This window comes from Kordia jejudonensis (genome assembly GCF_001005315.1).
GTDB lineage: Bacteria > Bacteroidota > Bacteroidia > Flavobacteriales > Flavobacteriaceae > Kordia > Kordia jejudonensis.
In genome coordinates, this window is sequence record NZ_LBMG01000026.1 from 1 (window position 1) to 94,482 (window position 94,482).

Genomic DNA, 94,482 nt, shown 5'->3' on the forward strand with positions numbered 1-94,482 from the left:
GACCATGACTGAACTTCGGTTCGCTTTTTTATTATTTAAACTTTAAAAAACGTCTTTCTTCACGTTTTAAAATATTTTGAAACTTGTTTGGTGGCGTGATTGAAAATGACAACTTTTCCAATGTTTTAGGATGCGAGAACTGAATGAAAGTTGCACATAAAAACAATCCTTTTTTATAATTTTCTTCAGGATTTCCGTGAAGTTGATCGCCCACAATTGGATGATTGATGCTTGCCAAGTGAATTCGCAATTGATGTGTTCTTCCCGTTTTTGGAACTAATTGTACATGCGATAGATATTCGTTTTGCAATGATGAAACTGTTTCTATAGTTTTAAATGTGGTAAACGCTTCTTTTTCGGCTACAGCCGTGTGAATTTCACCTTTTAGAGCCGTTTTGCCTAAAACAATTGCCTGATATTCTTTAGAAATTTCCTGTTGTTCAAACTGTTTGTACAAATCAATTTGCGCACTTTTTGTTTTGGCAATTAATAGAATTCCCGAAGTTGGATTGTCCAATCGATGTACAGGTTTTGGAAACGCTAACGCATCATTTGCTTCGGAACGTTTCAAATTGTACGGTAATGCATTTTCAATGGTTTTGAAATAATTTCCATTGGTAGGAAATCCAGCAGGTTTGTTGATGATTGCAATGTCATCATCTTCAAAAATTATAGGAATTTGAAGCTTGAATATTTTTTTTATCACTGTTTCTTCTTCAAAAACTTCTACAACATCGTTTGTGTTGAGGTATGTTGCTGTTGTAGCAATTTTTCCATTTACATAAATTAACTTTTTTTTGAGTATTTTTTTAAGCGCACTTTTACTCAAAATACTAGCAAATACAGCAACTTCATATTCTTGTATACGAATAGAAGTATGAAGGTTTGGGACGATATGTGTTTCGAGGAGTTTCAAATTTTTTATAAAAATACAAACAGACAATCAAATAACAGTGTATTGACAGTGTAAAGTCAGTAAATCATTATCTTATATTAAAAATAAGTAAAAGATTACAAAAAAAGCATATCAATGTTACGGTTTTTACGTATGCTAACTACTTTTGTAGTATATATATTTGTGTTCAATTAAACATATTTAATCATGAAAAAAATAATTGGAGCAGTATTGTGTATGTGTTTGTTACTTATATCTTGTGCTTCAGACGACCTTACGATTGAGGAAATGTCCTTGAGTAAAGCAGAACAAGATGCAATTGTAAAATTAGTAACGACCAACCTTTCTATAACAGAAAAAACACAAGTCACGATTAACGAAGTAAAGTTAGTAAAAATCAATGAAAGTTATTATTTAAGATCATACCATGGCGATAAAATTACGACTACTTTATTACGAGTTGAAAATAGAACAACATTGAAATATGCAGGAATTTCATGTACGACTACTTATTGTTCAACTGATACTGGCTGTATTCCAGATAAAGACGGAAAAAAATGTACCAAATGTGGAGCCTTTAGTTCAGATTGTACAAAAACGGTAACTTCCGACATTGTAGCCGACTGAAATTAGACATACTTTCTTTTTAAAATATCAAAAAACCACTTCGAAAGAAGTGGTTTTTTGATATATAACTAAAATTAAATTTTATAATCTATTTTATCATATCATAACTACGTTTGATGAATTGTGTCAACTCTTCTCCCGTTAGTAAATTTTGCGATAAACGTGCTAAATCTAATGATTGTTTAATTAAACGTTCTTGTTTTTTCTTCGTTTTTGTGTTTAGAATTTGTCCAACCAATTCATGATTTGTATTTACGACTAAGTTGTACATTTCTGGGAAATTCCCCATTCCAAACATTCCGCCACCGCCAGTTTGTTGCATCTCTTTCATACGACGCATAAATTCTGGTTGTGTTATCATAAACGGAGACGCTTCAGAATCCATCGCTTCCAGCTGAACTGTATATTTATCAGCAGGTACAACTTCTGTTAAGGTAGTTTTTAAACTTTCTTTTTCTTCATCCGAAAGTTTAGAAATTTGCTCCTCATCTTTTTTGATAATATTATCAATATGATCTGCATCAACACGTGCAAATGAAATATTTTCTTTTGATGTTTCCAGCTTCTGAATTAAGTGTGAAACAATTGGAGAATCTAACAATAAAACTTCGTATCCTTTTGCTTTTGCAGCTTCAATATAGCTGTGTTGCTGATCTTTGTCAGAAGCATATAAAACGATTGTTTTGCCATCTTTATCTGTTTGCGCATCTTTGATTTTTTCATTCAATTCTTCAAATGTGTAATACGATCCGTCAACAGAAGGATACAAGGCAAATTTGTCAGCTTTGTCAAAGAATTTCTCTTCGGAAAGCATTCCATATTCAATCACAATTTTAATATCATTCCATTTTGCTTCAAAATCTTCTCTGTTGTTTTTGAACAAAGAGCTCAATTTGTCAGCCACTTTACGTGTGATGTATGAAGAAATTTTCTTCACATTTCCATCAGCTTGTAAGTACGAACGAGAAACGTTTAGTGGAATATCTGGAGAATCAATAACACCTTTCAGCATGGTTAAAAATTCAGGCACAATTCCTTCTACATTATCCGTAACAAATACTTGATTTTGGTATAGTTGAATACGATCTTTCTGCATATTCATATCGTTCCCCATTTTTGGGAAATATAAAATACCTGTTAAGTTAAACGGATAATCTACATTTAAATGAATATTGAATAATGGCTCTTCAAACTGCATTGGATACAACTCACGGTAGAAGTTTTTGTAATCTTCGTCCTTTAAGTCTGCAGGTTGTTTTGTCCAAGCCGGATTTGGATTGTTGATGATATTATCTACTGTAATTTTTTCAGCTTCTGCGCCTTCTTCTGCATCTTCAGGAAGTGGTAATGTTTCTTCTTTTGTTCCGAATTTAATTGGAATAGGCATGAACTTGTTATACTTTACTAACAATTCATTAATTCTAGCATCTTCTAAAAATTCAGTAGAATCTTCTGCAATGTGAAGAATAATTTCTGTTCCTCTTTCTGTTTTATCGTGTTCTTCTAAGGTAAATTGTGGCGAACCATCACATGTCCAATGTGCGGCTTTCACATCTTCTTTATAACTTTTAGAAATAATTTCTACTTTTTCGGCTACCATGAAAGCAGAGTAGAATCCAAGTCCAAAATGTCCGATAATTCCTGAATCTTTGGCAGAATCTTTGTATTTTTCTAAAAATTCTTCTGCTCCAGAAAAAGCGACTTCGTTGATGTATTTTTGAATTTCATCGGCAGACATTCCAAGTCCTTGATCAATAATATGAAGTTTTTTTCCTTCTTTATCTACTTTAATTTCTATGACTGGATTTCCGTATTCTACGCTTACTTCTCCAATACTTGTTAAGTGTTTCAGCTTAAGTGTAGCATCGGTTGCGTTAGAAATAAGTTCTCTTAAAAAGATTTCGTGATCGCTGTATAAGAACTTCTTAATTAAGGGGAAAATATTTTCGACAGATACATTAATATTTCCTGTTGCCATTTGTTATCTTTTTAGTTTATGATTATAAATTAGTATTGTTTGTACATTCCTTTTCAAAAAAAATACCATTTTCACGTAAGTGACAAGATGACATATGTTTTGATTTGAAAAATAAATCCAATAAAGAACAAAAACTTTGTAAGGAATCTGAACTCATTTCGATTTAATTTATATGATTAAGGAAAAAGATTGCTATGAGAAGACACTACTTCCTTAATCGATTGTTTATTTATTGGTTAGGTTGTTTTAAAGCGCATTTATGTATACATAGATGCGCTTTTTTAATAGATACTGCGGGTTATCTTTCACGAACTAATTTATAATGCTTATTATTGTTCTACAAATTTTTGAGAATTTGTAAATTTGCAATTCAGTTTTGCACTGAAAATTATAAAATTGACAATATTATGTATACATCTAAAATTATAGGTTTAGGACATTATGTTCCAGATAATGTGGTAACGAATGATGATTTATCCAAAATAATGGATACAAATGATGAATGGATACAGGAACGTACAGGAATTAAAGAACGACGATTTGCCGTAAAAGGTACAGAAGATACAACTTCGGGAATGGGCGTAAAAGCTGCAAAAATTGCTATTGAACGCGCAGGAATTGACAAAGATGATATTGATTTTATCATTTTTGCAACCTTAAGTCCCGATTATTATTTTCCAGGACCAGGTGTGATGGTGCAAAAAGCATTGGATATTAAAACTGTTGGCGCATTAGATGTACGAAACCAGTGTTCTGGATTTGTATATGCAATTTCAGTAGCAGATCAATTTATAAAAACAGGAATGTATAAAAACATCTTGGTAATTGGATCAGAATTGCATTCACACGGATTGGATATGACGACGCGTGGACGTGGGGTTTCCGTAATTTTTGGAGATGGAGCAGGAGCAGCCGTGTTATCAAGAAGTTCAGCAGAAGGAACAGGAATTTTGTCTACACATTTACATTCGCAAGGAGAACATGCTGAAGAATTAGCCTTAACAGCACCAGGAATGGGAACACGTTGGGTAAATGATATTATTGAAGATCATGAAAATAATGTAGAAGATACTTCGTACTTTCCACATATGAATGGACAGTTTGTATTTAAAAATGCTGTTGTCCGTTTTAGTGAAGTCATTATGGAAGGTTTGAAACAAAATGGATTGCAAAAAGAAGATATTGACATGTTGATTCCGCACCAAGCAAATTTGAGAATTGCACAATTTATTCAAAAGAAATTTGGACTTGGAAATGATCAAGTGTATAATAATATCATGCGTTATGGAAATACAACTGCGGCATCAATTCCGATTGCATTAACAGAAGCGTGGGAAGAAGGAAAAATAAAAGAAGGCGATACGGTAGTATTGGCAGCTTTCGGAAGTGGATTTACTTGGGGAAGCGTTATTATAAAATGGTAAGTTAAAAAAATACCATAAAAAAGTCCCAAGTTCTTACGAGCTTGGGATTTTTTTGTTAGATATGTGAAATATCTAATATGTGTTATGCAATATTTCTAGGATATTTGTAAGAGTGCTAAATTCGAATAATCAACCTATATTTCTAATACTGAATAACTTTCTTATTACAAAGTTGGACGTTTTTTTTGAGATTTACTGACAGCTTAGGAGAAATTTAACAATATTTCGGATCAAACGTATTAGTTTTTAGATCAATAACATTATACACGATTTTACACAAAACAGAAAACCCCAACTGTGCACAGTTGAGGTTTTCATAGATTAATAGCGTTCAATTAACACTAACCATCAATAATAATTGAAGCCATTAAGTTGTATAGGTGTTTGGCTTATAAAAATCCGCCACTTCCTGATTTTTCATCGTTATCACGTCTTTTACGCGATTTTGCTCTGTATTTTCCACCTCCAAAACGGTATGCAATACTCACATTTACGGTATTACTTTCCCATCTGAAAGCTCCAACTTGGCGAAAAGGTCTATCTCCATCAAAACCAAATTCCATTGTATTGAAGATATCATTATAATTTACGCTCAACGTTCCGTTTCCTTGTGCAAATGCATACCGCGCTCCAATATTTACAAAATACATTGGCTTCATCTCAAACTGTAATCCTTGCACGCTTCCTCGGTAAAATCCGAAAGCAGATAAGTTTAGTTTTTTAGTCACTTTAAAATTGTTGAACATTCTAAAATTCCAAGCGGCATTGTCAACTTCTACGGTTTCACTTACAATATTATCTACTGTAGCCACATCTGTTGGCGCATTCAACGATTCTGTGATTCCTTTTTGTGTTTGCGAGAAGAAATCAAAACTAGAATTAAAACTCCACCAGCTTGTTGGTCTGAAATTACTTGAAATTTCAACTCCATACGCCGAAGTATTATCAAAGTTGTCGTTTGTTAAAATCAATCGGTTAATATCTGTACGATCTACAAAAACAGCTCTGTTGATTTCATCTTCAATCAATCTATAAAATACACCACCAGTAATAGTTCCTTTGTTTCCTAGTTTTCGCGTATAATTCACTTCCATAGAATTGGTAAACTGTGGCTGTAAGTTGATATTTCCAAAAGATGAAATTAGCGGCGTTGCCCATTCTCTAATTGGATTAACTTGTCCAATTCCTGGGCGATCTACACGTCTACTATAACTCAATTGGTATGAATTTTTCTCAGATGGCGAATACGTAAAAAACGCAGATGGATATACTTGTGTATAATCATTATTGAAAATGATATTGTCGGTATCCGTCGTTTCAATTTCACTTGACAACGCATTTGCTTCAACTTTTACTGTTTCAGCTCTTAAACCTACTTGGTACGACCATTTTTCATATTGTTTCCCGTACGTTGCATAGGCAGAATAAATATCTCTACTATAATTAAAATCAGTGCTTGGTGTTCTGCGTAACATTCCTGCTTCATCAAACGAAAATCCAGTAGATTGATATTCAATATCAGAGTTAAACAAACGTGCTTCCGCGCCAAGTTCTAACTTTGCTTTGTTTTTCAACGGACGTACATAATCTAAATTAATAGTAGTACGATCTCTCGAAGTTTCCGTTTCATCTGTATAATTAGGAAAAGTGTTCGCACCTGCAAATTGAAAGTCAAACTGATCTTCGGCATCAAATACATTATAATCTGCTTCTAATTCAAGCACATGACCTTCATCATCAATATCATATTTATAATTAAAGTTGTATTGAGAAGCTAAATTTTCATTATCTGCTAAGAAATCTTGAAATGTATTAAACTGTGGATTGTCATAAAATAAAACATCCGTATTTCCATCATTTTGATTCTCGCTAATATTTTGATTCGTAAAGAACGAAATTGTATTCTTATCATTTAAATACACATCAAGTCCAACCTTAAATAAATGTGTTTTTGAGTTGTCTAAAAAGCTAAACAATTGCTCAGAATTTTCATCTTCACGAAATATGTTTCCTTCGTTGGCATTTTTGGCAATATTGTTAGAATAATTTCCAAACACGTTAAATTTTCCGTTACGGTAATTCATATCAATAGCACTGTTAAATTTTGCTTCACGTTCACGTGTCAGTCCAATATTGATATTTCCATTAAACCCAATATTGACATTTTTACGCAAAACGATATTGATAATTCCACTCATTCCTTCAGGATTGTACTTTGCAGAAGGATTGGTAATCAATTCAATTTTCTTAATAGAATTTGAAGGTAATTGACGTAGCAATTGTGCTGTAGGAATGTTTGATAATTTTCCATCAACCATAACACGTACATTTTGATTTCCGCGAAGGCTGATAGCTCCTGTTTGCTGATCTACATTTACAGAAGGTAAGTTGTTCATAATGTCAGAAGCTGTTGGTCCGCTAGTTACCAAATCTTTTCCAACGGTAATTACTTTTCGATCTACTTTTTGTTCTATCGTAGTACGTTCGGCAACAACTTCAACTTCATTTAAAGTAGAAACGCTTTCCGTCAAGGAAACGGTTCCAATGGCAACAACTTTATTATCTTTAGAAATTGTGACATCTTTTGTAACAGTTTCATATCCGATAAACTGAATTTCTACACTAAGAAATCCTGCTGGAATTTTTTCGATTTTAAAATTTCCATTATCATCCGAAATAGCTCCAGTAAGAACGCTATTATCAGCTTTCAATTTAATAACAATGGTTGCATACGGAATGGTTTCTTGTGTAGTGGCATCAATTACTTTTCCAGTAATTGTACCGATTTTGGGTGCAGGAGTAGTTTGAGCGTATAATGTGCAGCAGAGCATCATCACGCAGAGTGTGATAAGTGTTTTCATGTTCGTTAGTTCGTTTTTTGTTTTTTGATGATAGCTTCCAGAATTACCAGAAGCATGCATACTTGACGAGAGAAAAGAAATGATGTTACGTTCTTTAACATCTTTTAACATAATTTAACAAATAACGCCATCACTGTTGAAAAATTAGTAAATTTGCCACTGCGTTACCAGCGCACATATCAAATCTTAACCTATTAAATATTCAATCCATTGAAAACATTAGTGCTAGGCGCTTCATTGAAGACGCATCGTTTTTCACACAAAGCCGTTCAAAAATTAGTAAGCTACAATCATGAAGTAGTCGCATACGGACTCAGAGAAGGAGAAATTAGTGGTGTACAAATCGATACAGAATTGCTTCCATATCAAGACATTCATACAGTTACACTTTATTTAAATGCTTCGCGTCAAGCTGCTTTTTACGATTACATAATTTCGTTACAACCTTCACGTGTTATTTTTAATCCAGGAACTGAAAACCCAACGTTTTACAAATTATTAGAAGAACATAACATTGCACACGAAGTTGCATGCACTTTAGTATTATTGGCGTCTAATCAGTACGAGCCCAGAGAACGTCAACAATCCGTTAATCGGTAACAATTCGTAGCCAAACTGGTAAAAAGTTTCTTTGGAGAGTTTTGTCGCTTCCGCGAGATTGGCAACGTCTTCGGTAACATAAATATAATAACTCCCGAAATTCGCAAGTACATACGTTAAACATATGGAAACTAGCGTGACAATCCATACGTGTTTGTCAATAACTTTGTACTTGGTAAAAATTCCAAACGCAAACAAGCCTAACAATGGTCCGTACGTATATCCTGCAATAGTTAAAATACTGTCAATAACACTCTTATTTGCCAAACTATTAAAAATAACAACCACAATAATCAACACAACAGACATACCAATGTGAACCAACTTTCGTGTGCTTTTCTGTTCGTGTTCAGGTTTCTTTTCAATGCCTAAAAAATCAACGGAAAAAGAAGTCGTTAAAGAAGTCAATGCAGAATCGGCACTCGAATAGGCAGCAGCAATCAATCCTAACAAAAATACAACGGCTAACGAAATTCCCAAGCCGCCATTGAGCGCAATTTCAGGAAACAATAAATCGGTTTTTGGTTTTCCGTCCATCAACGGCGTCGCAATATTATTTTGAGCGGCATACATAAATAATAAAGCGCCTAACAATAAAAATATCAAGTTTACCACAACCAATACAATACTAAAAGAAACCATGTTCTTCTGTGCATCGCCGAGCGTTTTACAAGTTAAATTCTTTTGCATCATATCTTGGTCCAATCCTGTCATACAAACGGCAATAAACAAACCACCAAGGAACGATTTCACAAAGTAATTCTTCACCATAAAACTCTCCGTAAACCATATTTGGTTATACTCTTGTAATGCTGCTGAATTCCAAAATTCGCCAAAACTCATGTTCAAGTTACCTAAAATCAAATACATGGCAACACCAACGGCAATAAGCATAAATAGCGTTTGTAACGTATCTGTCCACACAATGGTTTTAATTCCACCACGAAATGTGTACAACCAAATCAACAAAATTGACAAAGTAACCGTAACTGTAAACGGAATTCCGTACGCATCAAACACATAGCGTTGTAATACAATGGCAACCAAATATAATCGGAAGGAAGCGCCCAAAATTCTAGAAATCAAAAAGAAAAAAGCGCCAGTTTTATAACTCGTTACGCCAAATCTGTCTTCCAAATACTGATAAATAGAAGTTACATTCAAGCGATAATAAATCGGCATTAACACATACGCAATAATAAAATACCCAACCAAATAGCCAAAAACCACTTGCATATAGCTAAACTGCGAAGCTTCTACCCAACCAGGCACGGAAATAAACGTAACGCCTGAAAGCGAAGCGCCAATCATTCCAAAAGCCACTACATACCAAGGCGATTTTCGCGAAGCTTTAAAAAAGGTTTCATTACTGTCGTCTTTTCCTGTGAAATACGAAATTAAAATCAACACGCCAAAATAGCCGGCAATCAGAAGTAAAATATGAATTGGTTGCATAAAAATAATTTGTGGATTGCAAAATACAAACTTCCATGCTTCGCGCTATTCAAAAATTCAAAAATTTAAGGATTCAAGATTAAAGAATTAAATATTCCAAGTTCATATTTCGTTTTAAAAATCAACAAGCCATAGACAAATAAATTACCTTGCACTAATTAACAACGGAATAAAGATTAAATTTGTATCTTAGAATTATAAATTAAAAGCAATGTTGACTAAATCGAAATTAAGAGAACAAATTGAAAGTTTCCCAGAGGAATTTTCAATTGATGAATTAGTGGAAAGACTCATTTTAGTTGAAAAGATTGATCGAGGAAATACACAGTCTGAAAATGGAGAAGTTATTTCTGAAGCTGAACTTGATAATGAAATTGAAAAATGGTTCAAATAAATTGGACACTTCAAGCAACTTCTGATCTAAAAGATATTGCCGAATATATTTCTAAAGATTCCAAGAAGTACGCCAAACTTCAAATCGTTCGAATAAGATTTCGAACACGAATATTATCATCTCAATTATATTCGGGGAAAAAAGTTTCTGAAATTGGAAAGAAAAACATTCGTGAGTTAATTGAAGGAAACTACAGAATTATATATAAAGTAGTAAATGATTCGCGAATTGATATTTTAACAATTCATCATTCTGCTAGAGATTTATACAAAAGAAACATCTGATTGAAACATAAGGTAACATTTGTAACAATAGAACAAATTCATAAATTTAAACATACATGTCCAAGATAATCGAGTGACTTCTATGGGAATTCAGTATTTTTAAAGTTGCTAAAAATTAAATAATCATTACTACATTTTAAGACAATAGACAATAAAAGAAAAAGCTTTTGAAAATTTTATAAAAGACAACATAAAATAACTAGCAATCAAAAGTAAAATATGAATCGGTTGTATAAAAATAATTTGTGGATTGCAAAATACAAACTTCTGTTTCATTTTTAGATTGAATGATCAAAGGATTGAAGAATTCAACAATTCATAATTATGAATTCAGAATTCTGAATTAAAAAAGTGCTAAATTTGCCAAATGGAATTCTCCTCAAAACTCTTAGAAAATGCCGTCAATGAAGTTTCGCAATTACCTGGAATTGGAAAGCGAACAGCTTTACGATTGGTGTTACATCTGTTAAAACAACCCGAAAGTCAAACGCTTCACCTTACGTCAGCGTTGCAAGATTTGCGCACGGAAATCAAACATTGCAACAATTGCCACAACATATCCGACGTAGAAATTTGCGACATTTGCATAAATGCTAACAGACAAGAAGACCTCATTTGCGTCGTTGAAGACATTCGCGACGTCATGGCAATCGAAAGCACAGCACAATACAAAGGTTTATATCACGTATTGGGTGGAAAAATATCTCCCTTAGACGGAATTGGACCGCACAATCTCACCATTGAAAGCTTGGTAAACAAAGTAAAAGAAGGAAAAATAAAAGAAATAATTTTCGCGCTAAGTTCCACCATGGAAGGCGATACCACAAACTTTTACATCTACAAACAAATAGAAAACTACCAAGTAAAAACGTCAACCATTGCACGCGGAATCTCCGTTGGCGACGAATTGGAATACGCCGATGAAGTTACCTTAGGACGAAGCATCATCAACAGAGTTCCGTTTGAAAACTCACTAAAAAGTTCATAAAAACAGCTCTTTCATGCAACTTTCTGTCATCATTCTCAACTACAACGTGCGTTACTTCTTGGAAGCTTGTCTCCGAAGTGTACAAGCGGCAATTGAAAATCTAGATGCAGAAATCATCGTTATCGACAACAATTCGCCCGACGATAGTTGTGACATGATGCGAAACACATTTCCAAACATTCAACTCATTGTAAACACGGAAAACGTAGGTTTTGCCAAAGCAAACAATCAAGGTGTGCAGGTTGCCAAAGGCGAATACATTTGCATCCTAAATCCGGATACCATTGTTGCGGAAGACACATTTACACAACTCTTACAATTTGCGCAAAGCAAAAAAAACGTGGGAAGTATTGGTTGCAAACTCATAGATGGAAGCGGAACATTTTTGCCCGAAAGTAAACGAAACATTCCCACACCAATGGTTTCGGTAAAAAAAATTCTGGGACATAAAAACGCAGGATATTATTCAAATCTCCACGAAAACCAAACGGGAAAAGTAGACATTCTCGTGGGCGCATTCATGCTCATGAAAAAAAGTGTGTACCAAGCTGTCAACGGTTTCGATGAAGACTATTTCATGTATGGCGAAGACATCGACTTGTCGTACAAAATCAAAAAAGCAGGCTTTCAAAACTATTACTATGGCAAAACGTCCGTCATTCATTACAAAGGCGAAAGCACGCTAAAAGACAAAACCTATGCAAAGCGTTTCTATGGCGCCATGCAACTATTTTACAAAAAGCATTTCAAACGCAACGTGCTCTATGATGTTGCGGTTACGCTTGGCGCGAAGTTAATTCCGTTGCTTTCAAAGTCGGAAAACGGATTGGAAAAACACGTTGGCAATTGCATCATTTTTACAGACAATACAACACATTTTGAACAAATTCAGAAAGTTTACAACGGTACTAACTGCTTGAAGGTACAAAGCATGAGCGATCTTTTGGAGCATCTAAAAGACAAAAATCATACAGAAATTGTGCTCGATCATCATTTTATAAACATAAAAAGTAGCATTCAACTCTTCGAAAAACAACTTGGATATTACAAAATATTACCAAAAAACAGTACTTTTATCCTCGGTAGCGATTCGTCTAAAAATAGAGGAGAAGTACGACTGTTAACAAAGAATTAAATTAAAAATAATTCAACAAAAAACGATATTATTTAGTATTTTCGCAATCTCAAAATAAAATAACAGCATTAGATTAACGATATGGCAAAATTTGAACTAAAACTTCCGCAAATGGGAGAAAGTGTTGCAGAAGCAACAATTATATCATGGCTCAAAGAAGTTGGCGACACTATTGAAGCTGACGAAGCAGTATTAGAAATTGCAACAGACAAGGTAGACTCCGAATTGCCAAGCGAAGTTGATGGTGTATTAGTAGAAATACTATTCAATGTAGATGATGTTGTAAAAGTAGGAGAAACGGTAGCAATCATTGAAACCGAAGGAGAAGGAAGCCAAGAAGCTGCGAACACAGAAACACCAACACCAGAAACTATTGTAGCAGGAACACCAGCCGAAGCCGAAATTGCCGCACAAGCTGTTGTAAAAGCTAAAGAAACTGTGAGTAATGATTTTTCAACATCTGAAAAGTTCTATTCGCCATTAGTAAAAAACATAGCGAAAGAAGAAGGCATTTCAGTTGCAGAATTAGACACCATTAAAGGAACTGGAAAAGACGAGAGAGTTACTAAAAATGACATTCTAAATTACATAAAAAATCGTGACAACCAACCACAGCAAGTTGCACAAAAATCATACGTACACGAAGCGCCAAAAGCTGCCGTAATAGAAGCGGCTACAAAGGTTGCTACACCAAAATCAACACCAGCAACACCAGTTGCTGTCAACGGAAACGACGAAATCATCGAAATGACGCGTATGGGGAAACTCATTGCACATCACATGGTAGCTTCGGTACAAACATCTGCACACGTACAAAGTTTCGTTGAGGTCGATGTAACCAAAATTTGGAACTGGCGTAAAAAAATGAAAACGGCTTTTGAAAAACGTGAAGGCGAAAAACTTACCTTTACACCAATATTTATGGAAGCCGTAGCGAAAGCGTTGAAAGATTTCCCAATGATGAATATTGCTGTAGATGGCGATAACATCATCAAAAAGAAAAACATCAACTTAGGAATGGCAGCTGCATTGCCAGATGGAAATCTAATTGTTCCAGTGATCAAAAACGCAGATCAGTTAAACCTTGTCGGAATGGCAAAATCGGTAAATGACTTAGCAAGCAGAGCAAGAGCTAACAAGCTTAAGCCAGATGACATTCAAGGTGGAACATACACAGTAACCAATGTTGGTACATTTGGAAGCATTATGGGAACGCCAATCATCAATCAGCCACAAGTAGGAATCTTAGCTTTGGGCGCTATCAGAAAAGTGCCTGCGGTTATTGAAACTCCTGAAGGCGATTTCATTGGAATTCGTTACAAAATGTTCTTATCACATTCATACGACCATAGAGTTGTCAATGGTGCACTTGGTGGACAATTTGTAAAACAAGTTGCCGATTATTTAGAAGCGTGGGACAGCGATAGAGATATCTAAGAAATAATAATTCATATTTTACATTAAAGAGTTTTCGAAAGGAAGCTCTTTTTTTTTGAAGATTGAAAGATTGAAGGATTGAAGGATTGAAAGAATCGAGAAATTTCAACTAAACAACTAAACAACTAAACAACTAAACAACTAAACAACTAAACAACTAAACAACTAAACAACTAATAAAATTAAAAATGTAAAACGCTAAATTTTAAATGTAAAAGTATCTTCGAATAAACAAACACCAAACACCAAACACCAAACACCAAACACCCAACACCAAAAAAAAAACCAATCTACTCCTTGAGCATCTCAACAAACGAAATCAAATTCAAGCTTTCATGCAATTTGCCTTTCACGATCGCAATCGGAATAGAAGAAATCAACACATCTTGGCGTTTCATTTTAGAAATCGTATTCCAGAAAAATTCTTTGTAGCGTTCATTCTCTGAAATATCGAAAACTCTATGTTTAATACGATTTGCCTTCAACATACCAATCAATTTCTCGCATTTGACACATGCATCTTTCACAAAAATAATCGTTTCGCCCTTATCAATTAAATTGTCTAAAGCTTTCCATGTTTTCACACTCGTTTCTAAGTTCAACTCTTGCAATTGATCATCAAAAGAATAAAAATACGTGTATTCGGGCGTTGAATTTTTAAGCGGAATAAGTGTCGCAATCAAAACTTTCTTTTGTGCAGGAATCTTTTTAATAACAGGTCTAAAACTGCTCTTTCGAAATCCTTTTCCATCAACTTTAAAAAAAACCTCTTTGTCAGTTTCTGTATGATTTGTGGCATAAAAAAGAATTTTTTTCTTCGCTTTAACCTCTGTAATCTCTACATCTTTGGATTGTGCATTCATTGAAAAAATCCAACAGAAAAACAATAAAAAAGTAGTTAAAATACACTTCTGCATGCTCGTGTTTGTATTATTGTTAAGAATACATTAAAATCAATTATTATACCGAAAAATAATTTTATTTACCCTGTAATAATGGTAAATTTACTCTTTTAAACAAAATAATGGAATTAAAACTAAAAAATCCAATCTGTTTTTTCGATCTAGAAACCACAGGAGTTGATGTCGCCAAAGATAGAATCGTAGAAATTTCGATACTCAAAGTATTTCCTAACGGAAACAAAGAAAGCAAAACATGGTTGGTAAATCCTGAAATGCCAATTCCGCCAAATGTTTCTGAAATCCATGGTATTACAGACGATAAAGTTGCAAACGAACCTACGTTTAAGCAATTGTCAAAAGAGGTATACAACATGATAAAAGATAGTGATTTGGCAGGATACAATTCTGATCGATTTGATATTCCATTACTTGCCGAAGAACTCTTGCGCGCTGACATTGATTTTGATATGAAAAACAAAGTCTCGGTTGATGTTCAAACTATTTTTCACAAAATGGAAAAACGTACACTTTCAGCAGCCTACAAATTTTACTGTGGAAAAGAACTTGAAGGCGCCCACGGAGCAGAAGCTGACACAAATGCTACGTATGAAGTCTTAAAATCACAACTAGATCGATACGAAGAACTTGAAAATGACGTAAAAAAGTTAAGCGAATTTACAACGCGTAAAAAAATGGCTGACTTTGCAGGATTCATTTCGTATGATAAAGAAGGTGTAGAAATCTTCTCGTTCGGAAAACACAAAGGCAAAAAAGTAGAAGCAGTACTGGATGAAGAACCAGGATATTTTGGTTGGATTCTCAACGCAAACTTTCCGCTGTACACTAAAAAAGTACTCACAGCAATAAAACTGCGAAAACTAAATACAAAGTTTTAAAAACACTAAAAATGGACATGGGAAAAGCTACCATCATACTCATTACATTTTTTAGTTGTTGTTTCGCGTTTGCTCAAAAAAATATTTCGGGAACTATTGTTAATAAATATACAAAAGAACCTATAGCATATGCACATTTAATCATTCCTTCACAAAAAAGAGGAACTACAGCAGATAAAGACGGAAAATTTGAATTTACAGTCGTAGAGGATTGGATTGGAAGTATACTAAAAATTACTTGTGTTGGCTTTCAAGACAAGCAAATGGAGTTGGTACGCGGAAAAGATGTCATCATTTATCTGGAACCGTCGGTTGAATTTCTACAGGCAGTACATTTATCAAATGAAGAGCGACAGGAGTTAGTGCGCGTAAACTCATTTCGTGGAAAGCGAAGTATAGGATTGGGGAACTTTAGCGGTGGCGCATATCCGTCCATGTTTGCCAGATATTATCCCTTTGATGCTTCATTAGGCGCTGAAAATTACTTAAAGGAAGTTTCTGTTTTCTTTTACCGAGAAGGTAGACACAATGCAAAATTTCGGTTTCGAGTTGTGTCAGCTACAGCAGCTAAAATGCCCAAAGATGACTTGGTCGAGCCTATGATTATTGATGTAAGTTACAAGCAAGCCAAAACAAAAATACAAATGCCTTCTAACGGAATTGAAGTGCCCGAAGAAGGATTTTTCATCGTCGTAGAACATTTATTCATTGAAGAAAATGAATTTGAAGAAATCATACATTTAAAAGTGAGCGATTCGCTTAAAATAACAGACATTAAACAAAAAAGATACGCGCCAATTTTCAAAGGAATTATAGAAAATAATGGAGATTCATATTCTTATTATATGTCAGTTGACGGATGGAAAAAAGTGCGAAAGTTAAAAATGCCACGCGCCGGTTTTAAAGAAGAAGAAGTTGTTGCGCCAGCATTCAAATTAAAGTTAACAAACTAAAAAATAGCGATCTAATCAAAATAAAAGCAAATGAAAATAATTTGTATAGGACGAAATTACGCAAAGCATATTGAAGAACTTGCAAACGAAAAACCAGCAGATCCTGTCATTTTTATGAAATCGGATACTTCTATATTATTGAAAAAACAACCATTTTTCATACCTGACTTCTCAGATGAAATTCATCATGAAGTTGAAATATTGGTAAAAATTAATAAATTAGGGAAATATATAGATCAAAAATTTGCGCACAAATATTACAATGAAATCAGTGTAGGAATCGATTTTACAGCGCGCGATTTACAATCAAAACTAAAAGAAAAAGGATTGCCGTGGGAAAAAGCAAAAGCATTTGATGGTTCAGCAGTTGTAGGACAATGGATTGCAAAAGATCAATTTGAAGATTTAAATAACGTAAACTTCAGGTTAGAAAAAAATAATGAAATTGTGCAACAAGGAAATACCAAACAAATGCTCTGGAAAATAGACGAACTCATTGCATACGTTTCCCAATACTTTACGTTAAAAATAGGAGACATTATATTCACAGGAACACCCGCAGGAGTAAGTAAAGTACATCCTGAAGATCGTTTGGTTGGATACATAGAAGAACAACAATTATTTTCAATACTAGTAAAATAAAAAATGAGTTACAACATAGATAAAATACTCGAATTAGATAATGATGAAGAATTTGCAAAAGCCGTTGTAGAAGCTTTCGTTGAAGAAATTCCGCAAGATCTAATTCAATTTACAAAATCAGTCGACGCCGAAAACTACAAAGAAATATATGCGGTCAGCCACAAAATAAAACCCAATCTTGATTTATTAGGCATGACAGATGCTTACGAATTAAATCTTCAAATACTTGCTTGGGCAAAAGGCGAAACCAATATTTCAGATATTAGAACAGCGTACGCAAAAGTATATTCCAAAATAACAAATACCATTACGTTACTAAAAAAAGATTTCAACCTCTAACTACATATGATTGCAGAAATAATTACCATTGGCGATGAAATTCTCATTGGACAAATAGTAGACACAAACTCCGTATTCATATCAAAAGCATTAAATGAAATCGGAATCTCAGTACATCAAATTACATCCATACAAGATGACAAACAACACATACTTGAAGCACTAGAAGCCGCAAAACAAAAAGCAGATGTAGTACTAATTACGGGTGGATTAGGTCCTACAAAAGATGATATTACCAAGCACACACTTTGCGAATACTTTGACGATACGTTGGTTAAAAACGAAGCAGTTTTAGCGCATATAGAAGAGTTGTTTGCAAAATACATCACTACCTCGCCAATCTCTAACATGAACAGAGATCAAGCCTTTGTGCCTTCAAAAGCGCAAGTATTGATGAACACTTACGGAACAGCGCCAGGAATGTGGTTGGAAAAAGATGATACAGTTTTTATTTCCATGCCAGGAGTTCCGTACGAAATGCGCGGATTGATGACAAATTACATCATTCCAAAACTGCAAAAAGAGTTTGAACGCCCTTTCATATATCACAAAACGATACTTACGTACGGAATGGGCGAAAGTAGTATTGCAATGAAAATTGAAGACTGGGAAAATAACCTTCCAGACAATGTGAAACTCGCTTATTTGCCAAATTTTGGAAAAGTTCGATTGCGTCTTACAGGAAAAGGAACTGATAGGGAAGAAGTGACCAATGTTGTTGATGCGTATGCACAAAAGCTCTATCCAATTATTGGCGATATCATTCGTGGTGTTGAAGGGAAAACAAGCATTGTAACTCAAATAGGAGAATTATTAGTTGCAAAAGGTCAAAAATTGGCTGCTGCCGAAAGTTGTACAGGCGGACGCATTGCTTCACAAATAACCCAAGAATCTGGTGTTTCTGCCTTTTTCAATGGAAGTGCTGTTACATATGCCGTACAATCTAAAATTGATCTTTTGGGCGTGCCTGAAGCACTAATTGAAGCGCATTCGGTTGTCAGTAAGGAAGTTGTAGAAGCAATGGCAGTTGGAGCAAAAAAAATATACAAAGCCGATTATGCAATGGCTACAACTGGAAACGCAGGACCTGCAAAAGGCAACTCAAATGTGGAAGTTGGAACCGTTTGTATCGGAATTGCAACTCCTGATGGAGTTATTTCGCAAGAATTTAATTTTGGACAACCAAGAGAAAAGGTAGTAAACAAAGCGGTTACCAAGGCTTTTGAAATGTTGCTAGAAGAAATTTTAAAAAACAGTAAATAAATATTTGCTGAGAAAATAAAAAAATGTAAATTTGCACCTCGTTTTTGAATAACTTAAAAGTTTAGTACAGATGTCAAGAATTTGTGAATTAACAGGTAAGAAAGCTATGGTAGGGAATAATGTTTCCCATGCAATGAATAAGACAAAACGCAAATTTAATGCGAATCTTACAAAAAAGCGTTTCTATATCCCTGAAGAAGATAAGTGGGTTACTTTAAAAGTATCTACTTCAGCATTGAAAACAATCAATAAAATAGGGATCTCTGCGATGCTTAAACAAGCAAGAGCAAATGGTTTTATTAAATAATATACAGTCATAAAGTATAAATACCAACAGTAATGGCGAAGAAAGGAAATAGAGTTCAAGTGATACTAGAGTGTACAGAGCACAAAGCTTCTGGACAATCAGGAACTTCACGTTATATCACAACAAAAAACAAAAAGAATACTCCAGATAGATTAGAGATTAAGAAATTTAATCCAATCTTAAAGAGAATGACTGTTCACAAAGAAATAAAATAATAAGTCATGGCAAAGAAATCAGTAGCATCCTTACAAACAGGATCAAAAAGACTAACAAAAGCAATCAAAATGGTAAAATCTCCAAAATCTGGAGCTTACACATTTGTAGAGTCAATCATGTCTCCAGATAAGGTGAACGATTGGTTAAAAAAATAAGTATATATTTTATACGATCACATAGCTACTTTCGAAAGAGAGTAGCTTTTTGTTTTTATACCTGAACCAAAAAGATGACAGTTTTTCATGTTGATACATACAGGCAAGATAATTGACAACTCAAAAGGTATATAAACAACAATGTAAAATATATACTAATTTTAAGTATCTTGTTTTGCAATTTCTACAATCAATCTGATTGACAGGATTAACACAGTAACACGAATTATGAGTTTTTTTAAAAGAATATTTTCATCAGAAAAAAAAGAAACACTTGACAAAGGTTTAGAAAAGTCAAAATCCAGTTTTCTTTCAAAATTGACAAAAGCCGTTGCCGGAAAAAGTAAAGTTGATGATGAAGTTTTAGATAATTTAGAAGAAGTACTTGTCAGCAGTGATGTTGGCGTAGATACAACACTAAAAATTATTGATAGAATAGAAGAAAGAGTAGCCAAAGATAAATATTTAGGAACAGACGAGCTAAATAAAATTCTTCGTGAAGAAATCGCAGGCTTGCTCTCTGAAACCAATTCAGGCGAAGAAACAGAATATACCATTCCAGCCGACAAAAAACCGTATGTACTTATGGTAGTAGGTGTCAATGGTGTTGGAAAAACTACAACTATTGGTAAACTAGCATATCAATTTAATAAAAAAGGACTCAAAGTTGTACTTGGTGCAGCAGATACATTTAGAGCTGCCGCAATAGATCAATTACAAGTTTGGGCAGATAGAGTAGGCGTTCCTATTGTAAAACAAAGTATGGGAAGCGATCCTGCTTCAGTTGCATACGATGCGTTACAATCTGGTGTTGCACAAGATGCAGATGTCATAATAATTGACACCGCTGGACGATTGCATAACAAGGTAAACCTCATGAAAGAATTGACGAAAGTGAAAAAAGTAATGCAAAAAGTCATTGGCGATGCGCCACACGACGTATTACTTGTTTTAGATGGTTCTACTGGGCAAAACGCATTTGAGCAAGCAAAACAGTTTACAGCAGCTACAGAAGTAACTACGCTGGCTGTGACAAAACTTGACGGAACTGCAAAAGGAGGAGTTGTGATCGGAATTTCTGATCAATTTCAAATTCCTGTAAAATATATTGGCGTCGGAGAAGGTATCGAAGATTTGCAAGTATTCAACAAATATGAATTTGTGGATTCATTCTTTAAAAAATAGAAACCTCCATTCTTAGCTGTTGAAATTATATAATCAATTAGATATTTAGATTTGTACATAAGCTTCAAGAAAACAAATACAGATACAAACAAAAAAGCTGCATATTTATCATATGCAGCTTTTCTTATATTAAATATTTTCTATAAAATTAAATCTTCGTGAGTCGAATCACAACTTCTGTCAACGGTACATTTACACAAGTAGCACTTCCTGTATCTTCTATAAATCGAATATCAATAGTAGTATCATCGATCATATCATACATTGTCGGTGTCGCAGCGCCTAATCCTAACAATACATTATCGGCTCCACAATTGAAGTTCGTATCTTGATCGTTATTCACGCTCACAGTTCCATCACAATTTAATGTAAAGTTAAACGTCATTGTTGGTTGCGTTCCTGCCACATCTAAATTTGCTAAATACTTAACAGTAATACTTCTTTCTGTATCAGAAACTGCTACAATATCAACCGCAACAGGATCTCCAAAAATTGGCTCGTCCGTATTTCCAACCTCTTCATAAGTATACATTCCTGTGTATCCTAACGAAGGAGTCAAAACACCTACATTACTTACCCAAGCACTTGTAGTTGCCATTCCACATGAACCTCTTACAACAAAAGTATACGCAGTATTTGGGCATAAATTAGTAACCGTATATGTAGAATTATTAGTAGTTATTGCAGTAGCCGTATTTGCATCAAATCCAGCAGCTTCTGCATAACGAACTTCCCAGCTCGTTTCTCCATTCGAATCCCAATCTAAAACAACTGAATTCTGTGTAGCTGTACTTGTTAAATTTAATGGAGGTAAGCATGTTACAAATCGGAAAGGTCCTCTAAAGGAACTTGAACTTCCTGCTTGGCTACCATCTGTATTGTCATTACAATTGGCACGTACATAAAATTCATATTCGGTATTTGGAGCTAAATCCATTACTGTATGTTCTGTATTATTTCCAGTAGCAACCGTAGGAACTTCATCTAAATTGAAACCTACTGGTCCGTATTTAATTTCCCAAGCAATTTCGTTTCCACCTGGCATCCATGTAAAAGTAGCAGATGTTTTTGTCAAATTCATAATTCCTAAATCTGTCGGTGCTGGACAAGAAGTGCGGAACTGTAAAGGTCCAAACCATTCGTTATTCGGCAAGTTACAATCAGACTTTACATAGAATTCATATGAAGTTTGTGGCGCAAGTCCACCAATACCAGTACTTGTTGTTGGTGCATTAACAATAGTACCTGCATCAGGATCAAAACCAGGTGCTCCATAAGAAACTAACCAAGTTACGCCTGTAACAGGCAAACACTCTCCAGCGTCGTTTACGCTTCCACACCAATTCAATCTTGCAGATGTATCAGTAATGTTTGAAGTAAAAGATGCTACAACAGGTTGGCATGGTTGTATGATCTCTGGAATTTGTACATCATCTGAACACGAAAATACAAATCCTATTAGTAGAAGTAAAACTACTTTTTTCATAAATTTTTTTTTTGGTATCACAAATATATAAAAACAATGAAGAGTTTATAATTTAGAAGCCAAAAAATCAAGAATTCCAAATAGTTAAACTTTAAGATCGTATCTTTATATGCTACAAATAACGTATTAAAATGAAGAAAATTATATTTTTTGCCGTTCTATTTTCATCAATTGCTTGTCATACCCAAAAAACAGATCAAAGTGAAAATGATATCTCAGCTATTAGTGAAAAAGAATTCAGAGAATTTAAAGTTTTAGATTCCAAAGTAGTTGATAATCAGTATGTTTTAAATTATGTTTCAAAACAAATAGCAGATTTTACAGAAGCCGATTATCAAAAACTAAAACCATTTATTTTAGAAAAAAATATTCTCGAATTACAAAAGAGCAGATCCAACGGTGTATTTACCTATGAAACACTAGTGAAATTTTACATTTATAGAATCAAAAAATACGATCGGAACAACGAATTGTCATTAAATGCTGTCATTAGCATCAATCCAACTATAATTGCTGAAGCAAAACAAAAAGATCAAGAATTTTTAAATAAAAAATTAAAACCGGCCATTTTTGGAATGCCAATTCTACTAAAAGATAATGTCAATGCTGCTGGAATGCCAACAACTGCTGGAGCTGTTGCTTTAAAAAACAACACTGCCGATGATGCATACATTACCAAAAGACTAAAAGAAGAAGGTGCATTAATTTTAGGAAAAGCAAACCTAAGTGAATGGGCGTACTTTTTCTGTGGCGATTGCCCAAGTGGCTACAGTGCTGTTGGAGGACAAACCTTAAATCCGTATGGAAGAAAAATATTTGATACAGGCGGATCAAGCTCAGGAAGTGGCGTTTCCATTGCCGCAAACTTTGCAGTAGCGGCTGTCGGAACTGAAACTGCTGGTTCCATACTCTCACCGTCAAGTCAAAACTCTGTAGTTGGCTTAAAACCTACAATCGGATTGCTAAGTCGCTCAGGAATTGTTCCTATTTCAAGTACCTTAGACACACCAGGACCAATGACCAAAAGCGTAATAGATAACGCGATTTTGCTAGGCGCTTTGTACGGATATGACAGTACTGACAGCAAAAGTAAATCGTTAAAATATTCAGGAAGTTACTATTACACAGGTATCAAAAACGGAAATCCTTCTGTAAAAGGAAAACGTTTTGGCGCATTTACACGTCTGATGAAAGACACTTCATATCTACAAGCTATTGAAGTATTAAAACAACAAGGCGCGGAAGTTGTAGAAATTCCAGAAGAAGAAATAGGTTTGCCAAAATTCATCAATCTCTTAAATTTAGACATGAAAAAAGACTTGCCTGAATATTTCAAAAATCATACAGGAAAAGAAATTTCACTAACGTCAGTACAAGATGTAATCGATTTCAACAAAAAAGATTCGCTTACTTCAATGCCATACGGGCAAAAATTATTCTACGGAATTGTCAACGATAAAGCCAATAAAAAGGAATTCTCAGACATGAAAAAAACATTGCATGACAATGGAAAAACGTATTTTGATATTCCGATGGAAAAGCACAATTTGGATGCTGTGTTATCTATCAATAACTATCACGCGGCGTTTGCGGCTGTTGCCGAATATCCTGCCTTAACTGTTCCGATGGGCTATACGGAAAAAGGCGAACCAAAAGGAATTACCTTTATCGGAAAGCCATTTACGGAGAAAAATTTACTAGAATGGGCATACACATACGAACAAGCTTCCAAAAAACGAAAAGCACCAAAAAACTATAATTAATGTAAGTTCGACGTTGAAAATTTAGTTTGATACTTTTCTTTTCCGCAGTATAGCAGGAATTTTTCGTTAAAAATTTTTGAATCCTTGGAAATCGAAGATTCATGAACTCCTTGATTTAAAATAAAAGATAGTGAACTAAAAAATTTAGAAAGATTCATGTGGTTTTAGTTTTTTCCAAAAAGAAAAACTAAAAATACCTCTGGAAATGCTGTGCATTCATGAATACTTTAATTTAAAAATATAAATGACATGAACTAAAAGTTCCCTTTTTTTTGTTTCTTTTCTTTGGGAAAGCAAAGAAAATGAAAATAAAACACAGGAAATGTGATTTTAGCAGAGAGTTTCTAAACTTAAACATGAATTGAATCAGTTATATCAAATTCACATTATTTAATATAAAAATTAGGGCGTTCCCATCATCAAAAAAGCACCAAACTTCACGTATTGAGTTTCCTCAATGTTCCGTTTGGTGCTTTTTTAATGCTCGTCGGGCTATTCGCGTTACACGGTAACTGCTACTATCCCTAACGCAAAATGTGCTCTACAATTACCTTCTTTAGTTGTCACATGAACCGCAGTAAAAATATTGAATAAAGAAAGAAAATAAAAGCAAGAATCAACTTCCTAGTTGTTTTTGTTCAGGAGTATCCAAATTGCTATCATCTTTTCCGTTGTCCATTGCAAGTTCAATAAAATCGCCTGCTAACGTAGTAATCAATCCACCAGCGCGAACCAAAATAACCAATGCGTAAAAAACATTTTTATTAATTGGCGCATATCCTAAACCGGCAGGCAAATAATGAATTGCCATTCCTATATTACTCATCTTCAACAGTTTTTTCGGCATGACTGCCATAGCAATAATAATTCCTACAGCTCCGAGTGAACAAACGGCTGGTTTTACATATTTCATAGCTAACTTTCCAACCGTACCAACACTTGAAGTTTTAAGTGCCAACATAGAAAGAATCAAAGCCAATACTAAAACGTGTAGTACAATAATAGGAACCATTACCCATTTAATTGCTGCTGGCATTTCTATCTTTTTGTGATACAATAATCCCATAGACCAAAATGTGCCCACCAAACCGAGCATTGAAACTGTTTTTGTAATTGTTCCAACAAAACCTAAATCGGTTTCAGTGCTATCTGCGACTTCTTCTGCCGCATAAAATAAAAGTCCAAGTCCTGAAATTGCCAAACCGCTAATGGCAAATATTCTATCAACATCATCTAACGTGTTGTCTGCTGTATTATCTATTTCTTGTGTCATTATTGTCTAGTTTAAGTTGAGTTGAAAAATAGTTTTACCTCTGTTTATAAATTCCGCTTTCGTTTTTCCTTCTCCAAAAGGCGCTTTTCCTTCGCCAATTTTATACAGAATTGTCGCCGGAATTGCCACAAATAAGCACATGACATCCAAAAATGTCAGTTCGTCACTTTTAGTAACGGATTTGTACAAAGGCGTAATAATTGGAATTTCCCATTCTTTGTTGAGTCCAACTTGTGCAATACTAATTAAGGTATCAAGCGAAACGAAAATTAAATCCATCAATTTTTTCACTAAAAACAAACTTGTTCCTGCGAGTTTTTGCAGTAGTAGTTTTAAGAAATCTAAAAATGTTATTTCGCCTTGAATCATTCGTTTAAAACCATCAAAAACAATATCCACTTGTAATTTGAGACCTTCTCCCGTTTCCACTAAAAGATTTTTCAACTGACTTGTGAATGAATGAAAAACTTCCGTAAAATCTGTTGGTATTTGAGAACTCAGCGGTTTTCCTTCGCTATCATGTAAATAACTTTTTTTAGAATTTAGCCAGTTCGATTTTGGATCAGCAGTTGCTTTTTCAGAAGGTTCAGACGGATCAATTTTACCAAGCGAATCAGGAATATTTACCAATTCAGGCGAGAATTTTTCAATCTGTTTATCTAGTGTATCATCCACAAATTTGCGAATATTTTTAATTTCATCCTTTAAACAAATAATAGCTTCGTTGGTAAATGCTTTAAAAGCTTCTTTGGTTTCTACAATCGCATCCCAATCAAACAAAAAGGCTAAAAATTTGAATAAATCTTCAAAAAACACCTTAATCGCATCAAATATTTTTTGAATAAAGGCGCCAATTTCTCGCAACGTATTTACAATCCAATGAAATACCTGTTCGCCAATTTTTATGATGAATTTCACACCGTCTTTTATTTTTTCAACAACAAATTCAACCGCTTGTTTTGTACTATCCCAAACGGAATGCAAAAAATCGCCAAGTGTCAAACCTTCATGAAGTATTGAATTGTGAGAAGCTGCGCTGCGTGCCTTCATAGTCGGATTTATCATTCCTACGGCAAACGAAGTGCGTTGCAAAGGCGCATTGTTTTCCATCGATTTGGCTGTTGCGAGCATTTCTTTAATCCCAGTTGCAGCACTATTTAATGTGTCAATATCTGTTCCTTCAGGTACTAAAAAGTCGCCATCTTGTTTCTTTAAACCTGCTAAGGCTTTCCCAGAAGTTACCTTTTTCTCTAAATCTTCAAGTACTTGATGCGCCAAATTGATTGCGACTGTTTTTTTAAGAAAATCAGCATTTAGTAAAATTCGGCAAGAAGCAATGTCGCGTACAGGACAAATTACGGTCAATTCCGCAGCAACATTCAACGGAATACTGACTTCATGATCGGGACCAATATGGTAACTTTCTCCATTTACATAGATAAACAAATTACTTTCAGCACTAAGTTTTACTTCCAAACCTTGAAAAGTTTTCATGGCTTTGCTGTTAAATCTGACATGTGCGGAATACGATGCTACTTCTTTCAAACTATCAATTCCTTTGATTGTTAGTGTGTTTTTGTTCCAAAGTGTCGTAGTGGCATCTTGCCAAAGTCGCGTAAGTTCACTTCCATATTTGGTACTGATAGAAAATAGTTGATTGCGAATTTTAGTTCCTCTTACGGCACTAAATTGTTCCGCATCTTTTGCCATTACAATCGGTTTTGTCCATGTACCTGTAGTAAATTGTTGCGATTTCTGATCGAAAAAATGATTGGTTTGATAGTGTAATCCAGTAGCATCTAACGACCAAACGCTGTGTTCATCTTCATGTCTTGAAGCAGTAATTTTTTTAATTTGTCCAAATGTGCCAGGCAAAGTATTTACTTCAAAATCATTGCTTTCTATAGCTGTGATAAATTGATGCACTTGTGTTCCTGCGGCGTACACAATATCATTAGTATCATCCGATTCTACAAGCGTAAAACAATTGATCAATTCATCGGTGGCAAAACGCACTTTCGTCGTTTTATCATATTCAGGATCAGGGAACGACTGAAATAAAAATGTACGCTTTTGTCCAATATCGTATAGCATAAATACGCCATCGTTGTATTGAAAATTCCCCAATTCGAACTGTACGATTTTCATTCCATTTTCTGGAAGTGTGTAGCGTGTTGGTTCTAATTCATCCAAAGCGGCAATATAATATTGTGCGTCACTATTTTTTGTCGTAGTTGCAAAAATGACGTGTTCTGCACCAATAGACACTTTATTTATCGTTTCCGACGCATCGGAAGCTTCCATACTTGTCCAAGAAATACTTTTGTCAAGCGTTGCAAATTGTGTCGTTTTCATCGGAATTTCATCTGAAATCCACACTTTATTTTCTTCTACTTTTGCTAGTTGAAAATATTCTTCATCGGTATTATATTCTAGTTCAAAAGAAGTGACTTTTCCTTCTGATAATATTATTTGTTCCCAACCAGAAGCCGAACCTTCTGAGCGTAAAATACCTTGTAATTTTCCTTCTTTTGTCAAGCAAAAAATAAAAGGAGTTTCAGGAGCTACCATCAATGATTGAATGCTTTCGCCAGCTTTTATAGCAGATTCTGGAAAATAATTTTGCATTAATTCGCTCTGAAAATCGACAGTTACATTGTCGTCTTTTGTGATTTGAAATTTTGGATCTACTTTCATGACAATTCGTTTTGTTTTTCAGTTTTAGTTGCATAAGAAATGTCATATGCTACAATATCTTCTTCTTCTAAAATGTGTAAGTTTTTGAATGTGTATACATTTCCAAGTGGCAAAATGACTTTGTTGGTTTGGTTTAGGACACTTATATGATTCAATTTTTTAATGAGCGCATTAGAACTTGATGCACCTTTTTTCCCTAAATCGGCACTTATTTGTGTCACAATTGCTTTCACGATTAAAAACACCCATGAAACGACAAAGGTTATAATGCTTAACAAATCGTTCCAAAAACCATTGCCAAATAGGTTTGGATTTTCGTCAAATGCTACTTTTGGTTCCGTAAGATTATGATCTAAATTAAAACGTCCAGATTCTCCAGTTTTGATGGTAAAATCTAAATAGCCTGGCTCGCCTGCATTTTTGATTTCATCTTTGGTGTATTTTCCACTGGTGGAAAGTGTTTTTTCGCCAACTTCTATAAACCAAGCTTTTACGATTACTTTTACTTTGATTTCAATTTTGTAACGAACAGAAATTCCTGATTGATCACTGTTATTTTTTACATCTTCTTTGGTTACTGTGTACGTAATATCAATGGTGTCATCGTTCTTTTTTTCATGCTTATCTAAAATCATTTTTCCATCAATGAAACCATGTCTAAGTGTTACACCATCTAGATTTTTAAAAGTAGTTTCCACATAATCGTCTAATGATTTCAAATAAATTTTAAAATGTTTATGTTGAATAGAAAATACACCATCTGTAGTGCTAGTTGTATCTTTTCCTAATTCTATCAAACTTTTCGGTAAAATGCCCGCTGTAGTATTTGTGGGCGGTTTTGTATCGTTTAACATCATTAAAAAATTCAGTGCGCTAAACTGTCCTCGTTTTTTTTCATCCTTTTGTTTGCTGTACGAAGTAGAAAAATTTAAAGAAGTGGGTTGAAACATCGCATGTTCAGAAGGTTTAATTCGTTTGCGCTGTAAAGAATATCCAAGTACATATGAATTTTCTTCTCCTTGTAAAATGACATTGAAATAATTTTCAATAGCGACTTTAAAAGCTACGACCGCACCTTCAGGTAAGTTGCTTTTTTGTTGATTATACGTAGCAATATTTGCATTTTGAAAATTTAAGAACAGACTTTCTATGGTAAAATCTTGATCAGATAAGCCACTATTTTTAATGATTTTTTTCACTTCTGCACCAGCATCCAAAATCATATTATCTTTATCGACGCTCAATTGACCAATTGGAACTGTAAAAGCATATACGGCACCTTTCAGATTGTAGTGTTCAACGACACCAGTTTCGTCTGGTCTGTAATATAATTTTCCGCTTTTAAATCTAATCTGAAGTGTAAGATTCTTCGAATCATTTTGAATGATGTTGATTTTTGGAGCATTAAGATTTGCGTTCCAGCCAAAATCAAAATTTAAGTTTTCTTCTGCTAATGTTGCTACTAATTTTCCAATTTCACTCCATTCATTATGTTCACGAGCGTTAGAAATTTGTTGTTGTAGATCAATCCAGCGTTCGAGTTTGGTATTAAAGTTAGCATCTTGATCTGTAATGTGAAAATCTTTTTTTACATCATTAACTTTTTGTGTACCTGCTAAAATTCCCCATTTTTTATGGATGATACTTCGAGTGTGCAATTCTTTAAATTGATAATTGATGGTGTTTTCAGACAAGGCAAGTGCCATGTCGTAACCGGCAAGTGTTTCGTTTCCTTTCATGTGTTGCTACTTATTGCTTTTTATCGGTCACATGATGTTCGCTATTAGTCATTTTCTTGGATGAGAAACTTTTGAACATGCTCATTTCATGTGGCTATTAAAAATGATTAATACTATATTTTTTTAAAACAGTGAGCTTTGGTAGGAGGAAAGCAAGGTGTTTTAAATTGATAGTACGCAATTTAGAATAGAAAACAAAAACCCGTAAACGTATAACTACGTGATTTTCAAATACCGTAGAAGTAAGAATTTAATTTGTAAGAAGATTTATTTTTTCCCAAAGTACATTGTCAAAGTCAGAAAGTGCAAAGTTGATATCGTCAGCGGCATTTCCCATGCGGATAACCACCAAATCTTTACTTGGAACTATGTATATTTTTTGATCATTTTTACCCAACGCGCAATACATATCTTGCGGCGCATTTGGAACCAATTCTCCAGAAAATTCCAATTGTGTTTGTGGCAAACGATAGGTAGTTTTTCCATTAATCCACCACAAATATCCATATGCTTCATTAATATTTTGTGTCGTTGAGGTCGCTTCCGCTAGAAAATTCTCAGGGACAATTTGCGCTTCGTTCCACTTTCCACTTGCAGAAATTAATAAGCCAAAACGCGCCATACTTCTTGTAGTGCTCCAATATACATTTGCGTTTCCAGTTTGAATCCATGCGCCTGTCATGCCAATGCTATTTTTCAATTTCGTATTGAAATAAGTATCCCAAGTTTCATTACTCGCGGACGCAATCACATCTTGCATTTTTACAAAAACACCGTGATATGCCCAACGTGTTCCAGCATCTGCAACATATTGTAAATCGTTTGGCGCAATTCCGTCACCTAAACCATCATCCAAACCAGAGGTCATGGATAGTAGATTTTTACACGTAATCAAGTTTTCTTTTTCTAGTGAAGCGCTTGTCCAGCCAGTCCCGATATAATCAGAAACTTTAGCATTCAAATTGATGAGGTTTTCTTCTTGCGCAATTCCTGCAACAGCCGTTGTTAAGGTTTTTCCAGCACTTGCCCAATACCAAGGAGATGTTTCTGTATGTCCGTCAAAATAGTGCTCAACAACAATTTTTCCTTTATGAAGAATGATAAAACTTTTGCTATTCTTTGTTTCTAAATAATCTAGTAATGGTTGCAATTGATTGGCGTTCCAATTCAAATCAGCTATCGAACTCGTTTCCCAAGTATTAGAAGTCATAGGCGGAAAGTAAGTAGAAGTCACTACAGGCGTTTCCAATGGTGGTTCTATAGGCGTTTCTTCTTGTGGTAATATGTCAACATCTTCCGAAGTACAATTCACAAAAAAGAATAAAAAAACAAGTGAAAATATATAAAAAGATCGGTTCATTTTTCAAGTTTAGATATTAAGACTGTTAAATATACCAAAGGTTTAAATTAGATTGTATCTTTGCCCACTGAATTTTTGGATATGAGAACTAAGACGTTAAAGAAAAATAAGATCAATGTAGTTACACTTGGATGTTCTAAGAATGTATACGATTCTGAAGTGTTAATGGGACAATTGAAAGCCAATGGTAAAGATGTGGCGCATGAAGAAGAAGGAAATATTGTTGTCATTAATACCTGCGGATTTATCAATAATGCAAAAGAAGAAAGTGTCAATACAATTTTAGATTACGTTCAGAAGAAAGAAGAAGGTGCTGTTGATAAAGTGTTTGTAACAGGTTGTTTGAGTGAGCGTTACAAGCCAGATTTAGAAGCGGAAATTCCAGATGTGGATCAATATTTTGGAACGTCTGATTTGCCACGTTTGTTAAAAGCACTTGGAGCAGATTACAAACATGAATTGATTGGCGAACGTATCACCACAACTCCAAAAAACTATGCATATCTTAAAATTGCAGAAGGTTGCGATCGTCCGTGTTCGTTTTGTGCCATTCCGTTAATGAGAGGAAAGCACAGATCGAAACCCATTGAAGAATTGGTCACAGAAACTGAAAAATTAGCGGCAAAAGGTGTCAAAGAATTGATTTTAATTGCGCAAGATTTAACATATTACGGATTAGACTTATACAAAAAACGAAACCTTGCAGAATTGTTGCAAGCGTTGGTAAAAGTAGAAGGAATTGAATGGATTCGTTTGCATTATGCATTCCCAGCAGGTTTTCCAATGGACGTTTTGGATGTAATGAACGAAGAGCCAAAAATTTGTAACTATTTAGACATTCCATTACAACACATTGCAGACGATATTTTAAAATCGATGCGACGTGGAACAAATCAGGCAAAAACTACAAAATTACTAAAGCAATTCAGAGCTGCGGTTCCTGAAATGACAATTCGTACCACTTTAATTGTTGGATATCCAGGCGAAACAGAGGAACATTTTCAAACACTAAAAAAGTGGGTTGAAGAAATGCGTTTTGAGCGTTTGGGTTGTTTTACCTATTCTCATGAAGAAAATACACATGCATACAATTTAGAAGATGATGTACCAGAAGAGGTAAAGCAAGATCGTGCCAACCAAATCATGGAAATTCAGTCACAAATTTCTTGGGAGTTGAATCAGCAAAAAATTGGACAAACGTTCAAATGTATTATTGACCGAAAAGAAGGAAACTATTTTGTCGGTCGTACCGAATTTGACTCTCCAGATGTTGATAATGAAGTATTAATTGATGCTGCAAAGTTTTACGTAAAACAAGGCGAATTCGTAGATATAAAAATCACGGAAGCGGCTGATTTTGATTTATACGGTGAGCCAGCTTAGAAATGTTAAATTTTGAATGCCAAATTTTAAATGTAAAAGTACTTCAACTCAACAAAGAACTAGAGAATAGAGAACAAAGCCCCAAAATGTTAAATGCTAAATGTTGAATGTTAAATGTAAAAGTACTTCAACTGAACAACTGAACAAAGACCCAAGACCCAACATCCAACACCCAAAAGCAAAGCGTCCTATCAAGCGTCAGCGAAAAAAGTCCAACAGCGCGTACGCGCGATCTAACATCCAACAAGCGGAGCGGTCTAACAGCGTAAGCGATCTAACTTACAGTTCGAACGCATTATTATTCACCAAGAAAATAGCATTGGCAAAAAACAGTTTTCCATTTTCCCAGAAAGCTCTAAACATAGGATTGTCAACCATATAAATCATACTTCCATTGCCAATTCGATACTCTCCAAAAACTAACGTATTTTTGATTTTCTCAACAGCTTTATGTCCAGCAAAACCAGAAACCGCTTTGTTGTCTTCTAAATACGAAACGGTATAGCCTTTATCTAAATAGCTATAAGCTGAATTTCCTAGTTTTAAGGTAAAATACGAATCATCATATCCAAAGGCTAACGGATGTGTATTGTCTACTTTCGTTTTAAAAATAGCTCCTGTAATGAAGTTAGAAACACGTTCGCGCTCACTTTTTGCGTATGAAATAACTTCTAACGGATCGTCTTTGTCGGTTTCTTTCTTCTTTAAGCCGAATCCTTTTTTGTCTTCAAAAGTTTTCAAAGCATTTCCCATAGCAATGACTTTTCCACCACGGGAAACCCAATTTTTCAACGATTTCAATTTATCTTCGTTAAGTAAGCTTTTGTAGTTTCCATTCGGAATTATCAACACATTGAAAGCATTCAACGTATTTTTATCAAAATCATCAGCATTAATATTCGTTACAGGAAACTTTAATTCTTGTTCAAAGAAATACCAAAGTTCTCCAAAACTCAATGAACTTGATACTTCTCCAGACAAAACTGCCACTTTAGGCATCTTAATTTCTTTAACATCAGGCGAACCAAAATCGACACCATTCTCAGAAAATCCAGAAGAAATACTAGACAGTTCTGTGAAATTTGTAAGCGCAATATCAAAAACGGTATCATCAAAATTTGTGAGCTTTTTATTGTCGCTTCTTGTTATAATTAAAGAGCCACGATCAAAGGTTTTTCCCTTGTGTGTAATTGCTTTTTCTGTAAAACGAACACGAACTCCAGCTTGTAAAAGTTGTCCTAAAAATGAAGCATCTTTTACATTTTTCCAATCTGCGATATACGCTACAGCATTTGTTTTGTTAGGAATACCCAAAGGAATACCAAGTCCTACGTTGTCATCTTCTTTCGCAACAATTGTTTTTGAAGCAATTGTATTCAAACCATATGCATACGGAATACTCCAAGCCGTAATATCATACGTAAGTGAATCACTTAACTTTGCATCAGGCTCAAACAACACTTTTACCATATTTCCTTTTGGTTGATTCGTACTAACAACCAATGCATTTTTCACTTTTCTTGAGGTTTGTTTGCCAGTATTATAATCAAATCCTTTTACAGTTTCATAAGTAATTCCATATCTAATGTCATGTCTTTCTAATAAGTTGGTCAACTTATGAATTCTATAGCGATTTCCTTCCAATACATAACTTTTATAGGTAAAATCGTTTTTGCTAAAGAATTTCTTAAACTCTGTATTCAACTTATCAGCATTCTTTGAAGAAATCTCCACAGTTGACATTCCAGTGGTATGATGATGTGCAATTCTATCCTTTAACGTTAGCAAATCGCCTTCATCATTTATAATTCCTAAACCAGCCATTCCATGTCCAGCTTGCTCGTAGGTCATTCCGATTGCGCCATTAAAAGTTGGATATGTGTCTCCATAACTTGGATAAAACAAATCAAAACGTTCACGGGTAAAATACAACCAACCTTCTTTGTCAAAATAGCCTGCATGATTTTTTCCAATTTGTATCTGAAAATCACGTTGCCAATCGGTAATTACTTCATGAAAAGGTTCTGCTGCTGGCGCAAAATAATACGGTTCGTTAATACCTTGTTCATGAAAATCAACATGAATATGTGGCAACCATTTATTATAAACTTTCAGGCGTTGACGCGTTTCTACTTGTGTTGCCCAAGCCCAATCGCGATTTAAATCAAATAAATAATGATTTGGTCTTCCGCCTGGCCAAGGTTCGTTGTGTTCTGTTGCTTTCTGGTTTGAATTATACGGAACACTTGCTACTTGATTGTACCAATTTACATAGCGATCGCGACCATCAGGATTGATACACGGATCCATAATTACAACCGTATTTGCAAGCCATGCTTTCTTTTGGGTAATCAATTCATAAATCGTTTGCATAGAAGCTTCCGTGCTCGACGATTCGTTTCCGTGTACATTATAACTTAGCCAAACTACTGCTTTTTTCGCGGAAGCGGTTTCAGTTCCAATTCCTGCATTTGCCAAATGATTTTTACGAATATTCTCTAAATTGGTTAAATTTTCAGGTGTAGAAACGTATGCAATTTGCAGTAAACGATGTTCATTTGTTTTTCCATATTCTTCCAACTGAATCATGTCAGAAGTCGTTGCCAAATACTGATAATAATCTACAACTCGGTAATGATTGGTAAATCGTGTACCCAATTCGTATCCTAAAAACTCAGATGGAGATTGTATATTTTGTGCAAAAGTTGCAATTGAAAAAATAAAAAATGAAAGTAAGCTAAGAATATGTCGTCTCATTAAATGATGAATTTGATAATCATCAAAGCTAACCAATATAATTTTGAAAAAGAATATCTTAACGAAATTTTGAGAAAATAGCATATCAAATAACGCTATCTTTGCAACTTTAAAATTCTGACGACCAACTATGCCAACTGAATGTATTCCCTATAGTGAAACTGGATATTTTTCTCCGTTAATGTGCGATTATTTAGCAGAGAAACCAATACTAAAACCGTTTTACAATCGATTCCCGAAACTAGAAAATTTTGAAGCGCAAATTCAAGAAAAACAACAATCTAGCTTAACATCGATAGCACAAAGGACTGTTTTAGTAAAAGCGTTGTTGGAACAATACAAAGGTTTTGATGACAGCGTATTTACATTGGGAAATATTGCCAAACTTGAAAGTGAAAATACATTTACGATTACCACAGGTCATCAACTGAATTTGTTTACAGGACCTTTATATTTTTTATATAAAATTATCTCTACTATCAATCTTGCATCGCAACTCAAAAAGCAATATCCAACGTACGATTTTGTACCTATTTATTGGATGGCTTCAGAAGATCATGATTTTGATGAAATTAGTTTCTTTAATTACAAAGGACAAAAAGTACAATGGAATAGAACGGCAAGTGGCGCTGTTGGCGAATTGTCTACGGAAGGATTACAAGAAGTTTTTGAAGTATTTGCTCAACAATTAGGAAATAGTAACAACGCCAAAGAATTGCAATCACTTTTTGAAGAAGGATATGTAAAACATAGCAATTTGACTGATGCAACACGTTACATTGCCAACGAATTATTCAAAACGTACGGTTTGGTTATTGTAGATGGAAACGACAAATCATTGAAGCAATTATTTATTCCGTTTGTGGAAAATGAACTATTTCAACAAACTGCTTTCAAGGAAGTTTCTGCAACAGCAAACCAATTAACAGCAGCTGGCGATTCGTATAAAATTCAGGTAAATCCGCGCGAAATCAATTTATTTTATATCAAAGATGGCATTCGCGAACGTATTGTGGAAGAAGATGGTGTTTTTGGAGTTTACGACACTTCCGTGAGATGGAACAAAGAAGAAATTCAACAGGAAGTACAACAATTTCCAGAGCGTTTCTCACCAAATGCCTTATTGCGTCCGTTGTATCAAGAAGTGATTTTGCCAAATTTGTGTTACATTGGCGGCGGTGGCGAATTGGCGTATTGGTTTGAATTGAAATCATATTTTGAAGCCGTAAACGTAACGTTTCCGATGATTTTACTTAGAAATTCCGTAGTTGTCAAAACGGAAAAGCAATCGGAAAAGATGGAAAAGCTCAACCTTTCCAATCGTGATTTATTTCTAAAACGAGATGATTTAATTGCTAAAAAAGTAAAAGAGTTAAGTGACATAGAAATTGATTTTACTCCACAAAAAGAACATCTGCAACAGCAATTCAAAGACTTATACAAACTTGCCGAACAAACGGACAAATCGTTTATTGGGGCAGTTGCCGCACAAGAAAAAAAGCAACTCAAAGGTTTAAAGCATCTTGAAAAACGTTTGCTAAAGGCACAAAAGCGGATGTTGAAAGATAAAGTTTCAAGAAGCACCGAATTGCAAGAAGCATTATTTCCAAACAATTCATTACAAGAGCGACGACTCAACTTTTCTGAATTGTATTTAGCATACGGAAACACCTTAATTCCAACGTTGGTGGAACATTTACAACCGTTGTCAGGAGAATTTTTGGTGTTGGAATTGTAGATTTTATTCGGATGAAAAAAACCGTAAATTTATAACGACAAAAAACTATGTAGAACTAACTTTCCACACTATGAGTCGACTAAAAAATAGTTTCAATCAACTATCACGTTGGTATCGAAGATTTCAGATTAGTAAGTCGCCACAAATGAATCTAGTTTGGGGATTTTTTCTATACATGCTTGTTGGTTTCTTATTGCTGTCAATTCCACTATTTCACAATGAAAGTGTGAGTATTTTAGACAATTTATTTATTTCAACTTCTGCAATTTCCACAACAGGTTTGGTAACCGTAGGAATTTATGAATCCTATAACTTTTTTGGTCAATTTATCATCATGTTACTCATTCAAATTGGCGGTATTGGTTACATGACTTTAACGACGTATTATCTTTTATTTACCACAAAAAAAATTACGCGATGGCACAGTAAAATCATGGGAACTGAATTTACATTGCCAAGAACCATAAAAATTAAAGACTTTATAAAAAGTGTAATTGTTTTCACGCTTGTTATGGAAACACTTGGCGCAATCTGTTTTTTCATAGCGTTTCGTGACACAGGAATGGAACCTTTAAAAGCAATTTGGTTTGCTATATTTCACAGCGTTTCCACTTTCTGTACCGCAGGTTTTGGCTTGTTTAGCAATAGTTTTGAAAATTTTAGTGACAATACATTTATCAACACAATTATCTCGGTTCTTGCGATTGCAGGTTCGCTCGGTTTCATTGTCATTACTGACATTTGGTATCGCATTCGTCGTAAATCGAAAAAATTATCGTTCACAACCAAAATTGTACTTTACGGTTTTATCTTGTTATTATTCTTAGGAACGGCATTAGTATATTTGACAGAACCAACTATTCAAAACTCAAATGCACGCTTAATGGAATCCTTCTTTCAAGCAATGACAGCGATGACTACCGTTGGATTCAATACAATTTCCACAGGAAGTCTCAGCATGCCAATTTTGACTTTTGTGGTTTTCTTAATGTATATTGGCGCATCACCTTCGGGAACGGCTGGAGGACTTAAAATTACGACGCTTACGGCGATGATTGCGGTATTAAAAAGTAGATTATTTGGTCAAAAGCGAATTTCCTTTCTCAATAAAACCATTCCTTTTGAAAGATTATACGTAGCAACTTCAACATTTATACTTTATACAAGTATCATCTTTTTATTTACGTTCTTATTAACTTTCACAGAAACATTTGAATTTGAAAGAATCCTCTTTGAAGTCGCCTCCTCGCTTGGAACAGTTGGTTTAAGCACAGGAATTACAGGAGAACTTTCTAATGTTGGAAAAGTTCTTATTATCATTTTAATGTTTATTGGAAGAGTTGGTGTATTAACCTTCGGATTTGCTTTATTAGAACGAAAATCCAAAACAGAAGCGATCATTATAGAAGATGATTTAGCAATTTAAAAAGGATAACTTTACATATTTAGATCAAAAAAAAGCCAACCGAAGTTCGCTAGATTTTAATTGACATCTTGTAGATTCCTCTTACATAGTTCAAGACATAATGTATTGCAACTCCAATACTGAGTAGCAAGAGGATTTAAAGTTGTATCAACACAAATTATGTATCCAGTATATAATGTGTTTAAAATTCTAAAAAGCTAACTTAAGTTATTAGTGAAATTACTTTCTTTTTTAATTTCAACGATTTAAAATTTTGTTTTTTCATAATAATTAAAGATTTAATGGTTATAAACTTTCTTAAAAGTTACAGAAAAAGCTTATATGAAGAAAGGAAATTATCTCAATAATTTTGAATTGTAAGTATAAAAATTAAGGAAAAAAAGCGATAATTTTTGTTGTGAATATTCCGTGAAAAAATCTTCAATTGAAGTGTTAAAATCTAAAATCTAAATACTACTTTTGTGTATGCAACACGACAAGGTATTAATAGTAGACTTCGGATCGCAATACACACAACTCATTGCGCGTAGAGTTCGAGAGCTGAACATCTATTCCGAGATTCATCCATTCAACAAAATTCCAACAAACGTAGACGATTACAAAGCAGTCATTCTTTCGGGAAGTCCAATGTCTGTAAGATCTGATGAAGCTTTTCATCCAGATTTGAAAGGCATTCGTGGCGAAAAACCAATGCTAGCTGTTTGTTATGGCGCACAATATTTAGCACACTTTTCTGGTGGCGAAGTGGCAGAATCGAACACACGTGAATACGGACGAGCAAATTTGAGTTTTGTACAAGAAAACGAACCGTTCTTAACTGGAATTTCAGTAGGAAGCCAAGTTTGGATGAGTCACAGTGATACCATTAAAAAATTACCAACCAACGGAAAATTGTTAGCCAGCACACACGATGTTGAAAATGCAGCGTACAAAATTGAAGGCGAAACAACATACGCAATTCAGTTTCATCCTGAAGTATATCACTCCACAGACGGAAAACAATTGCTCGAAAATTTCTTAGTACAGATTTCCAACGTAACACCAGATTGGACGCCAAATGCTTTTGTAGAAGAAACGGTTGACGCCTTAAAAGCACAACTTGGAAACGACAAAGTAGTATTAGGTTTATCAGGCGGTGTAGATTCAAGTGTAGCGGCAATGTTATTGCACAAAGCCATTGGTAAAAACCTATATTGCATCTTTGTAAACAATGGTTTATTGCGTAAAAATGAATTTACAAGTGTTCTTGAACAATACGAAGGAATGGGACTCAATGTAAAAGGAGTTGATGCTTCGGCACGCTTTTTGGATGCGCTAGCAGGATTGAGTGATCCAGAAAAAAAACGGAAAGCTATAGGGCGCGTTTTCATTGAAGTTTTTGATGATGAAGCACACCAAATACAAGATGTAACTTGGTTGGCGCAAGGAACTATTTATCCAGATGTGATAGAAAGTGTCAGTGCTACAGGCGGACCAAGTGCCACAATAAAAAGTCATCATAATGTGGGTGGTTTGCCAGATTTTATGAAATTGAAAATCGTTGAGCCACTAAAAGCATTATTTAAAGATGAGGTGCGAAGAGTTGGCGCTTCTATGGGAATGGACAAAAACTTATTAGGTCGTCATCCGTTTCCAGGACCAGGATTGGCTATCAGAATTTTGGGAGATATTACTGCTGAAAAAGTTCGTATCTTACAAGAAGTTGATGCTGTTTTTATTGACGGATTGCGCAGTTGGGATTTATATGATAAAGTATGGCAAGCTGGCGCAATATTACTGCCAGTAAACTCAGTTGGAGTGATGGGAGACGAGCGAACTTATGAAAAAGTTGTTGCCTTACGTGCAGTAGAAAGTACAGATGGAATGACAGCTGATTGGGTAGATTTACCTTATAAATTTTTGCAAAAAGTCTCCAATGATATAATAAACAAGGTAAAAGGCGTTAATAGAGTAGTGTATGACATTAGTTCAAAACCGCCAGCTACCATAGAATGGGAATAATTAAAAAGTAAAAAAGATACAGAATGAAGAAGTTGTTAGGATTTTTATTATTGATGCTATTGTCTAGCTGTGCAGTAAAAGCGCAACAGTACAAAAGTCATACTGTAGCAAGAGGAGAAACGATCGAAAGTATTGCTGAAGACTACAAAGTAACACCAGAAGATATCATCAAACTGAATCCTGATGCACGTCGCGGTGTTCGCCGTAACAATGTATTGGTTATTCCTTCAAAATCAATTACAGTTGCCAAAGATGTTGAAGTAACTTTTACCAATCATAAAGTTAGAAGAAAGGAAACATTATACAGTATTTCAAAAAAATACGGTGTTTCTATTGATGATATTAAAAAGTACAATGAAAAAGTTGCTAAAGAAGGATTACAAAAAGGCGATCGTATTGCAATTCCTAAATTCAAACAGAAATCGGAAGTAGTTGTTTCAAATGAAGAACCTACAAAAAACGACGAAGAAGAGAAAAATGAGGAAGAAACTGCTGAAACGTACATCGTAAAAGCAAAAGAAACCAAATGGGGAATTGCACATAGTTATGGTTTAACAATTGAAGAATTAGAAGAATTAAATCCTGAAATAAAAGACGGTTTACAAATTGGTCAAGAAATCAAATTGCCAAAACGTACGGAAAAACCACAAGTTGCAAGTAGTGAACAATTTGCGTTTTACAACGTAAAGCCAAAACAAACAGTGTACACCTTGACACGTAAATTAGGTGTTTCACGAGCCGAATTAATTTTGTTAAATCCTGCACTAAAAGACGGTTTGAAAGCTGGAATGGTTTTAAAACTTCCTGTTGCCAAAACAGAATCGTTAGAAGTTATTGATGCTGAAATTGTAGACAAATTCAGTTTCTTGGAAAATGCAGATACGGACAATGTTTCCAATATTGTATTAATGTTGCCATTCAAATTGAATGAAATTAACATTGATTCAGTCACTTCCACAAAAGAAAAACTCAGAAAAGATAGAATCCTAGGCTATGCAACCGAATTTTACACAGGAGCAATCATGGCGTTAGATTCTATTAAAAAACTTGGTTTCTCTGTCAATGTAAAAGTATTAGACACGGAAGGAAAAACAACGAGCACAAGAAATTTAGTATATAACAACGACTTTTCAGACGTTCATGCTGTTATTGGTCCGTTGTTGCCATCAAATATTGAAGTAGCTGCGAGTGAACTAAAATCTGATGGAATTCCTGTAATTTCGCCACTTTCAAGCAAAGAAGTAAAGTACAAAAACGTATACCAAACCATTCCTTCTAATGAACTATTGGAAGAAAAAATGCTGAATTTCTTAAAGGAAAAAGGCGTGGATAAAAACATCATAATCATTGCTGACAAAACCAAAACAGCAATCAAAAATAAAGTAAAATCAATTTTCCCTTCTGCTTCGGAAATCGTTCCAGAAAAAGGAAATTACATCAAGCCAGATATCATTAAACCTTTGCTAAAAGAAGATCAGGAAAACTGGGTAATTCTAGAATCTGAAGACTTATCGTTATTGGCAAATGTAACTTCTGTATTGAATTCTTACGTAAGTGAAAAAAATAAAATCGTTTTGCTCACAACGGACAGAAATGATCAATATGACAAATCGGCTAACATTTACAACAGTCATTTGGCAAACTTAAGTTTTCACTATCCGTCAATTGACAAACCTTCGTCTTTTAACAATAAATTCAACAAACAATACGAAAAGAGATATAAAATTTCGCCAAGTAGAATTGCTACACGCGGTTTTGACATCACTTTTGATATCTTATTGCGTTTGGCATACAATCAAAATTTGGCAAAAAGTGTGCGTGCTGGCGCTGAAACAAATTATGTTGAAAATAAATTTGATTACACTAAAAAAATGTTTGGCGGATTCTACAACAAAGGAATTTACATTGTAAAATACGACGGATTGGAAATAAAAGAAGCAAAATAACCTACATAAAATCATGACTTCAAAAGTAACGTACAAAGGAAACCTTAGAACAGTTTCACAACACATAAAATCTGGAAATGAATTCATTACAGATGCACCGACAGACAATAATGGGAAAGGAGAAGCGTTCTCTCCTACAGATACTGTTGCGACAGGACTCGCAAGTTGTATGTTAACGGTAATGGGAATTAAGGCGGCTCAAATGGACGTCAATATGGAAGGCGCTTCCGCAGAAGTGACAAAGACGATGGCTTCTAATCCGAGACGAATTTCTAAAATTGAAGTCAAAATATCATTGCCTTTTGAAGCGGATGATAAAACCAAAAAAATACTAGAAAATACAGCAAATACATGTCCTGTTCATTACAGTCTTCATCCAGATATTGAAAAGATTGTTGAATTTGATTGGAAATAAATGTATAAACTTATAGGTGTACTTTGTATCTTTCTATTGGTGCAAAGTGAAGAAACGATCACGTGGAAAGGAAACAAAAAACTGCATTGGGGAAACTTTGAAGGCAAACCTGAGCTCAATTCGGACGCTGTTGCCATAACCGCTTCGGGAATTACATATGGTTTTCGTTCCAAAAGCTATTCAAACAGTTCTAAAATTATAGAATATTCCACATCTGTCTCAGCAGAATTTTATCCTGAAAAATCGTGGTACATCAAAGAACGTGTCAATGATACCGTTTTAGGACATGAACAATTGCACTTTGACATTACAGAACTGCATGCGCGAAAATTTAGAAAACGAATCAAAGAAGTCAAATTTTCAAATAATATAAAGCAAGAACTCAACAAAATTTACACTGAAATCAATGAAAGTTTGCAACAAATGCAAAACGAATATGATAACGGTTCGGACTATTCTAGAGATTATGCAGGACAAATAGCTTGGCAAAAACGCATTGCAAAAGAACTCAAAAAATACAAAAAATACGAAATCAAATAATATCGTATGGCGGATTTTCCTAGTAAAGAAGCGCAACAAAAACTATTGGTAGAATTGGCGCATGCAAAAATGCCATTTGGCAAACACAAGGGAAAATATCTTATCAACATTCCTGAAGCCTACTTGCTTTGGTATCGTCAAAAAGGATTTCCCAACGGAAAATTGGGACAACAATTGGAACAAATTCTCGATATCAAAATCAATGGTTTGGAACCGATTATCTATAACATTCAGCGACAATTTGAAAAATAGAACTAGGCTGATCTTAAGTAGTAGAAATAGCTACGTTCAAAAACTTCTTTTTTTATCATTTCTTACATTTAATTCATCACTATTTAGCAGGAATCTGTCACAAAGTCTCATAAATAGTACGTTTTGATGTTTTATGCACATACATTTGATATACTCATTGGAGAATAAGAATCTTCGTATTCTTTCAAAATTTCAATGAGTTTTAGCTAACATTAAAACAGTATCATTATGAAGAAAAAAAGAAGTATTCAAAAACTACGTTTACACAAAGATAAAATCAGTAAGTTGAACGAAGTAAAAGGAGGAGCAGACATTACTACAACTTTGGTTAGAACAGCTGTAAAAATTGCGTCAATATTAGGAGGAGGTAGTTGTAATAACACTTGTGATTGTGATCACTTAGGAACGCTGAATTGGATGATATGCGCGGCTGATTTTACCGATGATTGCTAAATGCTGAAAAAAGATTTCTGATTTTTTTATTAAAAACAAATAGCTTCAATTATATATGGCTATGTATGGTTTTGGGAGTAGTGTAAACAGTTTTAATAAAATGAAAAATTACGTGACTCATTTATAAATCGGCACATCAAGTCAGTAAAACAGTGACTTTTTGGCAACATTTTACCATACTTTTATATCATAATCAAAACAGTATATTATGAAAAAAAAGAGTCCAAACAGTTTAAAGCTAAGCAAAAATTCGATCTCTAATTTTGAACAACAAAACGAAGTCATAGGCGGAGGAAGAACTGTTCATTTTTGTTCACATTTACTAACATGCCCTTTGGGAATATGTGCGCCTCAAAAGGATTAAAAAACTATAGTATAGTATTACAATCACAAAAGTGGACTTCGGTTCACTTTTTTAGTAAAAATATTTCACGAATTCCTTCCTTATACCAATTCTACTGTAAAATGCGACTTCGCTTCTAATGTTGCATATGATAAGAGAATTGGTATTACATACTGCAACTACACAAAAAGGGGAAAAGACCCTTTTTTTCATATACAAATAATCCATACCTTTAAATTCCCCTTTTAATAAGCAATATATCAGTAACATAAGAGCTGAATAATGCTATATTTTAAAGGTTTTTTTATATAAAACTAACTACAACTATAAAAATTATGATCGTATTATTAGACAACGGACATGGAGGCCTAATTGATGGTGTATACCAAACTCCTGGAAAACGTTCGCCTATTTGGAACGATGGTTCGCAACTATTTGAAGGAGAATACAATAGAGCTATCGTAAACGGAATTATTGAAGAATTGACGAGATTGCGTATTTCGTATGTCAACATTGCACCAGAATATAGAGATGTTACGTTGGCAACACGTATGACACGCGCAAACAAAATAGATCGAAGAAAATCTTTTTACCTTAGTGTGCATTCCAATGCAGGTGGCGGAAAAGGCAGCGAAATATTTACTTCTGTCGGAAATACAAAAAGTGACAGAATTGCTACTATCTTTGGAGAAGAATACAAAAAAGAATTTCCAGAACAAAGATTACGAACCGATTTCTCTGATGGAGATTTAGACAAAGAAAAACAATTCTACGTATTGCGAAATACAAGAATGCCCGCAATTTTAACAGAAAACTTCTTTATGGACAATGAAGAAGAATGCAAAACACTACTCATGACGCGCGAAGGACGAGCTCGTGTAATTCAATATCATGTAGAAGCAATCAAAAGAGTAAAACAACAATTATTTTAAAAATTACCAACCTATGAAAACACGTTTCTATACAACGTACCTAATGGCACTTGCGTTTCTAATCGTAACTTCTTGTGGCTCATTAAAAAAAGCAGTTTTTGATCAATACTCGTATCAAAAAGGGACAGAAATCAAAGTTGATGCATTGCGATTAATGGACAAATCATCCATGGAATACAGTTCGCAAACGGCGGCTATTGAACATTTGGAAGCCGAATTGGCAAAAATAGTAGAATACGAAAAAAACAAACCTGAAAACAAAATTGGGTATGCTATGTGGAAAATGATCGCCAATCCTGATAAAAAATTCATAGCGGGTTATCTGAAAATGTGGAAAGAAAAAGGCACAGTAAGTCCCGTTTTTATTGACGAAGCAAAAGGACAAGTCAGCGAAGCCTTGGATTTAATTCTTCAATACGAAGGGAAAAAAGATCCTGCCGCTGAAAACAAACTCAAACAAATACTAGGTTTACAATAATTACAAAACAGTAACAACATGAACGTTAAAGACATACTAAAAGAAATAAAAGGAAACTTACTTGGTTTAGTAGGTGAAAAATTTGAGGATCTAAAGTCGGAATCAAAAAAAGATGTACAAGACTTTTTAGATGCTTCCAAAGAAAAACTAGAACGCTGGACACTATTTTTAGCCAGTGGAGCCATCACACCAGAAGAATACAAATGGTTAGTGGAAAGTCAAAAAGATTTGGTCGTTCTCAAAGGATTATATGCCGCTGGCGTATCTAAAATAAAATTAGGACACCTAAAAAATAGTATTCTTGATACAGTCATCAATACAGCACTTGGAATGGTGTTAAAACCAAATGATACCGAAGAAAACGCTGACGCATAAAAATAAATAAAATATACTTCGCTGATAATCAGGTTTTATCAGTAAAATAAACAAAGGTTGAATACACTTGAAAAATAGTTATTCAACCTTTATTGATTATGAATTCTTCTTTGTATTTTTGCCGCCGAATACACAACAACAACACAACACATTAGTACGAATGGCAAACACCAAATACATATTTGTTACGGGCGGTGTGACTTCTTCTTTAGGAAAAGGAATAATTGCGGCATCTTTGGCGAAATTGTTACAAGCAAGAGGTTACAGAACCACCATACAAAAACTAGATCCTTACATCAATGTCGATCCAGGAACGCTAAATCCGTATGAACATGGCGAATGTTATGTCACGGATGATGGCGCAGAAACAGACTTGGATTTAGGGCACTACGAACGATTCTTAAATGTTCCAACTTCTCAGGCAAACAACGTAACAACAGGACGTATCTACCAAAGTGTCATTGAAAAAGAACGAAGAGGAGAATTCTTAGGAAAAACGGTGCAAGTTGTACCACATATTACCAATGAAATCAAAGAACGAATTCAAATTCTTGGAAACTCAGGAAACTACGATATCGTCATCACTGAAATTGGTGGAACTGTCGGAGATATAGAATCTTTACCGTACATTGAAGCAGTTCGTCAACTACTATGGGAATTAGGCGAAAACAACGGAATTGTAATTCACTTAACACTAGTTCCGTACCTTTCTGCGGCTGGCGAATTAAAAACAAAGCCAACACAACATTCTGTCAAAACACTCATGGAAAGTGGAATAAAAGCAGACATATTAGTTTGTAGAACAGAACATGAATTATCGGAGGAATTACGTCACAAACTTGCCTTATTTTGCAATGTAAAACGTGAAGCAGTCATTCAATCCATTGATGCAAAAACCATTTACGATGTGCCAAACCTAATGCTTCAAGAAGGATTAGATTCGGTTGTCTTAAAAAAATTAGCATTAGTAGAAGAAGACAAACCAGATTTATCGCGTTGGAATAAATTTTTAACCAAACTTCAAAATCCAAAAAATGAAGTAAACATTGGTTTGGTTGGTAAATATGTTGAATTGCAAGATTCGTACAAATCAATCCTTGAAGCGTTTATTCACGCTGGAGCGGAAAACGAAATCAAAGTCAACGTAAAATCGATTCATTCGGAGTACATTACGGAAAAAGCCATTGCTGAAGATTTCAAAAACTTAGACGGAATCTTAGTAGCGCCAGGTTTTGGAGATCGTGGAATAGAAGGAAAAATAAGAGCTGTACAATATGCACGCGAACACAATGTTCCTTTCTTGGGAATCTGTTTAGGCATGCAAATGGCAGTCATAGAATTTGCTAGAAACGTCTTAGGACTAGAAAGTGCAAACTCTACGGAAATGAATCCGAAAACGGCAAGTCCAGTAATCAACTTAATGGAGGAGCAGAAAAATATAGAAGATAAAGGCGGAACCATGCGTTTAGGAGCGTGGGAATGTGAGTTGAAAGAAGGCAGTAAAGTACATGACATCTACGGGAAATCAATGATCTTAGAACGTCATCGCCATCGATATGAATTTAATAACGATTACAAAGAAAAAATAGAAACAGCAGGATTAATTGCTACAGGATTGAACCCAAAAACTGGATTAGTAGAAATAGTTGAATTGCCTTCTCATCCTTGGTTTGTAGGTGTTCAGTATCATCCAGAATACAAAAGTACAGTAGCAAATCCGCACCCATTATTTGTGGCTTTCGTAAAAGCAGCATTCATGCATTCAGAAAAAAAACAAAATGCCACTTTGGCATAAAAATGTAAATTGGGTACTTTTTTGAGTAACAAAAAAAGAAAAAAGGTGTCTATCCAATAGGTAGATGCCTTTTATATGAGATTAGCATAAATAACGATTAAATGGAAGAAAACAAGTTTGATTACAAACAATTTATAGGATTTGGGCTTTTGGCCTTAATTGGAGTTTTTTGGATAAACTCTATGCAACCTACTGAAGAAGAAGTTGCTGCACAGGAAGAAGCCGAAAAAGCAAAAACGGAGCAGGTTACTACTGAAACAGCAAATCCGAAAGCGGACGCAATTCAGGAAACTACAGTAGATTTAACAGATTCTATACAAGCCGCAAAATACAAAAGCAATGTTGGCGCATTTAGTTACAATGTCGGAAAAGTATCTTTGGACGACGTAACGACAATTGAAAACCAAGTACTTTCACTAAAAATAAGTAACAAAGGTGGACAAATTGTAGAAGCACACATCAAAGGACAAATAGTAAAAGGCGAATTTGAGGAACTAAAAACCTACGATTCTTTGCCTGTATATTTGGTTAAAGATGGAAACGCTTCTTTTGGAATCAACCTTACAACTGCCGACAATCGTTTGCTAAGTACAAAAGATTTACCTTTTGAACCTACGTACACTGAAAATGGAGACAGCAAAGTACTTTCGATGAAACTGAAAGTTGCGGCGGACAAATATCTAGAATACAGATATGAAATGAAGGATGATTACATGGTAGACTTTACCGTGCGTTCGCAAGGATTAAATGGAGTTGTCAACGTTAGTCAGCCAGTCAATATGGAGTGGAAGCTAAAAAGTTTCCGTCATGCGAAAAGTGTTACCTATGAAAATCGCTATACAGACTTGCATTACGAATATGATGATGGAAAAGACAGTTACTTAGGACAAGCCGAAGACGAAGAAAAAGTAAATGATGTGACGTGGTTAGGTTACAAACAACATTTCTTCTCATCAATCTTATTAACAGATACAGCATTCAAAACAGCAACACTGTCTACAAATAATATTGTAGATAGCGAAATGGCTGAAAAAGATGTAAAGTTCCTAAAAGAATTTGGCGCAACAATTCCGTTAGAATTAAAAGGAGGCGAACTCAACTATAACATGGACATTTACAACGGTCCAACAGATTATGACACGCTCACTGCATATGACAGAAACCTAGATGAAATCGTTCCTTTAGGTTGGGGAATCTTTGGTTGGATCAACCGTTTCTTCCTAATTCCACTATTTGGATTATTAAGTGCATTCTTGCCAGCAGGTATTGCGATTGTGGTGATGACGATATTAGTTCGATTATTACTATCGCCAGTAACCTACAAATCATACTTATCGCAAGCGAAGATGAAAGTAATTCGTCCAGAAATTACTGAAATCAACGAAAAGTACAAGGATGATGCAATGAAGAAGCAACAAGAAACAATGAAACTATACGGAAAAGCAGGTGTAAGTCCAATGGCAGGTTGTATTCCAGCATTAATGCAGATTCCTGTATTCTATGCACTTTTCATGTTCTTCCCATCGGCATTTGAATTGCGTCAAAAGAGTTTCTTGTGGGCAGAAGATTTATCATCCTATGATACCATTTATCAATTCCCAGAAGGATGGAGCATTCCATTATATGGAGATCACATCAGTTTATTCCCAATCTTAGCGTCTATTGCTATTTTCTTCTACATGCGTATGACAACAGGTCAGCAAATGATGTCGCAACAGCCAACGCAAGAAGGAATGCCAGACATGAGCAAAATGATGAAATACATGATGTATTTCTCTCCATTAATGATGTTATTCTTCTTCAACAACTACGCAAGTGGATTAAGTTTATACTATTTCGTATCGAACTTAATTACTATCGGAATCATGTTAGTCATTAAAAACTACATTATTGATGAAGAAAAAATTCACGCGAAAATAGAAGAGAACAAAAAGAAGCCTAAAAAGCAAAACCGTTTCCAAAAGAAAATGCAAGAAATGATGGAACAAGCAGAAGCGCAGAAAAAGGCAAACAAAAAGTAAATAGAATTTTTGATTGCTTCGCTGTTAGAAGTTAGACCGCGTACGCGTTTCTAGATTATCTTAGCTGAAGTAAATTTAAAGTAAAATATTCTAAAAGTATTTTTTAGAATCATAAGAAAAAGAGGCTGTCTGAAAAGCTAAATTTTCGTCAAGCCGAACTTGATTCGGTTTCTCATAATCATTGAAAATCAGTGTAATGAGATTCTGAATTAAATTCAGAATGACGTTTTTTTAAACTTTTTTAGACAACCTCTATTGGTTTTATAAATAGCATTCCTGTGAAAACAGAAATTCAAAAGGCAAGTAGTAAACTTAAATCGTTATTATTTCAAATCAACAACTTGTAAGTTCGAGCGCAGTCGAGAACCTAATCAAAACGAATAGTTCAATTAATTTCCATTGTATCTAACAGCGCAAAGCGCGATCTAACATCTAACAGCGAAGCGGTCTAACATCTCTTTTCACAATCCTTCCTTAAACTTCAAAATTCGTTGATACGAAGCATCAATTCGTTCCTTAGAAATCTTTCCATCTTCAACCAGTTGTTTTACAATCGCAATAATATCTTTGGGTAAAATCATATCGCGTCCTTTCATCGGAATATGATTTGAAAACATCAACACATCAACGCCAGCCAAAATTGCCATCTCAATAGATTTCTCAAAACCAAACTGATTCGCAATGGCTTTCATTTGCATATCATCCGAAAAAATAACACCTTCAAAGCCAATATCATCACGTAAATAATCAGTCATAATCTTCTTAGAAAGTGTCGCAGGCAACTTAGAATCATCAAGTTTTTCATTCACAATATGCGCCGTCATAATCGCATCTACATTGCCTTCATACAATAACTTTACATACGGAAACACTTCTTTCTGTTTCCAATACTTACTCACATCTGTTACATTATAATGTGAATCTTCTTTCGAGTTTCCATGTCCTGGAAAATGCTTCAAAACGGTCTTTACTCCAAAATACCGATGACTCGAAATCACTTGTCGTGCATGCTTAATCACATCTTTAGGATTTGTAGAAAATGCACGTTCATTTTTCCCAATTGGCGGATTTTCGCCATTATGAACATCTACAACAGGCGCGTAATTCACATTAATACCTAACAACAACAAATTGTGCGCAATAATATCACTAAAATATTTTGTGGAAGCTACATCATCAAGATCGCCCAAATACTTTGCAGAAACCGTTTCGGGAAAACCGTATTTCGCTTTCAAACGATTTACTTTTCCACCTTCTTCATCAATACTTACCAACAAAGGCAATGAAGCTTCTTTACGGAGCATTGTAATTAGTTTTTTCAATTTTTGTACCGACGCTTCTTGGGCAATATTCTTTTCATACAACAAAATACCGCCAAGTTGTTGTGCTTTAATTGCGGCAACGATCTCATTATTAGGCTGAATCACGGTATCTTTTCCAATCCCAAGCATAATCATTTGCCCAATCTTAACCTCTAAACTATCAATCTTGCTATTTTGCGAAAATCCTTTTGGAAACACAAAAAAGTAACACGCAACCACAATCAAAAATCTATACTTCATATTTCTATAACTATTTCAATAAAATCGAATATACAGCAAAATCTACCAATTCCATAAAAAACGTATGTATCATTGGTTTTATTTCAAGAAAAATATTCGTGTCACAAAAAAATCGTATAAGCCAATAGGGGAAAAACAGTTTTTAAATTGTTTTAATACAAAACGCCATCACTTTAACCATTTGTTATATAAGGTGTTATAGTTTTCTAAAGAAACAATCAAAACCGATATACAATATGAAATTCCAAAAACTAACCCTTCTATTACTTGCAATTACCTTCTTTACGGCTTGTGATAAAGACAATGAACCAGCTCCATTAGCAGAAAGTAGTATTTCAGGAAAATTTTTAGCACCAAACAATGTAGATCCTATTGTAAATGCTGTTGTTACCGCAAGTAAAGACGGTAATGTCGTTGCCGAAACATACTCTGGAACCGACGGAAGTTTTACACTTACAAACCTAACTGTAGGCGAATATGAAGTGTCATTGCAAAAAGGATTGTTCAGTTCGGCAAGAACCGTAGAAGTAGCCGAAGATGACGACGTTCAAATTCCTAACATTCCGATAGAATCATTTCCAAGAATTGGAGTAGTAAAAGGAGTATACGATAATATAGAATCAATACTATACGACATCGGTTTGGTAAACCCAATTACACAAGAACCTTTATTTGATATCATTCAAGGAAATGGTATAGGAAGACCATTAGCAACTACAGGACATCACGGACATCATCATGATGAGCCAGGAATGTTTTCTCCTGAAGATGGAACCAATTTAGTGCCAAATGTAAGCTTTACGTTTGCAGATTTAGTAGCTTCTCCTGATATGTTGGCCGAATACGACATCATTTTCTTAAACTGTGGTTTAAGTGAAAGTTATACTCAGTTTAATGCAAATATTTTAGACTATGTAACCAATGGAGGAATCTTATATGCAACGGATTTCGCATTCAAATATGTGCAAGGAATCTCAGATGGACCAGCATACATTGACTTTTTAGACAATGAAAAAAGTGGACAATCATTGTCTACGGAAGCAACTATTTTTGATCAAGATTTAATCGATTGGTTGCAAATAAACTTTGGAATTACTTTAAATAATAATGATACAATTTTGTTGGACGAATTTTTGCCAGGATGGCAAGTTGTCGACAGTGCAAATGATGCAACGGTAATTAGTTGGTTTAACGGACCAGTTGAATTCCGCGACAACAGCAACAACTCAGTGCAACAAAACAAAGACTTAGCGTTTACATTTCTAGTTGGAGAAGGCGGCGTATTCTATTCATCATTTCATACGGAAAATCACGACGATGGATTTAGTACGGTGGATCGACTTCTCGAATATTTAGTATTTGAATTGTCTGCGCTATAATTATCTTGATATGATACGAAAAGCCTGAATGTTTCTTTCGCATTCAGGCTTTTTAATTTTAGTAAAATTCACGATTGTGAAGTCCGAAAGACGAACACAATTGTGTAAATAGAACTAATCCCGCTGTATAGCGAAATCTTTAAAATATAGCCGAAAAAGTTTATTTCAAACTCAGTCAAATCCATTTTTTACATTCAATTTTATTAAAAATACGCTTCCCACAAAACCACTCAGAAAAAAGCGAAAAAGATAGTATCTTTGTCAGCAATACATATATCATACGTCTTAAGTAAGATGAAATCTGAAATGTACTTCATACATTCATGAAAAATAAATAAGTGACATGGAGCGCAGTTGAGATTCTCAATATAAAATCAATCGTAAGGACAGTGATAAACAAGCGAACGAAATAAAAATGAAACGAGTAATAGTAGGACTTTCTGGCGGAGTAGATTCAAGTGTAACCGCATATCTTTTAAAAGAACAAGGATATGAAGTAATTGGACTATTCATGAAAAATTGGCACGACGATTCTGTGACCATTTCCGACGAATGTCCATGGTTAGAAGATAGCAATGACGCCTTAATAGTAGCAGACAAACTAGGAATTCCGTTCCAAACGGTAGATTTAAGCGAACAATACAAAGAACGCATCGTCGATTACATGTTCAATGAATATGAAAAAGGACGAACGCCAAATCCGGATGTACTCTGTAATCGTGAAATAAAATTCGATGTTTTTCTGAAAATAGCATTAGACTTAGGTGCTGATTATGTTGCAACGGGTCATTATTGCAGAAAAGAAACCATCGAAAAAGATGGAAAAACCATTCATAAACTTCTAGCTGGAAAAGATGGAAACAAAGATCAATCGTATTTTCTTTGCCAACTTTCACAAGAACAATTAGAAAAATCATTATTTCCTATCGGAGAATTGACAAAGCCTGAAGTTCGCGAAATTGCCGCAAAAGCAAACTTAATTACTGCCGAAAAGAAGGATTCACAAGGTTTATGTTTCATAGGAAAAGTAAAACTGCCTGATTTTTTACAACAACAATTACAACCAAAAGAAGGTGTCATTGTTGAGGTGCCAAATGATATAGAAAGTTATCAAAAAGAATTGCCAACATTTGCAAACAAAGTTGAAGAGTTGGAGTTTTATGCACAAAAACATACCTACGCACTATCTGATGGAAAAATAGTTGGAAAACATCAAGGAGCGCATTACTTTACCAAAGGGCAACGCAAAGGTTTAGCCGTTGGCGGAACTGTAGAACCATTATTTGTCATAGAAACAGACGTAAAAGAAAACGTAATCTATACAGGACAAGGAAAAACGCATCCAGGACTATACAGACGAACACTCTTTGTAAAAGACGACGAATTGCATTGGGTTCGTGAAGATATGGCATTACAGCCAGATGAATCTATGGAAGTGATGGCGCGTATTCGTTACCGTCAACCATTACAAACAGCGTTGATTTATAAAATTGACGGCGGTGCATATGTAGATTTTGAAAATCCGCAAAGTGCCATCACGGAAGGACAATTTGTAGCTTGGTATTTAGAAGACGAATTAATAGGTTCAGGTGTGATTTCTTAGGGGAATTGAAGTTGAGTTTGAAATTGAATTTGAAAAGGTAAATATGTAGTAACAACTCAACGACTCAACAACTTGACAAAGAACAAAGAAAAAAGAAGAAAGAGCAGAGAACAAAGAATAAAGTTTAAGTTGTCATTAGAAGTTAGCAGAAATATCAAATTAACAACTCAACAACTCAACAACTCAACAACTCAACAACTCAACAACTTAACAAAGAACAGAGAACAAACCACAAAAGCCTATGAAAAAGCTAATCATCCTATCGTTTCTAGTAGTTTCAAGCTTCAGTTTTGCGCAAACACAACATGCTTGGGTATACTTTACCGATAAAGCTGATGTAGCAAATTCATTGGCGAATCCAACAACAATTCTCACACAAAAAGCCATCGATCGTAAAACAAATCACGGAGTTGCTATTGACGAACGCGATGTGCCTGTAAACGAATCCTATATCACACAAGTGAAAAACCAAACAGGAATTACAGTCAGAGCGAAATCAAAATGGTTCAACTGCGTACATGTCTTAGGAACGCAAACGGATATTGATAACTTACTCAACTTATCATTTGTAAATCAAATAGTATATGTCGATCGATCGTTAAATACAATGAATAGATCCGCAACTTCAAATACAATCAAAAAAACAGAAGACAAGTTTGAAACGCTTGTCATGTATAACTACGGAGACGGATCAAACCAAGCGGCAATGATCAAAATTGACAAACTACACGAACTCGATTACACAGGCGAAGGTGTCACAGTTGCCGTAATGGATAGCGGTTTCCCAAATGTAAATACGATGGCAGCTTTTCAACGTTTACGCGACAATGGCGATTTATTAAACGGATATGATTTTGTAGATAGAACTGCCGATGTGTATGCTTACACAGGAAACATGCACGGAACAACAGTTTTGTCAGATATGGCAGGATATGTAGATGGACAATTTGTAGGAACGGCGCCAGATGCAAGCTATTACTTATTCCGAACAGAAGATGCTGGAAGCGAAACGCCGCTGGAAGAATCAAACTGGGTAGAAGCGGCAGAACGCGCAGATAGCTTAGGTGTTGATGTGGTAAATACGTCATTAGGTTACAATCGTTTTGATGACAGTAGATACGATTATACTACGGCTGATATGGACGGAAATACAGCTTTCATTACCAAAGGCGCTAACATTGCTGTTGAAAAAGGAATGCTCATCGTAAACTCCGCAGGAAACTCTGGAAACGATGGCACTTGGGGAATCATTACTGCGCCAGCAGATGGAAATGGTTTTACCATTGGAGCTGTAGATCCTAGCGGGAATTATGCCACGTTTAGTTCACGCGGAAGAACACCAAATGTTCCTGTAAAACCAGATGTTGTAGCGCAAGGACAAAGTGTGTATGTCATTAGTTCTACAGGAAACATAGGAATCTCTAATGGAACTTCATTTTCATCGCCAATCATCGCAGGTGCAATGGCATGTTTGGTACAAGCATTTCCGAACAAAACGAATTTAGAATTGATGCAATTGGTGCGCGAATCGTCATCAATCTATGCAAATCCTACGATTCAATTAGGACACGGAATTCCAAATTTTGAATTGGCGTTTCAAACCTTATCAACTCCAGAAAGTTTAGATCCAGATGTGATTCAAGTCTTTCCAAATCCCGCGAAAGCGATTGTATATATCAACTTGCCTACATCTTCTAAAAATGTAACAATTACCTTAGGAACGTTGGTTGGAAAAACGATTCAAACACAGAAAATAGATGCAAACACTCACATAGATATCAGTCAATTAGCAGCCGGAATGTACTTGCTGCGGATTGAAGCAAACGGAACGCAATTGACCAAAAAACTTATAAAACAATAAAGCATGACTTTATTCGCACAGAATAGAATTACACAATTATACAATATAGAATATCCAATAATTCAAGGAGGAATGATTTGGGCAAGTGGTTGGCGATTGGCTTCTGCGGTCAGTAATGCTGGCGGATTAGGCTTACTTGGCGCAGGATCAATGTATCCAGATGTATTGCGAGAACACATTCAAAAATGTAAAAAAGCAACCGACAAACCGTTTGGCGTCAATGTACCAATGTTGTATCCGAATATTGAGGAAATCATGGATATTATTGTGGAAGAAGGCGTGAAGATTGTATTCACTTCGGCAGGAAATCCAAAAACATGGACGCCATTTTTGAAAGAAAACGGAATTACTGTTACGCATGTAGTCAGTAGTTCAAAATTTGCACTGAAATCACAAGATGCAGGCGTTGATGCTGTTGTGGCAGAAGGTTTTGAAGCTGGCGGACACAATGGAAGAGAGGAAACAACGACCTTAACATTAATTCCGACAGTAAAAGAAAAACTAGACATTCCATTAATTGCCGCAGGCGGAATTGGAAGTGGAAAAGCCATGCTAGCCGCACTAGTTTTAGGCGCAGATGGTGTACAAGTTGGAAGCCGATTTGTAGCAACGGACGAAGCATCTTCACATATAGAATTCAAAAAGCAAGTCGTGGCAGCAAAAGAAGGAAGCACAAAATTAATGCTGAAAGAATTAGCGCCAGTTCGATTGTTGAAAAATAAATTCTACGAAGATTTAGAAGAATTATACACAAAAGCACCAAGTATTGAAGAACTAAAAACATTATTAGGAAGAGCGCGCGCAAAACGCGGAATGTTTGAAGGCGATTTGGTAGAAGGCGAATTGGAAATTGGACAAGTTTCAGCGTTAATTCATGATATAAAACCTGCGGGAACTGTTGTCGCAGAAATGGTAGCTGAGTTTGAAAAAAGTCTAGCTTCTCTAGACTCGCTTCGCTTTTAGACTCGCTTCACTTTTGTATCGGCTTTGCCTCTTAGTAAGTGCGTAAGTTGTTAGCCTGTCAGTAGTTGAGTTTTCATTGGTGCATTTTCAAATTTTCAATTTGTTACATTAGAATAGATCGCTTGGTTTTGTTTTATCTATCTGTCATTCAGCACTTGATGCGGAATCCACATATACGAATTACAGTAAGATGATTCAGCTAACACTCCAAGAGTCTAATTATCGATACATCCAAAAAATCTAAGAAGTTTAGACCTCAATTTCCATATTTTTGAATCAACTTTCCTGTTTCATTTCCTTCCATAGTTCCGTCAGCTTTGTATAAAATATAATCAAAAACGTCCGCTTGTTGTACCGTAACTTTTGCTCCAGATTTTAAATTTTTAATATAATAAGGATCATTTTGTAGAATTCCTTCAATCGTTTCATCTTTCCAACGGATGACTTCAATCCACATCCATTCGTTTCCGCCTTCATCAGTAGTAAAAGGTGCTTTTAGGAGTAGTGATTCAGTATCTAATCCTTTGTTAAAAAGTCTTTTTAGCGCAGGCAAACGTTGTTTTGCACGTTCGCTAGCAGCTTCAATTTCTTTGTTATGATTTACATGAGTGATTGCATCTTCAGCACCAAAAAGATTGGTGTAAATTTCGTTTTCATAGGCTTGGGTATTATCATATCCTTTTGCATCAAAATCAACTTTATGAATCGTATTCATAGGATCGCCTTCTTGCATTGGAATAGAAGTTTTGAATGCAATAGTAGCTTTTTTCTTGGCATTCTCAAATACAATAGAAGGAATCACACGTTGAAATTCTGAGTTCTTAATCGCGTCTAAATGAACCACTAAACTTTCATTTTCAATACGTTTGCCTTCTACTAATAATTGTGCAATTATCATAAGAAGCTGACTCGCATTTGTTGCGTTTAAACAGGGAGAATCTTCAATGACCAAATCGGGCAATCCTAAACGTTGCATGCCCAAAGTGATGGAACGACAATATTCTGTATCTCTGTACGTGTGCAGCATGAGTAGTTTTAAGGCATTCGGAAGACCATTTTCCCAAGCGTCAATACGATTTTTTTTCCAAGTTTCAGATGAAAAATAGGCTCTTACTTCTCCATCATACACCACATATTTTGTGTTTTTAATTTTTTTGTAAACCCAATCAAATAATTTCTTTGAATGTGTAAATGCATTTTTTCGTTGATAGTAAAACACACAAATAAACGCATTTTTCGAAGCAATCAATTCTTCTTTTTTTGTCTTGCTAAATCCGTCTGCGAAATAAGATAAATACTCCATCGTATGTACTGGATAATCTATAGAAACATCTGAAATTGCTTCTACATACGCCATGGTACCATCAATATTTCCTTTTGGCGGTTCGTCAACGAATTTTATCTCAGGAAAAATAGTTTTTAGCTCTTTTTTCATAGTGGCTTCATCAAGTTGTTGATCCATAGTATACAAGCCAAATTCTGAAAGAACGGCTTCAGTTTCCAGACTATGCTGTGCTAAGATTCCATATGAATTTAGTAACAAGAAGCAAAAGAAAAGATATTTCATAACACACGTATTATACAGAATTAAAGATACCTTTTTATGTGTTAAAAAGAAATCTTATTTAAAAAATACTATCTTTAAGTAGATGAAATTCAATATATGAAAGCAACAACACAGTTTTTGAGCGTGCATCCAGTTTTGGCTGTAAAAGATGTATTAGCCGCCTTGGGATTTTATGTAAATAAACTCGGTTTTGAAGTTGCTTTTGCAGATCATAAAACCAATCCTATGTATGCAGGAATCAGGCGTGGAAATGTAGAAATCCACTTGCAATGGCATTGTGCTTCCGAGTGGGAACATCATATTGATCGCCCAATGTTACGATTTGTTGTCTTAAATACACAAGCATTATTTGATGAATACAAAACAAAAGATGTATTTCACGAAAATACTTCCTTAAAGGAAACTACATGGGGAACTAAAGAATTTGCTTTTTACGATTTGGATATGAATGGTTTGACGTTTTATGAGGATAATTAAGAGTAATATTATTTTTTTTGTCTAAAAAAGGAAGCTAGTTTAGATATAAACGTTTGTTTTGCTTTTGTATTTATTTCAAATTGTTCTTTACTATGATGCAATGTAATTTCAGTACTAACCCTTGATTTTATATGCGATAAATTAATAATTGTTCTAGGTGTAATTTTTTCAAAGTTATGAGATGCTAGTTTTTTAGCAAGATCACTAATTGTCATACGAATATTTTCTATCAGAACTTCGTCTTCTTTTCCATAAATAGTGACATAGTTTTTTTTGGCTTGATAGTTCTTAATATTTTTTGCTGTAGTAATATAGAACGCATCTTTAATATCAAAAATATAATTACTATCGCCCGTTGAAAGCTGTATTTTATCTGTCAAATAATTTACGTTATTTTGAATTTTACCAATAATCTTTCTTTTTAATATATCTTCAAAAACTTCAATTTCAAACGGTTTGCTTAAATATCCTACTATGTCTAAGTTATTAATGATTTCTGTTTGTTTTCCCGTGGTAGAAGTTAAAAAAATGATCTTCTTTGCATTGGCAATTTTCTTAGCAATTTGTATTCCATTGTATACAGGCATTTGAAAATCTACAATTAATAGATCAAAAGAATCAGGATTGATTTCTTCAAATGCTTTTTTAGAGCTATGATAACTTGCAACATGCTTTAATTCATAATCACTAGCTATGCTATCAATTTTATTTTTAACATTTTTTAATGTATAAGTATCATCATCAATAAGTATATAGCGTATTTCCATTAAGAAAGTGATAATGTAAGTTTTGAGATATATTGATTATTTGGCAAAAGATAGTGTTCTAGTGAACTATCGGGATAATATGTATCAATCAATTGTTCAAGAGCGTTTAAGCCAAATCCATCATCAATATCAGTTTTTATTTGATTCATTGGAACTTCATCAGCACTATTAACCAAACAGTAATCAATCTTTTCATTTTCTGTCTTTTTTAAAATTATGCTAATAAATGAATCTTCATCATTAAGTCTTCCATGTTTTAGTGCATTCTCTACAAATGGAAAAAATAATGTAGGTTTAATTTCTAAAGAGGTTTCTTGATCTACATCCAAAAAATTTTCAAATTTTATGTGAGCACTAGGTTTCAAGTATTGAATTAATTCCAAAAATATACGAATGTGTTCCAATTCTGTTTTTATAGAAATATGTGTTTTATTTAAAGCCGAAACATTGTAATCTAGGATTTTAAAGATACTTTTTAATGCTTTTATAGGTGGAATACCACTACTAGACTTTCCAATTTTGTAGTGAATTCCAAAAATAGTTTTATATTTTGTTTGAGCAATTTCTAGATCATTATAAATTTGGTTGATTATATTTTTTATAAAGTGAGCCCCTAATCGCGTATTATTTGCTTCTATTGTTTTATAGTTTGCAAATTTTTCGAAGGCTATTTTTTGGTTATTTATAGCTTTACCTAGTGTGACGATTTTCTTTTCTTTGTAATGAATTTGCTGTTTTAAAGCAGTAATTTTTTGTTCTTTCAAAAGAAGTTCATTAGTTAGCTTTTCAATATCTCTTATCTGTCTGCTATAACCACTTACTGCTTTTTGATTGTTAATAATATGATCTTTTAATTCATTATTGTCTTTTCTGTAATAACGTTTTTTATAAGCATTATAAATGTTTCTTAAAGTAATAAGGATTAAAAAAATGAGGAGAAGCCATATCAAAAATGTAAGTGTTTCATTCTCTGCGATCAAATCTTTATTGTTATTTATCATAAAATTACTTTCAATACTTTTTGTAAGCACTTACTTCTCTTTGTTGTCACAAAATAAGCTGATTTCATCCCAAATATAACCTGTCTATCCCAAAAAGTAAAATAAAATTTCTTTCTGTTTCATCTTTGATGTAAGAATAAGCGCTATTCTAAAATTTTAAAAGCTTTCAAAAGCAATAGTATTAATTTTTAAAATATAACATTATGAGTAAACAAAATCTCACTCTTATGACTACAGAAGATTTGAAGCGAATTAGGACTGCTATACTTAAGAAGAAGCCAATTCCACCAGACGATTTAGCATTTTTAAGGAGAATAGAAAAAGCTCTAAAAGATAGAGGAGAACTTTAATTAATAATAATTTAAACTTTTAAAATTATGAGTAAGCAAAAACAAGATCCTAGCGATGTAAATAGAGGAAATCAGTTGAATCCTAATAATGAAGAATTTCATAAAGTAAGAGAAGTTGATCCTAATGACAGCAATCGAGCAAATCAATTGAACCCTAATAATAAAGAATACAAGGGAAAATAATAATCTTTAAATTCTTAGATTTTAAAAAGACACATCTATGATTATTGATGTGTCTTTTGTTAATTAATTAAGAAAAGTCTAATAATTTTTAGAATCACTAATCTTCATTCAAACGTTTTTCTATACGTTCCAAAACAATTTTAGCATTTTCTTTATAGCTTTTAATTAAAAGTAAATGGTTTCCGTATGCCAATACATTGTAAGCAGCAACTCGTTTGCGATAATCTTCACTTGTTGAAAAGTATAAAATCATTTCGTCTGTTACGCTTCCTTGTGCCCAATCTACAAACCATGGAAATGCTTTAAAATCGTCTAAATTTTCTAAAACAACTTTTTCCAAGCGTTCGTTACTTTTATCAATATTTGGAATGAAAAGAGCATAAAACTGTGTCAAATCTGAAAAAAGACTGTCTTTTTCATTTGCTTGTGCATCAGTAACGCGTTTTAAAATATCAAAACCTTTCGTTTGAATGTTAAACGGTTGGTATAATGTTACTAAACTTCGGCTTCGTGGAAATTCATTAAAATTCTCAGGATTTACAACTTTGTCGATAATTTTTTCGCTTGTTTCCTGACTTACTTCAATGATTTTGATCAATTGCGTAGCGGCAATGGTGTCTCTTTTCAAATCAATAGCAATTGTTTTCAACGTATCTTTCAGTGTGTCTTTGGTCTTTCTATGTTCATTCCAATTGTTTACTTGTAACGCCAATAAAATTCCAATCATTACCAAAAGAATTTCTCCAATGGCATATAAAATATAGTTTTTAAACTTTTTTTGAGTGATAAGATTTTGACGAATTGATCTAAAAAATTTAAGCATGCAATCACTATTAAGTATTATTATTCTGAATCTTCGCTATTGTCCGATTTTGGAAAATTTTTATACAAGCGCATTCCTAATCTTGCAAAAAGAAGCACAGCAATGACCAATACAATATTAAAACTATCCATAGGTATTTATTTTTTTCTAGCGTATCGTTTCCCTTTTTTCAACTTCTTACCAACATAACCTTCAAACTGAATTGGCACAGATACATTTCCTTCTTCTTCAGTTGCTTTATGCACCACAAAATGCAAATGAGGAATTGTGGTAAATCCTGTCATTCCTGAAATTCCGATGATTTGTCCTCTTTTTACAATATCGCCTTTTTCTACCAACGCACCATTGAAATTTAAATGATAGTAGGAAGCAGTTGTTCCATCTTCATGTTGAATAATTACAAAATTACCATCATTTATAAACTTACGCGTACGTCCGTGTTTCTTTGAATTTTCTTTAATCAAAACCACTTTTCCTTCACGCGCTGCATAAATAGTATCGCCAATTTTTGTCCCAAAATCAAATGCATGATACGAACGAATATGATCATGTGAAAAATTACCGAAATTCCCTTGAATCAGTTTCTTTTTTCTTTTGTAAGGCAATAAATATACATAACTGTCATCATGTTTTACCGTATACGGATTGCTATATCCAATTGAAAATTTGAAATACTTATAAAAATTAAAACTCTTCTTTGTTGTATCAATAATACGTCTTGGAACTTTCATAAAGTTCGAAATTTTTTCAGCAGGTTTGATAACTATTTTCTTTTTGTAAATAATAGTACTTGCGCTAGAATTAATAGCGTTAATCTTAAAATACATTGGTGACAGCATATTATTTTTAATAGAAAATACTAGCGTATCTTTTGTAGAGTGAATCGTATCTTTTTTGATTGATACATGCTGTGCTTGACAGATTGAAATACTAAACAATAGTATGAATGTAAAGAATCTCATGGGTTACTTTTTTTGCTTGTTGAGGTAAAATTGATGAATTTGTCGTCCTAATTCAGCTAAAAACGGAATTCCAATTTCATCATATTCATACGTATCATCGTTAAATATTCGATTTTCATTCACATGAATTGTCGCTGTAACCGTAAACGAAATATTATTTTTTAAATCGATAATATGTGCGCAATCAGTTAAATAACCATACGCATATCCAACTTTATTGTAAATTTTAATATGATCGGGCATGGGTGTTTCCGAATCGCCAAACATGAAAAATTTCACATAACTATCATAGTATTCGTCATCCGTAAAACCTTGTTGTTTCGGTGTTTTGTGCATAACATCTAACAAAAATTCACGATCACTTTCTGTAATTTGAAATTGTTCAGATTCAGTATATTTTTCAGGAAACTGTATACGTTTCATCAATTCATGAAGTGTAGAAATTGGCAAGTAATTCTTCTTAGAAAAATCCATTTGCGCATTCACTAGAGTATCATTCTTGTAAAATCCTTTTCCCTTTTGAATTTTGTTTAGTTGTAAATGTTCAATCGTTTCATTTTCAATTGCTTGTCTGGAATATGCAATGCTGTCATTTTTATAAAAGGAAATTACTCTTGTCATACTATTATCAGCGTTTTGCGTGCCAACACGATGCGAAATTCGTGCTGGTTGCAACCCTTTTTTGAGTAATTTTTCATGAATTTCATCTTGTCCCAAAAATTCAAACAAACGATTGTATGCTTCATTATCACTGATGGCAAAAATTTTCTGAACTTCTTTTCTAATTGTAGTTTGTAAAGAATCATCTTTTACGCTAAGTAGAGAATTGCTATCAACCTCAGGAATTTCGTTCACTTTTTCCAACGCCAACAATGCTACAGGGAATTTTACGCTGCTTGCAGGATAAAAATACGTGTCATCATCAATCTGAAAACTAAAATCGTTTCCTTCTGAATCTGTCAACATGATTTGGACTTCATGTGCGTCCAAATTTTGCATTACTTTTTGAATCTTCTCTGAATCAGAAGCAAGGGCAACTTGTATAGGATCAATCATTTTTTCTTGCGTTGTACAACTAAAAAGTACTAAAAAAGGTAAAAGAAGTAATTTTTTCATCAAAATTTGGCTAGAATTGAATGTTTCTACAAGATACTATTTTATCCAAAGAGTAAAAATTTAAAAAACGGTTACACTTTATATCATTTTACGAGAAATGATTTAGACCGTAAATAAACCAACTTTTGTATCTTTGAAAGTATGCTTGGCGCGAAAATACGCAGTAAGATTTAACAATAAGAACTATGAAAATTCAGTTTACGGAAACACAAAAATTTTCACAATGGTGGCTTTGGTTGCTTCTAATTCCAATAGGAATCATGCCGATTTACGGAATGTACACGCAATTCGTACTTGGAGAATCGTTTGGAAGCAAACCTATGTCAGATACAGGATTGATTATAACTACAATTATAGTTTTTCTAATTATTGGATTGTTTCTCATCATGCGTTTAACAACAAAAATTGATGCTACAGGAATTCACATGCAGTATGTTCCTTTTATAAAAAAGAACGTCAAATGGCAAGAAATAAAAAGTGCGGAAGTTGTCAATTACGGATTTGTCGGTGGTTGGGGAATTCGCCTTTGGACAGCTTACGGAACCGTATACAATGTCAGTGGAAATAAAGGATTGGCAATAGAACTTATAAACGGAAAAAAGTTTTTAATCGGAACTCAAAAAGAAGCCGAACTTACGGAAGTGATTGAAAAATTGAATCAAGCTACCTAAGACTTTTCAAGCTAAAAAGTATGCGAAATGCAGTGCGTAATTTTGTAAATGCCTAAATTTCAATTAATTTCATGAAAGAATTCTATTATTTTGCAAGCAATCGTAGAATATGCTAAAAACACATTAAAACCAACCATTATGAAGAATACGCTGTTCCTTCTCTTTTTATGTCTAAGTTATATTTCTTCTGCGCAAGAATTTAGTGTAGAACTTTTTTTTCAAGATGCAGCAGGAAATCAAGATAGTGTTATTCTTGGATATGATGACAATGCAACTGATGATATCGATGCAGCTTTTAACGAAGTTAATATCATAACAACACCTTATACTACCGGTTTGGATGTAAGAATTAGTGATGAACTCAAAGCACGAATTACGTATCCTATTCCGCTTACGCCAACATATCATACAAAAAAACAAATATTTCGAAAAGATTGTCCTACAGACTTTACCATTCATGCTATTGATATTGTGACTGATCATTGGCCTGTTACGCTAACTTGGGATAATTCATTATTTAATGATGCTTGTAGAAATGGAACCGTTTTTACGAGTATAAGTCCAGGCGGATGGTGGGACACTTCTAGTCCAAGTGATTTTTCGAGTGGTTTTTGGCGTGTGCAGCTTCTAAATCAAACTCAAGTTGTTTTTGATGATAATACCTACTACACAGGCGCAAGTACTCCAAACTATTCATATACATCTGACGACAATAGAGTCGTGTCTGTTTTTTGGTTCACTTTTGGAAACGAATCACAATTGTTGAGTACCGAAGAAGAAAAGTTGTCCAATGTCGTTGTGTATCCAAATCCGACGTCGGATGAAGTGAAAATTGACCTTGGTACTATAAATTTAGAAGTAGATACCATAGCATTATTGGATATACACGGAAAACGTTCAAATGTGACGCTTGATAAAAATAATGTAATCCAATTGAAGCAGCGTAAAAGCGGAATTTATTTTGTGAAAATACGCTTTAAAAATGGTCAAACATTACTGAGAAAAATAATTAAGAAGTAACATAAAAAAAAAGTGTCTACGCTATATAGACACTTTTTCAACACTAAACTTTCCTAAGCATTCTTAGGAATTTTTTTCTCTTTCTTAGTCGTTGCTAAATTCACTTCCACTTGATTTCTTAAAATATCATCAAATGTTTCGCGCTTTCTGATCAAATGTGCTTCGTTTTCATACCACAACACTTCGGCAGGTCTGTACCGCGAATTGTAATTGCTTGCCATTGAAAAACAATAGGCGCCAGCATTATTAAACTTTAAAATATCGCCTTCACGGATTTCAGAAATGCGTCTATTATTTCCAAAAGTGTCTGTTTCGCAAATATATCCTACAACAGAATAATAACGTTCGCGACCTTCGGGATTGCTTATATTTTCTATATGATGATACGAATTGTACAACATTGGACGAATTAAGTGATTGAAGCCACTATCAATTCCTGCAAAAACCGTTGAAGTTGTCTGTTTTACCACGTTTACTTCTGCTAAAAAGTAGCCTGCTTCACTGACTAAAAACTTGCCAGGTTCAAAGTTGAGTGAGAGTTCTTTTCCGTAATTTTTACAAAATTCATTAAAACGTGTGCTCAATTTTTCGCCTAACTCTTCAATATTTGTTTGAATATCATCTTTCTTGTATGGTACTTTAAAACCGCTTCCAAAGTCAATAAAATCGAGGTTTTTAAAATTATTTGCGGTGTTGAATAAAATTTCTGAAGCATACAAAAACACGTCAATATCCAAAATATCACTTCCTGTATGCATGTGAATTCCGTTAATGTGCATTCCTGTCAATTCTACAATGCGTAGCACATGCGGAATTTGATGAATGGAAATTCCAAACTTCGAATCAATATGTCCCACAGAAATATTATGATTTCCACCAGCCATTACATGCGGATTGATACGAATACATACTGGAACTTCTGGATGTTTGCTTCCAAATTGTTCTAAAATAGAAAGATTGTCAATATTAATCTTAACGCCAAGTTGCGCTGCATGTTCAATTTCTCGTAGCGAAACACCATTTGGAGTGTACATAATGTCTTCGGCGCTAAAACCTGCGGCGAGTCCTAATTGTACTTCCTGAATAGAAACGGTGTCCAATCCTGCGCCAAGCGATTTCATTAATTTTAAAATACTAACGTTGGATAATGCTTTTACGGCATAATGGAGTTTCAAATTAGAAACATTCTTAAACGCGTTTGTCAGGCGTTCATATTGAGAAGTTATCTTGTGAGCGTCATACACATATGTTGGATTTCCATATGTTTGGGCGATTTGTAGTAAATCAGTTCGATTCATTTCTTTTGTTTTAACAGTTCAAAACTATAGTAAAATGAAATTACAATAAAGAAATGTATTTAAAAAATATAAAAATAACACAAAATGTTTTATTTGTAACAATTGCTGAATGTAGAAACTCAAAGCGAATATGCTAGAAATTCATAAAACACGAGTGCAAACAATTTTTAATTTGCAATGCTTATTTTATCTTAGAGCATTAATCATAAAATTTTAAAATCATGAAAAAAAGAAGTTTAAAAAATTTGACATTGAACAAGCAAAACATAAGTCAATTAGACTATAAAAAAGGTGGTCGTTTAGAACCTAGTGATGATTGTACAAAAAGTGGTTGTTCTTGTGTAAGTTGCAGACCAGATTCCTGCGATCCAATATTGGCAACCAGAAATGAATTGTAATATTTACAAACTTGTAACTATAGTAAAAACGAACTTCGGTTCGTTTTTTTGTTTTCAATACCTTTTGCTTCCTATACTTTCTTCTCTTAATGTATCAAAAAATACAAATTTCTACTACCGTGAATCATTTTTGAGGTAAATCTTATCTCAAAATCATGATATTTTTCGACACTTTGTACAATTATATAATATACAATAGATGAATGGAATCATATGACGATTTTGTCTGTGCTTAAAATTCAAAGTTATTATTTTCAGCATATTAAATTTGAATAAGCACTGTTTTTTATGATCGAATTTACATAAATACGACTGGCAATTCTTTTATTCAGCAGTTTCTATACCTATACTTGTTCTCAAGTTTAACATAAAATTTAAATCATGAAAAAAAAGAGTTTAAAAAATTTAAGCCTTAACAAAAAGTCGATTTCATTATTAGGTGAATTAACTATTAAAGGAGGAAATGAAGATGATTCAAATGCTTCTTACTTTTCTTGTATTACGGGAATTTGCAAAATTGATAGAGAAACTGATTTTTGCAATACTTGGTGGGGATGTTCTGCAATGGTTTGCTAATTCTATTCGCCTAAACATCACAATAATTTTCAATCTACGGTGTAAACAAATAATTACATCACACTTATTTTAACATTTTAAAACTAAAACAGTATGAAAAAAAGAAACTTAAATTCATTGACACTTAACAAAAAATCCATTTCAGACCTAAACATTAACGGAGGATTTAGGCAAGCAGATGAATCTGGAAATTCAAACAAAACACATGAAGCAGCATGTTCTAACTATATCTGTGATTCACGATTAGGCGGTTGTCCTTCTTATTATTGCTAATACTGATAACTCAAAATTTAAACTTATAATATGAAAAAAAAGAATCTTAAATCGTTACATCTGAATAAAAAATCTATTTCTAACCTTTTATCAAATGAAGTCAAAGGTGCACGTCTTGACGATTCAGGCGGAAGTGGAGGAATTGTATGTACAAATTATTCAATGTTCAATTCATGCCAAACAATTTGTCATTCAGACTTTTGTGAAACGAAATTTGCGTGTGATTCTCTTTGGGTAGACGGACTTTGTACAATATCTGATCATCTGTAAAATTTACAACGTTCATGTAAGGCGGACATTATAATTACAAATAGTAGAAAAGTGAGCAGCAATGTTCACTTTTTTTATGGAATAAAATCTATGGAAAAACCGTAATTATCTGATTGGCAATATGCTTACATTTATACATAACCAAAAATTATAGTACTCATGAAAAAAAAGAAACTTAATTCCTTACGTCTAAACAAACAGAGAATTAGTCAATTACACGACAAAAAAGGTGGCGCTCCAGGTCCAATTGACGTTGGACAAACTTTAAATGCATGTCTAACAGAATTTTGTGCAATCATATCTGTTTTAGTCTGTCCGCCACCACAAACACAATTTTGTACGGTAGAATGTGTAACACTCAATTGTACCTTCGTTAATTGCTAATACTATTGAATAGTAAGATAAAAAGTGAGCAGCAATGTTCGCTTTTTTTATGGAATGAAATCTACGGAAAAACCGTAACAGTTTGATTTTGAATATGCTTAACTTTAATTGTAATCAAAATAACAACGATCATGAAAAAAAAGAATTTAAAATTGTTAGCATTAAACAAAACAAAAATTAGTGAACTAGACGAAAAAACAGGAGGTTTATATAATACTGGAAATTGTATCACAGCAAGTGGCTGTAGTTGTTTTAGTTGCAGGCCTACAGCGTGTGGTTACGAATCGATAATTGTGTGTCCGCCACAGCCAACAGAGCAGTGTACTTTTATTACGTGTCCAGAACCGACAGGATTCGATATTCCGTAATTTGTAATCAAAAAAAAGAGAAAATTTTTAGTAAAAGCTTTGAATTTTAAAAGAGTTGTTCGTTGGAATGACTCTTTTGTTTTTTAATCCATCAAAAAGTAAAATTAATTGGGTTTAATGCTTTCGATTTTTTACATTTGTGCTCTATAAAAAACTTCGTAAAATGAATCTACACGAATACCAAGGAAAAGAAATATTAGCAAGTTTTGGCGTACGCGTTCAAAGAGGAAAAGTAGCTACTACACCAGCAGAAGCTGTTGCGGTTGCAAAGCAACTTACAGAAGAAACGGGAACAGGATGGCATGTGATTAAAGCACAAGTTCATGCTGGAGGACGTGGAAAAGGTGGAGGCGTGAAGCTTGCCAAAAATCTTCAAGAAGTAGAAGATATTGCTGGACAAATCATCGGAATGGATTTGGTAACACCACAAACGTCTGCGGAAGGAAAGCGTGTACATCAAGTTTTAATTGCTGAGGATGTGTATTATCCTGGCGATAGTGAACCGAATGAATTTTATATGTCTGTATTGTTAAATAGAGCTACAGGACGTAACATGATTATGTATTCTACAGAAGGTGGAATGGATATTGAAACCGTTGCTGAAGAAACGCCAGATTTAATTTTTACAGAAGAAATAGATCCTGCATTAGGACTGTTAGGTTTTCAAGCAAGAAGAGTTGCCTTCAACTTAGGACTAAGCGGAATGGCATTTAAAGAAATGACAAAATTCGTTTCTTCATTATACAAAGCATATGTTTCTTCAGATGCATCTTTATTTGAAATCAATCCTGTATTGAAAACATCTGATGATAAAATTATGGCAGTTGATGCTAAAGTAACGTTAGATGAAAATGCATTATTTCGTCACAAGGATTATGCAGCAATGCGCGATTTACGTGAGGAAAATCCAGTAGAAGTAGAAGCTAGAGAAGTAGGACTCAATTATGTAGATCTTGACGGAAACGTTGGTTGTATGGTAAATGGAGCTGGGTTGGCAATGGCAACTATGGATTTAATTAAGATGGCTGGTGGAGAACCTGCTAACTTTTTAGATGTTGGAGGAACTGCAGATGCAAAACGTGTTGAAGAAGCATTCAGACTTATCTTGAAAGACGATAATGTAAAAGCAATTTTGATCAATATTTTTGGTGGAATCGTTCGTTGCGATCGTGTAGCACAAGGTGTTGTTGATGCATACAAGAATATGGGCGACGCTATTAAAGTGCCAATCATTGTACGTTTGCAAGGAACAAATGCAGACATCGCGAAGGAATTAATTGATAGTTCTGGATTAGATGTTCAATCTGCGGTTGAATTCCAAGAAGCTGCGGATAAAGTACAAGCGGTTTTAGCATAAACTTTTGAGTGTAAAATAGTATTCAATTTATATATTTAAAAAGACCTTTCACGATGTTGTGAAAGGTCTTTTTTTATAAATTTTGAAATCAGCTATTTATTCCAATACATAAGCTTCCTTTACAACACCACCAATTCCTAGAGGATTCTTCATCCAAGAAATTCCAAACGCACGTCGTATTTTATATGTTTTACCCATGATATCTTGAATTCCATAACTACAATATGAAGCGTGCGCTCCTGAGCGAATTATAACGCTCTTATGATTTTTTATTTTTTTAATTCTGATTTTTTGTTTGCCCAGCGCTAGTAACTTGTGAGCAATTCTAGTCGGATAGCCTGAGTTTAAAAATTCAACGGCATGCATAAAACTAGTGATACATTTATCATTATAATTTTCTTTTTGTAGATATATCCTTTTTGCAATAATAGCATATAGCTTAATCGCTGTTTTATAGTATTCAGTATTTTCAATACTTTTTATTCCTGAAATATTTTTTACGATGTCAATTTCTTCTAAATTCACAGTCACATCAAAACCATCTCTATACTGTACATGAGTTTCAGTAGCTGTTTCTTCAAAAGAATTAAATATTCCTTCTATTGATTCAAACTGTACTAAAGCAGCTTTGATTAACGCAATAGTAACGCAATTTCCATTTTTATAATCATCTAAGCAGGCTTTTGTTTCAGGTCTTATAGTTACTTTTCCTTGATAAAAATCTTGTATAATTTTTTTCTCCATAAGAATTAAGTTTAAGAATATAAGTTGGTCTAATTTCGATTTACAATATCTATTTAAATAAATATACTTTTTCTCTAGTTAAGATATAACATGGATGATAGGAAATTACTACACAAAGTTCAATTTTCCGCCACGCTGTCACATCATTTTTTAGTAAAAACGACATTTTGTCATCATTAGAATATGTAAAACTGTCATAATGACGCATTTTTTGACTTGGAATCCTTTTTGCCATATACATCTCGTATTTGAATAAACAAAAACATAAAAAATTAAATCACTAAAAAAACAAATAAGATGAATATAGTAAAAAGAAAAAACGTAGACTTTCCTTCAATTTTAGACGAATTATTTCCAGCAGATTGGTTTGGTGGAATCGCTAATCAAGTAGCAAGTACGACAAATACGCCTGCAGTTAATATTAAAGAAACTGAAGAAGATTTTAAACTAGAAGTTGCTGCGCCAGGCAAAGCGAAAGAAGATTTTATCTTAACCTTAGATCATGATGTGTTGACAATCAGCACGGAAGAAAAGAAAGAAGAAGAAACAATTGAAGACAATTACACACGTAGAGAATTTAGTTTCTCATCTTTTAAACGATCATTTAAATTGCCACAAGCAATTAACAAAAAAGAAATCAACGCAACATACGAAAACGGAATTCTAAATGTCGTATTGCCAAAGCGTGAAGAAGATAAAGTAAAACCTAAAAGAACAATAGAGATTTCATAATAATTATTAGGATTGGTTAGTTAATGGGAAAAAGGTTCGTCAAGCAATTGACGAGCCTTTTTTATTTGAAAGATAATTAGTAGTATTGAATTTGATTGTAAACACTTTAGGCAATTAGTTTTAGTTCGATATAAACGTTCGCTTATTTGACTCTCTTTTGTGCTGACTAACTTTAATTCGATGTAAAAATTTAGTTCGATACTTTTCTTTTCCGAAGTATAGCAGGGATTTTCCGTTAAAAATTTTTGAAGCCTTGGAAAAAATTTAGGGAAATTCATGCGGTTTTAGTTTTTTCATAAAGAAAAACTAAAAATACCTCTGGAAAAGTTCCCTTTCTTTTGTTGACGCCTGTGCTGAACTTGATTCAGTATTCTTTGGGAAAGCAAAGAAAATGAAAATAAACTACTGAAAATATGATTTTTAGTAGAGAGTTTATAAACTTTATTATAAATCTGATTAGACTCAGTTAAATCAGACTGACGTTGATTAACTTTAATTTCCATAAAATCAATCCTATATAAAACTACTTAAACGATCATGTTGCATCATTTGTTCGAAGTGCTTCTACATGACGATTACTTGCTTTTTCTGCCCAATTTTTAGGTCGTTCGCCGTAGCATTCCAAAATGGCATCGACACCAATAATAGTACCTTTTGCCAATCGTCCTAACAATGCAATTGGAATAAAATGGTCTTCATTTTCAGAAATCACATACGCTTGTTCATCAGTCATAATTCCCAAATCGTCATGTACCATTTGAATCAAATCAGAAGAAAGTAAATTTTCAATGATTGGAGATTTTACCACTTTTATTTTTGGCGGATCTAATACAGAATTGATCATAATTGTGGCAGTTTCTGAATGTGACTTGTTGTGAAAGTTCCAGCCATCATCGGTCAATTCAAAATCTGGATCGCTCAAAAATTTCGTATCGATCTTTCCTGCTTCAATCAAAGCAATCATCTGCTGGATACTTTCTACTGGTGGACCGTATGAATAACGTTTTGTAGATTCGTCCAGCGCAATAATTTCCGCAAAAACGTCTTCATGACATGCATTAAACGATAATGCGGTATACATAGAAGGTTGACAATGTCGCCACACTTGTCCCACACAAAAATCCAAACTGATTGGCTTGTTTCCTGTTGCCATTGCTACAAAATCCTGCATTATATTTTTAACAGGTTGATTGTTAGGTAGGATGGAAGCATGTTTGTATTCAGGGTCTTTTAACCATTGTATGATCGTATTTTCAGTCTCTTCGAGGGACATTTTTTCGTTGTAAAAAGTAGTTTTGAGTTGTAAATATATTTTTGCAGCAATTGGCGCAAATGCTTTTAATAGAAATTCGGGACTCGACGCATTTTTTTGTGTTGTAGGATTTCCAATGAGCGATGTATAATCTGAAAGTTGCGTTTCCGTAGGTTTAAAAAGATCATCCATAAGTGCATTTAATGGTTTTGGCACTGCTGGCAATCCGTCAAGTGAAAACGGGATCATTTTCCCTGAATATTCCTTATTTGGTTGATAACTGCATTTACGAGTGTATGAATCTTCTAGGGTAAATTCTCCAAAATTCATACTAATTGCACGTGCAACATCAATCATTGCCAAACCAAAACCTCTAAGTCCAACAATACTTTTATCAGTTACATTTTGGTGGTTTAGAAAATTTACAATCGGATAAGGAGATGTAAAAAGTGTAACGTTAGATTTGTTGGAAGCAAATTTTTTCCACGCTAAAAGTTGTTCAGATAATTCGGTCGGTTGGTGACCAATTGTAAGTAGAATTTCATCAATATTTTTATAGACCTTAGCATCTGTTTTGAGTGAAATATCATACGTTTCCGACACAATTACTTCTTCCACCTGACTTTCAATCAGTGTTACAATAGCATTGTGCACAAGTGGAGTTATGATTGATTGAAACCGTTGTTGTAAATAGCGACCAATTTTTGCTCTTGGCGGATAATGATCAATGTGTTTTTTGGGTTTTTTTTCAAAATCTGTTTCAATCCAATCATGATATGAGGGAAATGAGGGAATTTCAAATTTAGGAAATGTTATTGTTGCTCTTTTTTCTAACAGTAGAATTCTTTCAGGAATATTGATCCAATTGCTTTCTATTTGCGTTGTTTCATAAACGCTTCCATTTCCAAAATTTCCTGTTTGTTCAAAGAGTAACAAGTTAATTTTTGATAAATCGGTTTTGCCTTCTAAAGAAAGTATGAAATTTTCCAATGCGTAACCACCACGAGGACCAATTCCTATAATAGTGATGTTTCGTTTTGTTCGTGTAATTGATTTTTCCAATATGTATGTATTTTCAAAATAGAATCTTATATGTTTCTCGAATACTACTTGAAAAACGCCTTAAAACCTCTTTTGGGAATTGATTATGAATGCCAACATTAAAGATACAAAAACGGCATATTCTTTTAGAAACATGCCGTTACTTATTTTTTATGTTGACTAAAGTTAACATAAGTTCGAAGTGAAAATTTAGTTTGATAGTTTTCTTTTCCGCAGTATAGTAGGGATTTTTCGTTAAAAATTTTTGAAGCCTTGGAAAAAATTTAGGGAAATTCATGCGGTTTTAGTTTTTCCCAAAAAGAAAAACTAAAAATACCTCTGGAAAAGTTCCCTTTCTTTTGTTTCTTTTCTTTGGGAAAGCAAAGAAAATGAAAATAAGACACTGAAAATGTGGTTTATAGTAGAGAGCTTCTAAACTTAGATGTAAATATGAATTGAATCAGTTATATCAATTTGAGGTTAAAATTAGGTCTTTTTCACATACTTCGTAATAATTACAATATGTTGTCCGTTGACACGACCTTCAATATGTTCGGCATTGTCATGCGAAAGTGTTATGTTTCGAACTGGCGTTCCGCGTTTGGCAACAAATCCAGCACCTTTTACATTTAAATCTTTTATTAAAACCACACTATCTCCAGCTTGCAATTGTACACCATTGACATCTAAATGTTTGATTGCATTTTCTGTATCTTCCGCTTCTCCTGTAGCTTCCGCCCATTTCAGATCATCTTCATCAAAATACATCATGTCCAATAAATCTTGTGGCCAACCTTCTTTTTTGAGTCTGTGCAACATGCGCCAAGCGACAATTTGAACCGCTTTTGTTTCACTCCACATACTATCATTTAGACAACGCCAATGATTTGCGTCCATTGTTTCTGGATCTTCTATTTGAGAAATACACGTTTCACATGCGTAGATCGATTTTTCTAGCTTGTGATCGTGATTTGGCGGTACATGATATATTGCTAATTTTTCTGTAGCACCACACAATTCGCAGGTTTGATGGCTTCGTTTTTGGAGTTCTCTTTCAATACTCATTTAGAAATTTTTTTATTGACGACAAAAGTATCATTTTCATTCAGACATTGAAGCCGGTTCGTTTTTTAATTCTTCAACAATAAAATCTAAAGAAACTTTAAAACTATGATTGGTATTCGTATCAATTACTTCAAATGTACAGGTTACTGGATTACTCACAAGTCCTTCAGTAACAGAAAACGAAGCATATAATTGATCTTTTAAGTCTTTTGCATCTACAGGATCTGGAAACAATCCTTTTTGTTCGCGAATTACTTTTCCGTCAGCATCTACTAAGCTTATCGAACCTTGTAAATTGACTTTTCCGTCAGCATTCACTTCATAACCTTCTAAGTTTTCTAATAAAATGTACATGTTTTCATTTGGTGCAACTTTATTGTCAACGATAGCAAGATTGCGCGTTTGTGAAAATAGATATAAAATATCATACGTAAGATTCTTAGCTTCTACGTTTAGTAACGGATTGGGAACGATTTTAAAATCTTTTTTAAGTATAAAGAACGCATCACTATGTTTATCTCGAATGTGAACATTCATCTCATACGAGTTTTTAGGAAGCATTGGTTTGGCAAAGGTCATATTACTTGTCAGATTCAACTCTTCTTCCGTGTATCCTTTTGTAATATTTTTTAATAATTCTTTTTGAAATAACATGGTATCTCCTTTTTTATTGAGGACAAGAATATCAATTTCTGGATATCCCAAGCTATCTTGCAAAGCAAAACCTGTCATGTTATCATAAAGCAAGGTAATTTTTTCTCCATACGTAAACTCAGACGTATTGATGATTCCTGTATGATTTTGCATGACAATACCATCACAACGGAGTTTATTATTTTCTATAGTTATATCTGTGAGATAGTTTACGTCTGACGATGCATCTTTTTCACAAGAAAAGAAAACGCAGCTTAGAAGTATGAGATAGGCGTGTATTGGTTTCATCATTTATTGGGTTAAGTTAGTCGTATATTCGTATAGTTTTTCCACTTCTTGTACCTTCAACGCTTTTGCTAGTATCAACATTAATATCGCTAGTAGCGCTACCAACAATACTAACATCCTGATTTTGGTCGAAATAGGAAGAAACTTTGTTTCCAATAGTTTCGTTTCCATCAGCGATTAGGATTTTTATGCGTTCATAATTCGAGTTATGTTACTTTTTCTCTTTTCGTTTTGAAGTACTTGATGTCGATTTTGGTTTTGGTTTCGGTTCTTTTTTTGGCATTGGTCCACGCAAGTGAATTACAAGTCCATTTAAGAAGTTTCGTAAAATTTGATCGCCACAGTTTTTGTACTTTGGATGATCTTCACTTCTAAAAAAAGCGCCTAGTTCACTTTTGGTAATTCTAAAATCTACCAATTCTAATATTTTTACAATATCATCATCACGGAGCTTGAGTGCCACGCGGAGTTTTTTGAAAACGTCGTTATTTGTTAATGCCATGTGACAAAGATAAGTTTTTTACTGAGATTCAATTTTGAAATTTGTGGAAAGTATTTTCAAAACACATTCATATTGAATTTCTAAGGTATTGAAAATATGTGCTAGGAAATAATTATTGCACTAAAGATAAGAGCTGCTGAAATCTTTTAGGGAAACAGCAATATATAGACATAAAAAAAGCCTATCAAATTTGATAGGCTCTACTTCATTAAGGAATAAAATATATATGATATTAAATTACTCTCACGTCTACTGCGTTAAGTCCTTTTCGTCCTTCTTTAAGTTCGAATTCAACTTCGTCGCCTTCACGTACTTCATCAATTAATCCTGAGATGTGTACGAAATGTTCTTTGTTTGAACCTTCTTCTACGATAAAACCAAAACCTTTAGTGTCGTTGAAGAATTTTACTGTTCCTTTGTTCATTGTAATAAATTTAATAATTGTTTTAATTATTGCAAAGATAATACCAAATATGATGCGCCCGACTTTTTATTCGTTTTTTTTTAGATAGTTACAATTATTTAATGTTGAAATTTCGTATTTTCTCGTCTAAAGCCACGTCTTTCATGAGATTTTCAATAATTTTAAAATCTTTCTTTTTTACACTTTTTTTAATTTTTCCTGCTTTTATGTAGTGTAAATGATCGCAAGTATCTTGTAATGTGGAAAATATATGCGAGGAAAGCAGTATGATTTTGCCTTTCTGTTTTAGCTTTGTGAGCAATTCTTTTATGATAAGATTACTTTGAATATCTACGCCATTAAATGGTTCGTCTAAGATAAAAATATCATTGCTTTGAAGTAACACACCTGTGAGTGCTAATTTTTTTTTCATTCCTGTAGAATAGGTTTCTGCGTATTGTTGTAAAGGCAGTTGAAAAATGTTTTGCGCTTCAATGTCGATTTGTTGTAGGTTTCGCGCATTGCAAATTAGTTGTAAATATTCTTTTCCTGTAATTTTTGATAGAAATTCAGGATTCGTTTCTAAAAAACCAATGGTATTTTTTCGGTTGACTTTGGAATATTTAATTTCTCCCGTAAACGATTCTAAACCTGCAATGCATTTGAAAAGTGTCGTTTTTCCTGCGCCATTTTCTCCAACAATACCAGTAATTTCTCCAGGATTGAAGTGCAATTGAATTGCATCTAGAATTTGCTTTTTGCCGTATTTTTTAGAAAGATCGAGAATGCTTAGCATGTTAGAATGGCATTTAGATTTTTAATAGCTTTTTTGTAAAATATAGGAATGAATACAAATAATAAAGGTGGAAATATCAAACTCACTAAGAGTGCAAATCCTTGAAATAACGGAATGTTGGAAGGATAATTATGATATTTTCCTAAAATAGTTACTATGATAAAACCGAAACCAATACAGGTAAACATCAGCGTAAACTGTAATTCAACAATAGAAAATCCAACTGTTAACGCACTAATTATAGGCAATGCTAATAAACCGGTAAACAGAATTGCCGTTTTGAGTTTATCATATAAAAATGCTTTTGGAGTAAATGTATGAATCCAAACGTAATACAACGGTTCGGGTTTTGAATAATAGGACATGCAGGTTACAAAAACGATAATGAGACTAAAAATTCCAAGATTGTAATTTTCAACAACAACCGAAATGAAGGTGAGTGCATACGCAAGGATATAAATCCAAAAACTGTTTCGAAATCCGATAACAAATTCAAATGGTTTTTTGCCAAAAGGTGTCGGAATCGTGAAACTTTGTATGCCAATATTATTTACACATGATATTCCAATGGCAAGTATATGCATGAGCATACTTTCTATATAGAATTGTTTGTAGCTAAGAAATATACTAAACGGAAGTATGAAAAGTGTATTTTCAAGTATTCTAACTTTCCAAAAAGTCTGTGTTGGGAAGCATTTTTTTAGAAAAACCGTTCGTTTTTTGGTACTTAATTGTAGACTTAGCCCTAAACCAATGAGTAGGTAACAATAATTCGGATATAATAGATTGTCAAAAATAGCGCTTGAAACGCCAATAAAAACGGCAATGATTATCGCGATTCCCAAAAGTGGAATGACGCCAAATTCGTCAATATGACGATACATACGTTTGCATTGCAATGTAAAGTAGAATTTCAAAGGTTTTGGTTGTTATTTTTAAGAAATTCCAATATACATATAAAAATGTTTTTAGCACTTTTGAAGCTGGTTTTAGCGAATTCTTAACGTGTTTTGTTAAACATATCTTAGTAAAAACTAAGTATTTCTACTTGTTTTTAGGGTAACGGAAATCTACGTGTTGGTAAGGCGCATTGTTTTCTTACATTTATCGTGTAAGATAAAAACAGGTTATTTATAGTGTTTACGGTTATAGAATTATAGAAGTTTATTCGTTTTTAGATTACACTATTAGTTTAGTACATATAATTGAGAGTGAAAGCACAGAAGAAGCAGGATAATTGCCCTACCATTTCTTTTGTGCTTTCTGTTGGTGTAAACTTTGTGTTTGAACGTGTTTCTTGTGTCAGAAAGAATCAAAAACTACAACTATTTCTCAATAAATGTTAAATCAAGATACATTTTACTTGTATCATTTGGATTGATGTATAATGTGGTAATTTTTTGCATGTAAAAGTGCATTCGGACAGAAGTTTCATCTTTATGGATGACATCTTCAACAATGAATTCTTTTCCTTTATACACTACCGTAAACGAAACGACACAATAGGTATAAGTAACTTTTTCTTCATTATGATGTCCATTTCCTGAAACTTCATTCAAGGCGGCAGCTCTGTAGTCTTGCGTTACTTCATGAACTTCAGTATGTTTCTTTTCTGTAATTGTTGCTTCATCTAACACTACATGTACACGATCTGCTGTTTTTAGAAAAAACTGAAACTCTTTTTCTTGTTGTGCTGTTGCATCTTCCGCTTTATTTCTCAACCAAAAAAAGTAAATTAGAAACGGCAATACTAGCACAGCTCCAATGCTTATAAATATCCAGTTGTTTTTTGAAACTTTTATACCGACAATAATGCAGATAACTCCAAAAAATAGAATTCCTAGCAGTACGTTTTGACCAATATTATAAAGTCGTTCTTTTATATTCATGTTGTATAGGTTGCTATTGTAAAGTCGTTTGTTACAGCAATTATAGTTTTTCTTGCAACAATTTTATTTCATCACGGTATTTTGCAGCTTCCATAAAATTCAAGTCTTTAGCAGCTGTTTCCATCGATTTTCGTTTTTCACGAATCAACTTTTCAATTTGTGGTTTGGTCATATAATCCAAATCTGGTTCCGCAGCAACTTTTGCTTTTATTTCATCTTCCCACGAAAGACTTTCATCTTTACCAAGCGCACTATTCAAAGATTTGTTCAATCCTTTTGGTGTAATTCCGTGTTTGGTGTTGTATTCTATTTGTTTTTCACGTCTGTAAATAGTTTCATCCATCGTTCGTTGCATACTTTTCGTAATTTTATCAGCATACATGATTGCCTTTCCATTTACATTTCTAGCGGCTCTTCCGACCGTTTGCGTCAACGATCTATTGGAACGTAAGAAGCCTTCTTTATCCGCATCCAAAATCGCAACAAGCGAAACTTCAGGTAAATCTAATCCTTCACGAAGTAAGTTGACACCAATCAACACATCAAACAAACCTTTCCGCAAATCTTGCATAATTTGTACACGTTCCAGCGTATCTACATCACTGTGAATGTAGCGGCAACGAATTTGAATTCGCGATAAATATTTGGTCAATTCTTCTGCCATTCGCTTTGTCAATGTTGTCACTAACACACGCTCGTCTTTTTCCGTACGTAAGTGAATTTCTTCCACTAAATCATCAATTTGATTCAAACTTGGACGTACTTCAATAATCGGATCCAATAATCCTGTCGGACGAATCACTTGTTCTACATACACACCATCAGTTTTGTGCAATTCATAGTCTGCGGGCGTTGCACTGACGTAAATTACTTGGTTTTGAATTGCTTCAAACTCTTCAAATTTCAACGGTCTGTTGTCCATTGCGGCTGGCAATCGGAACCCGTATTCTACCAAGTTTTCCTTTCTGCTTCTATCGCCGCCATACATGGCATGTACTTGCGAAATTGTTACGTGACTTTCATCCACAACCATCAAATAATCATTTGGAAAATAGTCTAACAAACAGAATGGTCGTGTTCCAGGCAAACGTCCGTCCAAATAGCGCGAATAGTTCTCAATTCCAGAGCAATAGCCCAATTCGCGAATCATTTCCAAGTCAAAATTGGTACGTTCTTCCAAGCGTTTGGCTTCCAAGTGTTTTCCTATTTCCTTAAAATAGGCTACTTGTTTTACCATATCTTCCTGAATCTGATGAATGGCATTTTGCAACACATCGGGCGAAGTCACAAACATGTTTGCAGGATAAATTGTGAGTTGGGTATATTTTTCCAACACGGTATTCGTAGCAGGATCAAACGATTCTATTTCTTCAATTTCGTCGCCAAAAAAGTGAATTCTAAACGCAAAATCGGCATAACCAGGATATATATCTACGACATCGCCTTTCACACGAAATGTTCCGCGTAAAAAATCTGCGGTTGTTCGTGAGTAGAGACTTTGTACCAAACGATGTAATAATTTTGTACGAGCAATTACTTGATCGCGTTCCAGTTTGATAACATTTTTTTGAAATTCCACAGGATTTCCAATACCATACAAACACGAAACGGAAGCAATCACAATGACATCTCTACGTCCAGAAAGTAGGGAAGAGGTTGTGCTCAAACGCAGTTTTTCAATTTCTTCATTGATTGATAAATCCTTTTCGATATACGTTCCCGAAGTCGGAATGTACGCTTCAGGTTGGTAATAATCATAGTAGGAAACAAAATATTCCACTGCATTTTCTGGAAAAAACTGCTTGAATTCTGAGTACAATTGTGCCGCCAAGGTTTTGTTGTGCGCTAAAATCAACGTAGGTTTTTCAACCTGTTCAATCACATTGGCAACTGTAAACGTTTTTCCCGAACCTGTAACACCGAGTAACGTTTGGTATTTTTCGTCCGTTTCAATTCCAGCAACTAATTGTTCAATTGCTTGTGGCTGATCGCCAGTTGGTTCAAAATCAGATACTATTTTAAATTTCATAACTATTTTTCTTTCTTTGGGCGTTCCCGTTGGGCAGGCTTTCGGTTATATCTCCCGAAAAAACGGGAGGATGCCACCTCAATCCTTAACGCAATTGCAAAAATAATGAAAAGGAGTGAAGTAAGATTCTTTTAAGAAACTATTCCGTCATTACTTTTAAGACAGTTAAAGACAACCAAATTATTGTTTTATGCGTTTATGACTAAAAAAATACTGCAAAATAGAAGAAATAGTAGCTTTTTCATCTTAGATTTTTTCTAGGTTGTAAAAGTCGAAAATAATAAAAGTCAGTTGTTTTCAATTGAAATATGATCTTTTTGAGATACATTTAACACTACCGATCTTTTAAGTATTAAAAATGACCATTTTATACAATTATATTGTGTAGAATGATGATATGTTTGAAGGTTTTAAAATATACTATGATGTCCCCTGAATTGCACGCATATACAGAAGTTTATCCATCAAAGTTACTAGAGGATTTTGTGGGAATGTATTGGAGAAGTGAGAATTTATCTAATGAAGCGTATAAAATTACCATTTGTCCTGATGGTTATTTTAAACTGATAATTCAGGTAATAGAAGGGAAGATTATAAGTTATTTTATGACAGGCTTGTGGTTGAATGAGATTGAAGTTGTTATTCAACCAAAAATGATCACGTATGGAATTAAGTTTAAGATTATTGCGCCTGAATATATCTTTAAGCGAGAAATAAAAAGCATTCTGAATTCGGTAGAGCAACTTCCTTTGAGTTATTTTGAAATTGATCAGCTAGATTTTTCTAACTTTCCGAAGCTTGTCACACAGTTTGAAGCTTTGTTATTTGAAAAAATTCCTCCAAAAGAAGATATGCGTTCCAATCGGTTACGGCTGAGTCAGTTTTTATATACAAAATATAGCGATATTCAAGCTAGTGAAGTTGCCAATCAAATTTACTGGTCGCAACGTGAAATTAATCGATATTTGAATAAATATTTAGGAATTTCATTAAAAAAGTATCTAAATATCCAAAAATGTTATCGTGCGTATCTTCAAATTAGAGAAGGTAAGTTTTTTCCTGAAAAAGGCTTTTTTGATCAGGCTCATTTTATACGGGAAGTCAAGAAACATACTGGGCAAACGCCACGTAATTTGTTTAAAAAGCAGAATGACCAATTTATACAATTAAAAAATATTAAGAAGCTCTAGGTTTGAAAAAAACTTAGTATGCGTATTTTAAAGCAAGAAATTTATTTTCCCATTATTATTGGAATTCACTTTGTGTTTTGGGCAATTGATCTGTATTTCTATAACGGAAGTTTTAAAGAAGTTTCATCCGACACTTTACTTTTTGGAGAGTTAACAAATGCAAGTTGGAAAAATCCACATCGTATTTTAGGAGAAGTTTTTTCTTCATGGGTTGTGACCGTTTTTGCGTTTAACTTTTTGATGGCGACACGAGCAAAATGGGTAGAAAATTTGTTTGGTGGTTTGGATAAAATGTATCTCATACACAGACGTTCAGGTGTTATTGCAGTGGTGTTATTATTAGCACATTTTATAGTAGTTCCAAGAGATTTGGTAGCATTTAACATTGGAAAACCTTTAGGTTTTTATGCACTAGTCTTGATTCTTTTAGGTGTAATTATTTCCGCAATACCATTTTTTAAACGAAAGATTCCGTATCACAAGTGGCTCAATTTCCACAAATTAATGGGTGTTTTTTATGTGCTTGGCGTTGTCCACGGAATTTTAGTAGAAAGTTTAATTAAAGAGTTGCCAATTACAAGAGTTTATGTGTTCGGCATGGCTTTTATCGGAATTGCTGCGTGGATATACAAAGCGTTTCTATTTAAAATATTTAACAAAAAACTTAGCTATACCTTAGCAGATATTCGTCATGTAAATGATAAAATTATAGCATTACATATGCAAGCTATTACTAACAGTTTGTCATATAAAGCAGGACAATTCGCCTTTTTTACATTCCCTTCAATTAGCAAAAAAGAACAGCATCCGTTTACTTTAAGTAGTCATCCACATGATGAAAATTTAGTCATTACTGTCAAGAATTTAGGCGATTATACAAAGAAAATGATATCTCAATTAAACATTGGAGATTCCGTTTTGGTAGAAGGTGCGTATGGTAAATTCTCTAGCGCATATTCAAAAGAAAAAGAACAAATTTGGATTGCTGGCGGTATTGGAATTACACCATTTTTATCCTTGATAAAAGATTATTACACTAAAAAAGTCACATTGTATTGGTGTGTTTCCACGGAATCAGATGCTGTTTATGTAACTTATTTTGAAACGATTGCCCAACAAAATCCATTATTTGAGTTTGTATTATGGGAATCGTCAAAAAGAGGACATATTTCGGTAGATGATTTAAGCATTCGAAATCCAAAGGATAAGTCATACCTCATTTGTGGACCAGCCGCAATGAAAGAAACTATAATGCATGAGTTAAAACAAGATGGCGTAAAGTCAACAAATATTTATGATGAAGAATTTGCATTTAGATAATTTTAATATAAACATACAAGATGAAAGAACAGGATTTTAATCCCGTAATTACTGCGATTGTTTCCATTCGAAAACTCGCAAAAGCGCTTCGGGGAAATTGGTCAGATATGATCAAAAATGGAAATGAGCTGGAAGCTTCTTTAACACATTTGGATACTTTAGTAGTATCTTTTGGAAACGATCAAACCAAGCAAGATTGGAATGTAGAAATGACGGAATACAAAACTAATTTGGCTGCATTGAAAACAATCATGGACACTGTACAAGCGCAAACGAAAGCAAAAAATAGTGAAGGAATTACGGCAAGTTGGAGTTCTTATAAACAATATGTAACTGTCGTAGAACGTACTTTTAATAAGTTGGCATCAATTGGAAAACGAAGTTTGCCAGAGATAGAAATTGAAAATTGGCAGTTGCATTGGTCAAAAATTAATGCAATTCATACCACAATTACACAAGAAGCTGAAGCGTGTTTATTGCAGTTAAATATGATTGAAAATTATACACCAAAGGAAGTAGATGAACTTTCGGCGACAATTTTAAAATACATTCCGTTGCATTATTCTCAATCAGAAGCAAAACAATATACCGACGAATATATGCAAGCGTATACGGCAATAAAGAGAGAAGCTTCACAAAAGAAAAATTTGTGGGATAAATTTCTAGATATGCTTGCTGGCGGTATAGAACAAACACCAGCAGAACGTGTGATGATGCAACGTTGGGTTGATGGAGAAAAAGGAGAAGCGCATTAAAAATTTAAACAAAATTATTACAATGAATAAAACATTTTACTTGGCATTAGGCGGACAACTAATGATCGCTTCTGGATTAATTTTATTTTTTTCAGATAAAATAGATATTACAGTTTCAAAAACCTTGATTCCTGTTTTCATGGTATTAGCAGGATTGTGCACGCTCTTATTTTCTACTTATGATAAATTACCCAAAATCGCTAAACAATATCATTTTATTCAAGGTGTAGGTTTTATAGTCTATGCAACAATTATTTTTGCCTTGATAAATTCTTTACAAGGATTTCTATTGACGACTATCTACTTTGTAATTATGTTCGGAATGTTTGAATTGCTTTTTGCTTTTGGTGTACTGAATTCGAAACATAGTATTAATAAAGAAATTTTGATCAGTAGAATTTTAGCAGGTATTGTAAATCTTGTTGGAGGATTTATTTTACTAATGATGACGTTTGATGATGAAAAAAAGGGACTATTTTTTACAAGTATATTACTAGCAATTGGTGGTATTTCAATTTTAATTTTTTCAAGTAAAGTGCGCAAGTATTTACACAATTCATAGTTGTTATGCTTTAAAAGCAATATAGCTAAAAAGCCTTTATCGAGTTCGATAAAGGCTTTTGTATATTTTTTAATTTAAAAATTTATCGCTTTGAAATCTTTTCCCAAATGCTATATAACAATTCTTTTTCTGCGGTATAGGTTGCTGGAATATTTTCAAGAGGTGCTAATGAAAAAGTAAAGGTTGTATTGGGTTCAAAATTCCAATAGTTTCCGTTTTGTTTGCCATCCGTAGTTTTTAAATTCCATTGTGGAATGTTGATCAACGAATACTTGCCTTCACGATTGACATCGATGGCAAAAATGTTTAGATCTTCAGGCTTGTTGTATTTTAGTGTAATTGTGGCATCAAGCACGCCTTTTTCTGGCGAACTGTACACAATGGATTTTTCTGAAAAGGAATCCAATTGTACGTTCCAGTTTTCTTTTTTGTGATAGATTTTAGCAAATTCTGTATCAATCGAAGCATTTCCTTTTTCTTTCGGATAGACTGCTGTGAGATTTTTTAATTGAATGTTTATAGTAGTTGCAACAGGATCAACCGTAACGATGGTTTTTTCGGCAATGACCGAAGCCGTTTCAATACCAAAAAAGATTCCCAGTGCAAAAAAAGCTATTTTAATCGTTTCCATACGTACACTAAATTAACGTTTGAGCGTAAAATGTCCACGTATTTGAAACGCTTGATCGCCGTCTTTTATGTCAGCTAAGAACCAATAATCATTTGAAGGCATTTTTCGTCCTCTGTACAATCCGTCCCAACCTGCATCATTTGGACCTAACGCCGTGAGTAATTTTCCATAACGGTCAAATATGTACACGACAGAGTTTGGTAAGGTTTCTATTCCGATAATGTGCCAAGTATCGTTAAATGTATCATTGTTAGGCGTAAAGAATCCGATGTAATCAACTACCACAACTTCTTCCGTTACTTCGCCACAACCGTTGATGTCCGAAACGGTTACCAAATGATAGCCTGGACCGACAAATTCAAATACATTTGAAACTTGTGGCGTTCCACCATCCAAGGAATATAAGTAATCTCCGTTTCCTGTTGCAGTAACGGTAATAGTATTATTATCAGAGAAGTTTACAACATCTACATCCACAATGGTTGCTAATTCGGATTCGGTAACTGTAAAACTAGCCGTTTCAACACAACCAAATGCGCTTGTAACTGTTACATCATAGGTTCCGATTGAAGTAATATCAATGGAAGCTGTCATTTCTCCCGTAGACCAAAGATAGGCGTTTCCAATGTCAGATCCTGCGGTTACCGTTAGTGGTAAATCATTTAAACATAGTGTTATGTCGTCAGGAATATCAATTATCGGTAACGGACGTAAAAAGGTGCTAAATGAAGTGGTAGCATAACATCCTGTATTTGTATTTTCTACTCGTGCATAAATGATTTGTTCATCAAAAGCACTGTATAAGTTTGGTAAAGGTGCAATGTCGTTTTGCGCATCTTCAATACTTACGTGATAACTTATTGCAAATACAGCAGGATTTTGTGTGCCTAAAATGGTACTTGTTTGTTGTGATAAGTTGAATGTTTGTGTAAAGTCTCCATTGTTATTAACACATGCTTCCAAGTCATTGACAGGATTTGCAATAGGATTTGGATTGATAGTTACATTGATACTTGACACAAAGTAACAACCTGTAGTATCATTTTCAGCTCGTATAAAAATTGTTTCAGGATTTGAAGCATAGGTGTAAATGTCTGGAAGCGGATTGGTTTCCGTATCTGCATCTGTTGCTGAGTTGTAATATGAAAGCGAAACGCCTGTAGTGTCATCAATGATAATTTCGTCGATGAGTCTAAGATTTACTGTTCCTGGCATTTCTGCAGCACAGAAAGTAGCTTCTGTGATATTGTTGAGCAATGGCGGTAAGTTTATATTTAGTGTAAATGGAATGATGACATAACATTGTGATATAGTATTGATCAATCGTACAAAAATTGGTTGTGGATTGTTTGCATTTGTATAGTTTGTAGGATCAGGAATAGCATTTGCGCCTGTTTCTGCATCAGCTTCCAATTCGTGATATGTAATAACAACATCGTTTTGTCGAATGTTTAGAATGTCCAATTCGGCAACAGTCAAGTCAAAAACTACTTGTCCATCGTAATCTACATCACAAACTGTGATATCTGGCGCAGGATTTGTTTCAGGAACCTGAATTATATTGACTTCAAAAGTTACGACAGTAAAACAGTCTGAATCATTGGTAATTCGCGCGTATATGGCTTGCGGATTGGTTGTGTTTGTAAATGTATTTGCGATTGGATTTACGTTTGTCAATGCGTCATTTTCTGATAAGAAAAACACAGTGTTAAGGTTTTGTGGAATTCCTTGAGCAATTTCTTGTGCCGTTGCATCTAGGTTGAAAGTATCGACTCCGTCATTAGTAACATCATCACAAACAAATATGTCTGTTGGTTGATTGAATAGTGGCGCAGGACTTACCTGAATTACGAAAGATGAGGTTGCAAAACAATCTGGATCTGTGTCATTTTCAATTCGCACATGAATGGTTTGTGGATTTGTTTGGTTTGCATATGGCATTGTTTTATCAATTTCGTTGGTTTTATCCAAAGCATCTTGTTGTGTTGGATAATATAAAACGGTCATGTCTGTTTGTCCATTCAAAATTTCATCATCTCTAGTTTCCATGATGAAGTTTTCAGTTTGATCCGTATCTATTTCACATAATTGATAAATATCTGTGGCCACTACATCAGGAATTGTGTTTACAATAATAGGAAGTGTGACAATTGTAAAACAAGCTGTTGTAGCATTTTCAACCCGAACAAAAACATCTGTAGTAGCCGTTACAAATGCAGTTGGCACTGGTACAGGATCGATAGCTCCATCTTGTGCACCAGCTAAGGTTTGAAAGAAGTTGATTTCTATGTTGTTTGTATTTGCAACAATATCAGGAATGCTAGTCGTAACATCTACCGAAGAAATTCCGTCAGTATCGTCGTCACAAATTAAAATTGCTGGCGGTTGCGTTACCGTTGGCGCAGGTAATATTTCTAGCATAAATGAAGAAACATCGTTACAACTTGTCGCTGGATTTGTGATTCGTACAAATATTTCTTGTGGATTCGTTTGGTTTGCAAATGGCGTTGAAATGGCATTGTTAAATGTGTTTGCATCTGCAAGTGTTGCAAAGTAAGCCACATTAAAAGTAGTATTTGCGCCTTGAATTGTGGTGTCGAATTCTGTTAAATCTACTAAGGTAAAGCCATCATCATCAGTGTCACAAGAGGTTAATGTGCCAATTGTTCCAAGTGTTATTGCAGGATTTACAATTAAGTCAAACGTCGAAACATCTACACAACCTACATCATCCATCAGCGTAACAAATATTTCTTGTGGATTTGATGTGTTTAGAAAAGGAACTGTAACATCAATAGCATTTACACCATTGTCTTGATCGTCTTGTGAAAGATAGAAATCCATCGTTACGTTGTCCAAGTTGTTTTGTATCGTTGCAGTAATTAATTGGAAATTAAAAGAAAATACGCCATCATTAGTGTCATCATCACATCTGTTTATGTTTGTGATATTTGTGGCAGTTAATAAAGCATTTGTGTGTACTTCTATACTAGAGATTGCAAAACAGCCTGTAGTATCGTCTTCCACACGAATGTACAATGTTTGAAAGTCAACTACAGTATTATCAAACGAAGTAGGATCAGGAATTGGGTTTACATCATCTTGTGCATCATTCAACGAGGTATGAACGGTAATGGTAGCACCTGTAACGCCCATTGTAATTTCATCGATAAGGTCTGTAAGATCAAAATTGGCAAAACCATCATGATCGGCATCACAGGCATCTATCAAATTTCGTCCTCCATCATTTAAATCTGGAGCAACACTTACGTTGATATCTAAAGTTGTTGTAATAAAACATCCTGTTGTTGTATCTACAATTCGAACAAAAACAGTATCACTTGGCGATGTATTTATATAGCTTGTTACGATAGGATTAAAATTGTTATCAGCATCTGATTGTGTAAAGTGATAACTTACGCCATAGACAGGATTCATGCCTGTAATTTCATCATTTCTAATTGTTAAATCGATCGCAACAATTCCGTCAGCATCTGTATCACAGATATTAATTGGTGCAGGATCTGTAATATTTGGTAACGGATTAAGAATTAAATTAAAACTTGTAAATGCCAAACAACCATTGTCAATATCTAAAATACGTACAAATACTTCTTGTGGAGATGTTGTATTCGGAATCGCGTTTGGAAATGCATTTACATCAAGTGCAGCATCTGTTTGAGAAGGATGATAACTTATTTGATAGTTGGCAGGTGGAACCGTAGTTAATATTTCGGGTTCTTTAATTGACAGTGTAAATGTTTCCACACCATCCATTCCAATATCACAAAGTTCATAATCGGTTACAGGACCTGCAGTTTGTGCTTCGTTGAGTGTAATTTCGGCAGAATCTTCTATAACACATGTTCCCGTTCCTACAGGAATTGTAATTTCTACTCTATAGATTCCGCTAATTCCCGCAGTTATTGTTGGCGTGTTACTGTTTGTAAGTGCAACACCATTTCGAAACCATTCATACGTTGCTAAAGGATTTCCAATATCTGCGTTAAGATCATATGAATCAGCACAGGTTGTAACGTCTGGTCCTATATCAACAGTAGCATTGAAGCTGTTTCCTTGAATAAAGATGGCAGAATCTGCATTTTGATCTGTTCCGTCAGCAATAATTAATTTTATATGATATTGTTGATTTGGAATTAGGTTTGCTGTTGCCGTTAAAATTGTCGTTCGGCCGTTATAGTTGGTGTCGCCTAAATTATAACCTTCAAAGTATTCTGGATTTTCCGCAGGGCAAAAACCTACAATTTCATCATGAATGACACTTGTACTTACAGGAATATTTGTTCCAGGAACAACGGCAATATTTGTATATGGTGCTCCGCTTCCTGTAGGTCTAATTAAGAAGCCAAAACTATCAGAAAAACGACAAGGAAAATCTTCTGCATATTCTTCAGAAGCCAATAAATAGTTAAAACTAATTTGATTGGTCACTGCGATGAAGTCGAATTCTATAGAAGTGGCATTAACAGTATTGCTTAAATCTATGGCGGCATTAGTATCGCTATCTGTATCCGTTCCCCAAGCGGTAGTTCCGCTATTTAAAGGAGACGTGTTTACTGGAGTTCCAGCATCTGAAGCACGACCAGAAGTTAACACCAAACCATTGGCAAAAGGAAAATTAGAACCTGCTTGCTCAAAATATCCATAACTCTGAAAACCATTAATACTTCCATTAATAGAAGAGGTAACATTGGAAATTTCTACACAACCTTCCGCGAGTTGTTCTACAAGTTGTTGTAAAGGAACAGATTCATCAGTAGTTACTTGCTGAGCAGAAATAATATGGCAGGCAAAAAAGGCAAAAAGTGTATAAAAAACTTTTTTCATAGGAATGGGGTTAAGTCGTGTTTCCGCCTAATATAATGTTAGCTGGGCAAACTAAGATTATATCGGATGTCAAATAAATTGTCCAGACAAAGATATACATTATTTCATGTCTGTGAAATTATTTTTTAAGGGTAACATGTTGGTTTTTAATCAATACTAAAATACAGAATATCAATGATATTAACGCAAATTTTGACTAATTATTCTGAAGATATACCCAACCTGTGTATGTTTGTTCTATTAAAACAGTATTTCCAGCCGTATTGGTGTCATTTAAATAAAGGACATAAAAGTATGTGCCAGTTGGAAGTTTTCGATTTCTTGGAGTTCCTTTGTTAGAAAAACCATTCCAACGACCTGTATTTTTGTTGCCAATATAAATTAATGTTCCGTATCTGTTGTAAATATGAAGTATATGATTTGGATGCGCTTCAAGATTTATAATATTAAATACATCATTTTTCCCATCATTATTGGGCGATAAACCTGCGGGAATGTAAATTTCGCAGTCACTTACTAAAACTTCAAAGAACGTAGTATTGATGCAGCCTTTGGTATTTTCGACAGTGACATAAATGGTTTGTGGATTGCTAGTATTTTCAAATAATTCAGGAGTTGTAATTTCATCTTGAAACGTATCTGGAGCAGTTTGTGTTTCAAAATATCGTATTATAATATTGGATTGATTGTTTATAAATTCTTCATTTGTGGTTAAATCGAAAGTTGCAATTTCGGTTTCATCAATCGTACATGCGATCAAATTTTCAGGTACATTCGCTATAGGACTTTCTAATAATTCAAGATTGAACTCTGTAATAGTTCTACACAAAGTGTTGCTATTTGTAACTTCAATATAAATTGTTGCTGGGTACGAATCACTTTCATAATTTGTTGGGTTTGTGATCGAATTCATCATGCTTGAAGCATTCTCAAACGATTCATAATATTGAAACGTCAATAAAGGTTCACTGAATAGAAGTTCTTGTTGGGTAAGGTTGAATGCCAAGTTTATTTCATTGTCACATACTTCTAAAGTGTCTAATAGTGGAACTTCTGGAGAAGTAGGCAATAGTATATTTTCCAAAGCACTATTATTATCTTCATTAATTTCATCAACAGTGCTTGTTCCTGTGCCATCATCATCGACAACAATTGTGAAGTTAAAAGGATTTGAAATCGTAGTAGGAACGGTGAGTGTAAGCGTTTGTTGCACAGTTCCGCCAATGGGAAGCGTTATTGAGGTGGAAGCTGTAGCAAGTAATATGCCGTCAACATAAAACGCAATAGGTGTATTTTGCGGTAAAACGGCAGTACTATTTGTATTAGAAACCGTATAATCAATCGTTAATTCTCTTGAATCACAAGTTGTTTCTATATCATCAATAGTTACAGTTGCATCAGGAAGTTGACTGTTTAAAACAGTAATAATATTATTAATCATTACAAAATCTTGACCAGAAGTCAGTGATATTGTAGCTTGTGTATCTCCAATTGCTATATTATTCTGAATACCATAAAAATCAATATCCATATTATACAAATTAGAAGCTCCTGTAAAACTATTTGTACCGTTAAAGGCATTATTAGCAGGGTTTAATGGTAAATTTTCAATAACGGATCCGTTAATTCGTAACGATTCATTTACGCTTAATGCCTGATCGCCTTCCCAAGCAATAAAGCCTATTTTTGCACCCATATTATCAAAAACGTTGAGGTTTTCAAGGGTAATCTCTAGCATATCAGGAACACTCTCTAATCCATCATATACATTCAATTGATTCAATGGTAACAAAGGACTTTCGTAAATAACGGTAATTGCCCAACCTCCAAAATTTGTCCCTGTCGGACAATACGGAGCGATGACCGAAGTCAAATCAAATTCACTCACTGTATACACACCATTTCCTTGCGAATTTACAATGTCTGTCACATCGGCAAAGGCAGCAAAAAAAGTTCTATTTCCTGTTAACGCATCACTAAAAGTTCGTTCGGCAGTTACGGGTATTCCGTTGAGTTCAATATCAAAATCACCAGTATCAGAACCTGCCCAATACAAATAAGCCGCCACCATGGTTTGATTCGTATTTAAAAATAAGCTTGCGCTAGAACTCGTATTGATTGTGCAAACACCAAACGGACCATTTTCTGCCGTATTCATTGTATTTCCCAAGGCTGTGTAGTCGTAACGCCCGTTGAATTGTTGAAACAAGGTAATATCTTGAGCAGTCGCTTTATATGTATTGATAAAACAACCGAAGAACAAAAAAATGAGAATGTAGGGTAGTTTATTCACATATAAATGATTTAGGTCTGAAATTAACAAAATTGTACCACACAAAAAAACCGAAGACAAAATGACTTCGGTTTTTTTATGATTTTCTCTATTCTCTTTTCTTTTCTCTCTTTTCTTTTCTCTTTCATCTCATCTATTTTCTCACTTCAA

86 protein-coding genes are annotated in these 94,482 nt (G+C 34.1%); 53 read left to right on the plus strand and 33 right to left on the minus strand.

Features of this window, described 5'->3' with window-relative positions:
* Positions 1-31 precede the first annotated feature (31 nt).
* Entirely contained in the window at positions 32-916 is an 885-nt protein-coding gene (locus AA089_RS13240) for an RluA family pseudouridine synthase (protein ID WP_053002398.1), read from the minus strand.
* Between the two features lie 186 nt (positions 917-1,102).
* On the opposite strand from AA089_RS13240, the gene AA089_RS13245 reads away from it, so the two are divergent.
* Positions 1,103-1,522, plus strand: coding sequence for a hypothetical protein (locus AA089_RS13245; protein WP_046757445.1), 420 nt, complete (start codon positions 1,103-1,105; stop codon positions 1,520-1,522).
* Positions 1,523-1,610: 88 nt separating this feature from the next.
* Here AA089_RS13245 and htpG read toward each other — a convergent pair whose 3' ends face one another.
* Positions 1,611-3,500, minus strand: coding sequence for a molecular chaperone HtpG (gene htpG, locus AA089_RS13250; protein ID WP_046757446.1), 1,890 nt, complete (start codon positions 3,498-3,500; stop codon positions 1,611-1,613).
* A gap of 407 nt (positions 3,501-3,907) precedes the next feature.
* Between htpG and AA089_RS13255 the strand changes: the two genes are divergently transcribed.
* Positions 3,908-4,924, plus strand: a complete 1,017-nt coding sequence (locus tag AA089_RS13255; RefSeq protein WP_046757447.1) for a 3-oxoacyl-ACP synthase III family protein — start codon at positions 3,908-3,910, stop codon at positions 4,922-4,924.
* A 389-nt stretch (positions 4,925-5,313) separates the two neighbouring features.
* Here the strand turns inward: AA089_RS13255 and AA089_RS13260 are convergent, their stop codons facing one another.
* Positions 5,314-7,785 (minus strand): TonB-dependent receptor domain-containing protein, encoded by a 2,472-nt coding sequence (locus tag AA089_RS13260; protein ID WP_046757523.1) that lies wholly within the window; start codon positions 7,783-7,785, stop codon positions 5,314-5,316.
* Between the two features lie 210 nt (positions 7,786-7,995).
* Between AA089_RS13260 and AA089_RS13265 the strand changes: the two genes are divergently transcribed.
* Positions 7,996-8,385 (plus strand): CoA-binding protein, encoded by a 390-nt coding sequence (locus AA089_RS13265; RefSeq protein ID WP_046757448.1) that lies wholly within the window; start codon positions 7,996-7,998, stop codon positions 8,383-8,385.
* On the opposite strand, the gene AA089_RS13270 is transcribed toward AA089_RS13265, so the two are convergent.
* Complete coding sequence (locus AA089_RS13270) at positions 8,329-9,840, minus strand: sodium:solute symporter (protein ID WP_046757449.1); 1,512 nt, start codon at positions 9,838-9,840, stop codon at positions 8,329-8,331. The two genes, AA089_RS13265 and AA089_RS13270, sit on opposite strands and share 57 nt — an antisense overlap.
* A gap of 211 nt (positions 9,841-10,051) precedes the next feature.
* Between AA089_RS13270 and AA089_RS13275 the strand changes: the two genes are divergently transcribed.
* The 5 genes from AA089_RS13275 to AA089_RS13295 all read left to right on the plus strand — a co-directional run bounded on the left by AA089_RS13275 (position 10,052) and on the right by AA089_RS13295 (position 14,078).
* Positions 10,052-10,234, plus strand: coding sequence for a hypothetical protein (locus AA089_RS13275; RefSeq protein ID WP_046757450.1), 183 nt, complete (start codon positions 10,052-10,054; stop codon positions 10,232-10,234).
* Complete coding sequence (locus AA089_RS13280; protein ID WP_046757451.1) at positions 10,222-10,518, plus strand: type II toxin-antitoxin system RelE/ParE family toxin; 297 nt, start codon at positions 10,222-10,224, stop codon at positions 10,516-10,518. Before AA089_RS13275 ends, AA089_RS13280 begins: the two co-directional genes overlap by 13 nt.
* 367 nt (positions 10,519-10,885) lie before the next feature.
* Positions 10,886-11,506 (plus strand): recombination mediator RecR, encoded by a 621-nt coding sequence (gene recR / locus AA089_RS13285; RefSeq protein WP_046757452.1) that lies wholly within the window; start codon positions 10,886-10,888, stop codon positions 11,504-11,506.
* Positions 11,507-11,519: 13 nt separating this feature from the next.
* Positions 11,520-12,641, plus strand: coding sequence for a glycosyltransferase family 2 protein (locus tag AA089_RS13290; RefSeq protein ID WP_046757453.1), 1,122 nt, complete (start codon positions 11,520-11,522; stop codon positions 12,639-12,641).
* Positions 12,642-12,722: 81 nt separating this feature from the next.
* The gene (locus AA089_RS13295; RefSeq protein ID WP_046757454.1) at positions 12,723-14,078 is read left to right on the plus strand and encodes a dihydrolipoamide acetyltransferase family protein; all 1,356 of its coding nucleotides are present in this window, start codon (positions 12,723-12,725) and stop codon (positions 14,076-14,078) included.
* Between the two features lie 290 nt (positions 14,079-14,368).
* On the opposite strand, the gene AA089_RS23715 is transcribed toward AA089_RS13295, so the two are convergent.
* Positions 14,369-14,995 (minus strand): thioredoxin domain-containing protein, encoded by a 627-nt coding sequence (locus tag AA089_RS23715; RefSeq protein ID WP_053002400.1) that lies wholly within the window; start codon positions 14,993-14,995, stop codon positions 14,369-14,371.
* Positions 14,996-15,102: 107 nt separating this feature from the next.
* Here AA089_RS23715 and AA089_RS13305 point away from each other — a divergent pair, with 107 nt between their 5' ends.
* The 9 genes from AA089_RS13305 (at position 15,103) to ftsY (ending at position 20,936) form a co-directional block, all read left to right on the plus strand.
* A complete protein-coding gene (locus AA089_RS13305) occupies positions 15,103-15,876 on the plus strand; it encodes a 3'-5' exonuclease (RefSeq protein WP_046757455.1) in 774 nt (257 codons plus the stop codon).
* 17 nt (positions 15,877-15,893) lie between these two features.
* Complete coding sequence (locus AA089_RS13310; protein ID WP_162200445.1) at positions 15,894-16,829, plus strand: carboxypeptidase-like regulatory domain-containing protein; 936 nt, start codon at positions 15,894-15,896, stop codon at positions 16,827-16,829.
* A gap of 30 nt (positions 16,830-16,859) precedes the next feature.
* Entirely contained in the window at positions 16,860-17,471 is a 612-nt protein-coding gene (locus AA089_RS13315) for a fumarylacetoacetate hydrolase family protein (RefSeq protein ID WP_046757457.1), read from the plus strand.
* 3 nt (positions 17,472-17,474) lie between these two features.
* Complete coding sequence (locus AA089_RS13320; protein WP_046757458.1) at positions 17,475-17,810, plus strand: Hpt domain-containing protein; 336 nt, start codon at positions 17,475-17,477, stop codon at positions 17,808-17,810.
* Positions 17,811-17,816: 6 nt separating this feature from the next.
* A complete protein-coding gene (locus tag AA089_RS13325) occupies positions 17,817-19,073 on the plus strand; it encodes a competence/damage-inducible protein A (RefSeq protein ID WP_046757459.1) in 1,257 nt (418 codons plus the stop codon).
* Between the two features lie 70 nt (positions 19,074-19,143).
* On the plus strand, positions 19,144-19,380 hold the full coding sequence (gene rpmB, locus AA089_RS13330) for a 50S ribosomal protein L28 (protein WP_046757460.1): 237 nt from the start codon (positions 19,144-19,146) through the stop codon (positions 19,378-19,380).
* 32 nt (positions 19,381-19,412) lie between these two features.
* On the plus strand, positions 19,413-19,595 hold the full coding sequence (gene rpmG, locus AA089_RS13335) for a 50S ribosomal protein L33 (protein ID WP_046757461.1): 183 nt from the start codon (positions 19,413-19,415) through the stop codon (positions 19,593-19,595).
* A gap of 6 nt (positions 19,596-19,601) precedes the next feature.
* A complete protein-coding gene (locus tag AA089_RS24100) occupies positions 19,602-19,751 on the plus strand; it encodes a DUF4295 domain-containing protein (protein ID WP_064972223.1) in 150 nt (49 codons plus the stop codon).
* A gap of 228 nt (positions 19,752-19,979) precedes the next feature.
* Entirely contained in the window at positions 19,980-20,936 is a 957-nt protein-coding gene (gene ftsY / locus AA089_RS13340; protein WP_046757462.1) for a signal recognition particle-docking protein FtsY, read from the plus strand.
* A gap of 148 nt (positions 20,937-21,084) precedes the next feature.
* Here ftsY and AA089_RS13345 read toward each other — a convergent pair whose 3' ends face one another.
* Complete coding sequence (locus tag AA089_RS13345; RefSeq protein WP_046757463.1) at positions 21,085-22,422, minus strand: fibronectin type III domain-containing protein; 1,338 nt, start codon at positions 22,420-22,422, stop codon at positions 21,085-21,087.
* Between the two features lie 131 nt (positions 22,423-22,553).
* Between AA089_RS13345 and AA089_RS13350 the strand changes: the two genes are divergently transcribed.
* Positions 22,554-24,185 carry an amidase family protein gene (locus tag AA089_RS13350; protein ID WP_046757464.1) on the plus strand — a complete coding sequence of 544 codons (1,632 nt, stop codon included), beginning with the start codon at positions 22,554-22,556 and terminating at the stop codon, positions 24,183-24,185.
* A gap of 616 nt (positions 24,186-24,801) precedes the next feature.
* On the opposite strand, the gene AA089_RS13355 is transcribed toward AA089_RS13350, so the two are convergent.
* The 4 genes from AA089_RS13355 to AA089_RS13370 form a co-directional block, all read right to left on the minus strand.
* Positions 24,802-25,458, minus strand: coding sequence for a hypothetical protein (locus tag AA089_RS13355; protein ID WP_046757465.1), 657 nt, complete (start codon positions 25,456-25,458; stop codon positions 24,802-24,804).
* Positions 25,459-25,464: 6 nt separating this feature from the next.
* The gene (locus tag AA089_RS13360; protein WP_046757466.1) at positions 25,465-28,155 is read right to left on the minus strand and encodes a hypothetical protein; all 2,691 of its coding nucleotides are present in this window, start codon (positions 28,153-28,155) and stop codon (positions 25,465-25,467) included.
* Positions 28,152-29,894, minus strand: a complete 1,743-nt coding sequence (locus AA089_RS13365) for a hypothetical protein (RefSeq protein WP_046757467.1) — start codon at positions 29,892-29,894, stop codon at positions 28,152-28,154. Before AA089_RS13365 ends, AA089_RS13360 begins: the two co-directional genes overlap by 4 nt.
* Positions 29,895-30,144: 250 nt before the next feature.
* Positions 30,145-31,254, minus strand: coding sequence for a serine hydrolase domain-containing protein (locus AA089_RS13370; protein ID WP_046757468.1), 1,110 nt, complete (start codon positions 31,252-31,254; stop codon positions 30,145-30,147).
* A gap of 81 nt (positions 31,255-31,335) precedes the next feature.
* On the opposite strand from AA089_RS13370, the gene rimO reads away from it, so the two are divergent.
* The gene (rimO, locus tag AA089_RS13375; protein WP_046757469.1) at positions 31,336-32,637 is read left to right on the plus strand and encodes a 30S ribosomal protein S12 methylthiotransferase RimO; all 1,302 of its coding nucleotides are present in this window, start codon (positions 31,336-31,338) and stop codon (positions 32,635-32,637) included.
* A 279-nt stretch (positions 32,638-32,916) separates the two neighbouring features.
* Here rimO and AA089_RS13380 read toward each other — a convergent pair whose 3' ends face one another.
* On the minus strand, positions 32,917-35,394 hold the full coding sequence (locus AA089_RS13380; RefSeq protein WP_046757470.1) for a M14 family metallopeptidase: 2,478 nt from the start codon (positions 35,392-35,394) through the stop codon (positions 32,917-32,919).
* Between the two features lie 130 nt (positions 35,395-35,524).
* Between AA089_RS13380 and bshC the strand changes: the two genes are divergently transcribed.
* The 13 genes from bshC to yidC all read left to right on the plus strand — a co-directional run bounded on the left by bshC (position 35,525) and on the right by yidC (position 50,109).
* A complete protein-coding gene (bshC, locus tag AA089_RS13385; RefSeq protein WP_046757471.1) occupies positions 35,525-37,132 on the plus strand; it encodes a bacillithiol biosynthesis cysteine-adding enzyme BshC in 1,608 nt (535 codons plus the stop codon).
* A 70-nt stretch (positions 37,133-37,202) separates the two neighbouring features.
* Positions 37,203-38,558: a TrkH family potassium uptake protein gene (locus tag AA089_RS13390; RefSeq protein ID WP_046757472.1), complete on the plus strand. Its 1,356-nt coding sequence runs from the start codon at positions 37,203-37,205 to the stop codon at positions 38,556-38,558.
* Positions 38,559-39,023: 465 nt separating this feature from the next.
* Entirely contained in the window at positions 39,024-40,559 is a 1,536-nt protein-coding gene (gene guaA / locus AA089_RS13395) for a glutamine-hydrolyzing GMP synthase (RefSeq protein ID WP_046757473.1), read from the plus strand.
* 23 nt (positions 40,560-40,582) lie between these two features.
* Positions 40,583-42,505: a LysM peptidoglycan-binding domain-containing protein gene (locus AA089_RS13400; protein WP_046757474.1), complete on the plus strand. Its 1,923-nt coding sequence runs from the start codon at positions 40,583-40,585 to the stop codon at positions 42,503-42,505.
* A gap of 13 nt (positions 42,506-42,518) precedes the next feature.
* Complete coding sequence (locus tag AA089_RS13405; protein WP_046757475.1) at positions 42,519-42,920, plus strand: OsmC family protein; 402 nt, start codon at positions 42,519-42,521, stop codon at positions 42,918-42,920.
* Positions 42,921-43,460, plus strand: a complete 540-nt coding sequence (locus AA089_RS13410; protein WP_046757476.1) for a DUF922 domain-containing protein — start codon at positions 42,921-42,923, stop codon at positions 43,458-43,460.
* Positions 43,461-43,466: 6 nt separating this feature from the next.
* The gene (locus AA089_RS13415; protein ID WP_046757477.1) at positions 43,467-43,712 is read left to right on the plus strand and encodes a DUF3820 family protein; all 246 of its coding nucleotides are present in this window, start codon (positions 43,467-43,469) and stop codon (positions 43,710-43,712) included.
* Between the two features lie 228 nt (positions 43,713-43,940).
* A complete protein-coding gene (locus AA089_RS13420) occupies positions 43,941-44,165 on the plus strand; it encodes a hypothetical protein (RefSeq protein ID WP_046757478.1) in 225 nt (74 codons plus the stop codon).
* Between the two features lie 678 nt (positions 44,166-44,843).
* Positions 44,844-45,440 carry an N-acetylmuramoyl-L-alanine amidase gene (locus AA089_RS13425; protein ID WP_046757479.1) on the plus strand — a complete coding sequence of 199 codons (597 nt, stop codon included), beginning with the start codon at positions 44,844-44,846 and terminating at the stop codon, positions 45,438-45,440.
* 13 nt (positions 45,441-45,453) lie between these two features.
* Positions 45,454-45,918, plus strand: a complete 465-nt coding sequence (locus AA089_RS13430) for a hypothetical protein (protein ID WP_046757480.1) — start codon at positions 45,454-45,456, stop codon at positions 45,916-45,918.
* An 18-nt stretch (positions 45,919-45,936) separates the two neighbouring features.
* Positions 45,937-46,293, plus strand: a complete 357-nt coding sequence (locus tag AA089_RS13435; RefSeq protein ID WP_046757481.1) for a hypothetical protein — start codon at positions 45,937-45,939, stop codon at positions 46,291-46,293.
* 160 nt (positions 46,294-46,453) lie between these two features.
* The gene (locus AA089_RS13440; protein ID WP_046757525.1) at positions 46,454-48,088 is read left to right on the plus strand and encodes a CTP synthase; all 1,635 of its coding nucleotides are present in this window, start codon (positions 46,454-46,456) and stop codon (positions 48,086-48,088) included.
* Positions 48,089-48,189: 101 nt separating this feature from the next.
* Entirely contained in the window at positions 48,190-50,109 is a 1,920-nt protein-coding gene (gene yidC, locus AA089_RS13445; protein ID WP_046757482.1) for a membrane protein insertase YidC, read from the plus strand.
* A 461-nt stretch (positions 50,110-50,570) separates the two neighbouring features.
* Here the strand turns inward: yidC and AA089_RS13450 are convergent, their stop codons facing one another.
* Complete coding sequence (locus AA089_RS13450) at positions 50,571-51,671, minus strand: glycoside hydrolase family 3 N-terminal domain-containing protein (protein ID WP_046757483.1); 1,101 nt, start codon at positions 51,669-51,671, stop codon at positions 50,571-50,573.
* A 236-nt stretch (positions 51,672-51,907) separates the two neighbouring features.
* Here AA089_RS13450 and AA089_RS13455 point away from each other — a divergent pair, with 236 nt between their 5' ends.
* The 4 genes from AA089_RS13455 (at position 51,908) to AA089_RS13470 (ending at position 57,477) form a co-directional block, all read left to right on the plus strand.
* Complete coding sequence (locus AA089_RS13455) at positions 51,908-53,050, plus strand: carboxypeptidase-like regulatory domain-containing protein (RefSeq protein WP_046757484.1); 1,143 nt, start codon at positions 51,908-51,910, stop codon at positions 53,048-53,050.
* A gap of 415 nt (positions 53,051-53,465) precedes the next feature.
* Positions 53,466-54,653, plus strand: a complete 1,188-nt coding sequence (gene mnmA, locus AA089_RS13460) for a tRNA 2-thiouridine(34) synthase MnmA (RefSeq protein WP_046757485.1) — start codon at positions 53,466-53,468, stop codon at positions 54,651-54,653.
* A 241-nt stretch (positions 54,654-54,894) separates the two neighbouring features.
* Positions 54,895-56,514 (plus strand): S8 family serine peptidase, encoded by a 1,620-nt coding sequence (locus tag AA089_RS13465; protein ID WP_046757486.1) that lies wholly within the window; start codon positions 54,895-54,897, stop codon positions 56,512-56,514.
* Between the two features lie 3 nt (positions 56,515-56,517).
* Positions 56,518-57,477, plus strand: a complete 960-nt coding sequence (locus AA089_RS13470) for an NAD(P)H-dependent flavin oxidoreductase (RefSeq protein ID WP_046757487.1) — start codon at positions 56,518-56,520, stop codon at positions 57,475-57,477.
* A gap of 256 nt (positions 57,478-57,733) precedes the next feature.
* On the opposite strand, the gene AA089_RS13475 is transcribed toward AA089_RS13470, so the two are convergent.
* Complete coding sequence (locus AA089_RS13475) at positions 57,734-59,044, minus strand: DUF2314 domain-containing protein (protein ID WP_046757488.1); 1,311 nt, start codon at positions 59,042-59,044, stop codon at positions 57,734-57,736.
* Positions 59,045-59,140: 96 nt separating this feature from the next.
* Here AA089_RS13475 and AA089_RS13480 point away from each other — a divergent pair, with 96 nt between their 5' ends.
* Entirely contained in the window at positions 59,141-59,521 is a 381-nt protein-coding gene (locus tag AA089_RS13480; protein WP_046757489.1) for a glyoxalase/bleomycin resistance/extradiol dioxygenase family protein, read from the plus strand.
* An 8-nt stretch (positions 59,522-59,529) separates the two neighbouring features.
* Here the strand turns inward: AA089_RS13480 and AA089_RS13485 are convergent, their stop codons facing one another.
* Both AA089_RS13485 and AA089_RS13490 read right to left on the minus strand, forming a co-directional pair.
* On the minus strand, positions 59,530-60,288 hold the full coding sequence (locus tag AA089_RS13485) for a LytR/AlgR family response regulator transcription factor (RefSeq protein WP_046757490.1): 759 nt from the start codon (positions 60,286-60,288) through the stop codon (positions 59,530-59,532).
* A complete protein-coding gene (locus tag AA089_RS13490) occupies positions 60,288-61,289 on the minus strand; it encodes a LytS family sensor histidine kinase (RefSeq protein ID WP_046757491.1) in 1,002 nt (333 codons plus the stop codon). Before AA089_RS13490 ends, AA089_RS13485 begins: the two co-directional genes overlap by 1 nt.
* Before the next feature lie 203 nt (positions 61,290-61,492).
* Here AA089_RS13490 and AA089_RS24775 point away from each other — a divergent pair, with 203 nt between their 5' ends.
* Together AA089_RS24775 and AA089_RS25455 are read left to right on the plus strand one after the other, a co-directional pair.
* Complete coding sequence (locus tag AA089_RS24775; RefSeq protein ID WP_156169009.1) at positions 61,493-61,639, plus strand: hypothetical protein; 147 nt, start codon at positions 61,493-61,495, stop codon at positions 61,637-61,639.
* Between the two features lie 27 nt (positions 61,640-61,666).
* The gene (locus AA089_RS25455; protein ID WP_173427059.1) at positions 61,667-61,822 is read left to right on the plus strand and encodes a hypothetical protein; all 156 of its coding nucleotides are present in this window, start codon (positions 61,667-61,669) and stop codon (positions 61,820-61,822) included.
* Between the two features lie 97 nt (positions 61,823-61,919).
* Here AA089_RS25455 and AA089_RS23720 read toward each other — a convergent pair whose 3' ends face one another.
* From AA089_RS23720 to AA089_RS13505, 3 genes are all read right to left on the minus strand, one after another.
* Positions 61,920-62,645 carry a DUF6090 family protein gene (locus AA089_RS23720; RefSeq protein WP_053002402.1) on the minus strand — a complete coding sequence of 242 codons (726 nt, stop codon included), beginning with the start codon at positions 62,643-62,645 and terminating at the stop codon, positions 61,920-61,922.
* A 137-nt stretch (positions 62,646-62,782) separates the two neighbouring features.
* Positions 62,783-63,607 (minus strand): M23 family metallopeptidase, encoded by an 825-nt coding sequence (locus tag AA089_RS25760; protein WP_046757492.1) that lies wholly within the window; start codon positions 63,605-63,607, stop codon positions 62,783-62,785.
* Between the two features lie 3 nt (positions 63,608-63,610).
* Entirely contained in the window at positions 63,611-64,723 is a 1,113-nt protein-coding gene (locus tag AA089_RS13505; RefSeq protein WP_046757493.1) for a serine hydrolase, read from the minus strand.
* Between the two features lie 185 nt (positions 64,724-64,908).
* Between AA089_RS13505 and AA089_RS13510 the strand changes: the two genes are divergently transcribed.
* Positions 64,909-65,394, plus strand: coding sequence for a hypothetical protein (locus tag AA089_RS13510; RefSeq protein ID WP_046757494.1), 486 nt, complete (start codon positions 64,909-64,911; stop codon positions 65,392-65,394).
* Between the two features lie 138 nt (positions 65,395-65,532).
* On the plus strand, positions 65,533-66,414 hold the full coding sequence (locus AA089_RS13515; protein WP_156169010.1) for a T9SS type A sorting domain-containing protein: 882 nt from the start codon (positions 65,533-65,535) through the stop codon (positions 66,412-66,414).
* 53 nt (positions 66,415-66,467) lie between these two features.
* Here the strand turns inward: AA089_RS13515 and lysA are convergent, their stop codons facing one another.
* On the minus strand, positions 66,468-67,712 hold the full coding sequence (gene lysA / locus AA089_RS13520) for a diaminopimelate decarboxylase (RefSeq protein WP_046757496.1): 1,245 nt from the start codon (positions 67,710-67,712) through the stop codon (positions 66,468-66,470).
* A 221-nt stretch (positions 67,713-67,933) separates the two neighbouring features.
* Here lysA and AA089_RS24780 point away from each other — a divergent pair, with 221 nt between their 5' ends.
* From AA089_RS24780 to sucC, 7 genes are all read left to right on the plus strand, one after another.
* The gene (locus tag AA089_RS24780; RefSeq protein WP_156169011.1) at positions 67,934-68,110 is read left to right on the plus strand and encodes a hypothetical protein; all 177 of its coding nucleotides are present in this window, start codon (positions 67,934-67,936) and stop codon (positions 68,108-68,110) included.
* Between the two features lie 381 nt (positions 68,111-68,491).
* Positions 68,492-68,686: a hypothetical protein gene (locus AA089_RS13525; protein WP_046757497.1), complete on the plus strand. Its 195-nt coding sequence runs from the start codon at positions 68,492-68,494 to the stop codon at positions 68,684-68,686.
* Positions 68,687-68,779: 93 nt separating this feature from the next.
* Entirely contained in the window at positions 68,780-68,959 is a 180-nt protein-coding gene (locus AA089_RS13530; protein ID WP_046757498.1) for a hypothetical protein, read from the plus strand.
* Positions 68,960-68,989: 30 nt separating this feature from the next.
* Entirely contained in the window at positions 68,990-69,229 is a 240-nt protein-coding gene (locus tag AA089_RS13535; protein WP_046757499.1) for a hypothetical protein, read from the plus strand.
* 159 nt (positions 69,230-69,388) lie between these two features.
* A complete protein-coding gene (locus tag AA089_RS13540; protein WP_046757500.1) occupies positions 69,389-69,613 on the plus strand; it encodes a hypothetical protein in 225 nt (74 codons plus the stop codon).
* Between the two features lie 131 nt (positions 69,614-69,744).
* Entirely contained in the window at positions 69,745-69,981 is a 237-nt protein-coding gene (locus tag AA089_RS13545) for a hypothetical protein (RefSeq protein WP_046757501.1), read from the plus strand.
* Positions 69,982-70,144: 163 nt separating this feature from the next.
* The gene (gene sucC, locus AA089_RS13550) at positions 70,145-71,338 is read left to right on the plus strand and encodes an ADP-forming succinate--CoA ligase subunit beta (protein WP_046757502.1); all 1,194 of its coding nucleotides are present in this window, start codon (positions 70,145-70,147) and stop codon (positions 71,336-71,338) included.
* Positions 71,339-71,434: 96 nt separating this feature from the next.
* Here sucC and AA089_RS13555 read toward each other — a convergent pair whose 3' ends face one another.
* Together AA089_RS13555 and AA089_RS13560 are read right to left on the minus strand one after the other, a co-directional pair.
* Positions 71,435-72,082 (minus strand): hypothetical protein, encoded by a 648-nt coding sequence (locus tag AA089_RS13555; protein ID WP_046757503.1) that lies wholly within the window; start codon positions 72,080-72,082, stop codon positions 71,435-71,437.
* A 49-nt stretch (positions 72,083-72,131) separates the two neighbouring features.
* Entirely contained in the window at positions 72,132-72,317 is a 186-nt protein-coding gene (locus AA089_RS13560; protein WP_046757504.1) for a hypothetical protein, read from the minus strand.
* 62 nt (positions 72,318-72,379) lie between these two features.
* On the opposite strand from AA089_RS13560, the gene AA089_RS13565 reads away from it, so the two are divergent.
* A complete protein-coding gene (locus tag AA089_RS13565) occupies positions 72,380-72,814 on the plus strand; it encodes an Hsp20/alpha crystallin family protein (protein WP_046757505.1) in 435 nt (144 codons plus the stop codon).
* A 535-nt stretch (positions 72,815-73,349) separates the two neighbouring features.
* On the opposite strand, the gene AA089_RS13575 is transcribed toward AA089_RS13565, so the two are convergent.
* From AA089_RS13575 to uvrB, 9 genes are all read right to left on the minus strand, one after another.
* The gene (locus AA089_RS13575) at positions 73,350-75,128 is read right to left on the minus strand and encodes an FAD/NAD(P)-binding protein (protein ID WP_046757507.1); all 1,779 of its coding nucleotides are present in this window, start codon (positions 75,126-75,128) and stop codon (positions 73,350-73,352) included.
* 465 nt (positions 75,129-75,593) lie between these two features.
* Positions 75,594-76,172 (minus strand): PhnA domain-containing protein, encoded by a 579-nt coding sequence (locus AA089_RS13580; RefSeq protein WP_046757508.1) that lies wholly within the window; start codon positions 76,170-76,172, stop codon positions 75,594-75,596.
* 36 nt (positions 76,173-76,208) lie between these two features.
* Positions 76,209-77,114, minus strand: coding sequence for a hypothetical protein (locus AA089_RS13585; protein WP_156169012.1), 906 nt, complete (start codon positions 77,112-77,114; stop codon positions 76,209-76,211).
* A gap of 211 nt (positions 77,115-77,325) precedes the next feature.
* Positions 77,326-77,616, minus strand: coding sequence for a DUF1456 family protein (locus AA089_RS13590; protein ID WP_046757510.1), 291 nt, complete (start codon positions 77,614-77,616; stop codon positions 77,326-77,328).
* A gap of 232 nt (positions 77,617-77,848) precedes the next feature.
* Positions 77,849-78,040: a cold-shock protein gene (locus AA089_RS13595; RefSeq protein ID WP_046757511.1), complete on the minus strand. Its 192-nt coding sequence runs from the start codon at positions 78,038-78,040 to the stop codon at positions 77,849-77,851.
* A gap of 94 nt (positions 78,041-78,134) precedes the next feature.
* Entirely contained in the window at positions 78,135-78,815 is a 681-nt protein-coding gene (locus AA089_RS13600) for an ATP-binding cassette domain-containing protein (protein WP_046757512.1), read from the minus strand.
* On the minus strand, positions 78,809-79,732 hold the full coding sequence (locus tag AA089_RS13605; protein WP_046757513.1) for a hypothetical protein: 924 nt from the start codon (positions 79,730-79,732) through the stop codon (positions 78,809-78,811). The genes AA089_RS13600 and AA089_RS13605 overlap by 7 nt, the downstream gene beginning before the upstream one ends.
* Positions 79,733-80,140: 408 nt before the next feature.
* Positions 80,141-80,704 (minus strand): hypothetical protein, encoded by a 564-nt coding sequence (locus AA089_RS13610; protein WP_046757514.1) that lies wholly within the window; start codon positions 80,702-80,704, stop codon positions 80,141-80,143.
* A 40-nt stretch (positions 80,705-80,744) separates the two neighbouring features.
* A complete protein-coding gene (gene uvrB / locus AA089_RS13615) occupies positions 80,745-82,733 on the minus strand; it encodes an excinuclease ABC subunit UvrB (RefSeq protein ID WP_046757515.1) in 1,989 nt (662 codons plus the stop codon).
* A gap of 422 nt (positions 82,734-83,155) precedes the next feature.
* Between uvrB and AA089_RS13620 the strand changes: the two genes are divergently transcribed.
* From AA089_RS13620 to AA089_RS13635, 4 genes are read left to right on the plus strand one after another with little or no spacing between them, the layout of a single operon-like run.
* Entirely contained in the window at positions 83,156-83,923 is a 768-nt protein-coding gene (locus tag AA089_RS13620) for a helix-turn-helix domain-containing protein (protein WP_156169013.1), read from the plus strand.
* Positions 83,924-83,941: 18 nt separating this feature from the next.
* Positions 83,942-85,243 carry a ferredoxin reductase family protein gene (locus tag AA089_RS13625; protein WP_046757517.1) on the plus strand — a complete coding sequence of 434 codons (1,302 nt, stop codon included), beginning with the start codon at positions 83,942-83,944 and terminating at the stop codon, positions 85,241-85,243.
* A gap of 20 nt (positions 85,244-85,263) precedes the next feature.
* Positions 85,264-85,998 carry a hypothetical protein gene (locus AA089_RS13630; protein WP_046757518.1) on the plus strand — a complete coding sequence of 245 codons (735 nt, stop codon included), beginning with the start codon at positions 85,264-85,266 and terminating at the stop codon, positions 85,996-85,998.
* A gap of 22 nt (positions 85,999-86,020) precedes the next feature.
* Positions 86,021-86,560 carry a hypothetical protein gene (locus AA089_RS13635; RefSeq protein WP_046757519.1) on the plus strand — a complete coding sequence of 180 codons (540 nt, stop codon included), beginning with the start codon at positions 86,021-86,023 and terminating at the stop codon, positions 86,558-86,560.
* A gap of 82 nt (positions 86,561-86,642) precedes the next feature.
* Here the strand turns inward: AA089_RS13635 and AA089_RS13640 are convergent, their stop codons facing one another.
* The 3 genes from AA089_RS13640 to AA089_RS13650 form a co-directional block, all read right to left on the minus strand.
* Positions 86,643-87,191 (minus strand): hypothetical protein, encoded by a 549-nt coding sequence (locus AA089_RS13640; RefSeq protein WP_046757520.1) that lies wholly within the window; start codon positions 87,189-87,191, stop codon positions 86,643-86,645.
* Positions 87,192-87,203: 12 nt separating this feature from the next.
* Positions 87,204-92,039: a T9SS type B sorting domain-containing protein gene (locus AA089_RS13645; protein WP_046757521.1), complete on the minus strand. Its 4,836-nt coding sequence runs from the start codon at positions 92,037-92,039 to the stop codon at positions 87,204-87,206.
* Positions 92,040-92,235: 196 nt separating this feature from the next.
* Positions 92,236-94,332 (minus strand): gliding motility-associated C-terminal domain-containing protein, encoded by a 2,097-nt coding sequence (locus AA089_RS13650; RefSeq protein WP_156169014.1) that lies wholly within the window; start codon positions 94,330-94,332, stop codon positions 92,236-92,238.
* Positions 94,333-94,482: the final 150 nt, after the last annotated feature.

Coding starts and splice junctions, on each gene's coding strand:
- bshC (WP_046757471.1), top strand. CDS start 35,525: ATGCCAACTGAATGTATTCCCTATAGTGAAACTGGATATTTTTCTCCG.
- rimO (WP_046757469.1), top strand. CDS start 31,336: ATGAGAACTAAGACGTTAAAGAAAAATAAGATCAATGTAGTTACACTT.
- AA089_RS13485 (WP_046757490.1), bottom strand. CDS start 60,288: ATGGAAATACGCTATATACTTATTGATGATGATACTTATACATTAAAA.
- AA089_RS23715 (WP_053002400.1), bottom strand. CDS start 14,995: ATGCAGAAGTGTATTTTAACTACTTTTTTATTGTTTTTCTGTTGGATT.
- AA089_RS13525 (WP_046757497.1), top strand. CDS start 68,492: ATGAAAAAAAAGAGTTTAAAAAATTTAAGCCTTAACAAAAAGTCGATT.
- AA089_RS13430 (WP_046757480.1), top strand. CDS start 45,454: ATGAAAACACGTTTCTATACAACGTACCTAATGGCACTTGCGTTTCTA.
- yidC (WP_046757482.1), top strand. CDS start 48,190: ATGGAAGAAAACAAGTTTGATTACAAACAATTTATAGGATTTGGGCTT.
- AA089_RS13640 (WP_046757520.1), bottom strand. CDS start 87,191: ATGGAAACGATTAAAATAGCTTTTTTTGCACTGGGAATCTTTTTTGGT.
- AA089_RS25760 (WP_046757492.1), bottom strand. CDS start 63,607: ATGAGATTCTTTACATTCATACTATTGTTTAGTATTTCAATCTGTCAA.
- AA089_RS13320 (WP_046757458.1), top strand. CDS start 17,475: ATGAGTTACAACATAGATAAAATACTCGAATTAGATAATGATGAAGAA.
- AA089_RS13580 (WP_046757508.1), bottom strand. CDS start 76,172: ATGAGTATTGAAAGAGAACTCCAAAAACGAAGCCATCAAACCTGCGAA.
- AA089_RS13270 (WP_046757449.1), bottom strand. CDS start 9,840: ATGCAACCAATTCATATTTTACTTCTGATTGCCGGCTATTTTGGCGTG.
- AA089_RS13435 (WP_046757481.1), top strand. CDS start 45,937: ATGAACGTTAAAGACATACTAAAAGAAATAAAAGGAAACTTACTTGGT.
- AA089_RS13530 (WP_046757498.1), top strand. CDS start 68,780: ATGAAAAAAAGAAACTTAAATTCATTGACACTTAACAAAAAATCCATT.
- rpmG (WP_046757461.1), top strand. CDS start 19,413: ATGGCGAAGAAAGGAAATAGAGTTCAAGTGATACTAGAGTGTACAGAG.
- AA089_RS13545 (WP_046757501.1), top strand. CDS start 69,745: ATGAAAAAAAAGAATTTAAAATTGTTAGCATTAAACAAAACAAAAATT.
- AA089_RS24100 (WP_064972223.1), top strand. CDS start 19,602: ATGGCAAAGAAATCAGTAGCATCCTTACAAACAGGATCAAAAAGACTA.
- AA089_RS13505 (WP_046757493.1), bottom strand. CDS start 64,723: ATGAAAAAATTACTTCTTTTACCTTTTTTAGTACTTTTTAGTTGTACA.
- AA089_RS13255 (WP_046757447.1), top strand. CDS start 3,908: ATGTATACATCTAAAATTATAGGTTTAGGACATTATGTTCCAGATAAT.
- AA089_RS13290 (WP_046757453.1), top strand. CDS start 11,520: ATGCAACTTTCTGTCATCATTCTCAACTACAACGTGCGTTACTTCTTG.
- AA089_RS25455 (WP_173427059.1), top strand. CDS start 61,667: ATGAGTAAGCAAAAACAAGATCCTAGCGATGTAAATAGAGGAAATCAG.
- AA089_RS24775 (WP_156169009.1), top strand. CDS start 61,493: ATGAGTAAACAAAATCTCACTCTTATGACTACAGAAGATTTGAAGCGA.
- AA089_RS13305 (WP_046757455.1), top strand. CDS start 15,103: ATGGAATTAAAACTAAAAAATCCAATCTGTTTTTTCGATCTAGAAACC.
- AA089_RS13345 (WP_046757463.1), bottom strand. CDS start 22,422: ATGAAAAAAGTAGTTTTACTTCTACTAATAGGATTTGTATTTTCGTGT.
- AA089_RS13595 (WP_046757511.1), bottom strand. CDS start 78,040: ATGAACAAAGGAACAGTAAAATTCTTCAACGACACTAAAGGTTTTGGT.
- AA089_RS13480 (WP_046757489.1), top strand. CDS start 59,141: ATGAAAGCAACAACACAGTTTTTGAGCGTGCATCCAGTTTTGGCTGTA.
- AA089_RS13475 (WP_046757488.1), bottom strand. CDS start 59,044: ATGAAATATCTTTTCTTTTGCTTCTTGTTACTAAATTCATATGGAATC.
- AA089_RS24780 (WP_156169011.1), top strand. CDS start 67,934: ATGAAAAAAAGAAGTTTAAAAAATTTGACATTGAACAAGCAAAACATA.
- AA089_RS13390 (WP_046757472.1), top strand. CDS start 37,203: ATGAGTCGACTAAAAAATAGTTTCAATCAACTATCACGTTGGTATCGA.
- htpG (WP_046757446.1), bottom strand. CDS start 3,500: ATGGCAACAGGAAATATTAATGTATCTGTCGAAAATATTTTCCCCTTA.
- lysA (WP_046757496.1), bottom strand. CDS start 67,712: ATGAATCGAACTGATTTACTACAAATCGCCCAAACATATGGAAATCCA.
- guaA (WP_046757473.1), top strand. CDS start 39,024: ATGCAACACGACAAGGTATTAATAGTAGACTTCGGATCGCAATACACA.
- AA089_RS13630 (WP_046757518.1), top strand. CDS start 85,264: ATGAAAGAACAGGATTTTAATCCCGTAATTACTGCGATTGTTTCCATT.
- AA089_RS13620 (WP_156169013.1), top strand. CDS start 83,156: ATGATGTCCCCTGAATTGCACGCATATACAGAAGTTTATCCATCAAAG.
- AA089_RS13360 (WP_046757466.1), bottom strand. CDS start 28,155: ATGAAAGTAGATCCAAAATTTCAAATCACAAAAGACGACAATGTAACT.
- AA089_RS13370 (WP_046757468.1), bottom strand. CDS start 31,254: ATGAACCGATCTTTTTATATATTTTCACTTGTTTTTTTATTCTTTTTT.
- AA089_RS13450 (WP_046757483.1), bottom strand. CDS start 51,671: ATGAAGTATAGATTTTTGATTGTGGTTGCGTGTTACTTTTTTGTGTTT.
- rpmB (WP_046757460.1), top strand. CDS start 19,144: ATGTCAAGAATTTGTGAATTAACAGGTAAGAAAGCTATGGTAGGGAAT.
- sucC (WP_046757502.1), top strand. CDS start 70,145: ATGAATCTACACGAATACCAAGGAAAAGAAATATTAGCAAGTTTTGGC.
- AA089_RS13380 (WP_046757470.1), bottom strand. CDS start 35,394: ATGAGACGACATATTCTTAGCTTACTTTCATTTTTTATTTTTTCAATT.
- AA089_RS13325 (WP_046757459.1), top strand. CDS start 17,817: ATGATTGCAGAAATAATTACCATTGGCGATGAAATTCTCATTGGACAA.
- AA089_RS23720 (WP_053002402.1), bottom strand. CDS start 62,645: ATGCTTAAATTTTTTAGATCAATTCGTCAAAATCTTATCACTCAAAAA.
- AA089_RS13490 (WP_046757491.1), bottom strand. CDS start 61,289: ATGATAAATAACAATAAAGATTTGATCGCAGAGAATGAAACACTTACA.
- AA089_RS13440 (WP_046757525.1), top strand. CDS start 46,454: ATGGCAAACACCAAATACATATTTGTTACGGGCGGTGTGACTTCTTCT.
- AA089_RS13415 (WP_046757477.1), top strand. CDS start 43,467: ATGGCGGATTTTCCTAGTAAAGAAGCGCAACAAAAACTATTGGTAGAA.
- AA089_RS13350 (WP_046757464.1), top strand. CDS start 22,554: ATGAAGAAAATTATATTTTTTGCCGTTCTATTTTCATCAATTGCTTGT.
- recR (WP_046757452.1), top strand. CDS start 10,886: ATGGAATTCTCCTCAAAACTCTTAGAAAATGCCGTCAATGAAGTTTCG.
- AA089_RS13600 (WP_046757512.1), bottom strand. CDS start 78,815: ATGCTAAGCATTCTCGATCTTTCTAAAAAATACGGCAAAAAGCAAATT.
- AA089_RS13295 (WP_046757454.1), top strand. CDS start 12,723: ATGGCAAAATTTGAACTAAAACTTCCGCAAATGGGAGAAAGTGTTGCA.
- AA089_RS13365 (WP_046757467.1), bottom strand. CDS start 29,894: ATGAAAGGAAACGAAACACTTGCCGGTTACGACATGGCACTTGCCTTG.
- AA089_RS13275 (WP_046757450.1), top strand. CDS start 10,052: ATGTTGACTAAATCGAAATTAAGAGAACAAATTGAAAGTTTCCCAGAG.
- uvrB (WP_046757515.1), bottom strand. CDS start 82,733: ATGAAATTTAAAATAGTATCTGATTTTGAACCAACTGGCGATCAGCCA.
- AA089_RS13540 (WP_046757500.1), top strand. CDS start 69,389: ATGAAAAAAAAGAAACTTAATTCCTTACGTCTAAACAAACAGAGAATT.
- AA089_RS13260 (WP_046757523.1), bottom strand. CDS start 7,785: ATGAAAACACTTATCACACTCTGCGTGATGATGCTCTGCTGCACATTA.
- AA089_RS13310 (WP_162200445.1), top strand. CDS start 15,894: ATGGGAAAAGCTACCATCATACTCATTACATTTTTTAGTTGTTGTTTC.
- AA089_RS13455 (WP_046757484.1), top strand. CDS start 51,908: ATGAAATTCCAAAAACTAACCCTTCTATTACTTGCAATTACCTTCTTT.
- AA089_RS13315 (WP_046757457.1), top strand. CDS start 16,860: ATGAAAATAATTTGTATAGGACGAAATTACGCAAAGCATATTGAAGAA.
- AA089_RS13645 (WP_046757521.1), bottom strand. CDS start 92,039: ATGAAAAAAGTTTTTTATACACTTTTTGCCTTTTTTGCCTGCCATATT.
- AA089_RS13535 (WP_046757499.1), top strand. CDS start 68,990: ATGAAAAAAAAGAATCTTAAATCGTTACATCTGAATAAAAAATCTATT.
- mnmA (WP_046757485.1), top strand. CDS start 53,466: ATGAAACGAGTAATAGTAGGACTTTCTGGCGGAGTAGATTCAAGTGTA.
- AA089_RS13515 (WP_156169010.1), top strand. CDS start 65,533: ATGAAGAATACGCTGTTCCTTCTCTTTTTATGTCTAAGTTATATTTCT.
- AA089_RS13465 (WP_046757486.1), top strand. CDS start 54,895: ATGAAAAAGCTAATCATCCTATCGTTTCTAGTAGTTTCAAGCTTCAGT.
- AA089_RS13635 (WP_046757519.1), top strand. CDS start 86,021: ATGAATAAAACATTTTACTTGGCATTAGGCGGACAACTAATGATCGCT.
- AA089_RS13280 (WP_046757451.1), top strand. CDS start 10,222: ATGGTTCAAATAAATTGGACACTTCAAGCAACTTCTGATCTAAAAGAT.
- AA089_RS13510 (WP_046757494.1), top strand. CDS start 64,909: ATGAAAATTCAGTTTACGGAAACACAAAAATTTTCACAATGGTGGCTT.
- AA089_RS13425 (WP_046757479.1), top strand. CDS start 44,844: ATGATCGTATTATTAGACAACGGACATGGAGGCCTAATTGATGGTGTA.
- AA089_RS13585 (WP_156169012.1), bottom strand. CDS start 77,114: ATGAAACCAATACACGCCTATCTCATACTTCTAAGCTGCGTTTTCTTT.
- AA089_RS13610 (WP_046757514.1), bottom strand. CDS start 80,704: ATGAATATAAAAGAACGACTTTATAATATTGGTCAAAACGTACTGCTA.
- ftsY (WP_046757462.1), top strand. CDS start 19,980: ATGAGTTTTTTTAAAAGAATATTTTCATCAGAAAAAAAAGAAACACTT.
- AA089_RS13405 (WP_046757475.1), top strand. CDS start 42,519: ATGACTTCAAAAGTAACGTACAAAGGAAACCTTAGAACAGTTTCACAA.
- AA089_RS13590 (WP_046757510.1), bottom strand. CDS start 77,616: ATGGCATTAACAAATAACGACGTTTTCAAAAAACTCCGCGTGGCACTC.
- AA089_RS13565 (WP_046757505.1), top strand. CDS start 72,380: ATGAATATAGTAAAAAGAAAAAACGTAGACTTTCCTTCAATTTTAGAC.
- AA089_RS13410 (WP_046757476.1), top strand. CDS start 42,921: ATGTATAAACTTATAGGTGTACTTTGTATCTTTCTATTGGTGCAAAGT.
- AA089_RS13420 (WP_046757478.1), top strand. CDS start 43,941: ATGAAGAAAAAAAGAAGTATTCAAAAACTACGTTTACACAAAGATAAA.
- AA089_RS13400 (WP_046757474.1), top strand. CDS start 40,583: ATGAAGAAGTTGTTAGGATTTTTATTATTGATGCTATTGTCTAGCTGT.
- AA089_RS13625 (WP_046757517.1), top strand. CDS start 83,942: ATGCGTATTTTAAAGCAAGAAATTTATTTTCCCATTATTATTGGAATT.
- AA089_RS13560 (WP_046757504.1), bottom strand. CDS start 72,317: ATGGCAAAAAGGATTCCAAGTCAAAAAATGCGTCATTATGACAGTTTT.
- AA089_RS13355 (WP_046757465.1), bottom strand. CDS start 25,458: ATGACACAAGAAATAGATAATACAGCAGACAACACGTTAGATGATGTT.
- AA089_RS13245 (WP_046757445.1), top strand. CDS start 1,103: ATGAAAAAAATAATTGGAGCAGTATTGTGTATGTGTTTGTTACTTATA.
- AA089_RS13470 (WP_046757487.1), top strand. CDS start 56,518: ATGACTTTATTCGCACAGAATAGAATTACACAATTATACAATATAGAA.
- AA089_RS13555 (WP_046757503.1), bottom strand. CDS start 72,082: ATGGAGAAAAAAATTATACAAGATTTTTATCAAGGAAAAGTAACTATA.